This window comes from Amycolatopsis plumensis (assembly GCF_042652605.1).
Taxonomy (GTDB): Bacteria; Actinomycetota; Actinomycetes; order Mycobacteriales; family Pseudonocardiaceae; genus Amycolatopsis; species Amycolatopsis plumensis.
Map to the genome: position 1 here is coordinate 7,082,991 of NZ_JBHSJY010000001.1, position 110,409 is coordinate 7,193,399.

Consider the following 110,409-nt stretch of genomic DNA (forward strand, 5'->3'; position numbering starts at 1 on the left):
CACCGACCGCGACGCCGCGGTGAAGCGCGCGCACGAGCAGTTCCGCTGGTTCGCCGGCGGCTGGAAGGTCAACGCCGAGCTCCCGGGGCCCGCCGGGTTCGCCGGGGCGACGCAGTTCGTCCGCGAGGACGACGTCGCCGGCTCGATCCCCTGCGGCCCGGACGTCGAACCGATCGCCGAGGCGGTGCAGGAGTTCGAGAAGGCGGGCTTCACCGACGTGGCGCTGGTCCAGATCGGCGGCGACCAGCAGGACGGCTTCCTCGACTTCGCCGAGAAGGAACTGCTCCCGGCCCTGCGGGGTTAGAGGGCACGCCGGGTCAGGCCGGCGCGGGGGCGGGCCGCTGGTCGGCCAGCGCCAGGCGCCGGTCGGCCCCGGTCACCTGCAGAGCCCGGCGGACCATCGGGTTCGTCCCGGTGACCACCAGCAGCTCGGTGCCCGCCTGGTCGGCCTGCAGGGCCGCGTGCAGCAGCACCCGGACGCCCGCCACGCCGAGGAAGTCCACTTCGGACAGGTCGACGACCAGCCGTTCCGGCGTCGCCCACAGGCGGTCGGAGAGCAGCGCGGCCAGATCGCCCGCCGTCGCGCTGTCGAGGTCGCCGCGCGCGGTCACCAGGACCGCGTGCGGAGCGGGCCACGCCGTACGCAGCCGGAGGTTGGGATGCCGAGGCCGAGGGAGGTTCATGCCGGTTCGCCACCGTTCGGGGGTGCGGCGCGGCCGCAGCGCCGCGCTCTGGAGAACGAAGCGGCTGCTGGTTGAACCGTGCTACCGAGCCTAACCCTGCGCCCACGGCTCGCAACCGTCGTTGCTCCGAACGGGCGTGCGCCGCGCCGCGGCGGTGACCGCTCGTGCCCGGCCTGATCGCGATGCAGTAATCTCGCGCTGGACCCGTTAAAGCGCTAGCGGCCCACTAGTGGCGCGCGCCCGGGTCCCCCCTGGTTGAGAGCGCCCTGTTCGAAGAAGGAGGGGCGTCACCAGGATGACGGGCGGCCATGAGCAGCTCACCGCGCGGCTGGACGAAGTCACGCTCGCGATGGAGTCGCTGACCGCGATGCTGGACAGCGAGCTCGACCTCGGCCAGATGCTCCAGGCGGTGTGCGATCACGTCGTGCAGGTGGTGCCGGGGGCCGACATGGCCAGCATCACGCTGGTGCGCGACGGGGTCCCGGAGACGGTGGCCAGCACCGACCAGCGGGCGGTGAACTTCGACCGCGAGCAGTACCGGATCGGGGACGGGCCCTGCCTGCGCGCCGCCGAGACGGGCCAGCCGGTCCGCGTGGGCGTCGGCGCGGTCGGCGACCTGTGGCCGCAGTTCGTCACGTCGGCCGCGCAGCTGGGCGTGGCCAGTTTCCTCGCCGCACCGCTGACGGTGGACGAGGACATGTCGGGCGCGGTGAACCTCTTCGGGTTCGGCGAGCACGGGTTCAGCGAGCTGGGCACCAAGATCCTCGAGCTGTACACGGCGACCGTGGTCTTCGGCCTGCGCAGCGCGCGACGCTACTTCGCGGCCCGCGAACTGGTCGACCAGCTCAACCGCGCGCTGGAGACCCGCGCGGTGATCGACCAGGCCAAGGGGATCCTGATGGCCGCGCACCGGATCACCGCGGAGGAAGCCTTCCAGCGCCTGGTGAAGCGTTCACAGGACGGCAACCGGAAGCTCCACGAGGTGGCGGCGGAGTTCGTGGCGGCGGTCGCGACGACCACCGCCTGACCCACCCGGCCCCGCACGCACGTCCCGTCGTGAGTGGTAAGGCGGGTTCTAACCCGCCTTACCACTCACGACCGGCCGCGGCAGGGGTCAGCCGGCTGGGACCTCGTCCGGCGGTGCCGCGGACTCGACCGGGGCCGGCTCCGGGCGCTGCTTGCCGCGCTGGCACGTCGTGCAGACCAGGGTGCGGCCCAGCACCGTGCCGTCGTCGGCGACGACCTGCGCCACGTGCATTGTCGGGAAGCCGCAGACCTCGCAGGGCAGTGAGCCGTCTTCGCGGCTGATGCGGATCTGGGTGCCCATGCGGCCTCCTGCTGTGACGTGGGTCTCACCACCTTGCCCGTCTCCGGGGCCGGGACCGGCCGAAGTCACTCGTTCGGCCTAGTCGTCGCGGATCTTCGGTGACGTCCGTGTCGCGTGCGGTGATCCTGGGTAATCCGCCCGCGCACGGGATTGCTGGAGGGAGCGAACATGCGAGATAAGCGCAACGATCTGCGGCCGGTGGCGGACCTCCTCGTCGACGGCGCCGACTCGCCGGAGCTGGAACGCACGCGCCGCAGGGCCGCACTGGCCGTCGCCGCGCGGGCCAAGGACCCCGAGGACTGCGCGCGGCTGCTGGACATGCTGGGGCTGCACCGGAGCGGTCAGCGCAGCAGCGACGTCGCCTGAGACCGGGGGAGGACGACATGGCCCGACCGGTGTGGAGCGGCGCGCTGAGCCTGGGGCTGGTCACCGTGCCGGTGGAGCTGTACCCGGCGGTGGCGGACCACACGATCCACTTCCACCAGTTCGAACGCGGGACGTCGGACCGGATCCGCAACCGGCGGGTCAACGAGCGGACCGGCGAAGAGGTCACCCAGGACGAGATCGTCAAGGGCTACGACCTCGGCGGCGGCGATCACGTGCTGGTCGAACCCGACGAACTGGACGAGATCGCGCCCGAGCGGTCGCGCCGGATCGACATCGAGCAGTTCGTCGAGCTCGACGAGATCGACCCGTGGTTCTTCGACAAGACGTATTGGCTCAAGCCGGCGAAGGAGGACTTCGCCAAGGCGTACGGCCTGCTGCTGCAGGCGATGGACCGCAGCGAGAAAGCCGGTGTCGCGAAATTCGTGCTGCGCGGCAAGGAATACCTCGCCGCCATCCGCGCCGGCGAGGACGTCATGGTGCTCAACACGCTGCACTTCGTCGCCGACCTGCGGAAGCCCAAGGACGTCATGGGCAAGCTGCCGGACCTGCCGAAGCCGCGGCCCAAGGAGCTCGACATGGCCCTCGCGCTGGTCGACGAGATGACCGCGCCGTGGAAGCCCGAGGAGTACCGCGACGAGTACTCGAAGCGCGTCGAAGAGCTGATCAAGGCGAAGGAAGCCGGCAAGGAGATCGCCCACGAGGAGGAGCCGGAGCCTTCGGCCGACGTGGTGGACCTGTTCGAGGCGCTGTCGCGGAGTGTCAAGAACCGCAAGGGCGGTGGCGGCGAGGAACCGAAGAAGAAGGCGGCGAAGAAGAAGGCGGCCAAGCCGGCGCTGTCCGAGCTGTCGAAGTCCGATTTGGACAAGCTGGCCCGCGAACAGGGCGTGAAGGGCCGGTCGAAGATGACGCGTGCCGAGCTCGAGAAGGCGCTGAAGGCGTCGTGACCGGGCCCGGCTGGCGCGAGCCGACCCTGGCCACGCTCACCGACCGCCGGTTCTCCGACGAGGACTGGATCTTCGAGCGCAAGCTGGACGGCGTCCGCGCGATCTGCGTGCGCGACGGCGGCACGCCGACGCTCTATTCGCGCAATCACAAGGTGATGGACAACGCCTACCCGGAGCTCGTCGAGGCCCTCGCGGATCAGGGTGGCCCGCGGTTCGTCGCCGACGGCGAGATCGTCGCCTTCGACGGCGCGAACACCAGCTTCGCCGCGCTGCAGCCCCGGATCCACATCAGCGACCCCGCGCGGGCCCGGGCGACCGGCGTGCGCGTCTACTACTACCTGTTCGACCTGCTGTACTTCGACGACCAGGACACGACCGGACTGCCCTTGCGGCAGCGGAAGGCGCTGCTGCGGGACGCGTTCGACTTCGCGGACCCGCTCCGGCTGTCGTCGCACCGCAACACCGAGGGCGAGAAGTTCTTCGAAGAAGCGTGCCGGCGCGGTTGGGAAGGCGTCATCGCGAAACGGGCGGACGCGCCGTACCACCACGGGCGGTCACCCGACTGGCTGAAGTTCAAGTGCGCGCAGGGCCAGGAACTCGTCATCGGCGGCTTCACCGACCCGCAGGGCGCCCGCCACGGCTTCGGCGCGCTCCTGCTCGGCTACCACGAAGACGGTGCCCTCAAGTACGCCGGCAAGGTCGGCACCGGGTTCGACGAGCGGCTGCTGACGTCGCTGCACGCACAGCTGCGGGAGCGGGAGACGACCCGCTCGCCGTTCGCCGGGCCGGTCAAGGAACCCGGTGCCCACTGGGTGCGCCCCGAGCTGGTGGCGCAGATCGGCTTCTCCGAGTGGACGCGGGACGGGCGGCTGCGGCACCCGCGGTTCGCCGGGCTGCGCGAGGACAAGAAGGCCGCCGACGTCGTACGGGAGCGCGCGTGAAGACTTCCCACCCGGACAAGGTGTTCTACCCCGAAGACGGGCTGACCAAGGGGGACGTCGTCGAGTACTACCGCGCCGTCGCGGACGTCATGCTGCCGCACCTGCGCGGCCGCCCGCTGACGCTGCGGCGCTTCCCCGACGGCATCGGGAAGCCCGGCTGGTTCCAGAAGCACCCGGGGGAGCACTTCCCGGACTCGATCCGCGTCGAGCGCGTTCCCCGGCGCGGTGGCGGCACCGACGAATACGTCGTGTGCGAGGACGCCGGGACGCTGGAGTACCTGGCGAACCAGGGGACGGTGGAGTTCCACGTCTGGTTGTCCACGGTCGCCGCGCCGGAGCGGCCGGACCGGCTGGTGCTGGACCTCGACCCGCCGGACGGCACCCCGGTGGCCGAGCTGCGTGCGGTGGCGCGGCGCATCCGCGACCACTACGAGCGGGTGGGGCTGACGGCGTTCGTCCAGGCCACCGGCGGCCGCGGGTTCCACGTCCTCGCGCCGCTGGACGCGAAGTCGGACACGGACGTGGTGCTGGAGCTCTCGCGTGCCCTCGCCGACCGGGTCGCCGCCGACGACCCGGATCGCCTGACCACCGCCCAGCGCAAGGAAAAGCGCGGCGACCGGATCTTCCTGGACGCCAACCGCAACTCCTACGCCCAGACGTTCGTGGCCCCGTACTCGCTGCGTGCCCGCCCGGGTGCGGCGGCCGCGACCCCGCTGGGCTGGCGCGAGCTGGGCAAGGCGGACCCGGACGGCTGGGCGCTGGGCAAGGAGAAGCAGAGGCTGGCCCGCAAAGAGGATCCCTGGCGCGAGCTGGACGAGCACGCGGGCTCGGCCGAAGCGGCGCTGAAGCAGCTCACTTGAGGAGCTTGCCCGCGGCTTTCAGGTCGGCGACGAAGCCCGCGTAGGCGTCGTCCCGGTCGGGAGCCCGCAGCACCGCCGAGGGGTGGACCGTCGCCACGGCCGACGGCACCAGCTCCGCCAGGTCCGCCGGCGGTTCCAGGGGCTCGCCCCGGTGGGCGGTCAACCGGAACTTCGGGCCCAGCAACGACTGCGCGGCCGTCGCACCCAGCAGCAGCACGAGTTCGGGGCGCACCGCGCGCAGTTCCGCCAGCAGCCACGGGCGGCACGCGACCACTTCGGTGCGGCCCGGTTTCTGGTGGATCCGGCGCTTTCCGCGTTCGTCACGCTTGAACTTGAAGTGCTTGACCGCGTTGGTGACGTACAGGGCCTGCCGGTCGAAGCCGGCTTCCTCGAAGGCGCGGTCCAGCAGCTTCCCGGCGGGTCCCACGAACGGCTCGCCCGCGAGGTCTTCCTTGTCGCCCGGCTGCTCGCCGACGACGAGAACCTTCGCCCCGGCCGAACCTTCGCCGAAGACCGTCTGCGTGGCGTCCTGGTACAGGTGGCACCCCTGGCAGCCGGACGCAGCCGACCGCAACCGGGTGAGGTCGGTGGTGTCCGGCGGCTCGGCACCGCGGGAATCCGGCATGCCCGGAGAAATTCCCCGGACGGGGGAGGGGTAAACGCGGCCGGCCCGGGTAGCCGGAACAACACCGCCAGGAGAAAGGAGTCCAGGATGACCACCGCACGCGACATCATGACGTCGGACGCGACCTGCGCCCGGGAGTCCGACACCGTGCACGACGCCGCGGTCACGATGGCGCAGAAGGGCGTCGGCGCCCTGCCGATCTGCGGCGAGGACAACCGGCTGAAGGGCATGATCACCGACCGCGACATCGTGGTGAAGGTGCTGGCCGAGGGCAAGGACCCGCGCGCGGTCCACGTCGGCGAGCTCGCCCAGGGCGAGGTCGTCACGATCGGCGCGGACGACGACGCCCAGGAGATCCTGCGCACGATGTCCGAGCACCGCGTCCGCCGGCTGCCGGTGATCGACGGGCACGACCTGGTCGGGATCGTCGCCCAGGCCGACGTGGCCAGGGCACTGTCGAACCCGAGTGCCGGCGAGCTGGTCGAGGCGCTGTCCTACGACTGAGTGGCGCTTCGACGCAGAACGGCCGCCCCCGGCGCGAGTTCCGGGGGCGGCCGTTCTGTGGGTTCGTCAGGGCGTTCCGGCCGGTGTCGCACCGTCCTCAGTGGACTCGCGGGCCGACTCGGCGCGGGCGATGTGCCAGGCCACCAAGGCGCCCGCGCTCACCGTGCCCCAGAGCACGAGCGCGGCGTCGCGGGCGAACAGGCCGACGAGCAGCATCACCACCGCGGTGACGTCGCTGAGTACCAGCAACAGGTTCCAGCGCCGGGGCGAACGCAGCTTGGGGCCGCTGAAGGCGGCGGCGAACGCGGGATCACTCGCGCGCAGCTCGGCCTCGATTTCGCGCAGGGCGTGCCGTTCTCGATCCGGGAGCATGGGGGCCTCCTCGCCTCGGCTATCGAGCGGAGTACCCGTTTTCCCCGCTTCCGAAGCGGGAAACCTCAGTGGTTGTCGCGGGGGATTCCCTTCGTCGCCGCGATGCGCTGGTAGGCCACGGCCGGCCGCAGCACCATGCCGTCACACAGCTGGTCGACCATCGACCGCTGGATCTCCTGCCACGGCGTCTGCGACTCCGGTACCGGGTACCCGCCGGCCTCGGCCAGTTCCCGGTGGCGCCGCGCGAGTTCGTCGTCGGGGATCAGCACGTCCGCGGTGCCGGCGCCGAGGTCGATCCGGACCCGGTCGCCGGTCCGCAGCACGGCGAGACCGCCGCCCGCCGCGGCTTCGGGGGAGGCGTTGAGGATCGACGGCGAGCCGGAGGTGCCCGACTGGCGGCCGTCGCCGAGGCAGGGCAGCTCGTGCACGCCCCGCTTGATCAGCTCGGCGGGCGGCCGCATGTTGACCACCTCCGCCGAGCCGGGGTAGCCGAGCGGGCCGGTGCCGCGCATGACCAGCAGCGAGTGCTCGTCGACGCCGAGGTCCTCCTCGTCGATGCGCGCGTGGTAGTCCTCGGGGCCGTCGAACACGACCGCGGTGCCTTCGTAGACACCCCCGGCCAGGTACCGGCGCCGGAACTCCGGCGAGATCACGCTGGACTTCATGATCGCCGCGTCGAAGAGGTTGCCCTTCAGCACCAGGAAGCCGGCGTCGGGCAGGAGCGCGGTGTCGAAGGTGCGGATGACGTCCCGGTCGCCCGCCTCGGCGTCGCGGCAGTTGTCGCCCAGGGTGCGGCCGTTGACGGTGGGCGCGTCCTCGTGGATCAGCCCGTGCCGCATCAGCTCGTGCACCACGGCCGGGACGCCGCCCGCGCGGTGGAACTCCTCGCCGAGGTACTTGCCCGCGGGCTGCAGGTCGACCAGCAGCGGGACGCCGTGGCCGAGCCGCTGCCAGTCGTCGAGGGGCAGGTCGACGCCGATGTGCCGGGCGATCGCCCCGATGTGGATGGGCGCGTTGGTGGAGCCGCCGATCGCGGAGCTCACGACGATGGCGTTCTCGAACGCTTCGCGCGTCAGGATGTCCGAGGGCTTGAGGTCCTCGCGGACCATCTCGACGATCCGCAGCCCGGTCCGGTAGGCCATCCGCGCCCGGTCGCGGTGCGGGGCCGGGATGGCCGCGCAGCCGGGCAGGCTCATCCCCAGGGTTTCGGCGAGCGCGTTCATCGTGGACGCCGTGCCCATCGTGTTGCAGTGCCCCGGTGACGGCGCGGACGACGCGACGAGCTCCATGAATCCGGTGTCGTCGATCTCCCCGGCGGCGAGCAGCTCCCGCGCCTTCCAGATGATCGTGCCGGACCCGGTGCGCTCGCCGTTGTACCAGCCGTTGAGCATCGGACCGCCGGAGAGCACGATCGCGGGCAGGTCGACGGTCGCGGCGGCCATCAGGCACGCGGGGGTGGTCTTGTCACAGCCGGTGGTGAGCACGACGCCGTCGATCGGGTAGCCGTAGAGGGTCTCCACCAGGCCGAGGTAGGCGAGGTTGCGGTCGAGCGCGGCGGTGGGGCGTTTGCCGGTTTCCTGGATGGGGTGGACCGGGAACTCGATCGCGACCCCGCCCGCCTCGCGGATGCCTTCACGCGTCCGGTCGGCCAGTTGCAGGTGGTGGCGGTTGCAGGGGGTCAGGTCGGAGCCGGTCTGCGCGATCCCGATGATCGGCTTGCCGGACTGCAGCTCCTCCCGGGTCAGGCCCCAGTTCTGGTAGCGCTCGAGGTAGAGCGCGGTCATGCCGGGGTCGGCGGGGTTGTTGAACCAAGCTTCGCTGCGCAGTCCCATACCGGCCAGTCTGGCAACGGCGGTTCCGGAATGCACCCCCCTCCGGCAGATGCAGTGAATGACTCATTCCTGGCCTCCGACGCCAGGAATGAGTCATTCACTGCGAGTGAGACGTGGCGGGCACCCGCGCCGGTGCCCGCCACGAACCCCCTCAGCCGAGGCCGTTGAGGCCGATCACCCGGGAGTACCAGTGGGCGCTCTGCTTCGGCGTCCGCCGCTGCGTGGCGTAGTCGACGTGGACCAGGCCGAACCGCTTCGCGTACCCCTCGGCCCACTCGAAGTTGTCCAGCAGCGACCAGTAGAAGTACCCGCGCAGGTCGACGCCGGCCTGGATGGCGTCGTGCGCCGCCCGCAGGTGCGAGTCGAGGAACGCCACGCGGTCGGTGTCGACGATGTCACCGCCGTCGGAGACGACGTCGGGGTAGGACGCGCCGTTCTCCGTGATGTACAGCGGCACCGGCCGGTAGCCGCGGTGCACCTGCAGCAGGGACTCGGTCAGCCCGGCCGGCTGGACCTCCCAGCCCGAGTCGGTGCGGGGAGCCGCCGGGTCCGGGACGAAGTGCACGTCGGCGGCACCGACCCACTCCGGGCCCGCCGGCTCGCTGCCCGGCACCGGACGGCCCGCGACGCGGTAGTCGCGGTAGTAGTTCACGCCCAGCCAGTCGACGTGCGCGGCGATGACCGCGGCGTCGTCGTCGCGCACGACGGAGCCCAGGCCGAACGGCTCGAGGTCGGCGACCAGGTCGTCCGGGTAGCCGCCGCTCAGCACCGGGTCGAGGAACAGCCGGTTCTGCAGGCCGTCGATGCGCCGGGCCGCGGCGACGTCGGCGACGTTGGCCGGGTCGTGCGGAGCGACCGGGTACAGGTTCAGCGTGATGCCGGCCGCGGTGCCCGGGGCGTGCCGCCGGATGATGTCCATCGCCAGGCCGTGTCCCAGCAGCAGGTGGTGCGTGGCCGCGACGGCCGCCGGATGGTCGGTGCGGCCGGGCGCGTGGATGCCGCCCGCGTAGCCGAGCATCGCGGCGCACCACGGCTCGTTGAGCGTCGACCAGCTGGCGACGCGGTCACCGAGCCGCTCCAGCACGGTCTCGGTGTACTCGGCGAACCGGTAGGCGGTGTCCCGGTTGGTCCAGCCGCCCTTCTCCTCCAGCGCCTGCGGGAGGTCCCAGTGGTACAGCGTGGCCCACGGCTGGATCCCGGACTCGAGCAGGCAGTCGGCCAGCCGGTCGTAGAAGGCGAGCCCGGCGGCGTTCGGCTCGCCGCCGTCCGGCCGCACCCGCGGCCAGGCCAGCGAGAAGCGGTACGCACCGAGGTTGAGCCGGCGCATCAGCCCGACGTCTTCGGAGTACCGGCGGTAGTGGTCGGCCGCCGGCTCGCCGTTGTCGCCGCCCCGGACCGCACCCGGGCGGCGGGCGAAGACGTCCCAGACCGAGTCGGTGCGCCCGTCGGCCGTCGTGGCTCCTTCGACCTGGAACGCCGCGGTGGCGGCGCCCCAGACGAAGCCAGGCGGGAACATCAACGCGGTCTCCGCCCGAACGCTGTCGGGATGTACGGACATGTTCACCCTTTCACGGCACCTTGCATGATCCCGGCCACGATCTGGCGGCCGAGGAGGACGAAGACGATGAGGATGGGAATGGTGGCCAAGGTCGTGCCGGCCAGGACGAGCGAATAATCGATGTAGTAGCCGCTCTGCAGCTTCTCCAGGGCCACCTGGACGGTGGGGTTGCCGGCGTCCAGCACGACGAGCGGCCACAGGAAGTCGTTCCACGACATCATGAACGTGAACATCGCGAGGATCGCCGCGGCCGGGCGGACGGCGGGCATGCAGACGTTCCAGAAGATCCGGATCATGCTGCAGCCGTCGACGCGCGCGGCCTCGACGAGCTCGTACGGCAGCGCGTCGAGCGTGTACTGCCGCATCCAGAACACCCCGAACGCGGTGACCAGGTTGGGCACGATCACCGCCGCCAGGCTCCCCGTCCAGCCCAGTTCGGACATCGCGATGAACAGCGGGATGATGCCGAGCTGGGTGGGCACCGCGAGGGTCACGACGATGAACACGAACGCCTTGTTGCGCCCCCGGAAGCGCAGTTTCGCGAAGGCGAAGCCGGCCAGCGAGGAGAACAACACGGTCGTCAGCGTCACCGTGCCGGACACGATGACGCTGTTGGCCAGCGCCTTCCAGAACGGCACGGTGTCGAACACCCGCGCGGCGTTGGCGAAGAAGTTGCCGCCGGGCACGAACGGCGGGATGCGCTCGGTGAGCATCCCGTTGTCGCGGCTGGCCACCAGGAACGACCAGTAGAACGGGAACAGCGAACCGAGCACGAAGATCGCCAGCACGACGTAGGTCGCCTTGCGGGGCCTGCCGAGCGTGGCGACCTTCTGCCGGAGGCCCGGCTTCCTCGTGTCACCGCCGAGGTCACGGCCTTGGACATCACTCTGGAGTGTGGTCATTTCTTCTTCACCTTCACCGCCGGGGTGCTGGCGATCCGGCTGGTGATGAAGAAGTTCGCCAGCGCGATGAGCACGATGATCAGGAACAGCACCCAGGCGATCGCCGAGGCGTAGCCGAGGTCGGCGTTCTGGAACGCCGTCTGGTAGAGGTACAGCGTCACGGTCTGGAACTGGTTGGTGGAACCGCCGTTGTTCGACCCCGGCATGGCGTCGAACAGCTTCGGCTCGGTGAAGATCTGCAGGCCACCGATCGTCGAGGTGATGGTGATGAAGATCAGCGTCGGCCGCAGCAGCGGCAGGGTGACGTTCCAAAAGCGGCGCCACGTGCCGGCGCCGTCGATCAGCGCCGCCTCGTGCAGTTCCTTCGGGATGGCCTGCATGGCCGCCAGCACGATCAGGGCGTTGTACCCGGTCCAGCGCCAGTTCACCATGATCGCGATGGCGACGTGGCTGGCGAACCGGTTGGCCTGCCATTCGATCGGGTCCAGTCCGAAGGTCTGCAGCACGCCGTTGATCAGCCCGTACTTCGAGCCGAACAGGTTGGCGAAGATGATGCCGATGGCGACGAGACTGGCCGCGTACGGGAGCAGGATGCCCACGCGCCAGCCGGTCGCGCCGCGCAACCGGGCGCTGAGCAGCGCCGCCAGCAGGATCGCGATGATCAGCTGCGGGATGCTGGAGAGCAGGAAGATGCTGATCGTGTTGACCAGCGCGTTCCAGAACTGCGTGTCCGCGAACAGCTCGGTGTAGTTGCCGAAGCCGAGGAAGTCGGGGTGGTCGGCCCCGGCCTCCCATTTGAACATCGAGACGTACGCCGTGTAGAGCAGCGGGAACAGGCCGACGATCCCGAACACGACGAAGAAGGGGGCGATGTAGAGGTACGGCGAGACCTTGACGTCCCACCGGCTCAACCGGTGACGGAAGGTGGGCCGGGGAGACACCCGCTCCCCGGCCTTACTCCCTTCTGGCGCGACCTTGTCGATGACGGTCATCGGTTCAGCGCGTGATCTTCTTCGCGGCTTCGACCATCTGGTTCCACGCGTCCGCCGCCGGCTTGCCCTGTTCGACCGCCTGCAGGGCCGGGCTGGACGCGTTTTCCTGGATCTGGCCGTCACCGGGGCCCTTGTACTGCGGCTTCTGGACCTTCTTGGCCTGCTCGGCGAACAGCTGGCCGACCTTCGTGTCGCCGAAGTAGTCGTTGGTGTAGTTCAGCAGCGCCGGGTCCGAGAGCGCCTTGACCTGGCTGGGGAAGGTGCCCTTGGCCTGGAACGCCTTGATCTGCTGCTCGGGCGCGGTCAGCCAGGCCGCGAGTTCGGCGGCTTCCTTCGGGTGCTTCGACTGCGTCGGGACGGTCAGGTACGAGCCACCCCAGTTGCCGCCGCCGCCGGGGAACGCCGCGGTGACCGCCCACTTGCCCGCGTTCTCCGGGCCGGCGTGCTCCTTGATGACGCCGAGCATCCACGCCGGGCACACCTTCGTGGCGAACGCGCTCTGCTTGAAGCTGGCTTCCCACTCGGGGCTGAACGCCGTGAGCTTGGCCGACTCGCCCTTGGCGACCGCGTCGGTGACCTTGGTCCAGGCGTCCTTGAGGCCCTGGTTGCTCTCGACGGCCAGCTTGTCGTCCTTGTTGATGTAGCCCTCGGGAAGCTGGTTGACCATCGCGTTGAAGTTCTGCGAGGCCGAGTCGAACCAGGCCTTGCCGTTGCTCTTCTTCACGAAGTCCGCGCCGGCCGCGAAGTAGCTGTCCCAGGTGGCGAACAGCGGCTTGACGGCTTCGGGGTCGTCCGGCAGGCCGGCGGCCTTGAACATGTCCTTGCGGTAGCACATGGCGAGCGGGCCGATGTCGGTGCCGTAGCCGATGAGCTTGCCGTCCTTGGTCTTGGCGGCTTCGTACTTCCAGCTCAGCCAGCGGTCCGGGGAGGCGTCGGCCGGGCCGATCTTGCTCAGGTCGTTGAACTTGGAGCCCTTGTCGAGGAAGTCCGACAGGTGACCCTCTTCGAGGGCCGTCACGTCGGCGAGACCGGAACCCGCGGCCAGCTTGGTGACGAGTTCCTCGTGGTAGGGACCGCCCTGGCCGGTCTTGCGGTGGGTGATCTTGATGTTCGGGTGCAGCCGCTCGTACTCCGGGATGAGGCCCTCGTAGCCGAACTCGGTGAACGTCGCCAGCGTCAGCTCGACCTTCTCGTTCGGGTTCGCGGCCGCCGGCGTGTTCGTGTCACCGCCCCCGCTGCAGGCCGAGGCGCCGAGCGCCGTCATCGTGATGCCCAGTGCCAGGACCAGGCCGTTCCGGATCGTTCTCACGTGTCCAACCACCTTGTTGACGGGAATGAGCGCTCTCACTGCTGGGAGCCGATCTGGGAGCGCTCCCAGGTGTGGGAGAGTCTGGTGGGGCCCCTTACCGGTGTCAAGAGGTCGTAACCGGAGTGTTTCCTGCGAGGAGCGCTCCCGGACGCGCGAGGACGTGAACGTTAAGCTGAGACGGTCAGAGTTGCAGAGGGTGAGCGAGGGCGGTGCCGTGGGGCCTCGAGCAGGGGATGAAGAACGGCCGACACTGGAGGACGTCGCGGCGTTCGCCGGTGTGTCGCGGTCGACGGCGTCACGGGCGTTGAACGACGACGCGTACGTCAGCGCGGCGGCGCGCGAGAAGGTCCTGGCCGCGGCCCGTGACCTGGGCTATTCCCCGAACCAGGCGGCGCGGTCGCTGGTCACGCGCCGCACCGGGGCGATCGCGGTGGTGCTGTCGGAGCCGGAGTCCCGGCTGCTCGACGACCCCTACCGCGCCGCCGTCATGCGGGCGGGCTACCGGGAGCTCGCCGACGTCGGCCGCCAGATGGTGCTGATCTTCAGCGACATCCGCGAGGACCTGAGCCGCACGGTCCGGTTCCTCGAGGGCGGCCACGTCGACGGCGCGCTCGTGTTCGCCCCGCACCGGGCCGACCCGCTGCCGAAGGCGCTGCGGCTGCTGCGCATCCCGGTGGTGTTCGGCGGCCAGGCGGCCGGCATCCGCCGCGGTGTCCACGTCGTCGACTTCGACAACGAGGGCGGCGCCCGGCTGGCGGTCGAGCACCTGGTCGCCTCCGGCAGGCGGCGGATCGCCACGATCGCCGGCCCCCAGGACCAGAGCGCCCCGATCGACCGCCTCGCCGGCTGGCGCAAGACCCTTCTCGACGCCGGGCTCGACCCCGCCGACCTGGCCGAAGAGGGCGATTTCACCCTCTCGGGCGGCGCGAACGCGATGTCGTCGCTGCTGGCCCGGCACCCGGACCTCGACGCGGTGTTCGTCGCCAGCGACATGATGGCCGTGGGCGCGCTGCGCACCCTCGGCGGCGCGGGCCGCCGCGTCCCGGACGACGTCGCGGTGGTCAGCTTCGACGACAACGTGACACTGGCCCCGGCCATGGATCCGCCGCTGACGTCGGTCCACCAGGACCCGCGCGAGCAGGTCCACGCCATGGTCGAGACCCTGATGCGGCTGCTCGACGACCAGAACCTGAAGCCGCGCCAGCACATCCTCCCGGTCTCCCTGGCGGTTCGCGCTTCCAGCTGACCCACCGTGTCCGGCCGAACCCGCGTGTCGTCCATCCGGACACGCGGGTCGTCCGGCTGGGCGCGTGCCGGTTCTCCGGTCGCGCTCAACTCCGCGTGCGCTGCGCCGACCGGCGTTCCCCGGTAGGTGGGAGCTTTCCGGCGCAGGTGTACACGTTCGGCGCTAAATAACGTTTCACGAAACGGTGCGTCACCGCCTGGCTGGGCCGAAAGAGTGATGTGCCCACCATCGGGGGCGGCTGTTCAGGAGCGTTCAGTGCGCCGCCGCTCGCCGGACGCGCAGAAGTGACGTTCCGGGCCCCGGTGTCCTTCTGACTCGATTCTTTACATCCAGGTTTCCGGCTGGCTACCGTCTGCGCCTGGAAGCGCTCCCAGATCGCTGGCTCCCTACGGACAAAGGAGTTCCGCAGCCATGCGTTCCTCTCCTCGAAAGCGCGCCCGTGCGCTGGCACTGGCCTCGGCCGTGCTGGCGGTCACGGGTGCGGTGGTCGCCCCACCACCGGCGCTCGGCGCCGACATCGCCTGTTCCGTCACCTACACCACCAACGACTGGGACACCGGGTTCACCGCGAACGTCTCGCTGCGCAACGACGGAGCTCCGTTCGACAGCTGGAAGGTCGGCTGGACGTTCCTCGACGGCCAGAAGGTCCAGCAGGGCTGGAGCGCCACGTTCGCCCAGTCGGGCGCGGCGGTCACGGCGACGAACCTGTCCTACAACGGCCACCTCGACACGGGCGCGAGCACGTCGTTCGGGTTCAACGGCACGAAGGGCTCGGCCAACCGCCCGCCGACCGACTTCTCGGTGAACGGCACCGCGTGCACCGGCGCGAACAAGGCGCCGACGGTAACCCTGACCTCGCCGAGTTCGACCGGCACCTACTACGCCCCGGCGACGATCCCGCTGGCCGCGACGGCCGCGGACAGCGACGGCACGGTGAGCAAGGTCGAGTTCTACGCCGGTGACACGCTGCTGGCCACCGACACCGCCGCGCCGTTCGAAGGCAACTGGGGCAACGTCCCGGCCGGGACGTACTCGATCAGCGCCAAGGCCTACGACAACAAGGGCGCCAGCACGACCTCCAGCCCGGTCAGCGTGAAGGTCCTGTCCGGGCCGACCATCGTCGCCGCCCCGGCGACCGCGCAGGTCAAGCAGGGCGGGACGACGACGTTCGCGGTTTCCCTCGCCGGTGCCCCGTCCGCGCCGGTGACCGTCGCGGTCGCGCGGACGGCGGGCAGCACGGACCTGACGGCCGCTCCGGCGAGCCTGACGTTCACGGCGTCGAACTGGAACGTGCCGCAGAACGTCACGGTCTCCAGCGCCGACAACGGCGGCGACCTGGGCAGCGCGACCTTCACCGCGAGCAGCTCCGGCTACACCGCGGCGACGGTGACGGTGAACGAGATCTCGTCGTCCACTTCGGACTACCAGCTCGCGTTCCTGACGCAGTACAACAAGATCAAGGACCCGAACAACGGCTACTTCCGGAAGTTCGGCAACATCCTGGTGCCCTACCACTCGATCGAGACGCTGATCGTCGAGGCGCCGGACCACGGGCACGAGACGACGTCGGAGGCGTTCAGCTACTACCTGTGGCTGGAAGCGTCCTACGGCCGGGTGACCGGCGACTGGGCCCCGTTCAACCAGGCCTGGACCTCGATCGAGACCTACGCCATCCCGTCGGCGGCGGACCAGCCGGGCAACTCCGGCTACAACGCCACCAAGCCGGCGACGTACGCGGCGGAGTACCCGAGCCCGAAGTCGTACCCGTCGCCGCTGCAGTCGAACGTTCCGGTCGGGTCCGACCCGATCGCGGCCGAGCTGAAGGCGGCCTACGGCTCGCCGGACGTCTACGGCATGCACTGGCTGCTGGACGTGGACAACATCTACAAGTTCGGCCACTGCGAGGACGGCACCAACACCGCGCCGGCGTTCATCAACACCTTCCAGCGCGGCTCGCAGGAATCGGTGTGGGAGACGGTCACGCAGCCCAGCTGTGACGTGCTGAAGTTCGGTGGCAAGAACGGCTACCTCGACCTGTTCACCGGCGACTCCTCCTACGCCAAGCAGTGGAAGTACACCGACGCGCCCGACGCGGACGCCCGCGTGGTGCAGGTGGCCTTCCAGGCCGAGAAGTGGGCGCAGGCGCAGGGCAAGAGCGCCGACGTCGCGGCCGTGCTGAAGAAGGCGTCGAAGATGGGCGACTACCTGCGGTACTCGCTGTTCGACAAGTACTTCAAGAAGATCGGCAACTGCGTCGGCCCGGCGAGCTGCCCGGCGGGCACCGGCAAGGACAGCGAGCACTACCTCATCTCGTGGTACTACGCCTGGGGCGGTTCGATGGACTCGTCCAGCGCCTGGGCGTGGCGGATCGGCGACGGTGCGGCGCACCAGGGTTACCAGAACCCTCTGGCCGCGTACGCGTTGTCGGCCGATCCGGGCCTGAAGGTCACTTCGGCGACCGGGGCGACCGACTGGGCGACCAGCCTCAGCCGGCAGATGGAGTTCCTGCAGTGGCTGCAGTCGTCCGAAGGCGGTCTCGCCGGCGGTGCGACCAACAGCTGGGACGGCCAGTACGGCACCCCGCCCGCGGGCACGCCGACGTTCTACGGGATGTACTACGACTGGCAGCCGGTCTGGCACGACCCGCCGAGCAACCAGTGGTTCGGCTTCCAGACCTGGGGCATGGAGCGGATCGCCGAGTACTACCAGGCGACCGGTGACGCCCGGGCGAAGAAGATCCTCGACAAGTGGGTGCCCTGGGCGATCGCGAACACCACGGTCGGCGCGGGCGGGAGCTTCCAGATCCCGTCCGACCTGACCTGGAGCGGCGCACCGGACACGTGGAACGCCACCAGCCCCGGGTCGAACACCGGCCTGCACGTCGCGGTGAAGAACTACAGCCAGGACGTCGGGGTCGCGGCCTCGCTCGCCAAGACGCTGCTCTACTACGCGTCCGGGTCGAGCAACGCCCAGGCCAAGACGGTCGGGGAGCAGCTGCTGAACGCCCTGTCGGCCAACACCGACGCCAAGGGCATCGCGGTGCCGGAGACCCGGACGGACTACGACCGGTTCGACGACAAGTACAACGCCACGACCGACCAGGGGCTGTACGTGCCCTCGGGCTGGACGGGCACCATGCCGAACGGCGACGCGATCAACTCCAGCTCCACGTTCCTGTCGATCCGGTCGTTCTACAAGAGCGACCCGCAGTGGCCGAAGGTCCAGGCCTACCTGGACGGCGGGGCTGCGCCGACGTTCACCTACCACCGGTTCTGGGCGCAGTCGGAGATCGCCACGGCGTTCGCCGCGCACGTCGCCCTGTTCGGCTGAGAGGCACTTGATGAAGCGACTGCTCTCGCTGGTGGTCGCCGCACTGGTCGGGGGCGCCGTTCTCACGGCGTCCCCGGCCACCGCGGCCCCGCAGGCCACGGCGGCGGCCGGCACCGGCACCGGGTTTTGGCACGCTGCCGGATCCCAGCTGTACGACTCGACCGGTGCACCGGTCCGGATGACCGGGATCAACTGGTTCGGTGCCGAGACGGCCAACTACTCGCCGCACGGGCTGTGGAGCCGCAACTACAAGGACATGCTCGACCAGATGGCCGGGCTCGGGTACAACACGCTGCGGCTGCCGTACTCGAATCAGCTGTTCGACGCCGGGTCCAAGCCGGTCAGCATCGACCAGGTGCAGAACCCGGACCTGCAGGGCCTGTCCGGCCTGCAGGTGCTCGACAAGATCGTCGCCTACGCCGGCGTCAAGGGCATGCGCGTGCTCCTGGACCGGCACCGGCCGGACTCCGGCGCGCAGTCCCCGCTCTGGTACACCAGCGCGTACTCCGAAAGCCGCTGGATCTCCGACTGGACGATGCTGGCCCAGCACTACAAGGGCAACCCGACGGTGATCGGCGCCGACCTGCACAACGAACCGCACTCGATCCAGGGCGGCGGGGGAGCGTGCTGGGGCTGCGGCGACACCGCGACCGACTGGCGGCTGGCCGCCGAGCGCGCCGGCAACGCCGTGCTCGCGGCGAACCCGGACTGGCTGATCGTCGTCGAAGGCGTCGACTGCGTCGGCGGCACCGGCGACCCGGAGTGCGGCTGGTGGGGCGGCAACCTCTCCGGGGCGAAGCAGTTCCCGGTGCGACTGTCCAAGCCGGACAAGCTGGTGTACTCCGCGCACGAGTACGCGACTTCGGTCTTCGCCCAGAAATGGTTTTCCGACCCGGCGTTCCCGGCGAACCTGCCCGCGCTGTGGGACCATTTCTTCGGCTACCTGCACAAGCAGAACATCGCGCCGGTGCTGCTCGGGGAGTTCGGCTCCACGCTCGCCGACCCGCGCGACAAGGTCTGGCTGCAGGAACTGATGAAGTACGCCGGCACGGGCCCGTCCGGGATGAGCTTCACCTACTGGTCGTGGAACCCGAACTCGGGCGACACCGGCGGCATCCTCAACGACGACTGGACGACGGTCAACCAGGCCAAGCAGGCGATCCTGCAGCCGTACCTGATCCCGCCGGTGGGCTCGGGCGGCGGCACGACCGACCCGCCGCCCGCGTCGAGCTGCGGGGTCACCTACCACGTCGACAACACCTGGCAGGGCGGCTTCACCGCCACCGTGACGCTGAAGAACACCGGCAGCGCGGCGCTGAAGAACTGGGCGCTCGGCTGGACCGTGCCGTCCGGGACGCAGATCACCGGCGGCTGGAACGCGACCGTCACACAGACCGGGCAGCAGGCGAGCGCCAAGGCGCCCGCCTGGGCGCCCGACCTCGCCGGCGGGGCCTCGGTGTCGATCGGCATCCAGGCCACCGGCGGCTCGACCGGCGCACCGAGCGGCTTCGCCGTCGGCGCGACCGCCTGCACCACCTGACCCACCCCACCGAAAAACACTAAGGAGCGCACTCGATGAGGAGTGAATTCTGGTCCGCGAAGAGGAAGTCACGGTTCGCCGTGGCGTCCTCGGTGACGGCGGCGGCGATGACCGCCGGATTACTGGTGGCCGGGGGCAGTCCGGCGGGCGCCGCCACCGGCTGCAAGGTCACCTACACGGTCAACCAGTGGGACACCGGCTTCACCGCGAACGTCTCCGTGACCAACCTCGGCGACGCCGTTTCGTCCTGGAACGTCGAATGGGACTTCGCCGGCAACCAGCAGGTGCAGCAGGGCTGGAGCGCCACGTTCAGCCAGAGCGGCAAGCACGTGAGCGCGAAGAACCCCTCGTGGGGCGGCAACCTGGGCGCGAACGCGACGGCCAGCTTCGGCTTCAACGGCTCGTACTCGGGCACCAACGACATCCCGACGTCGTTCTCGCTCAACGGGGCCCACTGCGACGGCACGTCCCCGACCACGACGCCGACGACCCCCAGCACCACCACGACGACCCCGACGACGACGCCCACGACCACGACGACCACCCCGACGACGGTGACCACGACGCCCCAGCCCGGGACGCACGTGGACAACCCGTACGTGGGGTCGAAGGGGTACGTGAACCCGGACTGGTCGAGCGAGGTCAGCGCGGCGGCCGCGGCCAAGGGCGGCACGCTCGGCGCCCAGATGGCCAAGGTGGCCAACACCTCGACCGCGGTCTGGCTGGACCGGATCGCCGCGATCGCCGGCACGGCGGACTCCCGGGGCCTGCGTGGGCACCTGGACGCGGCGCTGGCCCAGCAGAGCGGCGGCACCCCGGTGACCATCCAGATCGTCGTCTACGACCTGCCGAACCGCGACTGCGCGGCGCTGGCGTCCAACGGTGAGCTGAAGGCCGCGCAGAACGGCCTGGCCCGGTACAAGAGCGAGTACATCGACCCGATCGCCTCGATCCTGTCCGACGCGAAGTACGCGCCGCTGCGGATCGTGACGATCGTCGAGCCGGACTCGCTGCCGAACCTGATCACGAACACCTCGATGGCGACCTGCGCGGAAGCGCAGTCCACCGGGGTGTACACGCAGGGCATCCAGTACGCGCTGAACAAGCTGCACGCGATCTCCAACGTCTACAACTACCTGGACATCGCGCACTCGGCGTGGCTGGGCTGGGACAGCAACTTCGGTCCGTTCGTCAACCTGGTCAAGCAGACCCTGCAGGGCACCACGGCCGGCGTGAACAGCATCGACGGCTTCATCAGCTCCACGGCCAACTACACGCCGCTGACCGAGCCGAACCTGCCCGACCCGAACCTCACGGTCGGCGGGCAGCAGCTGAAGTCGGCGACGTTCTATCAGTGGAACCCGTACTTCGCCGAGGTTCCGTTCGCCACCGCGATGTACAACGCCTTCGTGGCGGCGGGCCTGCCCAGCAGCATCGGCATGCTGGTGGACACCTCCCGCAACGGCTGGGGCGGCGCGGCCCGGCCCAGCGGGGCCTCCGGGTCCACGGTGGACGCCTACGTGAACTCGGGCCGGATCGACCGGCGGCTGCACCGCGGCAACTGGTGCAACCAGAGCGGCGCCGGCCTCGGCGTGCGGCCCACGGCGGCACCCGCGGCGCACTTCGACGCCTACGTCTGGGTCAAGCCGCCGGGTGAGTCCGACGGCGCCAGCCAGCAGATCCCGAACGACGAAGGCAAGGGCGCGGACCCGATGTGCGACCCGACCTTCCACGGGACGCAGCAGGCCAACGGCGGCAACCTGACCGGTGCCCTGCCGAACGCCCCGCTGTCCGGCAAGTGGTTCGAGGCCCAGTTCGAGGAACTGGTCCAGAACGCCTACCCGCCGGTGCAGTAAGACCCCGGGCCGGGCGGTGCCGCGCAGCCGCCGCCCGGCCCGGCCTCCACCACGGTGGCAGCGGCCTGTCCCGCCGGGCCGCTCGCCGCGGTCCCGCCCGCGCCGCCTGACCGGCCGGGCGGGACAGCGAGATCCGGCCCCGGTGCCCGCAGCGGCCTCCTGCGGCCCCGGGCCGGATCCCGCGGCTCGTCGCTTCGGCGGCTCAGCCGAGGTCCTTGCGGAAGCTCAGCCGGTCCAGTCCCGGCCCGTCGTAGTCGGGCTGGACCGGCACCCCCTCGAACTCCTTCGGCCCTGGTTCGGTGACGAACCCCATCCGGGTGTGGAACGCGTGCGAACCCTTGTTCTCCGGCGAAGTGATCGCCCGGACCACCGAGCGCCCGTGCGCGGCGCTGTAGGCGAAGAAGCGCTCGTACAGCGCTGCGCCCAGCCCGCGGCCGCGCTCCGCGGGCTCGACCCCGACGAAGTGGATGTAGCTCTCGGCCGGCCTCGACGGCGAGAGGAACCCGATCAGGAACGCGACGATCCGCTCGTCCGCTGTCACCAGGAAGCTGCTGTCGGTGAAATGCTGGAACATCAGCTTCGGCAGCAGCAGTGCCCGCTGGCGCGAGCCCGCTTCGCCGCCGAGGCCACCCCACCAGCGGTCGAGGACCGCCAGCACCGGGAGGTGGTCGTCCGGGCCGGGGTGCCGGATCGTGTGGTGCCGCCAGGGCTCGGGCAGGGGGGAGACCATGGCCCCCACCCTGCCCTGTCCGCCGGGCCCCGGCGAGCGGGTTTCCGGTCAGGGGACGAGCTTGTGCACCCCGATCAGCACCTGCTGCCAGACGGCGGCGGGATCGGCGCCCTGCTCGACCGCCTTGAGCGACGGCGCGATCACCGTCTCCTGGATCTTGCCGTCGCCCGGCCCCTTGTACTGCGGTTTCCCGACCTTGCGGGCCTGTGCGACGAACACCTGGCCGCTCAGCGCCCCGCCGAAGTAGCCGTTCATCTCGCTGAGCAGGTCCGGGGAGGTGAAGGCGTCGACCTGGCTCGGGAAGTTCCCGCTGACCCGGAACGCGTGCAGCTGCTGCTCCGGCGCGGTCAGCCAGGCGGCGAGCGCGGCGGCCTCCTTCTGGTGCGGGCTCGAGGACGGCACGGTGAGGAAGGACCCACCCCAGTTGCCGCCGCCGTCCGGGAAGGCGTCGGTGAGCGCCCACTTGCCCGCGTTGCCGACGCCGGCCTGCTGCTCGATGACGCCGAGCATCCACGACGGACAGACCTTCGTCGCGAAGGCGCCGGTGCGCAGGCCGTTGTTGCCGTCGTCCTGGAAGGCGGTCAGCCCGGCCGACTGCCCCTGCTTCACCGCGGCGGTGACCTGGTTCCAGGCGTCCCTCAGCGCGGTGTTCGTCTCCAGCGTCGAGTGGTCTTCGCGGTCGAGGTAGCCGACCGGGAGCTGGTTGACCTTGGCGTTGAAGACCTGCGCCGCGGAGTCGAACCACGGCTTGCCGTGCGAGCGCTTGACGTACTTCTCGCCGGCCTGGAAAAAGCTGTCCCAGGTCGCGAACATCGTCTTCACCGAGCCCGGGTCGGTCGGCAGCCCGGCCGCTTCGAGCAGGTCCTTGCGGTAGCACATGGCCAGCGGGCCGATGTCCGTGCCGTAGCCGACGAGCTTGCCGTCCTTGCTGCGGCCCGCCTCGTACTTCCACTCCAACCACCGGCCGGGCTTCACGTCGGGCGGCCCGATCTCGGCCAGGTCGGCGAACTTGTCCGCGTGGGCGAGCACGTCGGCGAGGTGGCCTTCCTCGACGGCCTGGACGTCGGCGAGCTCCTGGCCCTTCTGCAGCTTGTCCAGCAGGTCCTGGTGGTACGGTCCACCCTGCTCGGTCCGGACCTGGCGGATGGTGAGCCCGGGGTGGGTGAACTGGTAGCCGGGGATCAGGTCGTCGTAGCCGAACTCGCCGAACGTCGCCACGGTGAGTGTGATCCGCTCCGGCGTGCCCGGCCCGCACCCGCCGGTCAGGATGAGCAGGACGACGGCGGCGGCGAAGGCCAGCTGTCTTCGGATCTGCTTCATGCGCGCGCACTCCCCGTTCGCGGCACGCTCCCGGCCCCCATTGGCTGGGAGCGCTCCCGGGGGGAGTCTCGTTTCCCGATGCGGCAGGTGTCAAGGTACGCGACGGCGGGTGTCCGCACGGACACGGACCGCGGGGTCCGTGTCCGGCGTCTTGGCTGGTGCCGTCGGTTGTGGTGCTCGGACTCGTGGTGCGAAGAGAGGGTGCGATGAAGCGTCCGACGATCACCGACATCGCGAAGGAGGCCGGCGTCTCCAAGGGCGCGGTGTCCTACGCCCTCAACGGCCGCCCCGGCGTCTCGGAGGCCACTCGGCGGCGGATCACCGAGATCGCCCGGGAGCTCGGGTGGGCGCCGAGCAGCACCGCGCGGGCGCTGTCCGGCGGCCGGACCGGGGCGCTCGGCCTGGTGCTCGACCGGTCCCTGGAGGCGTTCGTCCCGGCCCTGCTCGACGGCTTCGAGGGGGAGTTGCTGCTGCAGGTCGCGCCCGGCCGCGACGCGGCGGTGGTCATCTACCGCCGGTGGCGGGCGGAGCGGAGGGTCGACGGCGTGCTGCTGACCGAGCCGGGCTGCGCGGCCGAGCTGGTGCGGATCGGCCTGCCGGCGGTGGCGCTCGGCGGCCCGGGCGGGCTGCCGGGTGTCCCGTCGGTGCTGGTCGACGACGTCACCGGCGCCGCCGAGGCGCTGGCCTACCTCGCCGCACTGGGGCACCGGCACGTGGTCCGCATCGCGGGTGCGGCGGCGTTCGCCGACCCCGCGGCGCGGGGCCGGGCGTTCACCACCGCGGCGACCGGGATCCCGCACCCGGGCACGGTCCGCCCCGAACCCTCGGCCGACGCGGTCCGCCGGGTGCTGTCCACCCGTCCCCGGCCCACGGCGCTGCTGTGCGACACCGACGACCTCGCGGTGGCCGCGCTCGCCGCCGCGCGGGAACTCGGCCTCGCGGTGCCGAAGGACCTCTCGGTGGTGTCGTGGGACGACACCCCGCTCTGCCGGCTGGTCCGCCCGGCGCTCACGGCCATCCGGCGCCCGCTGGCCGAACTCGGCTCGCTGGCGGCCGGGGTCCTGCAGGACCTGCTGGCGGGGGAGCAGGTCGGTGACGTGTACACGTCCCGGCCGCGGTTGATCACCCGCGGCAGCACGGGCCCGGCGAACGCGTGAGGGCCGCTTCGGGGAACACTCCCCGAAGCGGCCCTCCCGGACTGTCCACTCAGGATGGTTCAGGTGCCCTGGCAGGTCGGTGACGGGGGCACGCTTCCTCCTGTCGTGTTGACGACCATGCCGAAGGCGGCCGTGCCGTCGGCCGCGATGCTGCCGTTCCAGTCGGCGTTGCGGACCGTGACAGCCGAGCCGGACTGGCTGAGCGTGCCGTTCCACACGCTGGCGATCGTCTGGCCCGCGGGCGGTGTCCAGCTCACCTGCCAGCTCCGGTACGCCGTCGTGCCGTGGTTCATCACCGTCACGGTGGCCTGGTAGCCGCCGCTCCAGGTATTGGTGATCTCGACCATCGCCATGCACGAACCCGGCGGCATCGGCGTCGTGGTGGTCGTCGGCGTGGTGGGGGTGGTCGGCTTGGTGGGCGTCGTCGGGGTGGTCGGCGTGGTCGGGGTCGTGGGCGTCGTCGTGGTGCCCGTTCCCGGGTCCTTCACGCCCGTGACCTCGCCGTGCCCGCCGTCGAAGGTGACGTCCGAGCAGCCGTAGAACGTTTCCGCGCTGTCCGAGCGCTTCCACACCGAGTAGATGATGTGCCGGCCGGACTTGTTCGACGGCAGTGCGCCGCTCCACTTGTACTGGCCTTCCACCGTGCCCACCTGGCCGGTCACCGGCGGGTGGTCCACCGTCAGGAACGGCTGGTCCTCCAGGGAGTCCCAGGTGAGCGGCTGGTTCGGGTTCCAGCCGTCCTTCGTCACGTACGTGTAGAACCAGCCCGGGTGGGCGGCCCACGCGTTGTACGAGAAGTCGAACTGGGCGCCGGCGGTGAGGTGGGTCAGCGGCCAGTTGCCGACCCCGTCGAACCCGGCGTAGTTCGGGTTCCCGCCGGAGCACAGCTTCCCGTCGGGGATGAACCCGCGCGTGCGCCCGGCGCCGTCGGACCGCAGCACGCCGAACCAGTTGTACAGCGAGTTGGCGCCGCTGACCCCCACCGCGGCCGCGCAGGCCGGGTTCTGCGGCTTGATCTCACCGGTCGAACTGAGCCCGTCCTGCCAGCACAGGAAGGTCCGGCTGCCCGGTTTCATCATGGCGCCGTGCGCCTCGGCCGTGCCGGTGGTCAGCAGGACGGCGGTCAGGCTCGCCAGCAGCACGGTGACGGCGGCGAGGATGGTACTTCGTCTCCTGGTCACGTCAGTCCCTTCATTGGGTTGCGTGCGTCGAAGACTGGGAGCGCTTCCAAGGTCAGGATACGCGGTGGGGGTCACTTCCGGAACAGCCCGCGATGGCCGGGGCGGGGGCCTTGGCCTACGTTTTGCGGGGGCCGTCGAACGCCGGCGGGCCGTGGAGAAAGGCAGAGAGTGGACAGTCCGTCTTCGGTTCCCGCCTGGGTGCGCGCCGAACCCGCCCGGCTGCTCGGTTTCGCCCGCGGCGCGGCGCACCCGGACGGCGGGTTCGCCTGGCTCGACGACACCGGGCGCCCGGTGCTCGACCGGCCCGTCGAGACCTGGATCACCTGCCGGATGACGCACGTCTTCGCCCTCGCCGCCCTGCAGGGCGCGGACACCGGTGAGCTGGTCGCGCACGGCATCGCGGCGCTGACCGGCCCGCTGCGCGACGCGGAGCACGGCGGCTGGTACGCCTCGACGGCCTTGGCCGAAAAGCGGGCCTACGAGCACGCGTTCGTCGTGCTGGCCGCCGCGAGCGCGGCCGCGGCCGGCGCCGACGGAGCGCGGCCGTTGCTGGCCGAAGCCCTGGAAACCGTCGAACGCCGGTTCTGGGAACCGGACGCCGGGCTGGTCGCCGACGTCTGGGACCGCGGCTGGACGCGCCTGGAGGACTACCGCGGCGCCAACGCCAACATGCACACCGTGGAGGCCCTCCTGGCCGCCGCCGACGTCACCGGCGACGCGGTGTGGACCGCGCGTGCTTTGTCCATTGTGGAGCGTCTGGTGCACGGCGAAGCCCGCGCGCACGGCTGGCTGCTGCCGGAGCACTACGACCCGGACTGGCGCGTGCGGCTCGAGTTCAACCGCGCCGAACCCGCCCACCCCTTCCGCCCGTTCGGCGCCACCGTCGGGCACCTCTTCGAATGGGCGCGGCTGGCCGTCCACCTCGGACGGGCGCTCGGGGACACCGCGCCGGCATGGCTGGTGCCCGACGCGGCCGCGCTGTTCGAGGCCGCCGTCCGGTACGGCTGGGCCGTCGACGGCCGGCCGGGGTTCGTCTACACGACCGACTTCGCCGGGACGCCGGTGGTGCGCACCCGGCTGCACTGGGTGGTGGCCGAGGCGGTGGCCGCGGCGTGGACGCTGCACCAGGAGACCGGCGACCCGGCGTACCTCGCCCGGTTCCAGCAGTGGTGCGGGCACGCCGAAACCTGCTTCGTCGACCGCGAACGCGGTTCGTGGCACCACGAACTCGACCCGGACAACCGGCCCGCCACGACCGTGTGGGAGGGCAAACCGGACGTCTACCACGCCTACCAGGCGACGCTGCTGCCCGAGCTGCCGCCCGCGGCGTCGTTCGCCGGCGCGCTCCTCGCGCGCGGATAAACTGCCCTCGCCGTCCTCTTTCGACAAGGAGCACCATGTCGCCTTACGTCGCGGCCGAAGACCGGTACGCGGAGATGCCGTACCGGCGGGCCGGGCGCAGCGGGCTGAAGCTGCCCGCGGTGTCGCTCGGCCTCTGGCACAACTTCGGGGACGACAAGCCCCTCGACGTCCAGCGGGCGGTGCTGCGCCGAGCGTTCGACCTCGGGGTGACGCACTTCGACCTGGCCAACAACTACGGCCCGCCGCCCGGCTCGGCCGAGGCGAACTTCGGGCGCCACTTCGCCGCCGACTTCCGTCCCCACCGCGACGAGATCCTCGTGTCGTCCAAGGCGGGTTACCTGATGTGGGACGGCCCGTACGGCGAGTGGGGCTCCCGCAAGAACCTCCTGGCGAGCCTCGACCAGAGCCTGGCCCGCACCGGGCTGGACCACTTCGACATCTTCTACTCGCACCGCCCGGATCCGGACACGCCGATCGAGGAGACGATGGGCGCGCTCGACACCGCCGTCCGCTCCGGGAAGGCGCTGTACGCGGGCATCTCGAACTACTCGCCCGAGCAGACCGAGGCCGCGCTCGCCGCATTGACGGAGCTGGGAACGCCGCTGCTGATCCACCAGCCGCGGTACTCGATGCTGGACCGCTGGGTCGAAGACGGCCTGCTGGACACCCTCGATGAGCACGGCGTCGGCTCGATCGCGTACTCGCCGCTGAGCCAGGGCCTGCTGACCGACCGCTACCTCGACGGCATCCCGGCCGATTCCCGCGCGGCGGGCGCCAGCCCGTTCCTCACCAGCGACCGGCTGACCGAGGACACCCTGGCGACCATTCGCGCGCTGAACGAGGTCGCCGAGGGCCGCGGGCAGACGCTGGCCCAGCTGGCCATCGCCTGGGTGCTGCGCCGCGGCCGGGTCACCTCCGCGCTGATCGGCGCCAGCAGCGTCGCCCAGCTGGAGAACACCGTCGCGGCCACCGCGAACCTCGAGTTCACCGACGAGGAGCTCGCCGGGATCGAGCGAATCCTCGGCCGCTAGCCCGCTGCCGCGGCGGTCGTGAGTGGTAAGGCGGGTTAGAACCCGCCTTACCACTCACGACCGGCGGTCAGCAGCCGATGCGGGTGGTGCCGACGGCCACGTCGTCGTACCACAGCGTGTCGGCGTCGCCGGCGTAGCTTTCCCAGCCGAGCCGCAGGTCGGTCACCGCCGGGCGCCAGGTCTTGGCGAGCCACTGCTGGTCGATGTCCGGGGTCGGGACGCCGTCGACGACGAGCCCGGGCACCTCGGCGGAGTTCAGCCAGGTCCGGAGCCGGCCCGCGGCGCCGTCGACCTCGAACTCGAAGCAGGACCAGGTGCCCGTCGCCAGCGGGACGCTCTGGGCCACCCCGGCCGGGCTCTGCGCGGGCAGGGTCGCGTCGTCGGACTCGCGGTTCCACTGCAGGGCCTGGTTCTGCCCGCCGGCGCGCAGGTCGCGGCCGGAGGGGTCCTCAGTGTCGCGCATGGCCATGAAGGCGACGTGCCCGGTGGGCAGCGGCGTGGTGTGGCGGACCCAGAACCGGCCGAAGAGGTGGTTCGAGCCGACGCCGGTGAGGCTCGTGCCCAGGAACGCGTGGTTGCAGTAGCCACCCTGGCCGGTGACCTTGACCGAACGGCTGCCCGAGTGCGCGACCGAGCTGTCGACGGCGACGGTCCCGGTGCCGGTGCAGTTGGCCGCCCCGACCGTCCAGCGGCCGCCCGGCGTGCCGCCGGTCTGCTGCTCGAAGTCGTCGCAGATGGCGGCGCTCGTGCATCCCGCGGGCGGTGGCCCGGAGGTCGTGGTGGTCGGGGTCGTGCTGGTGGGGGTGGTGCTGGTGGGGGTGGTGGGCGTGGTCGAGGTCGGGGGAGCGGGGTCGCCGCACGAGACGCCGTTGAGCGCGAAGTCCGTCGGGGTGTCGTTCGTTCCGCTGTAGGTGCCCTGGAGGCCGAACGAAACCGAGCCGCCGGCGGGCAGCGCGCCGTTGTAGGACAGGCTCTGCGCGGTGACCGCGGTCCCGGTCTGGCGGACGGTGGCGTTCCAGGCGGACGTCACGGACTGGTTGCCGGCGTAGTGCCAGGTGAGCGTCCAGGACGAGGCCGCGGTGGCGCCGTTGGTCACCGTGATGTCGGCGGTGTACCCGGTCTGCCACTGGTTGACGCGGTAGGCGACCGAGCACGCGGGGGCGGCGGCGGCCGGACCGGCCACGACCACCGCGGTGGTGCCCGCCGCGGCGAGGCAGAGCGCGGCCAGTGCGCCGGCGAACCTGTTCATGGGGGTGGCTCCTCCTCCGGACGCGGACAGGGGCGCCGTGGCCTGCACCACGACGCCCCTGGGTGGTGGCCGCGTTCTGGCGAGGCGACCTGGCATGGGAGCGCTTCCAGCCGCCGGAAAGGTAACCCCGGCGTGTCGGGCTTGTAAAGAGCGACCCGGACGCGGACCCATCCGGTGGTCCGTTTTCCGCAGCCGGTGCGGCGGGGACCGCGACTGAACACTCCTGAACGGCGGAAGCCGTTGGGGTGCAGGAGTTGTCCCGGTCGCACTGTGCCACCGGGTCGCGGTGCCGGACGCCGCCGTTGGGGTGGATTCCGGAAATCTGCCGCAAGATCACAAAACCGGCCTCCGAGCGCTGAGATTGGGAGCGCTCTCAGGACAACGCGCGAGGCCCGGTGACCGGAAAACGCTTGTTGCGTCCTCAACTTCTCGGAAAACACACGGTTCCCGCCCTGATCACGAGCTGGGCCGCCCCGGTCACGCTGCGGTACTGTCGTCGGTGGCGCACCCGTACTCCGGAAATCGTTGGATGAACGATGAGTCGACAGGCCAAACCAGGGAGCAAGCCCTACCGCGCGCAACTGCGGGAGCGGCTGACCGCCCTGGGCTTTCCCGAGGAGGAGATCCCGGCCCAGGTGGCGAAGAACCTGATCGTCGAATGCCGGATCCCGCCGCGCACCGCGTGGCGGCTGGCGTCCGAGCTCTCGCTCGACGTCGCGGCGCACCAGTACAACGCGGTCACCGGCGACCCCCGCGCGGGCATGCGCGGCACGCGGATCTGGGAGTACGAGCAGTGGCCGGACCGCGGCGTCCGGCCCACCGTCGCCGCGCTGCGGGTGCTGGCGCGGGTCTACGGCACCGGCTGGAAGTGCCTGCTGGGGCTGCGTGATCTCGAACAGCTGCCGGCCAAGGACCTCGCCGAGTACCACGCCGACACCGAGCCCGCGGTCTGGGCGGCGGCCGAGCCCGAGGTCGCGCCGGCCCGCACCGCCGTCCGCGGCGATGCCCGGGCGGAGGAGGAGATCGGCGCCGGCGCCCTCGACGACGCCGTCCTGCTCACGAAGACCAACGTGGACGACGTCCAGCTCGACGACCTGTGGTCGGACCTCGACTTCCTCGGCGGCGCCTACACCCGCACCGCGCCCTCTTCGATCCTCGACCAGCTCGCCGTGATCGCGGACCGGACCGCTTCGCTGCTGAAGGGCCGTCAGCGGCCGAAGCAGACCCAGGACCTCCTGCTCATCGGGGCGAAGTCGAGCGCGATGATGGCCTGGATCGCCGGTGACCTGGGCCGGTACCGGCGCTCCCGCGAGCTCAACTCGGCCGCCTGGCTCTACACCCAGTACGCCGACGACCTGCTCGCCCGGCGCTGGGTGCGCACGTCACAGGCCCGGGTGGCGTTCTGGGCCGGCAACGGCATCGAGTCCGCCAAGCTCGCCGCCGACGGGCTCAACTACCACGCGGGCGGGCGCCTCACGGACGCCCCGCTCATCCTCGCCGAGGCGCGCGGCTGGTCGTCGGTGCAGGCCGAGCCGCAGGTGCTGGACGCGATCGCCCGCTGGACGGCCATCGAGGACCCGGACCTGGGGGCCGGCGGCGAGGACAGCTTCTTCAACATCACGAAGGACCGGCGGCACTACATGGCGGGCAACTCGCTGCTTTCGGTCGGGCAGGCCTCGGCCGCGCTGCGCGAGTTCGGCACCGCCCGCGAGGCCTTCGAAAAGCTGTCACTGGAGAACCGCTGGGACGCCATGGATCCGATGATCCGGATCGACACCGGCCGCGCGCACCTGCGGCTCGACGACCTCGAAGGCGCCGCCGCCGAGGTCGAACCGCTGCTGGACGCGGGCGTGGGCCGGCAGCCGGACATGGTGCGCGCCATGCTGAAGCTGCTGGCCACCGAGTTGTCCGGACCACGTTGGCGCTCGGCCACGACGGCCCGCACCCTCGCCGAGGCACTCCTGGACGCCCACGCTTCGGCGCGGCCGTGACGCCGGACCCGGCCCGGACGGAGGCGCCCGAGGTGGCACCGCACGATGTCTCCTGCCCGCGAACCCCGGAGGAGGCCTGGGCGCTCGACGGGCACACTCGGCGGGACGTCGTCGTGGTCGCCGACCGCTTCGCGCAGTTCGCCCGCGAAGACCGGGTGTTCACGCTGTCGGGCCTGCTGGCCCTGCTGGGCTCCGGCGGTCTCGTGGCGCCGGGCTGCCACTGGATCGTCCACTTCGGCCAGGGCGTCGACGCGGCCGACGCCGACCTGCTCGAAACCGCGTGCGAGAAGACCGAAGGGTCCGTGCGGCTCGCGGACCCGGCCGCGTTCCGGCGGCCGTCCGAACCGCCCGTCGTCGTCCACAAGAGCCGGCCGGAGAACGTCCTGCTCGCCGGCGTGCACAGCCCGGCACCTGCACACTGCCGGGCCGAACTGCGGATCCACCGCGACAACGAGCTGATCCTCGACCACCACACCGGCGAGCACGTGCAGGGCATCGTGATCATCGAGGCGATGCGGCAGATCTGCATCGCGCAGTTCGAGACCGCGATCCGCTCCGGGCTCCCGCCGGCGGCGTACGCCGGGGTGTGGCAGCGGATCGACCTGTCCTTCGAGGACTTCCTGTTCCCGCTCCCGGCCACGGTCGAGTCGCTGATCGTCGAGTCCGACCTCGGCCGCGAGACCAACCTCAAGTTCCGCGCCACGACGTCGGTGCGCCAGCAGGGGCGCACCGTGGCCACCGCCGTCATCGAGTACTCGATGATCGCGCAGGGGCGCGTCGACACCCTCGAACGCCGCAAGGCCGACCAGGCCACCCGGGCCTACCTCGGCTGAACGCCCACTCCGGAAGGGAAACCACGCCACGATGTCCGACCTGCAGCCGCAGGACCGCTCCGCGTCCTTCGCCCAGGGCCTGAAACTCATCCAGCAGCTCGGCGGCACCGACCGGCCGGCCGTGCTGGACCTGTTCGAGAGCATCGGGGAAGCCGAGTTCGGCGAGCAGTGCGTCGGGTTCATCTACGGCGACGTCTACCACCGGCCCGGCCTGCCGCTGCCGGAGCGGCAGCTGGTCACCGTCGCCGCGCTCACCGCCCTCGGGTACGCGGGTTCGCAGCTGCAGTTCCACGCCAAGGCCGCGCTGAACGTCGGCTGCACCCGCCGTCAGCTGGTGGAGGCCGTGATCCACGTCAGTTCGTTCGCCGGATTCCCGGCCACGCTCAACGCGCTGACGGCGCTCAAGGCCGCCTTCGACGGCCTGCCCGGCGAGGACGCGGCACCGTCCGAAGAGGCCGCCGAAGTGCCGTGGGCGGGCATCGAGGACCGCTACGAGCGCGGCCTGGCGGCGATGAAGGCGGTCGACGGCGAGGCGGGGGAGAAGGTCGCCGAGGGCTTGCGGGACATCGCCCCGGACCTGGCGACCTACATCGTCGAGTTCACCTTCGGCGAGATCTACTCCCGGCCGCACCTGAGCCTGCGCCACCGCGAGATCGTCACGATCGCCGCGTGCGTCGCGCTGGGCACCGCGCTGCCGCAGCTGAAGGTGCACGTCCACGGGCTGCTCAACGTCGGCGGCACCCGGCAGGAGGTCGTGGAGACCGTGCTGCACCTGGCGTTCTACTGCGGTTTCCCGGCCGCGCTCAACGCCATCGCGGCGGCGCGGGAAGTGTTCGCGCAGCGGTGAGCGGCTTCGAAAAACTGCGCGTGGTCGCGCTCGACTGCGACGGCGTGCTCATCGACGACACCTACCTGGCCATGATCGCCCGGTTCGTCACCGAGCACGGCGGGGTCTACGACGCGGCGGCCGAGCGGGACGTCATCGGGCTGCGCGACATCGTCGTCGCCGAGAAGGTCACCCGGCTCTGCGGTCTGGACCAGCCGGCGGAGGAGACGCTGAAGCAGCTGTGGGCCGCGCGGCAGGACTACCTGGCCGAGCACCCGATCCGGGTCGCCGAAGGCGCGCGGGACTGCCTGGAGGCGCTGGCGAAGCTGCCCGTGCGGCTGGTCTGCTACGGCGGCCGGACCCGCGAGCACACCTTCGACCGGTACCTGGGCGACTTCGTGGACCTGCTCGATCCCGACGTGCCCTACGTGAGCATCAACGAGCACCGCCCGGGCGTCGGCCACATCACGCGGACCGTGCTCGGCGCCGGGTACGACGAGATCGTGTTCGTCGACGACGTCAGCCGCGTGGCCGAGGACGCCCGCGCGCACGGCGCCGGGTTCGTCGGGTTCCCGGCGAGCCCCGCCCACGCGCGCCAGCGGGAGTTCATGGCCTCCTTAAGCGTCCGCCACTTCGCCACGTCGCTCGCCGAACTCACCCCCGAACTTCTGGCGATCGTCGACGGCGAGCTCGCGGCTTCGACACACTGGCCGCGTTGAGGAGTGTCCCCGACCCCTTGGAGCCGCTGTGAAGTTCTTCTCCCTGCCCCGTCCCGGCGCCGGGCTCGTCCTGGGCGAGCGTGACGTGCCCGAACCCGGTCCCGGGCAGGTCCTGGTCCGGCTGCGCGGGTGGGCGGTCAACGCCCGCGACCTGATGATCGTCAAGGGCTTCTACCCGAAGCCGGTGAAGCCGGACGTGATCCCGCTGTCCGACGGCGCCGGCGAAGTCGTCGCGGTGGGCGAGGGGGTGCGGACCTGGACCGCCGGCGACCGGGTGGCGGCGACGTACTTCCCGGACTGGTTGTCCGGGCCCGGCACGCCGGAGAAGACCGCCGACGACCTGGGCGGCACGCTCGACGGCGTGCTCGCCGAGTACGCCGTCTTCGCCGAGAACGCCCTGGTCGCGGTGCCCGCGCACCTCGACTACGCCGAAGCCGCCACGCTGCCGAGCGCCGGCGTGACGGCGTGGCGGGCGGTCGTCGAGGAAGGCGGGCTGGCCCCGGGGCAGAGCGTGCTCACCCTCGGCAGCGGCGGCCTGTCCACGTTCGCCCTGCAGTTCGCCGCGCTCGGCGGCGCCCACGTCGTCTCGACGTCGAGCTCGGACGAGAAGCTCGAGCGGCTGCGCGCGCTCGGCGCCGCCGAAACCCTCAACCACGCGACCACCCCGGAGTGGGGGCCGGCCGTGGCCGGCCTGACCGGCGGCGGCGTCGACCACGTCGTCGACGTGGGCGGCGGGGGCACGATCGGCCAGTCGATGCTCGCCGCGCGGTACGGCGGCCACGTCAGCGTCGCCGGCGTCCTGACCCACGAAGGCGGCGCCGACCCCATCCTGGTGCTGGTCAAGCAGCTGACCCTGCGCGGCCTCACCAACGCCTCCCGCGAGACGTTCCAGGCGATGAACACCGCGATCGAGCGGACCGGCCTCAAGCCGGTGATCGACCGCCGGTTCGGCTTCGACGAGGTGGCCGAGGCGCTCAAGCACCTGGAGTCCCGGACCCACATCGGCAAGATCGTGCTGGAGAGCGCCTGACCCGCCGCTGTCCGCCGGGTAAGTTTTGCCGGCCCGGGTGGGTATTTTCCGCGGCTCAGGCCCGCGTTTTCGCAGCTCAGCGGGGTTGTGGCCGGGCGAAAAAGTCCCCTTTGGGCAGGAATGGCGGTCGCTGTCGGCACCAGGAAGAGTGGAGTTCACCGGGGACGTCGCCCGAGCAGGCTGCGGCTGCTCGGGCGGTGGCCCCGCACCTGGGGGCGCGGGGAGGGGGTTTCAACCGCCTGGGGGTGGGTTGAAACCTCCTCCCCGCCTCTGCGTTCTGCCGCAGCTCTCGTGAGTGGTAAGGCGGGTTAGAACCCGCCTTACCACTCACGACCGGCCGCGGCAGACTGGCTTACGTGCTCGTGCAGGGTTTGCCGTTGAGCGAGATCGCGCCCGGCCGGGAGTTCACCATCCCCGAACTCCCGGTGAAGCCGAACTCCGCGCTCCCGCCCGCCGGGATGGTCTTGTTCCAGCCCGCGTCCAGCGCCGTCACCGCCGCGCCGGTCTGGGTGACCTGCGCGTTCCACGCCTGCGTCACCCGCTGGCCGTCGGCGTAGGTCCACGTCACCGTCCAGCCCGTCACCGCCGCCGTGCCGGTGTTGCCCAGCTTCACCGAGGCCTGGAAGCCGCCCTGCCACTGGTTGGTGATCGTGTAGGCCGCTGTACAGGACCCGGACGGCACCGGAGTCGTGGTGGTCGTCGGAGTCGTGGTCGTGGTGGGAGTGGTCGTGGTGGTCGGCGTGGTACTCGTCGGCGGCGGCGTGGTGCCGCCGGATTCGCCGATGATCACGCCCCGGCCGTTCGTGCCGACGTACACCCGGCCGTACACCCGCGGGTCCCCGGTCAGCGCCGCCCCGATGTTGCCGTACTGGTGCTGGTCGTCGTTGATCCGCGTCCAGGACGCCCCGGCGTCGTCCGAGCGGAAGATCCCGCGCACCCCGCCGATCTCGGCGATCGCGTACAACGCCGCGTACGTCCGGCCGGGCGCGGCCTTGCCGAACCCGATGTTGTCGGCTTCGGCGACGTTCGCCAGCTTCGTGAAGGACGCTCCGGAGTCGGTGGAGTGCCACAGGCCGTACGCCGTGCCGGAGCCGCCGGCCAGCCAGATGTCCCCGGCCACGCCCGGCATCGCCTTGAAGTGCGCCGAGCCGGAGGACGGCAGGCCGGTGGCCGCGGTCGCGGTGAACGTCGCGCCGCCGTCGGTGCTGAGGTAGAACTTGCCCGCCGCGAACCCGTAGAACCGCTTCGGGTCGACCCGGTCGGACTCGACCACCGCGCCGGCCGGGATGCCCGCCGACGCCGTCCACGACGAGCCGAAGCCGACGGAGTAGCTGACGTTCGCGCCGTCCGGGCTCCAGACGAACCGGCTGCCGTCGGCGGCCGCGGCCACCGTGCCGCCGCTGGCGTTCCCGCCCGGCTCGGCGCCCTGGAACCAGTTCTTCCCGCCGTCGGTGGAGAAGGCGATCCGGTTGTCGTTCGGCCGCGCGGACCGGTCGAGCGTGCCCACCCGCACGATCGTGGCCGGGGTCAGCTCGGCGTAGTCGAGGCTGGTGGTCGTGGTGAACACCGGCTGCGTGTACATGGTGGCCGGGACGGCGTCGAGGCTGTCGTGCCGGAACCCGCCGATGTCGCCGAGACCGGACAGCAGCGGAGCGCCCGACGGCGGGCTGATCAGGTCCAGCACCGCGGTCTCTTCGAGGCCGCCGACGACCGGCTTGATCGTGATCTTCCCGCCGCTGTCCCACTTCGTGAGGTCGGACGTGCCGTAGATGGTCGCCCCGGTGCCGTAGAGCAGGTGGTTCGAGTCGAAGGGATCGATCTCCACCGACTCGGTCATCCAGCCGAGCTTCGGCGAGGGCACGGGAGGAGCGGCCTGGACGCCGAAGGTCAGCCACGGCACCGCGGAGATGTCCTGGGTGTAGCGCAGGGACCGGTCGGGGTAGCTCGAGAAGTCCCAGATCCGGGTCCAGGTGGCGCCGCCGTCGGTGCTGCGGAAGAAGATCACGTCCGGCCACCACGACACCTGCGTGGCGACCATCAGCGTGTTCGGGTGCTGCCGGTCGACGGTCAGCCCGCTGTAACCGAAGTAGTCGTCACTGCTGTCGGAGGGGATCGGGCTGATCCGCGTCCAGGTGCCGGTCTTCGTGGCGTACTTCCAGACGTCGCCCTTCGCGCCGTCGTAGGGCCCGCCGGTGTCGCTGGTCGCGACGTAGAGGTAGCCGCCGACCGGGTCGAGGACACCCTTGTGCGCCAGGTACCCGGTGGGCTGGCCGGCCAGCCGCGCCCACGTCGTCCCGCCGTCGGTGCTGCGGTAGACGGTGTTCTGCTTGTCCGCGACGCCGACGTAGATCGTCTGCGTGGTGCTGCCGCGGGTGCCGGTCGTCGGGTCGAACGTCACCCAGGTGACGCCCTGGTTGTCGCTCTGGTAGCCGGTCGTGTCGTTCGGATCGGCCACGTAGTTCCCGGCGTTCGGGAAGCTGGTCACCTTCGCCCAGGTGACGCCGGAGTCCGTGCTGCGCCAGAGACCGTTGCCGCTCGGCGCGCCGAGGTAAAGGACGCTGTTGCGGTTCGGGTCGATCGCGAGCCGCTCGCCCATGCCGCGGCCGGGCATGTTGCCGCCGAGCTTGAACGGCAGCGCGGCCGCCTGCCAGGTGGCGCCGCGGTCGGCCGACCGGAGGATCGCGCCGGTGTTCGGGTCCCAGCTGTTGGTGTACATCCCGGCCGCGACGTAGACGCGGTTGGGGTCGACCGGATCCGTGGCCAGGCTGACGACACCGTTGTGGCCCCAGTCGGTCCAGCCGACCGAGTCCAGCAGCGGGAGCCAGCGGCCGGTGGCGGCGTTCCACCGGTACGCGCCGCCGATGTCGGTGCGGGCGTAGACCAGCCAGGGCTCGGTCTGGTTGAAGACGATGCCGGGCACGAACCCGCCGCCGGCGATCTCCGCGTTGCGCCAGGTGGTGGCCGCGGGGGCGGCCGGGGACGCCGGCGCGCCGGCGACGACCGCGACGGCGGCCGACAGGAGAACGGCGAGCGCGCTCGCCACCAGTCGTCTCAGTGAACGGGAACGTGGGCTTCGCACGGCGTTGTGCACGTCTGCCTCCACAACTCTGGGAGCGCTTCCAGCGGACGGTAAGCCAGCGTTCCGAGCGTTGTAAAGCGTTCGGTGATTTCGCCGTCCCGAACCGTCCATAGTGGATTCTGAGCCGGATATGTCGGAGTCATGTATGTGAACGGCGATCAGGTTTCTGAATTGTTATCGGATGCCTTCTTGCCCGGCATTTTGCGGCGTGTGAGTGTGGTGGCCGCTGGCTGGACTGGACCTACGAAAGAGGCGACCAGGCAATGACGCAAACGGCCCCGGCGCGGCACATCGGCCGGACCACGTTGTACTTCTTCGGCGCGCTCGGCGGCATCCTCTTCGGCTACGACCTCGGCGTGATTTCCGGGGTGCTCCCGTTCATCGGGAAACTGTGGGCGCTGACCAGCTGGGACAAGGGCGTGATCACCGCCAGCCTGTCGGTCGGCGCCATCGTCGGCGCGCTGTTCTCCAGCCGCACCAACGAAGCGCTCGGCCGCCGCCGCACGATCATGGTCGCCGCGGGCATCGTCATCGTCGGCACGCTGGCGGCCAGCTTTTCGCCGACGTTCGTGCTGCTGGTGCTTTCGCGCCTGGTCATCGGGCTGGGGATCGGCCTTTCGTCGTCGACCGTCCCGACCTACCTGTCCGAACTGGCCCCGGCGAAGTGGCGGGGCGCGATGGGCGCGCTCAACCAGATCTTCATCGTGCTGGGCATCCTGATCGCGTTCCTGGTCAGCTACTGGCTCGGGCCGATCTCGGCGTGGCGCTGGATGTTCGCCGGCGCGATCGTGCCCGCGGCGGTGCTGCTCGCCGGGCTGGTGTTCCTGCCGGAAACGCCGCGCTGGCTGGTCAAGAACGGCCAGGAGGACGAGGCCCGGCGCGTACTGGCGAGCGCGCACGGCAACACCGTGAACCTCGACGAGGAGATCGCCACCATCCACGAGGTCATCCGGCTCGACACCGAGGAGAAGCCGCGGATCCGCGACCTGTTCTCCGGGTTCGTGCGGCCGATGCTCGTGGTGGCCCTGCTGCTCGCGATCGGCCAGCAGTTCAGCGGCGTCAACGCGATCAACGCCTACTTCCCGACGATGCTCATCGGCCTCGGCTTCGCCACGCAGGCCGCCTTGCTGTCCGGCGTGCTGCTGGGCGTCACGAAGTTCCTGTTCACCGCCTGGGTCGTGTTCGTGGTGGACCGCTGGGGCCGCAAGCCGCTGCTGCTCATCGGCAACGTCATCATGGTGCTGACGCTGGTGGCGGCCGGGCTGGTGGTGCTGAACGTGCACGATACCGGCACCCGCGGCCTGCTGATGCTGGTGATGATGGTGCTGTACCTGGTGGGCTACGAGCTCGGCTGGGGCGCGGTCGTCTGGGTGATGATGTCCGAGGTGTTCCCGCTCAAGTACCGGGCCACCGGCATGGGGGTCAGCAGCGTGGTCCTGTGGGCGGCGACGGGAATCGTGAGCGCGGTGTTCCCGATCATCTCCGACCCGAAGTCCCTCGGCATCGGCGGCTCGATGTTCCTGTTCGCCGGGGTGAACGTGGTGCTGTTCGTGCTGACCAAGTGGCTGGTCCCGGAGACCAAGGGCCGCACGCTGGAACAGATCGAGCTCGACCTGCGGGCGCGTCAGGGCGTGGCGGCCAAGAGCTGACCCCGGGTTTCGGTAGATCATTTCCCGGGTACCAGTGACCCACGAAAGTTCAGCACACTGGGGAGTGATGCCGATGTCTCGGTGGCAAAAAGGAATTTCCAAGCCCAAGGCCGTGCTCACCGCGGCCATCTGGGTGGCGATGATCGTCTTGGCGCTCGTGAAGGGCGTCAAGACCATGCCGTTGTGGCTCTGGGTGGCCTTGGGGGTGGTGGGCGTGGGAATCACCCTCTGGGCGGGATTTTCCCGGCGCGGCCGCAACACCTGGTTCGAGAAGACCGGCCCGGGGGCGACTCCGCACGTCGGATGACAGTTCGAGCGGCGCCGGGGGACTCGTCAGGACGTCGGGACACCGGCGAGGGCGAGTTTCCCGGCCAGCCGCCCGATCCACGCCTCGACTTCTTCGGGCGAGCGGTCGGGAAGGCCGAAGATCGTTTCGGTGACACCCAGGGAATCCAGGTGCGCCAGGCGTTCCGGGTCCGGGCGCTCGCCGAGCGCGCAGATCAGGGGAGCGTCCGAACGGCCTTCGTCGCGCCAGATCTCCTTCAGCTGGGCCACGTGCCCGTCGAGGTCGGTGTCGGCCGGCGTGGTGAGCCAGCCGTCGGCGTGGCGGGCGATCCAGCGGAACGTCTTCTCCGTCGGGCCCGCGCCGAGCAGCACCGGGATGTGCGGCTGGACCGGTTTCGGCCACGCCCAGCTCGGCCCGAAGGAGACGAACTCCCCGTCGTAGGCGGCTTCCTCCTGGGTCCACAGTGCACTCATCGCCTCGAGGTACTCGCGCAGCGCGGTGCGGCGGCGGTGCCCGGGGACGCCGTGGTCGGTCAGTTCGTCGACGTTCCAGCCGAAGCCGGCGCCGAGGGTGACGCGGCCGCCGGAGAGGTGGTCGAGACTGGCGATCGTCTTGGCGAGGGTGATGGGGTCGCTCTCGACCGGCAGGGCCACCGCCGTGGACAACCGGATGCGCGAAGTGACCGAAGCAGCCGTCGCCAGCGCGACCCACGGGTCGAGCGTCCGGCTGTAGCGGTCGTCGGGCAGGGACGCGTCCCCGGTGCGCGGATGCGGCGATTCGCGCTTCACCGGGATGTGGGTGTGCTCCGGGACGTAGAAGGTCGAGAACCCCGCGGCTTCCGCGGCGCGGGCCGCGGCCGCCGGGGTGATCCCCCGGTCGCTGGTGAACAGCACGATTCCGTAGTCCACCCGCGGAGCGTATTAGAACGTGTTTCAGTTTTCAAGGTGGGCAGTCCATGAGGTGAGCACGGCCGTCGCCGCGGGGGAGGATCGGGGGCGGAGGTGCAGGGTGGACGCAGTGTTCCCATGTGGACGGTCACGGGCGGTTTCCCAGATCGTGGACACCCGGGCGGGGTGGGATGGCCAGCCGGGTGCCGGATCCACTATCCTCGTCCGCGGGCCGAGAGGCGCTGCAACGGACCGCGGGGTCCGCCACGCTCGACCCGCTCCACCGCATCAAGGGCGCCTCCCGGACGAGGGAGGGCGCCGATGAGTCAAGATCCCACCAGCCGGCTGCGTGAGCTGCTCAGCAGCCGTGTGGCGGTCCTCGACGGTGCCTGGGGCACCATGCTGCAGGGCGCCGGGCTCACCCCGGCCGACTACCGCGGCGACCGCTTCGGCGACCACACCCACGACGTTACCGGCGACCCGGACCTGCTGAACCTCACCCGCCCGGACGTCATCCTCGACGTCCACCGCCAGTACCTGGCGGCCGGGGCGGACATCACCACGACGAACACCTTCACCGCCACCGGCATCGCCCAGGCCGACTACGGCCTGCAGGCCTACGTCCGCGAAATGAACGTCCGTGGCGCGCAGCTGGCCCGCCAGGCCGCCGACGAGGCCGGCGGCGGAAAGTTCGTCGCCGGGTCGATCGGGCCGCTGAACGTTGCCCTCAGCCTCTCGCCCAAGGTCGACGACCCGGCGTACCGCGCGGCCACGTTCGAGCAGGTCAAGGCCACCTACGCCGAGCAGATCGCCGGGCTGGCCGAAGGCGGCGTCGACCTGCTGCTGATCGAGACGATCTTCGACACGCTGAACTGCAAGGCCGCGATCGCCGCCGCCCGCGAGGTGGCCCCGCACCTGCCGCTGTGGATCTCCGTGACGATCGTCGACCTGAGCGGCCGGACGCTGTCGGGGCAGACCGTCGAGGCGTTCTGGAACTCCGTCGAGCACGCGAAGCCGCTGATCGTGGGCGTGAACTGCTCGCTGGGCGCCGAGGAGATGCGCCCGCACGTCGAGGAGCTCTCGCGGATCGCCGACGCCTACGTCGCCTGCCACCCCAACGCCGGCCTGCCGAACGCCTTCGGCGGCTACGACCAGACGCCTGGGGAGACCGCCGAGCTGGTCGGCGGGTTCGCCCGCAACGGCCTGGTCAACCTGGTCGGCGGCTGCTGCGGCACGACCCCGGCGCACATCGCGAAGATCGCCGACGCGGCGAAGGGCGTCAGCCCGCGCGAGGTGCCCGCACCGCGCACCCACACGCGCTTCAGCGGGCTCGAGCCGTTCGGCATCGGCGCCGACACCGGGTTCGTGATGATCGGCGAGCGCACCAACGTCACCGGCTCCAAGCGGTTCCGGCGGCTCATCGAATCCGGTGACCAGCAGGGCGCCGTCGACGTCGCGCTGGAACAGGTCCGCGGCGGGGCCAACCTGCTCGACGTCAACATGGACGCCGACCTGCTCGAATCCGAGCAGGCGATGACGACCTTCCTGAACCTGATCGCCACCGAGCCCGAGGTGGCCCGGATCCCGGTGATGGTCGACAGCTCCAAGTGGAGCGTGCTCGAAGCCGGCCTGCGCTGCCTGCAGGGCAAGGGCGTGGTCAACTCGATCAGCCTGAAAGAGGGCGAGGAGCCGTTCCTCGCCCAGGCGCGCACGATCCGGGACTACGGCGCCGGCGTCGTCGTGATGGCCTTCGACGAGCAGGGCCAGGCCGACACCGCCGACCGCAAGGTGGAGATCTGCGCCCGCGCGTACGACCTGCTGACGCAGCAGGCCGAATTCGCCGGCGAGGACATCATCTTCGACCCCAACGTGCTCGCCGTCGCCACCGGCATCTCCGAGCACAACGGCTACGCGAAGGCGTTCATCGAGGCGCTGCCCCGGATCAAGGAGCGCTGTCCCGGCGCCCGGACCAGCGGCGGCATCTCGAACCTGTCCTTCTCCTTCCGCGGCAACGACGTGGTCCGCGAAGCGATGCACTCGGCGTTCCTCTTCCACGCGGTCAAGGCCGGCCTGGACATGGGCATCGTCAACGCCGGCCAGCTCGCCGTCTACGAAGACATCCCGAAGGACCTCCTCGAACTGGTCGAGGACGTGCTCTTCGACCGCCGCGAAGACGCCACCGACCGCCTCGTCAGCTTCGCCGAGAACGTCAAGGGCAGCGGCACCAAGCGCGTCGTGGACCTCTCCTGGCGCGAAGGCACGGTCGGTGAACGCCTGTCCCACGCGCTGGTGCACGGCATCGTCGACTACATCGAGGAAGACACCGAAGAGGCGCGGCAGCAGATGGCGCGGCCCCTCGACGTCATCGAGGGCCCGCTGATGGACGGCATGAAGGTCGTCGGCGACCTGTTCGGCTCGGGCAAGATGTTCCTGCCGCAGGTGGTCAAGAGCGCGCGCGTGATGAAGCGGTCGGTCGCCTACCTCGAGCCGTTCATGGAGGCCGAGAAGGAGAAGGCGCGCCAGGAGGGCCGGCTGGCTTCGAACGGCGGCCAGGGCAAGATCGTGCTGGCCACGGTGAAGGGCGACGTCCACGACATCGGCAAGAACATCGTCGGCGTCGTGCTGGGCTGCAACAACTACGAGGTGATCGACCTCGGCGTGATGGTGCCGGCGGGCAAGATCCTCGACACCGCGGTGACCGAAGGCGCCGACGCCGTCGGGCTGTCCGGGCTGATCACGCCGTCGCTGGACGAGATGGTCGCCGTCGCCACCGAGATGCAGCGGCGCGGGCTGAAGCTGCCGCTGCTCATCGGCGGCGCGACGACGTCCAAGCAGCACACCGCGGTCAAGATCGCGCCGGCCTACGACAACGCGACGGTGCACGTGCTCGACGCGTCGCGCGTGGTCGGCGTCGTGTCCGACCTGCTCGACCCGGACCGCTCGATCGCGCTGACCGAGAAGAACCGGGCCGACCAGGAGGTGCTGCGCGAGCAGCACGCGAGCAAGCAGCGCCGTCCGATGCTCACCCTCGAACAGGCCCGCGCGAACCCCGAGAAGGTGGCGTTCGACGGCCTGCCGACCCCGGAGTTCACCGGCGTCCGGGTGGTCGAGCCGTCCATCACCGAACTGCGCGAGATGGTCGACTGGCAGTTCCTGTTCCTGGCCTGGGAGCTCAAGGGCAAGTACCCGGCCATCCTGGAGCAGCCGGTCGCCCGCGAGCTGTTCGACGACGCGAACACGCTGCTCGACCAGATCATCGCCGACGGCAGCTTCACCGCGAAGGGCGCGTACGCCTTCTGGCCGGCACACAGCGAAGGCGACGACATCCTGCTCGACGGCGAGTTCTCGCACGTCGCGTTCCCGATGCTGCGGCAGCAGACGGCCAAGCCCGAGGGCCGCGCCAACCGCTGCCTGGCCGACTACATCGCCCCGGTCGGCGATCACCTCGGCGGCTTCGCGGTGAGCATCCACGGTGCCGAGGACCTTGCCGCGCGCTACGAGGCCGAGCAGGACGACTACCGCGCGATCATGGTCAAGGCACTGGCCGACCGCCTCGCCGAGGCGTTCGCCGAGCACATCCACCTGCGCGCCCGCCGCGAGTGGTTCGAGCCGGACGCGCAGCCGAAGCTCGAGGACCTGCACGCGGAGCGGTTCCGCGGCATCCGCCCGGCGCTCGGCTACCCGGCCAGCCCCGACCACAGCCAGAAGCGCGAGCTGTTCGAGCTCCTGCAGGCCGGTGAGCTGGGCATGAACCTGACGGAGTCGTTCGCGATGACGCCGGCGGCGAGCGTGTCCGGGCTGATCTTCGCCCACCCGGACTCGAAGTACTTCACCGTCGGACGCCTCGGCCGCGACCAGGTCGAGGACTACGCCCGCCGCAAGGGCGTGGAAGTCGCCGAAGTCGAGCAGTGGCTGCGGCCCAACCTCGCCTACGACCCCGAGGCGTAGTCCGGCAGCTCGATGTCGGTGGCGAACTTGTCGGTCGCCTTCAGCATCAGGCCGAGCAGGAAGCGGGACTTGAACGTCCAGTCGCGCAGCTTGATCCGCACCCGCGACGGCGGCGCGAGGAACGGGCCCGCGCTGCCGCGCTGCGAGACCTTCGCGTACTTCCGCATCAGCTCCTCGTAGCGGGCGAACGCGATGCGGTGGTCGCCGCCGGCCGCGCGGAGCTCGCCCGCGAGCACATACGCGCCCACGATCGCCAGGCCGGTGCCGAAGCCGCCGAGGGTGTTGCCGTAAGCGGCGTCGCCGAGCAGCACGACCCGGCCGCGGGAGTAGTGGTCGATCGTGACGCGGCTGAGCGAGTCGAGGTAGAACTCGCGGGCCCGGGGGATCCGGGCCATCAGCTCGGGCACCCGCCAGCCGGCGCCCTGGTAGGCGTCGATCAGCAGCTGCCGCTGCCGGGCGGTGTCGGCGCGGTCGTAGTCCAGTTCCGGCGAAGCGAACACGAAGAACGCCGACGCCTTCGGACCGCCGACGGCGGCCATCCGCCCCGGTTCGTTGTACATCTCCGCGTCGCCGCCGCCGAGCTCCTCGTCCAGCTCGGCCAGGGCGTAGTGGTGGCCGAGGTACCGCACGTAGTCGCGTTCCGGGCCGAACACCAGCCGCCGGACGTTCGAGTGGATGCCGTCCGCGCCGACGACGAGGTCGAACCGGCGCGGGGCCGCGTGGGCGAAGGTGACGTCGACACCGCCGGTGGTCTCGGTCAGGGACGTGATCGTGTCGCCGAAGAGGTACTCGCAGTCCGTGTGCGCGTACAGGACTTCGGCGAGGTCGCCGCGGCGGATTTCGATGTCGCCGCCGGTGAACTCGCCCGGGATCACCGCCTGCGGGCGGCCGTCCGCGTCGACGATCGTCTGGTCCTGCCCGCCCGTCTGCCTGCGGAGGACGTCTTCGAGGATGCCCAGGCGTTCGAGCACGGTCCGGTGGGTGGCGCCCTTGAAGTCGACGGACTGGCCGCCGGGCCGCAGCGCCGGGGCGCGTTCGACGACGGTGACGGTGCAGCCGGCGCGGGTCAGCAGGCCGGCCAGCGCGGGGCCGGCGATGCTCGCGCCCGAGATCAGGACGTTCGGGTTCTCCATGCCGCCGAGCTTCGCCAGGGCGGCTGACCGTTCCCTGGCGAAGCGCTGACGGTGGCCGTCAGCCCGCGGGGGCGCCCCCCGTTTTCCACGCTACCGGAGGGCACCGACAGTTCCGGGCTCCTCGCCGGTGACCCGCTACTCGACGGCGCCGTTCTGGGACAGCAGCGTCTGGTACCAGCTGTCGTACGGGTGGTTGGTCGCCGGGTAGTTCGCCAGGGGCGTGGTGGCCTGGCTCGCCGAGTCGAAGTCCCAGCCGCGGACCAGCTTGCCCGCCTGTCGGGCCGAGGTGAGGAACGCCGACTCCGTCGCGGGCGCGCCGTAGAACAGCGCGCCCTGCTGCAGTTCCGCGCTGTCGCCCTTCTGGTACTCGTCGAACGCGACCTGGCGGTAGCGGATCCGGTCGCCGGCGACCCGGTCGGTGTCGGCGCGCAGCGTCTGCGCCGAGGTCGGGCCGTCCGCGCCGGTCCACACCGACACCGTGCGGCCGGCGCCGGCCGCCGTCGCCTTCGCGAACCGCGCGTCGGCGGTCTTGGCGTTGCCGGTCCACGCCACCGTCGTGCCCGTCAGCACGCCGTCCCAGTCCCAGTTCTGGCTGCTGCTCTGGCTCTTGTGGATCTCCCGCAGGTGCGTCGCGTCGGTGAAGGCGACGGTCGGCAGGACACCGTTGTCGTACTGGTGGCTCGCCTGCCAGGTGAGCTCGCCGTCCGCGCCGAGCTTGCCGACGCGGTACCAGAGCGTGGTCGCGCTCGGCGACTGGTGCACCTCGACGACGTCGCCGTTGTCGTTGAGCGCGACGGCCGGCGTCTGCCCGCTGTCGTACCGGCCGTGCCGCAGCCAGGTGATCCGCCCGTCGGCGCCGTAGGTCCCGGTCCAGTACCAGAGCGCGCCCGCCCCGGAGTCGTGCACCTCGACGACCTGGCCGCGGCTGTTGAGCGCGACCGCCGGGTGGTAGCCGACGTCGCGCTTGTACTCGGTGCGGGAGCCGCCGTCGCCGGACAGCAGCGGCAGCACGCGCCCGCGCAGCGCGTCGACGTCCGGCTGCGCCGCGGGGTAGTCCTGCGCGCGCAGCAGCCGCGGGCCGAACACCGACTCGAGCTCCTGGTTCAGCGCGGTCAGGTTGCCCGCCGCGAACGAGGTGTTGTCGGTCAGGTCGTCCTTGAGGTCGAGCATGACGACGATCGGCGCGGCGGCCGGGTGCTGCGCCGACCAGGTGTTCACCACGGCCAGCCAGTCCCGGAGGTTGTTCGACGCCGGGTTGCCGCCGCTGTGGTCCACGAGGTTGCCGGGCGAGTCGTGCCCGACGGCGTAGTCGTGCGAGGTGGCGTAGCCGTTGTCGTGCACGTCGAGTTCCAGGAAGCGAACGCCGTGGTCGAGCTGGTAGGCCAGGGAGTTCTTGGCGCCGTCGACGTTGCCCGAGTAGCTGTTGTGGGTCGCGCGGAACACCGTCGCGGTGAACGGCGGGCTCGCGGCGTGGGCCGTGGCGGGGGTCAGCAGGGCGGCGGTGGTGATCGCGGCGGCGGCGAGTGCGGGCAGACGGCGCATCCCGGAGATCCTCACGTCGGGGACAGGGCGCGGCCCATCCTGGCGCCCGGGCGGTTGCGCTGTCTCGAATTCCGGGTGAATGGTCGCCGGTAACCTCAAGGCATGGCGGCAGCACACGTGATCGTGACCTCCACAACGGACTCCGAAGCGGCGGCGCGGGAGCTCGCCGCGCAGGCGGTGGACGCCCGGCTGGGTGCCTGCGCTCAGATCGTCGGCCCGATGACCAGCGTCTACCGGTGGGAGGGTGCCGTGCGGACGGATCAGGAGTGGCGGGTCGAGATCAAGACCACCGCCGAGCGGGTTCCCGCGCTCACCGAACGCCTCCGGCAGCTGCACGGCTACGACCTGCCGGAGATCATCGCGACCCCGATCGAAGGCGGCAGCGCCGAATACCTGGCGTGGCTGAGCGAGGAGACCGCTCGCTAGATTCGGCGCATGGACCACGATGGACTCAGACAGCGTTTCGCGACGCTGACCACCGCCCACCTCGCCGACGCCTGCATCCGCGCCGGGCTCCCGGTGCGCTGCGCGCCGGCGCCGACGCGCGCGGTGGTGCCGGGCAGCCGCCTGTTCGGCCCGGCCGTCCCGGCCCGGCACGTCGGGAGCGTCGACGTCTTCCTCGAAGCGTTCGAAAACGCGCCCGGCGGTGGTGTGCTGGTGGTCGACAACGGCGGCCGGCTCGACGAAAGCTGCGTCGGCGACCTCGTGGTCCTCGAGGCGCGCGCCGCCGGGCTCTCCGGGGTGGTGATCTGGGGCCTGCACCGCGACACCGCCGACATCCGCGCCATCGGGCTGCCGGTGTTCAGCCTCGGCTCGCTGCCCACCGGCCCGCTCAGCCTCGGGCCGCGCGTCGACGGCGGGCTGGCCGAGGCGATCGTCGGGACGTGGCGGATCGGGCCGTCGGACCTCGTGCTGGGCGACGACGACGGCGTCCTCTTCGTCCCGCTCGCCCGCGCGGGTGAATTGTTCACCCTCGCCGAAGGAATCCGCGACACCGAGCGCCGCCAGGCCGACCGGATCCGCGGCGGCGAACCGTTGCGCGAGCAGCTGCGATTCGGTGAATTCCTTGCGGCGCGGGAAACGAATCCGTCCTTGACTTTCCGCGCTTATCTCCGGTCCGTGGGCGGCGCCATCGAAGAATGACCACGAAAGTGTGATCGACCGCCGAATCGGGTATTCCGGGCCTGCAGCGGGTGCGGGAGGCGGAACCATGAACACGCTCATCGGCTTCGGCAGGGACGTCGAATACCACTTCGCCCGGGGCTTGCGGGCCTACCTGGCCCGGGTGGCCCGTGCGGTCGGCGTCGGCTTCGAATCGTGTTCGCTCGACCTCGACGTGCCCGCCTCCGGGTACGTCGCCCTCGACCGCACGCTCCCGGGCCTGCCGGGCCACGACCTGGCCCTGATCTGGCACGAGGTGCACGGCTGGTCGGCGGTCGTCGAGCCCGCGGGCGGCGGCGCGGTGAAGCTGCTCGCCTACCTCGGCGGCCCGGAAGTTTTGCCGTCGCCGCGCGCGGTCGCCCGGTTCCTCGAGGTGCTGCGGGTCGCCGGGCCGCCCGCCGGCTCGTTCCGGCCGCCGGTGTTCCGGGCGGCCGGCCACCACGAGGACCTCGTCGACTGGCTGCCGGTGACCGGCCCCGAAGGACTGCTGCGGCCGAGTTCCCCGACCTGGTGACCGCCGGGCGCCTAGGATGGGCTGGCCACCACCACCGGAGCGAGGGAACACCGTGAGCAGCGCCGATGAGCCTCGTCCCGTGCGCGTTCTGCTCGTGGAGGACCACGACATGGTCGCCGAGGCGCTGCAGCAGGCCCTCGACCGCGCCGACGGGATCACCGTGGTCGGCCGGGCCCGGTCCCGCGCGGAGGCGCTGGCCGACGTGCTCGAGCACGCTCCGGACGTCGTGGTGCTGGACCGGCGGCTCGGCGACGGCGACGCCCTCGGCGTCGTCGCCCAGCTCGGTTCCGGCGGGGCGCGGGTGCTGGTGCTGACCGGCGACGCGACGCCCGCGGTCGCCGTGCAGGTCGCCAAGGCGGGCGGCGCGGGCGTGCTGCTGAAGTCCGCCCAGCTCGGCGTCCTCGAAGCCGCCGTGCGGGACGTGGCCGCCGGTGGCGTGGTCTTCGACCCGGAGCTGCTGCCCGGGGTCCTCGACCGGCTCACCGGGCGGGGCCCCGGAACCGGCGCGGCGCTGACCGCCCGGGAACGCGAAACCCTCGACCTGCTCGCCGAAGGCGCGACCACGGAGGAAATCGGCCGCCGGCTGGGCGTGTCCCGCAACACCACCCGCAACCACGTGCAGCGCGTGCTGGAGAAGCTCGGCGCGCGGTCGAAGCTCGAAGCCGTCGCGGTGGCCCGCCGGGAGGGCCTCCTCGGCTGATGCACCTGCACCAGCCGGGTGGGGGCTTTTGCATCTCGCGCCGCCGAGCGCTCTTCGAGCAGGCTTGCGGAGTGACCATCCCTGCCCCGCTGACCGCGGAATGCGTGCTGACCGACCTGGCCGGCGGCCTGGCCGCGGCGCGCCGGTTCACCCGGCTCGCCCTGCTGGCCTGGACCGACGGGGCCGCCATCGACGACGCCCTGCTGATCGTCACCGAACTGGCGACGAACGCCCTGCGCCATGGCGGCGGTGACCCGGTTCTGCGGCTGAGCGTCGACGGCACGGACGTCCGCATCGAGGTCTTCGACGACAGCCCGGCGCCCCCGGTGCGGCGCCCGGCGGGGCCCGACGGCGGCTGGGGGCTCACCCTCGTCGACCGCCTGGCCTCGGTGCGGGGGACCGAGCGCCACGGCCGCGGGAAGGTGGTCTGGTGCCTCCTGCCCGCCTCGCCCGCCGAGCTCGCGGGCTGAGCGGGTCCGTGGCCGTGCCGGGCCGGCGGCGATCCGGCAGAGTTGCCGCATGGACGACGACCGGTTCCGGCTGCTGGTGCAGGGCGTGCTCGACTACGGGATCTTCATGCTCGACACCGAGGGCCGGATCTCGACCTGGAACGCGGGGGCGGAGCGCATCAACGGGTATCCGGCTGAGGAGATCATCGGGCAGCACTTCTCGGTGTTCTACCCGGCCGAGGACGTGGCGGCGGGGAAGCCGGCGCGGGAGCTGGAGATCGCGGTCGCCGAAGGGCGGCTGGAGGACGAGGGATGGCGGCTGCGCAAGGACGGCACCCGGTTCTGGGCGAACGTGGTGATCACGGCTCTGTATGACGAGCAGGGGCGGTTGCACGGATTCGGGAAGGTCACCCGGGACATGACCGAACGCCGTAACGCCGAGCTCGCGCTGCGGGAGAGCGAAGAACGGTTCCGCCTGCTGGTGCAGGGCGTGCTCGACTACGCGATTTTCATGCTGGACACCGGCGGCCACATTTCGAGCTGGAACGCGGGCGCGCAGCGGATCAAGGGGTACGCGGCTGAGGAGATCATCGGGCAGCATTTCTCGGTGTTCTACCCGGCCGAGGACGTGGCGGCGGGGAAGCCGGCGCGGGAGCTGGAGATCGCGGTCGCCGAAGGGCGGCTGGAGGACGAGGGGTGGCGGCTGCGCAAGGACGGCAGCCGGTTCTGGGCGAACGTGGTGATCACGGCTCTGTATGACGAGCAGGGGCGGTTGCACGGGTTCGGGAAGGTCACCCGGGACATGACCGAACGCCGCAACGCCGAGCAGGCGCTGCGCGAACGCCGCCGGCTGGTCGGGCACCTCGTCGAGGCGCAGGAGGTGGAGCGGCGCCGGATCGCCTGGGACGTGCACGACGAGTCGATCCAGTCCATGGTGGCCGTCGGCATGCGCCTGCAGCTGCTGGCCTCGCGGCTGCCGGAACCGCACGCGAGCGCGGTCGGCAGCCTCGACGAATCGGTCGCCGCCGCGATCGCCCGGCTGCGCGGCCTGGTCTCCCGGCTGCGGCCGCCGGAACTCGACCGGCACGGCCTGGTGGAGGCCGTCACGGCCTACACCGACGACGTCGCGGGCCGCTGGGGGCTGGCGCACGAGGTGCGCGACGAGCTCACCGCCGAGCCGTCGCCCGAAGCGGCGATCACCGTGTACCGGATCTGCCAGGAGGCGCTCAGCAACGTCCACAAGCACGCGCGCGCCACCCGGGTCGGTGTCACGCTGTCCACAGTGGACAACGGCACCCTGGTGCGGATCACCGACGACGGCGTCGGCACGGCCGGTGGTGACGCCGGCGCCGGGCACTTCGGGCTGGTCGAGATGCACGAACGCGCCGAAGCGGCGCACGGCTGGCTCTCGGTGGACAGCACCCCCGGCGAAGGCACCGTCGTCGAGTTCTGGCTGCCCCTGCTGCCCGACGCGACGGAGCTCGAACCGTGACCGAGCTGAGTGTGCTGATCTCCGACGACGACGTGATGATCCGCGACGTCCTGAAGGAGGTCCTGGAATCCGAGGACGGCATCGCCGTGGTCGCGGTGGCCGGTGACGCCGACGAGGCGATCCGGCTCGCCGAGCGGCACCGGCCCGCGGTGGCCGTGCTCGACGTCCGGATGCCCGGTGGTGGCGGGGCGCGGGCGGCCCGCGAGATCGCCCGGCGCAGCCCGGGCACCGCCATCCTGGCCTTCTCCGCCTACGCCGACCGGTCCTCGATCGCCGGGCTCACCGCGGCCGGTGTCACCGAGTACCTGGTGAAGGGTGCGCCGAACACGGCGATCGTCGAAGCCGTCCGGCGGCTGGGCCGTCAGGCGGCCGGGTGAGCGGTCACGGGACCGGCCGGACGTTCGCGACGCAGTCGAAGTCGGTCGGCAGCAGGGTGAACAGCCGCCGCACCGCACGGGACCGCCCGGCGTCCACGGTGAGGCGGGCCCCGGCCGAGTCGGCGAGCAGCTGGGCGCGCAGCAGCGAGTTCAGCCCGGCGACGGAGAAGAACGTGACCCCGGCGAGGTCGATGACGAGCTCGCCCAGCTCGCCGCGGACGCGGTCCTGCAGGACTTCGTCGAGGCGGCGGGCGGTGCTCAGGTCGACTTCGCCGGTCACCTCGACGAGCAGCGTGCCGGCGCCGCGGGAGCGCACGCGCAGGGACATGTGCCCGCCGGCGGTCAGCCAGTCGGAGTCGGCGAGCCGGTGGTCGGCCGAGCGTGGTTCCGGAACCATCGCGGCACCCTTTCGTCGGGCAGCGGGAGCGGACCGGACGTGTTCGGGACGGGGTGCCGGACGCGAGGCAGCCTGCCGGCCCGGGCGCGGAACGTCCGCCAGCGGCTGACGGCTCAACCGTGAGCCTTCAGCATAGTGCATCTGCACTAGGCAGGCCATCGGGTGTAACCGGATGGTGAGCGAACCGGGGGACAATGGCCAGCCCGGACGGGAAGGAGACGGCATGCCGACCACGGTCGTCAACCTGAAGGGGCACCGGGACGACCCGGACTACGCCGACGTCGTCTACGTCGGGCGGGCCATGCACCGCGGTGGCTGGCACCTCGAGGGTTCGGAGCTGGCCAGCCCGTTCCGGCCCGGTCCGGACGGCACCCGTGAGGACGTCGTCACCCGGTACCGCGAGTACCTGCTGTCTCGGCCGGACCTGCTGGCGCTGCTGCGCGGGCTGCGCGGCCGGCGGCTCGGGTGCTGGTGCGTCCCCGAACTCTGCCACGCCCAGGTGATCGCCGAGCTCGCGGATAACGGGCCGTAACAGAACGGACCCCCTGCGCGAGTACTCTGACACGAGGGGGGTGATCGAGGGTGCAAGCGCGGCGACTCGGCGCATTCGACCAGGCCGAACTGCCCGCGGCTCACCGGGTCCGGTGGTGGCTGGCGGCGGTGGCGGCGGGTCTCGTCGCGGCCGGCTTCGCGATCGTCCCCTACCTGCCGTTCTTCCAGTCCTGGACGTTCGTGCGGGACCCGAAGGTCGCCACCGTGATCACCTGGACCGTGCTGCAGACGTCCGTGGTGCTCGTCTCGGCCGTCCTCACGCTGTACTTCGTCGGCAAGGCCCGGCTGGAAGCCGCCGCCTACCGGGCCAACCAGATCGACATCCGGGTGTTCGCCGACGAACGGCCCGAAGGCAGCCACGACCGCGAGATCGATTCCGCCGTCGAGCTGACCGCCACCTTCAAGCGGTTCCTCAACGACTCCCGCCTCTACACCCCGACGCCGGTCCCGGGCGCCGGCAGCTCGTACGACTTCCTCCAGATCGTCGAACACGCCGGCGACGCCGCCGAAGGCTGGTGGAAGGCGGTCACCAAGGTGATCCGGCTGGCCCAGCCGCCCGCCGCGTTCACCGTGACCGGCACCGTCCGGCCCGGCAACACGCCCGGCCGCCACCAGCTCATCCTGGAACTTGTGCGCGTCCCCCGCTTCGCCGCGAGCCCGCTGGTGATCGAGGACGCGAACTGGCCGCGCGTGCTGCACCGCGCGGCGAACGCGGTGGCCGCGCTGGTCATCCCGCGCAGCGCCTACGTCCGCTCGAACATCCACTGGGCCGCCTGGCGCGGCGCGAAGATCCCGTACGAGCTCTTCGACGCCTACCAGCGCGCCAACCACTTCATCGCCTACCGCCGCTACGACGAGGCCCTCGCCGAGTACTACCGCGCGGTCAGCCTCGACCCGGCCAACGTCTACATCAGACTCGAGATCGCCGCCCTGCAGGAGCAGCTCGACCTGCACCTCGACGCGCTCGCCACCTACGACGACGTGATCACCGTGTGCAGCCGGGGGCACCCGCGGCTGGCCCGCTGGTGGATCGGCCCCGACTTCGCCCGCCAGCCCCGCCACGCCGGGCGCGACCGGGACGTCGCCCTGCTCATCGCCCGCTACCGGCACGCGCTCGTCCTCGGCCACGGCGACTCCGTGGCCGGGTCCTGGTGGGTGCGGCGCACCACCGCGGGCGCGCCCGGCGACGCGCGGGCCCAGCGCCGCGCCGAGCTGCGGGCGGCGATCGAGCTGCGATTCCGCCGGTACGTCGACCTCGACGTCCGGACACGCCCGTACGCGATCCCGCGGGAGAAGCGCCTGGAACTGCACCGGCGCGTGCTGCGCGTGGCGGCCGAGGAGCTCGTGGTCGGCGAGGCGACCCCGGCGCAGCTGGCCGAGTACAACCAGCGGGCCGCGGAGATGCGGTCGTACTTCGCCGCCCTCTCGCAGTACGAGATCGAGCGGCTCATCGAGGACTACCGCCGGTTCGGCCGCCGCTGGCGCCGCAGCTGGAAACAGCTGACCAACCGCGCCCTGGACCTGTCGCTGGTCTGGTCGGTGGTGCGGCGCGCGATGGCGGACGTCGAGCCGGTCACCGGCGCGGTGCCCGAACCCCAGCCCGCCTACCCCGGCAGCCGCGTCCGGCTGGCCGACGTCTGCCCGGACCGCCGCTGGCCGCCGGACCCGGGCGCGCTCGACGCCACCGTCGAGGCCGCCGGACCCCGCCGGTCGTGGGAAGAGTGCTACAACGCGGCGAGCGTGTACGCGGTGGCGATGCTCGAAGTCGGCCCGCGGGGCGAGCGCGACCTGCGCGACCGCGCGCGCAACCCGCGTCTGCTCGGCGAATCGCGGGACGAAGTGGCCCGCCGCGCGGTCCGCGAGCTGTACCACGCGGCGACGATCAGCCACAGCGGGCGGCTGCCCGAGCGCCGCTCCTGGGTGATGGGGGAGGACCCGGACCTCGCGGCCCTGCGCGGCCACGAGCTGTTCCGCGTGTTCGAGATGGTGACGTTCTCCCCGGACCGCGCGGCACCGTTGCGGCCGCAGCGCGCCCACGTCTGGGAACAGGTCGGCTACGTCCGGCAGCTCGTCGCCGAGATCGCGGGCTGCCGGGCGCACTTCTGGCGCGCCCGCGCGCTCGACGAAGGCCCGCCCCCGGACGGCCGCACCCTCGACCGCTGGCGCTCGGCCGACCGCGACGCCTGGCGGAAACTGGCGAACCTGGCGGCCGGGAAACAGGACTGGTACACGCGCTACCAGGCGATCAGCGCGTTCCGCGAGTGGGCGGCCGAGTCCGGCTACCCCGGCGCGATCTCCGGTTTCCCGCTGTACTGCGAGGAAAGCCTGCACGCCCAGCTGCGCGGGGCGGCGGGCCCGCGCGCGAAGACGAACCTGGACGCGAACATCGTCGTCCGCGAGTACGTCCGGCTGTGCGACCGCCGCCTGGACCACCTGATGGCGGACATCGCCGAGCTCACCGAGCAGTCCACGATCGACGACTTCGCCGGCTGCGCCGAACTGTGGGCGGCGCTGTGTTCGTGGTTCGACGACGACATCGCCGACGGCTCGTCGGCCGACGAGCGCCGTGAGCGGTTCCGCAAGCTCGCCCGGCCCTAGCTGCGGTGATCTGGGTCAGTTCGTATTATCAAGCCTCGCAGTCGTCAAGTAGTTGAACTCGGCCACGTACCTCTCGATAGGTGGCTCATTCCCGGTGGATGAAACCGCCCAGCGGATCTCGCGGGCGAGGGCTTCCAGTTTTGTGGCGGTCAGCTTGGACTCGGCCTGCGCCTCGTTCGCTCCGAGGGAGGTGTTCAATGACGAAAGCGCCGCGCCGATGACGGCCAGTACGGCGAAGACCGTCTTCACGGCAGGAGATGCCGCAGAGAGGCTGGTGATGCCGGATCCACCGGAGAATATCGCCGCCAAGAACCCGAGGCCGTAGTTCGTCCGTGTCCATTGCTTGGCCGACTTGCGGTAGGTGATCGCGGCAACGGTGACGTCCCGGTAGATTCCCCGAAGTCTCCAGTCCTCAACTTCGCTTTCCAGGGATGTCTCGCCTGTTGTGGCGGCCGTGCCTGCACTGTGGATCGCGGCCAGGGCCCGAAGCGTCAGTTCCGTCGATGCGACGGTGGTGCCGATGCCCACTATCTCGAGGAGTAGGACAAGTGTCCAGCCGATGGGGCTCAATGACAAACCGACTGCGAGAACGCCCGCTACCGTGAGAAGGAGAATCCCCGACCAGAAGATGGCTCTTGCGGGATAGTTGGGCTCGCTGTGAGTCGACGCGCGTTCCGTGTTTTGGCTCGAGTATTTGAATGCCAAGTAGATAACGGACATCAGTGCCAGAATCGGCCCGGCAGTTATGGTTGTCCAGGCGATCGGGGGCAGGTCGGGGAGAGAAGCCGGCCGACGGCCGATGGCCAAGTTGAGCGCGACTCCGACCGCGATGACGGCAATCAAGTAAGCAAAAACTAGCAGAGGGCGGCTGATCAGGCGAAAATGAAGACGTCGGGCAAACTGCGCGCGCTCTTCTTCCGGTTCGTGAGGAGGTTCTGGCATCGGGTCTCCATGGCGCTTGTCCTGTGCATACGTCGGCGTCGAAGCGTGTCCGCCGGGCTCGGGAACGTATGCCCTGGCGCTGTGCGCACGGCGTCGCGACTTACCGGCGAGGACGTAGCCAAGGACCGTGTTGTTACGGTGGATCATCACAATGTGATGCGCCTGGGACTTCGGCGAATATCTGCACCGGTCCACGAACTGCTTCGGGACGGCCCTTGCCCGGCCGCGTGTACCGGTGTTTCACCCCGGCCGGGAAGTATTCGGGGTCGCCCGCCGGGCGCAGGACGACGTCCGGCAGCTGCCGTTCCGCCGGAACGTAGTGCGCGAACTCGCTGTTGAGCCTCAGCAGCTGTTCGCGGACCGCCTCGGCGATCCGGCCGGCGTCGGCGGCGGCGCCCGGGGCCGTTTCGACCGTGATGCGCAGCCGGCGGTCGCGGTCGGCGTCCTCGACCGACTCGATGACGAACTTGCCCGTCACCGTGTCGCTGATGCCGGGCTGTTCCAGGCCCACGGTGACGTTCTCCGGGTAGACGTTCGCGCCGAAGAACGACACCGTGAACAGCGAGCGGCCGAACACGTAGACGAACGGCAGGTCCGGGCCCGGTGGCGGGGTGAAGCCGTGCCGGGCGCAGTAGGCGAGCACCTCGGCGTGCGGCAGGAGCCCGCCGTCGTCGGCGATGTGGTAGCGGACGAGCGGGATGCCGCCGTCCGCCGTGAAGAGCAGCGTGCCGTCCTGCGCCTCGAAGAAGCGGCTCGCCGGGTCGTACTGCACCAGCGTGGGCAGCCGCGCGTCGCCGAAGAGCTCGCGGGCGAGGTCCGGGCGGCCGGCGAGGAACCGCCGGATGCCCGCCGAAAGCGGGGTTTCGGTGCCGAGGACGCCCGCGTCGGCCGTGCCGTACAGCGACGCGATGTCGCGGACCGGGTCGGCGATCCCGGCCCGCTGCGCCACCAGTTCGCGCCACTGCTCGCTGAACACCTCGCCGGCGAGCACGAGCTTGAGCGCGTACGCGGGCCAGTCGATGCCCTCGGCCAGGCCGGTGTCGACGACGTCCTTGACGAACGGCGGGTAGCCCAGCAGCACCACCTGGTCGAAGTGCGGCGCGAGCTCGGGCAGCACGCGCAGGATCTCGGCCTTGGTGTTGCCCGGCGCGACGACGGTGATCGGGCAGCCCTTGGCGGCGAGGTGCCGCACGCACGCGGTGGTGAACAGGCCGCCCACCCAGGTGCCGAGCGGAAAGCAGACGACGGCGAGGGTACTGCGCTCCCCGGCGTCGAAGGCGTCCACCAGCACCTGCTCGAACCGCCGGGCGACGTGCAATTCGTCTTCGAGCGCCCGTGGCCAGACGGTCGGGTGGCCGCTGGACCCGGAGGAGACGGCGATCATGTCGAGCCCGTCGAACGTGCCGCCGCGGCACAGCTCGGGCAGCGGGTACTTCCGGTGGTAGCCGGCCTTGTCCGTCAGCGGCAGCTTCCGGAAGTCCGCCATGGTTTCGACGGTCTGCGGATCGATCCCGTGCTCCCGCAGGAACTTCCGGTAGGCGGGCACGGTTTCCGCGGTGCGGTGGAACAGATCGAGGACGTGGTCCTCCGCCGGGGGTTCCGCGGGGCCGAAGAAGGTGTCGAGCGCCTGCCGTACGCGGGTCTGCCGGCCGAGGTCCATGATCGGAGCATAGCGGCGGCCGCGTGTCATGATGGGCGCCGTGAGCACCTCCGCCCAGGAGCACCCCGCCGGCGCGCCGTTGACCCTGTACCTGGTCAAACGGCTCGAGCTGGTGATCAGGGCGCTGCTCGACGACGCCCTGCGGCCGCTCGGGCTCACCACGCTGCAGTACACGGCGCTGAGCGTGCTCGAGGCGAGTGGCGCGCTGTCTTCGGCGCAGCTGGCCCGGCGGTCGTTCCTGCGGCCGCAAACCATGCACGAAATGGTGCTGACGCTGGAAAAGCGCGGCCTGATCGCGCGCACCCCGAAGGCGGGCAACAAGCGCGTTCTGCTCGCCGGTCTCACGGACGCGGGACGCGCGCTGCTGGCCGGCTGCGCGCCGGCGGTCGCGGAGCTGGAAAACGCGCTCCTGGCCGACCTGAGCCCGGGCCAGCGCGCGACGTTCCGCGAGGGACTGCAGCACGGCGTCACGGCCCTCGGCGCCCTTTCCGGTCAGCGGCGGGCCCAGGAAGCCTGATTTCGGCGGACGCAGCCGAAAGCGGGCACCTGGTCGATCGAACTCACCCGACTGGAGTCTCGAGTGAGTTGCGGCGTGGCCGGAGCACTAGGCCGGACGAGTGGAAGCGGCGGGCGGTCCGTAGCAGGGGTGTGACCGGCGCCGTTGGAGGGTAAGTCCCAGGCCAGTTCTCACCGTGGAGGTTCGCCGACGTGACCGGGGCTCGCGAGGTGGGCGGCGCGTCCGTCGCCGCCCGCAGGCTGCTGGTGCTGGCGGGCGCAGTGGCGGGGTTCTGGTTGCTGGCCTGGCTGACGTCCGCCACCGCCGACGCGGCGCCCGCCGAGCCGCCGGGGGACCCGGTCGGCGCGGTGGTGGGTGCGCTGGTTCCGCGGGCAACACCCGGGAGCGCGCGGGCGCCGGAAGCCCCGGGCCGGGAGACATCGGTTGCGGTGCGGTCCGGTGCGGGTTCGGGGACAACGCGGGCCGCAGAGCCGGTGTCGCCGGTGCGTCCGGCCGAGCCGGTGGGGCGCGCAGGGGGTGCTGAGGGCCGAACCGCCGCTGCGGCTGGGGCGCCGGTGGCGGGTGCTGTCTCGGCGGCTGAGTCGCGGGGACCTTCGATTGCCGCTGCGGTGGCGGGCGCGGTGAGTTCGGCTGAGCCGGTGGCGCGCACGGTCGCAGCCTCCGCTTCGCCTGTGACTTCAAGCGCCACCGTGGTCGCCGAGCCGGTGGCGCGTGCTGTGGCATCGGTTGTTTCGAGTGCTACCGCGGGCCCGGCGGCGGGCGCGGTGCGTTCGGCGGAGCGGGTGGCGCGCACTGTTGCAGCCTCCGTCTCGCCCGCGGCATCAAGCGTCACCGCGGTCGCCGAGCCGCTGGCGCATGCTGTCGGCGCCGTGGTCACCCCGCTGCGTGGAACCACAGCCGCGATTGCCGGGCCGGTGATCGGCGTCGTGCGTTCTGCCGGGCCGGTGACCCATGCCGTCGGCCCGGTGCTCTCGCCGGTGACCGAAACCGCCACCGCGCTCGTCTGGCCCGTGGTTCGGTCCACCCTGCCGGTGATCGAGCCGCTCTCTCGCGCCGCGAAGGCGTTGCTCTCGCCGGTGACCGGTGCCGTCGCCGTGCTCGTCGAGCCGGTCTTCTCCGCCGTCGACGCGCCCGTTGCCGACCTCGTCGGGGCCCTCACCAGCGTCGTCAAGCCCGTGGCCGGGTCCGCTTCTCCCGTGGTCACCGGCCTTCTCACCCCCGTCGACGACCATGCCGGGCGGCCCGTCCTCGCGCCGGTGGCCGAGGCCGTCGAAGCGTCCGCCACCGCGGGCTTCGTCGTCCGGGTCGTTTTTCCGGCCGCCCCGCCCATGAGCGGCCCGCCGCCGGCCCCGCGGCCCACCCCGGTCCTCGAGAACGCCGCACGCGTGGTCGCGCCCGGCTGCTCCGCGACCGTCTCCGCCACGGGTCCGCGCCGGGGGACGGCTCACCACTCCGCGGTCCAGCTCGGCAGTCCGCGGCGCGAGGAGGCTCCGGTGTATCCCGGCGCGCCCGGGTCGTCGCCCGATGTCGCCTCGGGTGGCGGCTCCCCGCTGCCGCCCGCCTTCCTGACCGCGGGCCATGCCCCGCACCACCTCCGGGCGTCCACCGGGACGCACGGGGTCTTCGTGCCGCTGTGGCGGCCCTCCGAACCGGGCACCGGGCCCGGATAGCCCGTTCCGATCTTCCGCCTGTCGTGTGCTCCGCGGCGCGATCCGCGCTGCCCGCGACTGCCGTACCGAACCGAACAACCAAGCGTGGAAGAGGGACGAAATGGAAGCGAGCGTGTTCGACCTGGGGAAGGTGCGAAGAGACGCGGTGGTCACCGTCCGCCTGGACGCGATGGCCAACGTCAGGCTCCTGACGGCGGTCAACTTCCAGGCCTACCGGCGCCGGCAGTACTACCGGATGCACGGAGGGGTGGCCACCGCACCGATGTTCAAAATCCACATCCCGGCGAACGCCCACTGGTTCCTGGTGATCGACGTCGAGGGCCTCGAAGCCCGGCCCCTGCGCCCGCGGGTGAGCGTCGAACCGGAAGCGGCCGTCACCTCCCGCGGACGCGGCCGAGAGTGAACTCTCCCTTCGCGGCCCCGGGCTCCGGGGCCGCGAAGGCGAACGCGTCGGCGACCGGATGCGGGGTACCCGGCCCGGATGCAGACGTTCCTGCCGTGCACCGACTTCACCGCCAGCGCCCGCACGCTCGACCGCCGCCGGCTCGGCAAGCAGCGCGTGGAGGCGCTGCAGGTGCTGCGCGCGCTGGTGATCCCCGGCTACGGCTGGCGCCACCACCCGGCGGCGAAGATGTGGACCGGCTACGAGGAGGCCTTGACGCGGTACGGCCTCGAAGTCTGCGCGGTGTGGTGCGAGCTGGGCGCGGCGGACACGTGCGCGGTGAAGCTGGGGGAGGAGTTCACCCGATCGGTGCACAAGGCCGAGGTCCGAACCCAGGCCGAGCTCACGGCGGCGGGTGACGTGCCCCCGTGGCTCGGCGACGAATCGCTGCACCGCAGCCACCAGTCGGCACTGGTGCGCAAGGACCCGGACCACTACGGCGCGCAGTTCCCCGGGGTACCGCCGGACCTGCCGTACGTGTGGCCGCCCTCGGACCGCCCGAGCCGGACGGCCTGACCGGGCCGGGTGGCTTGGCTGGGCGAGCGGGAGTGGCTTGACCAAACGAGCCTTACGGCCTGACCGGGCCGGGCGGCCTGGCCGGGCCAGGCCGGGCGGGGTGGTTTGGCCGGACTGAATGAGGTGGCTGGGCCGAGCCGGGTGGTTTTGGCCCGGCCGAGCCGGGCGGGCGCCGTGACCGGCCGAGCGGGGTGGTTTGGCGGCCGAGCCAGACGCCCTGACCGGCCGAGCGGGCTAGCGTGGCCTGTCCCAGCCGCGCGCCCTGACCCGCCAAACTGCAGCCCGCTCGACCGCGGTCACCCCTCCCGCACCCACGCCCCACCACGCAATGAATGACCCATTCCTGACCTCCAACGCCATGAATGAGTCATTCACTGCATCCCCCGCCGGACCTGCGGCTCCACTGGTCCGCATCCCCGTCCCACCCCGTCCTTCGGAGGATTTACAACGTTGTACCAACGATGTAAAAAAGTCCCTGCCCGGCTCGCCCGCCGTTGGAAGGGGCCATCGATGTCCTCCCGAGAACACCTCACCCGCCGTGATCTGCTCCGGCTCGCCGGAGGTTCCGCCGCTGCCGTCGCCGCCGCCCTGTGGCTGCCCGGGACCGCCGCCGCCGGGACGTTCAGCCCGATCCGGCCGCCCGCCACCCCGCTGATCGTCCGCTCGCCCTACCTGTCGACCTGGCAGGCCGCCGACACCCTCCCCGGCACCTGGTCGAGCTTCTGGACCGGCCACATCACCGCCCTCTGCGGCATCGCCCGCATCGACGGGACCGCCTACCTCTTCGCCGGCGCGCCCGGCAGCCCGGCCCTGACCCCGATGACGCAGGTGAGCCTCCAGGTCACCGGCACCCGCTCGAGCTACGTGCTCACCGGCGGCGGCGTGAACCTCACCGTCACGTTCTTCTCCCCGGTCGACCCGGCCAACCTGCAGCGCCAGTGCGTCCCGTTCGGGTACGTCACCCTCCAGGCCACCAGCGCCGACGGCCGCGCGCACACCGTCGCCCTGCACTTCGACACCTCCGCCGAGTGGGTGCACGGCAACACCGCCACGCCGGTCACCTGGACCCAGCAGCAAGCCGGCGGGTACACCCTGCTCAGCTGCACCCCCGCGAACCCCGGCGTGCTGCAGGAAAACGGCGACCAGGCCAGCTGGGGCTCCCTGGTGCTCGGCGCCCCGGCGTCGGGCACCACCTGGCAGATCGGCCAGGACACCGTCGTGCGCGCCGCCTCGGCGGCCCAGGGCGCACTGAACAACACCAGCGACCCCGCCCAGCCGCGGGCGATCAGCGACCGGTGGCCGGTGCTGGCCTTCGCCAAGAACCTCGGCACGATCCCGGCCGGCGGCAGCTCGGCGCCGTTCACGCTCTCGATCGGGCACGTCCGCACCCCCGCGGTCCGCTACCTCGGCACCGAACTCCGTCCCTGGTGGACGCACTACTGGGGCAGCTGGCCGGACATGGCGGTGTGGTTCGCGAACGACTACGCCGCCGCCCTCGGCGCCGCCACCGGGATCGACCAGCGGCTGCACGACGACGCCGTCGCCGCGGCCGGGGGCGGCAGCACCGGCGAGCACTACGCCGGGATCTGCGCGCTCGCCCTGCGCCAGGCGTTCGGCGGCACCGAGCTGGTCGACCGGGGCGGCGCGCCGTGGGCGTTCCTCAAGGAAATCTCCTCCAACGGCAACATGTCCACAGTGGACGTCACCTACCCGGCGTTTCCGGCCTATCTCTACCTTTCCCCGGCCTACCTGCGGCTGTTGCTGGAGCCGCTGCTCGACTACGCCGAGCGCGGCGGCTGGCCGATGGCGTTCGCCGAGCACGACCTCGGCACCCACTACCCGGACGCGACCGGGCACAACGACGGCAACGAGGAGAGCATGCCGGTCGAGGAGTCGGCCAACATGCTGATCATGGCGGCCGCGCTGGTGCAGCGGCTGCCGCAAGCCGACGCCGCCGCCTTCGTGAACGCCCACTACCGGATCCTGCGGCAGTGGGCGGAGTACCTGGTCGCCAACACCCTCGACCCGGGCTTCCAGAACCAGACCGACGACTTCACCGGCTTCATCGCCCACAGCGCGAACCTCGCGCTGAAGGGGATCATCGGCATCGGCGCGATGGGCGTCATCGCCGCGGCGGCGGGCAACGCGGCCGACGCCCAGCGGTACCGGTCGACGTCCCGCAGCTACATCAGCCAGTGGGTGACGCTCGCCGAGGACGGCCAGCACCTGCGCCTGGCCTACGACCAGCCCGGCACCTGGAGCCTGAAGTACAACGGCTTCGCCGACCGCGTGCTCGGCCTCGACCTCGTGCCGCTCGGCGTCGCGGCGCAGGAGGCCGCCTGGTACCAGGCCCGCGCGGGCGCCCACGGCGTCCTGCTCGACCCGCGCAACAACTACACGAAGGCCGACTGGGAGCTGTGGACCGCGGCCTGGCTCGCCGACCAGCCGAACATCCGCACCACCCTGGTCGAAGGCGTCTACAGCTACGCGAACACCACGCCCCAGCGGGTGCCGTTCTCCGACTGGTACGTCGTCGCCGACGCGACCCAGCGCGGCTTCCAGGCCCGCCCGGTCGCCGGCGGCTACCTGGCGCTGCTGACCCGCCCGGCCGCGTCGACGACGGTGTGGCGGAAGCTGCAGAACCAGCGGTCGGGCAAGGTCCTGGCCGTCCAGGACATGTCGCTGGCCGACACCGCCGAGGTGACGCAGTGGTCGGACAACGGCACCGCCGACCACCTGTGGGCCGTCGTGGACAACGGCGACGGCACGGTCCGGATCGTCAACCGCAACAGCGGCAAGGTCCTCGCCGTGCACGACCAGAGCCTCGACAACGGCGCCCACGTCCAGCAGTACCGCGACAACGGGACGCCGGACCACAACTGGCGGATCGTCGACGCCGGCGGCGGCTGGTCGAAGCTGGTCAACGTCCGCAGCGGCAAGGTCCTGGCGGTCGACCAGCAGTCCACGGCGGACGGTGCGCAGGTGACCCAGTGGGACGACAACGGGACCCCGGACCACCTGTGGCGGTTCGCCTGATCCCGGTTTGCGACACTGGCGCCCGTGCGCGCCGACTTCACCCGGATCCACCGCTTCCTCGAGGAGCGTGACCCGCCGACGCCGTGCCTGGTCGTCGACACCGACGTCGTCGCGGCGCGGGCGCGGGAGTTCGGCGCGGCGTTCCCCGGCGCGCTGATCCGGTACGCGGTCAAGGCCAACCCGGCGCCACCGGTGCTCGACGCGCTGGTGGCGGCCGGGATCGGCTTCGACGTCGCCGGCCCGGCCGAGCTGGAGCTGTGCCTCGGCCGCGGTGCCGATCCGGCGGACATCGCCTACGGCAACCCGATCAAGAAACCGCGCGACATCGCCTTCGCGTTCGGCCGCGGGGTCCGGGAGTTCACTTCGGACGCCCCCGCCGACGTCGACCACCTCGGCCGGTACGCGCCCGGCTCGGCCGTGTCGATCCGCGTCGTGCTCGACGCGCCGGACTCGGCCACCCCGTTCGGCCGGAAGTTCGGCTGCGTCCCGGCCGAAGCACTCGACCTGGTGCTGCGGGCGGCCGAGCGGGGGCTGCGGCCGGGCATCGCCTTCCACGTCGGCTCGCAGCAGCCGGACGTCACCGCCTGGCCGATCGGCATCGCCACGGCGGCGAAGCTGTTCGGCGAGGCCGCGGCGCACGGCGTCGCGATGACGCGGCTCAACCTCGGTGGCGGCTTCGCGACCACCCACCGCACGGCCGTCCCGCCCTTGGCCGCGTACGCGTCGGCGATCGCGTCGGCGCTGGACACGTCGTTCCCGGCCGGCCGGCCGGAGCTGATGCTCGAGCCGGGCCGGGTGCTGGTCGCGGACGCCGGCCTGCTGCGGACCGAGGTCGTGCTGGTCGCCCACCGGGACGAGCGGCGCTGGGTCTACCTGGACATCGGCCGCTACAACGGGCTCGCCGAGGCCGAAAACGAAGCGATCGCCTACCGGGTCGAACCGGTGGACGACCACGACGGCCCGGATGGCCCGGTGGTCCTCGCCGGGCCCACCTGCGACGGCGACGACGTGCTCTACCAGCGGACGCCGTACCGGCTGCCGGTGTCGCTGGGCAGCGGCGACCGGCTCGACCTGCCGGGCACCGGGGCCTACACCGCGAGCTACGCGTCGGTGGCGTTCAACGGGATCGAGCCGCTGCGCACGTACTGCGTCGGGCGGTGGGGAGATGCCTGACGTGGGCCGGTTCACCGGGCGGCACGTGCTCGCCGAGCTGCACGGCGTCGACCCGGGCCTGCTCGACGACCCGGTGCGCCTCGGGGAGCTGCTGCGGGCCGCGGTGACGGAGGCGGGCGCGACGGTCCTCGACGTCGTCGCGCAGCGGTTCACGCCGCAGGGTGCCACGGTGATCGCGCTGCTGGCCGAGTCGCACGCGTCCGTCCACACCTACCCGGAGCACGGGTCGCTCTTCGCCGACGTGTTCACCTGCGGGGAACGCGCGGATCCCGAGCACGCCCTGCGGTTGCTGGCGGCGTCGCTGCACGCCGCCTCCGTCCACCTGTCGGTCCTCCACCGGGGAGAACGCTGATGCCCCTGATCCACGAACCGGTCGGCGACGGCCTCACCCGCGTCTGGGAGGTCGGCGACGTGCGGTTCCACGAGCGCACGCCGTACCAGGAGGTGCTGATCGGAACGACCGCGCAAGGGGTTTCGCTGTTCTGCGACGGCGAGCGCCAGAGCACCGAAGCCAGCCAGCTGGTCTACCACGAAGCGCTGATGGTGCCCGCGCTGCTGCTGGCCGAGCAGGTGCGGCGGGTCCTGATCGTCGGCTCGAGCGAGGGGGTCGCGAGCGAGCTGGCGGTCGCCGCGGGCGCCGGGCTGGTCGACCACGTCGACATCGACGAGCGGGCCGTGCGCGCGTGCGCCGAGCACCTGCCCTACGGCTACACCCCGGCGGACCTCGCGCGGGCCGAGCGCGGGGACGGCCCGATCCGGGTGTCCTATGCGGACGGCTGGGCCTTCCTCGCCGCGGCCGAAGCCCGGGGCGAGACCTACGACGTGGTCGTGATCGACCTGCCGGACGAGACCACCGATCCGGCCGCGCAGCATAATCGCCTGTACGGCAAGGAATTCCTCGCCCGCTGCGCGCGCCTGCTGGCACCGGGCGGGGTGGTGGCGTGTCAAGCGGGCTGCCCGACGCTGTGGCGCAACGAGACGCTGCGCGCGTCCTGGCGGCGGTTCCGCGAAGTATTCGGCGCGGTGCTGTACTTCGGCTCCGACGAGCACGAATGGGCGTTCCTGTCCGGCCGTGCGGATCCGGTCGGCAATCCGGGTGCGCTGGTGGCCCGGCGGTTCGCCGAGCGGGGGACCGCGGCGGCGACGCTGGACGCCGAAGCGCTGCTCGGCGGCTGCACCCCGCCGCGTTCCCTGCGCACCGGTGGTCCGGATCAGCCGTCTTGACCTTCGATTCCCCGAATATCGAGCCCCGGGAAAGATGAATGAGCGGGAAATGGATTTCCCGTGCCAGACGCCTCTCTCGTGTTACTCCGTTCAGTGGCCGTCGAAAAGGTTGCGATCGCGCTACGATCCTCTCCGCGCGCGATCATCATCACCACCAGGCACCGTGGCCCAACGGGAGGAGCGTCATGCTCGGTATGTCGGTCGTAGGCGCAATGATTCTGTCCACCCTCGTCGCTCCCTTCGATTCCTCGGTGGCATCGGCCCCGAGCGAAAAGATCACGCTCGACATCAAGACGATCAACGGTTCCGGCTGCCCGGCGGGCACCGCCGACGCCTCGGCCGACGTCGCCGCCGACAACACCTCGTTCACGGTGCACTACAGGAACTTCACCGCGAAGGCCGGCGGCGGCGCGTCCGCGCTCGAAGCCCGGAAGAACTGCCAGATCAACGTGCTCGTCCATGTGCCGCAGGGATTCACGTATGCGATCGCCGAGGCGGAGTACCGCGGCTTCGCGCACATCGAGAGCGGGGCGAGCGCGCTCGAGCAGGCCAACTACTACTTCACCGGGACCGCGCCGACCGCTCGGGTGCGGCACAGCTTCCCCGGCCCGTTCCACGGCGTGTGGCGCGCTTCCGACGTCACCGACGTGGCGGAGCTGGTGTTCGCCCCGTGCGGGGAGAGCCGCAACCTGAACATCAATGCGGAACTGCGGGCCGACGCGGGTTCCTCGCCTGGTTCCACTTTCATCGAAATGGATTCCGAACACGCGAGCGTGGACACGATTTACCACTTCGCGTGGAAGACCTGCTGAATTCCGGCGGTCATTGTCACGGCGCCCGCGCACCGGAACCCCTCGCCGGTGAGCGGGTTTGCCGCTGTTCGGACGCGGGCGACCGGATCGGATTCGAGATCCGGGCGTTCACCGGTGCGGGACGGCCGGGGAATCCGCCGAGCACGGACTTCGGCCCCGGTGCCCCCGCAGTCGCGAGGAAGGGCGGCCGAGGTTCTCCGCGGCGCCGGATGAGACGCGGAGCACCCGGTCGGGCCGCGGCCGAAGTCAGGTCCGGGCCGGGCTCCGTTTCGTTTCGGGGCCCGGCACCAAGCGGCACCGTCGTTCGAACCGTTCCATCAGAACGGTGGCGATCAGGACGGCCACTGGGGTGCTCACCGCGATCCACATGTAGGAATAGCTACCCAGCCCGCCGCGCTCTCAATCGCGCGCGGACAGCCGGGTGATCAGGTCCAGCAGGCCGGCGCGGAAGGCGTCGTCGTCGCCGAGCCCGCCGAGCAGGGCGGGTTCCGCGCGCACGGCCTCGTCGTGCACCGCGCGGCCGCTCGCGGTCAGCCGGGTCAGGTGGCGGCGGGCGTCGGCCGGGTCCTCCGTCCGGGTGACGAATCCGGCCTTGGCCAGCCGGTCGAGCGTGCGGCTCATCGTCTGATCGGTCACCTGGCAGTGCTGGGCCAGCGTCCGCTGGGGGAGTGGCCCGTCGCGCAGCGTGTGCAGCGCGATGAGCCCCGCGTGGGTGAGGCCCATGCCGTCGAGCACGGCCACCCAGCGCTGCTCCACCAGCCGCGCGGCCACGGCCAGCAGCCGGCCGGTCGGCCAGGTGCTCAGGTCGGGTTCGGGGGTTGTGCTCACCATCACTCCGGGTCGTCGTGCAGAATGTTCAGCTTGCTGAACAATTGGGCGTGTTCGCGCTCGAAAGGACCTTAGCGACCATGAACGAGAACCCGCGCCGCCTCCGCTGGCTGATCCCGGCCCTCCTGGTGATCGCCTGGCTCGGCCTGGGCGGGTTCGGCGGTCCCTTCGCCGGCAAGCTCGGCGAGGTCGCGAAGAACGACAACGCGGCTTTCCTGCCGCGGTCGGCCGAAGCCACCGAGGTCGCCGACGAGCAGAAGGCGTTCAGCCCGCGCCAGGTGCTGCCCGCGACCGTCGTCGCCGAGCGCACGAGCGGCCTGACCGGCGAAGACCGCCGGTTCCTCGAGGCCAAGGCGCGGGAACTGGGCAGCGTCCCCGGCGTGGCCGGCCCGCTCGGGCGGCCGCAACAGGCACCCCGGGACGAGCAGGCCGCGCAGCTGGCGGTGCCGATCTTCGCCGACGGCAACCCGGCGGACGTCGTCAAGGAGGTCCGGGCGCGCCTCGGCGGCGCTCCGGACGGGCTCACCGTGCTCGTCACCGGGCCGGCCGGGCAGATCGCCGACCTCGTCAAGGCGTTCGGGGGCATCGACGGCATCCTGCTGCTCGTCGCCGGCGGCGTGGTCGCGCTGATCCTCCTCGCGGTCTACCGCAGCCCGCTGCTGCCGTTCCTCGTCCTGCTGTCGGCGGTGTTCGCACTCGGCCTGGCCAGCCTCGTCGTCTACCTGCTGGCGAAACACGACGTCCTGGCGCTGAACGGCCAGAGCCAGGGCATCCTCTCGATCCTCGTCTTCGGCGCGGCCACCGACTACGCGCTCTTGCTGGTCGCGCGGTTCCGCGAGCAGCTGCGCGACACGCCGAGCCGGTTCGACGCCCTCAAGCTCGCCTGGCGCGCGACCCTCGAGCCGATCGCCGCTTCGGCGGGCACCGTCGTGCTCGGCGTGCTGTGCCTGCTGTTCAGCGACCTCAACTCCAACAAGGGACTCGGCCCGGTCGCGGCGATCGGCATCGGCGCCGCGCTGCTGGCGTCCACCACGTTCCTGCCGGCCGCACTGGCCCTGTGCGGGCGCGGCGCGTTCTGGCCGTTCAAGCCGGCGCTGGGCTCACCGCACCCCGAGACGTCCGGGCTCTGGGGCGGGGTGGCGCGCCTGGTCGGCCGCCGCCCGCGCGCGGTCTGGGTGGTGACGGCGCTTGTGCTGGGCGTCGGCGTCGCGTTCCTGCCGCAGCTCAAGGCGTCCGGCACCGCGCAGTCGGACGTCTTCCTGACCGAGGTCGAATCCGGGACGGGCCAGGAGATCCTCGGCAGGCACTTCCCGGGCGGCCTCGGCGCACCCGTGATCACGATCGCCGACGCGGACGCGCTGCCCGCGGTCCTGCGCGCGTCCACAATAGACGGAGTGGCACAGTCGTTCCCCCTGCCCGGCCCCGACGGCCGCCCCAAGGAGGTCGGCGGCCGCGTCCAGATCCTGTCGGTGCTGAGCGATCCGGCGGACTCGGAGGCGGCGGTCGCCACGGTCGGCAGGCTGCGCGACGCGGTGCACGCGGTCCCGCAGGCGAACGCGAAGGTGGGCGGCCCGACGGCGATCCAGCTGGACACGCAGCAGACGTCAAAGCGCGACCGGGCGCTGATCATCCCCATCGTGCTGCTGGTGATCTTCCTGGTGCTGGCGTTGCTGCTGCGGTCACTGCTGGCCCCGCTGCTCCTGATCGCCACGGTGGTGCTGTCGTTCGCGGCGACGATGGGCGTGTCGGCGCTGGTGTTCAACCACGTGTTCGGGTTCCCGGGCGCGGACCCGGTGGTACCGCTGTTCGGGTTCGTGTTCCTGGTGGCGCTGGGGATCGACTACAACATCTTCCTGATGACCCGGGTTCGGGAGGAGGCACTGACGCGGGGGACCCGGGATGGAACGTTGCGGGGGTTGTCGCTGACGGGCGGGGTGATCACCTCGGCGGGCGTGGTGCTGGCGGCGACGTTTTCGGCGCTGGCGGTGATCCCGATCCTGTTCCTGGCGCAGATCGCGTTCATCGTCGCGTTCGGCGTCCTGCTGGACACGCTGCTGGTGCGTTCGCTGCTGGTGCCCGCGCTGACCATCGACGTCGGGCGGCGCGTCTGGTGGCCGTCGAAGCTGGCGCGCCGGGAAGCGTAGGGGCGCCGGCCGCACGCACCGAAGAGCCGAAGTGGTCAACGGGTTCTCCTCGGTCAGGTGACTGGACCCATATGGTCTAGACCATTCCCGGGTCCGTTGGCTAGTCTGCGCCGGTGACCGATCCCGTGTTCCTGATCACCGGTGCCTCCCGCGGCATCGGCGCCGCCACCGCCCGGCTCGCCGCCGAAGCCGGCTACCGCCTGGTCCTCGTCGCCCGCGACCAGGCCCGCCTGAACGCCCTCGCCACCCGGCTGGGTGCGCCCGACCGGGTCTGGCCGGTCGCCTGCGACGTCACCGACTGGGCCCCGCTCAGCGGGCTCGTCACCCGGGTGCGGGACACGTGGGGCCGGCTGGACGTCGTGTTCGCCAACGCCGGCGCCAGCGTGGTCACCTCGTTCCTCGGCCGCCACGGCGCGCCACCGGAGGAATGGCGGGACATGGTGCTCGCCAACGTGTACGGCCCCGCCCTGACCGCCCGCGCCACCCTCCCGGCTCTGATCGACTCCGGCGGCCACCTGGTGCTGACCGGCTCGGCCGCGGGCCGCGGGGTGCGCCCGGGCAACCTGTACTCGGCGACGAAGTGGGCCGTCACCGGCCTGGCCCAGAACATCCGCGCCGAATGCGTCGGCACCGGGGTCCGCGTCACCCTGGTCCAGCCGGGGCTGGTGGACACCGGCGGCATCCCTGCCGAACGCGCCCAGGACCCCAAACTCGACCCCGCCGACATCGCCCGCGCGGTGCTGTACGCGGTCGGCCAGCCGGCGACGGTGGACGTGAACGAAATCCTCGTCCGCCCGGCCGGCCAGGGCCCGAACCGCTGACGGCGGTTCGCTCAGGAGTCGCGGCGTGCGCGGGAGCCGGTCGCTTCGCCGGTGAGGTACGCGGCCGTGCCGGTGCGGGCGAGCAGCCGCTCCAGCGCGGGCGGCCGGTGGTCCAGGTGCAGTCGGGCGCCGGCGTCGGTCACCACGCGGCGCAGCTTCATCAGCTCCGAAAGGCCCGACGAGTCGCAGAAGCCGAGTTCGCTGCAGTCCAGGTGGACCTCACGGACGCCGGGATGGCCGGCGAGCCGGTCGGTGACCAGCCGCAGGAGGGTGCCGGTGGTCGCGAACTCGAGGTCGCCGGTGATCGTCACGCGGGCCCTGCCCTCCTCCGGGGCGGTCCACGTGCAGGTCAGCCCGGTGGTCATGCCGGTTGCTCCGATCCGGCGGCCGGCTCCGCCAGGTGCGTTCGTGCGGTGCGGAGCATGCCGGTGGCCCGCGGGAAGTCGCGCAGCTCCGCCTCGAGCAGGTCGAGGGCCGGTCCCAGCGAGGCCGCCGGGACACCGCGCGCGGTCAGGATCCCGGCCGTCCAGCCCAGGAACCCGGTGAACAGCTCGCCGTCGCCGACGTAGAGGGCGGTGGCCAGGAATTCGACGATGTGCGCGAGGTCCTCGGCGGTGTACTGGCGCTGCAGGTCGGTGTAGGCCCGCATGGCCGGGATCCGCTCCTCCAGCCCGGCCAGCACCGTCTTCACCAGCCGGCCCGAGCTGCGCGTGACCAGCGTGTACTCCTGGTCGGCCAGGTGCGGCAGGTCGTCGAGCGGCTGGTGGGCGGTCTGCGGCCGGGGGAGCGGCTCGGCCAGCCGGTCGGCGGCCGCCCGCGCGTCCGGTGCCCACGCTTCGGCGCCCAGCAGCCGGGCGTACCGGCCGTCGGGCCCGAAGGCGGCGCCACCGGCGATGACCGGGGTCGCGGCCGCCTGGCACGCGGTGATCGTCGCGTGCGCGGTCGGCAGCCGGGTCGCCAGCGAGCCGGACAGCGCCACCGCGTCCGGGCCGGTCCGGTGCAGGTGGGCCACCAGGTGCGGGGCCGGCACCTGGGCGCCGAGGTAGTCGACGGTGAACCCGCGCAGCCGCAGCACCTCCGACAGCAGCCGGGCCGGCATCGCGTGCCACTCCCCGTCGACGCAGGCGACGGTGATCCGGCCCCGGTGCGGCTCGGGCCGCTGCAGCACGTAGCCGAAGGTGGCGATGACGCGGTCGTTGATCGCGGTCGCGGCGTGCTCCTGGGCGACGGTGAGGCGGTTCGCCGCCCACTCCGCGCCGACCCGCCGCTGCACCGCGCCGATCACGTCGAGCAGCACGCTCTCCGGGTCGGTACCGTCGCCGAGCGCCCGGACCACGATGTCGCCCGCGGCGTACTCGTCGCCGGCCGTGACGGCCTCCCACAGCCGTTCGGCGTGCTCGGCGACCGCTGTGGTGCGGATGGCGGTGCTCATGCGGTGTACCTCCCGGGCCCGTGGCCGCCGACGGCGGCCAGGTGCCTGCCCCGCGGCGCGGTGATCGCCAGCACGGCCATGTCGTCGTGGGTGCCGCGCCCGATCCACTGCGAGGCGAGCATCTGGATGCGTTCGACGACGGCGTCGGCCGGCATGTTCGCGCACTCGGCCACGGCCTGCTTGAGCCGCTCTTCCCCGAACATGGCGTCCCCGAGCGGGCCGCCCTTGGCCTCGATGATCCCGTCGGTGTAGAGCAGGCAGGTCTCCCCGGGCTGCAGCGTGATGTCCGCGCTCGACGACTCGATCTCGGGCAGCACGCCGATCAGGGTGCCCTGGCTGTCGGCCTCCTCGACCCGGCCGTCGGCCCGCACGACCAGCGGCGGCGGGTGCCCCGCGCAGGTCACGCGCAGCCGGACGGTGGCGCCCTCCCGCCGCGCGGAGACCAGCACCAGCGTGACGTACCGGGCGTCGGTGTCGTCGCCGAGCGTGCGGTTCAGCAGGTCGAGCAGCCGGTGGTGGTCGTCGGCCATCGGCAGCAGCGCGCGCAGCGTGGTGCGGATCTTGCCGGTCAGCACGGCCGCGTCCAGGCCCTTGCCGCAGACGTCGCCGAGCACGGCCAGCGACTCGTCGCCCTCGGCGGTGATCGCCGAATGGACGTCGTAGAAGTCACCGCCGATCCGCTCTCCGTCGCGCGCCGGGCGGTAGCGGCCGGCGAATTCGATGCCGCCGAGCTGTTCGAGGGTGGGCGGGAGCAGCTCGCGCATGAGCGTGTCGGTGATCGACGCCTGCAGCGCGAACACCCGCGCCGCCGACATGGCCGCGCCCGCCCGCGCCGCGAACAGCCGGGCGAAGAGCTCTTCGGAGTCGGTGAAGGACGCCCGGTCCCCGCGGCGCAGCAGGACCAGCGCCCCGGCGGGGACGCCGTGGCCGGGCAGCGGCGTCACGACGATCGAGCCGGCCGGGCCGAAGCCCGCCGGCAGCACCCACGACGGCGCGGCGTCGGGGTCGAGCCAGCGCGAGGGCACCGGCGGGAAACCCTGCAGCGCCTCGCCGAGGCCGGGCAGCTCGTCCGGGTCGACGTCCAGCGGGGCCCGGACCGGCTCGCCGCCGCGTACGCAGGAGACAGCCGGGAAGCTCGCGCCCGCGGCGGGCGCCAGCACGAAGGCGGCGTCGGCGAGGTGCTGCGCGGCCAGCCGGGCGGCGACCTCCATGCAGCGGTCCAGGTTGAGGGAGCCCAGCAACGCGGCCGAGGCGTCGCTGAGGAACGAGGTGCGTTCCTGCTCGCGGGCCAGTGCCTCGCGTGCCGTGCGGGCGTCGGTCTCGTCGAGGAGCCACCAGGTCACGGCCTCGCCGTGCGGGACCGGGTGCGCGGCGAAGCAGCGCTCGCCGACCTCGCCGCGGACGACCTGGGCCGTGCCGCACTCGTGCGCCTCGGCCAGCCAGCCCGCGATCGCGCCGTCCGCGGCGCGGCCGGCCCCGGCCGCGGGGAACAGCAGGCCGGCGGCCTCGTTGAGCGCGCGGATCGTGCCGGACCGGTCGATCACGACCGCCGCGGCCGGTGCGGCCGCCCAGCCCGCGGTGCCGTCGATCGCGACGGCGGGCGCGGTGTGCGCCGGATCAGCCACGGGCACCCGCGGGATCCGGGTCGGTGACCAGCTCGGCCCACAGCGTCTTGCCGCTGGGCCGGCGCAGCTGGCCCCAGGCCGCGGCGCAGCGTTCCACCAGCAGGAGGCCGCGTCCGCCCTGGTCGGACGGCGCCCGGCGGCGGGCGGGCTCGCCCCCGCTGTCGTCGACCTCGATCCGCAGCTTGGCGGCGCCCGGCAGCAGGCGGACGTGGTAGGGCGCGCGGCCGTGGCGCAGGGCGTTCGACGTCAGCTCGTCCACCACCATGACCGCGGTGCCGACGAAGTTCGCCGGGAAGCCGCGCAGGACCGTCCGGACCCAGTGCCGGACTCGCGCCAGTTCGGAGAGCTCGGGGGAGATGCCGAGTTCGTGCCGGGCAAATCGGAGCTTCACGTCCGCCTCCTTCGCCGTGCCGGCCCCCGCGGGGAGGCCCTCCCCTTCTTCATGCCCGGAACCGGGCTCGCCGACACGGGTGTCCGAGGATGTCATGCGACACCCCGGGGGAGGAGGTCTCCGGAGCCGGGCACCTCGGACGGACGGCCGTCACGGGAGTGCCGCTGCCGGGGCCGCGCTGCGTCGGTGGTCATCGAAAGCTCCAGGAGGGGGACGGGAGGGCGCGGGCTGGCGGCTCAACCCGTTCCGGAGGCAATCTACCAGCGCTGTCGACCCGGGGCAGCACGGTGCCCCCTCACCGTCCTTTAAGGACTTTCTCCGGCGGCGCGGGCGCCGGCGCCGGTTCGGCGGCCGCCGCGGGCACCACGGCGGCGTTCACCGTGCGCGTCAGCCGTTCGTAGGGTGCCCGGTGTTCGTCGTCGAGCAGCACCGCCAGCGGCGTCCAGACGCCCACGACGAAGACCGACGCGGCGAGCGCGACCGGCAGGAGCAGCTGTTCGGGGTGGTGCGCCAGGTCCCAGTGGTCCAGGTCCAGCAGCAGCCAGGTGAGCCACAGCGGCGAGAGCAGGACGCCGTTGCGGACCAGCAGCGCGACCGGCCCGGCCCGGCGCCCGCCGCGGCGGGTCACCCGCAGCAGCATCGCCCGCTTGCCGGGCGTCGACCCGGTGACGGCGGGCAGCACCACGAACCACACGAGGGCGAGGATGACGATCGGGGTGTCGCGGTGGCGCAGGTCCTCGCCGAACAGCGTCAGCAGGCCGAAGAGGAACCCGAGCAGCGCGGCGAACCCGAGCAGGTCGGTGGCCAGCGCGAACAGCCGGCGGGTGAAGGTGACCTTCGCGGCGTACCGGCGCCGGTCGTGCTCGGGTTCCGGCGACGGGAGGAGCCGCCCGAGCGGGCCGGCCAGCAGCCAGCCCGCGACGACGCCGGCGGTGTTGAGCAGCAGGTCGTCGACGCTGAAGAGCCGGTACGGGCACGGGTAGAGGAACCACAGGCCGGTCAGCTGCGTCAGCTCGAAGAACAGCGACATACCGAAGCCGACCAGCGTGGCCGGCAGCAGCCGCATCCGCTGGGCGTAGCGGACGTACAACCCCAGCGGCGCCAGCATCACGACGTTGAGCGCGGTGGTCCAGACCGCCGGGTTGTGCAGCAGCGCGCCGGGGCTCCAGTGACCGCGGGCCCGCTGCGAAACCACCTCGACGAAGTAGAACGGCCGCAGCTGCGGGGAACTGGCGTAGGTGTGGCCCGCGCAGTACGCCGGGTCGGCGGGCAGCGGCAGCACCGTCTGCGTCGCGACCGCGAGCAGGTAGAACAGGAACGTGTAGAAGACGAACGTCGGCCACCCGCCGGCGCGGCCGCGGCGGCGGTAGCTGACGAAGGCGGCCGGGAGCATCACGGCCAGCACGACGAGCGGGAACAGGAGCAGGGCGGTCCGGACGGGGACGAGGTAGGTGGCGACCACGGAGCCGGTGGTACCCAGCCGCGGGGGCGGCGAAGCGCGCTTCCCCCGGACGGCTGGGATTCACCGGCGGCGGCTCACTGCGGCGGCGCGTCCTGCCCGCCACCGCCCTGCTTGTGCAGGAACTCCTTCGCCTTCTCCGAGCCCTGGTCGATCTTGTCGGAGTGCTGGCCGAAGCGCTGCTTGGCCGCCTCGGCGGCCTTGTCGACGCCCTGGTCGGCCTGGTCCGGGTGCTGGCCGAGCGCTTCCTTCGCCTTGTCGAACAAATTCATCGTGACCTCCGGCCGGGATTCGATCTTCGGACACCCCGAGGAGAACACCGGGGACCCGGGCGCGCAACGCTTCTTCCCCTGTGCCGGGGATTCCGGGTGTTCCCGCGGGTGAAAGACGGGGGTGCGGGGTTTGGGGTGGACCCGTCCGGGTAATGGTGGTCCCTTTTCGGGGGCGGGCGGCCGATCGTCCGGATCGTCCCGCCGGGCCGCCCGGTGCCGGGGGCCCGCTTGAACCGCGCGCCGCGCCGGCCCGTATATCGGGTGACGATCGCCGCCCGGCCGCACGGGACGGCGGTCACCACCGCGCACCACGACGTGAGGCTCGCCATGGTTGGAAACATCGGTCTGCCGCTGGTGCGGCGCGCCCGCCGCACCCCGGGGCCGGCGACGGCCCTGCCCGACTTCGGGCTGCCCCGGCCCGGACGGCGGCGCCACGTCGTCGCGAGCCGGGTGCTCACCGGCCTGGCCGCGCTGCTCGTGCTGTTCGCCCTGCTCGCCCCGGACGACCTCAGCTCGTTCTCCGTCGCGAACCTGGTGCGGGTGCCGGCGGAGGGGCTCGTCATCGGCGCGTTCCTGCTGGTCCTGCCGCCGCGGGCGCGCCGCGTCGCGGCCGTGCTCGCCGGGCTGGCGCTCGGGCTGCTCACCCTGCTGAAGGCCCTCGACACCGGCTTCTACGCGACGCTCGAGAAGCCGTTCGACCCGATCTACGACTGGAGCTTCTTCCACGCCGGCGTCGAGTTCCTCGCCGGCCAGATCGGGGACGCGGCCACCGTCGCCGCGCTGATCGGCGCCGGCCTGCTCGCGGTGGCCGTCGTGGTGCTCATGGTGCTGGCGATGCTGCGGCTGAGCCGGATCGCGGCCGGGCGGCGGACCGGCGCCACCCGGGTCGTGGCCGTCCTCGCCGTGGTCTGGATCGTCTCTTCGGTGTTCGGCGTCGAGCTCGCGCCGGGGCAGCCGGTCGCCGCGCAGAGCGCCGCCGCGCTGGCCTACGGCGATTTGCGCCAGGTCGGCGCCGACCTGCGCGACCAGCGGCCGTTCGGGGAGATGGCCGCCGAAGACGCGTTCCGGGCCACCTCGGGCGCGCAGCTGCTGAACGGGCTGCGCGGCAAGAACGTCGTGCTGACCTTCGTGGAGAGCTACGGCCGGGTGGCGCTCGACGACCCGGTCATCGGGGCGAAGATCGGCCCGACACTCGACGCGGGCACGGCCGAGCTGCGCGCGGCGGGCATCGGCGCGAAGAGCGCGTTCCTGTCGTCCTCGACGTTCGGCGGCGGCAGCTGGCTGGCGCACTCGACGGTGCAGTCGGGGATGTGGATCGACAACCAGCAGCGGTACAACGACCTGCTCGCGAGCGACCGGCTGACCCTCGGCGGGGCGTTCCAGCGGGCGGGCTGGCGGACGGTCTGGGACGTGCCCGCGCACACGAAGGACTGGCCGGAGGGGCAGAAGTTCTACCACCCGGACGCCTACTACGACGCCCGTTCCATCGGCTACCACGGGCCGGGCTACGCCTACGCCACCATGCCCGACCAGTTCTCGCTCTCGATGCTGCAGCGCAAGGAGCTGGCGAACGCCTCGCCGCAGCGCCCGGTGATGGCGGAGGTCGACCTCGTCTCCAGCCACGCGCCGTGGTCGCCGCGGCCCTGGCTGGTCGACTGGAACCAGGTCGGCGACGGCTCGGTGTTCGACCCCCAGCCCGCGGCGGGCGAAGCGCCGGAGTCGGTCTGGAAGGACCCGAAGAAGATCCGCGAGGCCTACCGCGACGCAACGGACTACTCGCTCAAGACGGTGATCTCGTTCGTCAAGCAGTACGGCGACGAGAACACGGTCCTGGTGTTCCTCGGCGACCACCAGCCGCCGGTGGTCACCCCGCAGGGCGCGGTCCATGACGTGCCGGTCACGATCGTGGCCAAGGAGCCGAAGGTCCTCGACCGGATCGCCGGCTGGGGCTGGCAGGACGGCCTGCACCCGGGCGCCGGGGCGCCGATCTGGAAGATGGACTCCTTCCGCGACCGCTTCCTGAACGCCTTCGCCCGCTGACCGTCCTCTTCGGACGGTCCGGCACCCGCGCCGGGCGCGCGCCCGGCGCGTCAAGGGACGACGGGGCACGTCCGGTGCCCGGCAGACTCCCGTTCGGGTCGCCGTCGGCGGGAACGTGTTCTACTTGGTTCAGACCTTTCCGCAACGCCGCGAAGATCGGGTGACGGCGCGGCCGGCCGGTGGCCGGTTCGCGCCTTCGTCATGCACGGGAAAGTGTTGCGCGGCAAGCGAAACAAAAACTCCACAGTGGACGCCTGGTCGGGAATTCCGGACAGAAGACCGGACAAATCTGGACCGGGCGCGGACCCCGACCGCACACTCGGCGGACGGTGTGTTTCTTTCCCCCGGCCTTGGAGGAGTTCCCATGCGTCGAAGAATCGCCCTGGCTCTCGGCGGCGCCACCGCCGTTCTCACCGCGTCCCTGACCGCCCTCACCCCCGCGGCCGCCCAGGCCTCGCCCGGGCTGATCGCGGCCATGCAGCGCGACCTCGGGCTCACCGCCACCCAGGCGTCGGCCCGGCTCACCCAGGAGATGACCGCCGCCCGGGTGCTGCCCGGCGCGCAGCGGGCCGCCGGCACCGCGTTCGGCGGCGCCTGGTTCGACCCCGCGCGGGGCAAGCTGGTCGTCGGCGTGACCGACCCGGCCGCCGCCGACGCCGTCCGGCAGGCCGGGGCCGAGCCCGTCGCGGCCCGGACCAGTGCGGCGCGACTCGACGCCGCGAAGGCGGCCATCGACGCGTCGGCCAAGGCGGACCCCGCCCCGGCCGCGGTCAGCGGCTGGCGCGCCGATCCGCGGGCCGGCAGCGTCGTGGTCACCGTGCGGCCGGGGGCGCGCGGCGCCGACGTCGACGCCTTCCTGGCCCGGGCGGCCAAGGCCGGCCCGGTCACCGTGGCCACCGCGCCGGCCGCCCAGCCGTTCTCGGCCGGGACCGTCGGCGGCGACCCGTACTACATCAACGGCAACACCCGCTGCTCGATCGGCTTCTCGGTGCAGGGCGGCTTCGTCAGCGCCGGGCACTGCGGGGGCACGGGCAGCTCGGTCGTCGGCTGGGACGGCTCGTGGATGGGCACCTTCGCCGGCTCCTCCTTCCCCGGCAACGACTACTCGTTCATCCGCATCGGCGGCGGCTGGTGGACCGCGCCGGTCGTGCTCGGCTGGGGCACGGTGAGCGACGCGCTCGTCCGCGGCTCGTGGGTCGCGCCGGTCGGCACGTCGGTGTGCCGCTCGGGCTCGACCACGCACTGGCACTGCGGCACAGTGCTCGGGCAGAACGAAACCGTCAACTACGCCCAGGGCGCGGTCTACCAGATGACCCGCACCAACGTCTGCGCCGAGCCCGGCGACTCCGGGGGCTCGTTCATCACCGGCGACCAGGCCCAGGGTGTCACCTCCGGCGGCTGGGGCAACTGCGGCTCCGGCGGTGAGACGTGGTTCCAGCCGGTCAACGAGATCCTGCAGACCTATGGCCTCTCGCTCGTGACGGCGTAGGCGATCCGGCGGCGGCCGATGAATCCGGCGGCCGCCGCCGGTAGGTACCGGTGCGGTCGCGCCACCGGGGCGCGGCGAAGAGGCACCGGGAGTGACCATGAGCGTGATCGTCGTCGAGTTCACCACCCTGGACGGCGTCGTCGAGGACCCCGACGGGTCCGGCGGCACGGCCACCGGCGGCTGGGCGTTCCGCCACGGCCCGGAGGCGGTGGCCGGGGACAAGTTCCGGCTCGGGTCCCTGCTCGACACCGGCGTCCTCCTGTTCGGCCGGAAGACGTGGGAGCTGTTCGCCAAGCTCTGGCCGGGCCGCTCGGGCGAGTTCCCCGACCGGCTGAACGCCGCGGCGAAGCTGGTGGCGTCGCGGACCCTCCACGACGTGTCCGCGTGGCAGAACTCCGTGCTGCTGCAGGGAGATCTGGTCGACGCGGTGAAGCGCGAAGAGCGGGACGTCATCGTCATCGGTTCCGTCGTGGTCGCGCAGGAGCTGGCCCGCCAGGGACTCGTCGACGAGTACCGCCTGCTCGTCTTCCCGAGTGTGGTGGGGGCGGGCAGGCGGCTGTTCGACGGCGTCGAGGCCGCCGTGGACTTCGACCTGGCCGCCACCACCCGGGTCGGACCGGCGATCCTCAGCACGTACCGGAAGCGCTAGGTCCGCAGGAGGACCGGCAGCGGGTACCTCAGGAGGCGACGGTGAAGCGCGTCCGGTGGTGGCGCGGGTGCTCCGCCTCGTCGAGCAGGGCGATCGCGAAGTCCTCCATCGAGATCGCCGAGCGGCCGTCGGCGTCGGTGAGCAGGTCGTCGCGGCCGAGGCGGTAGTGGCCGGTGCGCTCGCCGGGCTCCAGGAGCAGGGGCGGGCTGACGTAGGTCCAGTCGACGGCGGTGTCGGCGCGGTAGACGTCGTGCTGGGCCACGCAGGCCGAGGCGATCGGCCGCAGTTCGGCGGGGAAGCCCGGCGCGTCGAGCACCGTCGTCCCGCCGGGGGTGCGCAGGCTGGCGGCCCCGCCGACGGCGAGCAGCCGCACGCCGGTTCCGGCCAGCCCCTTCAGGAGGCTCCGGGTGGCTTCGACGAGTTCGGGTTCGCGGCCCGGGGCCGGGCGGGTCGCGGTGATCACGAGGTCCTGGCCGCGGGCGAGGGAGGCGACGTCGCCGGGGTCCGCGGCGTCGCCCGTGCGCACGGTGACCTCCGGGGGCAGGTCCGCGGCGCGGCGGGGGTCGCGCACGACAGCGGTGACCTCGTGGCCGCGGGCGAGGGCTTCGGCGACGACCCGGCGGCCGACGGCGCCGGCGGCGCCGAACACGGTGATGCGCATGGCACTCCTTCGATCGATTGCTTAGCACTAAGAATTATAGCTTAGAACTAAGCTACCTGTGATCGAAGGGGTCGGGGGTGCGACGGCCGGATGATGCGGTGATGCCCCGGGACTTGGCTTCGGGGAAAGGTCGGATCCGGGGGCATCACCGCCCGCGGGACGGCTGACACGGTGTCCTGCGGTGGACTCACCCTACGAACCGGCGGTGGCCCTGACCAGGGCCTCGATGCGGTGTCGAAGGTTTGTCGCCCGGTCGGTCACCGGGTCTACCGAGAGTGGGTCACGGTGAGCGTTTCCCCGGTCCCGGGCTCGTCCGGCGGGCGGTCGGCGTGGCGGTGGACGATCTTCCACTCGCCGTTCTCCCGCCGGTACACATGGGTGGCGCGGAGGGTGTACGTCGTGGGCCGGCCGTTGATCGACACCGTGTTGTGCTCGAAGCCGATGGTGTAGGCGAGGTCGCCGCTCGCGCCGGCCGCGACGACCTCGAAGCGGTAGTCGCTCGAGTCCGCGAACTGCGCCGCGACCCGCTTGAACGCTTCGCCGACTTCGGCCCAGCCGGTGCGGATCGGCAGCCAGGCCCCGAACAGGCTTACCGGGTCGGCCCGCGACCACAGCGCGGCGCGCGGCTCCGGGTCGCCGTCGTGGATGGCTCGTTCGGCGGCGGTCTGCCGCGGCAGCATGTCGGCCAGGAAGGCCTCGGTTTGCGTGGGCATGACAACTCCAATACAGTCGTGCTGTTTTCAATACAGTGAGGATGTATCCGATGAGCGGGCCCGTCAAGCGGCAGTACGACTCGAGTCGCCGCCGGGAACAGGCGAGGGAGACCCGGCGGCGGATCCTCGGCGCGGCGCACGAGCTGTTCGTCACGCGCGGTTACGGCCGGACGACCATCGCGGACGTCGCCGCCGAAGCCGGGGTGGCCCCCGAGACGGTCTATGCGGCGTTCAAGAACAAGCCCGCGCTGCTGCACCGGGCCTGGGACGTCGCCGTGGGCGGCGACGACCGGGACGTCCCGTTGCTGGAGCGCCCCGAACTGCGCGCCGTGCTCGCCGAACCCGACCTGCGGGTCCGGTTCGCCGCGCTGGCCGTGTTCAACACCGCGGCCATGCGGCGGACCGCGCGGCTGCACCTGGCGGTGCGCGGAGCCGCGGCGAGCGAGCCCGCGGCGGCGGCGATGCTGGAGGAGATCGACCGCCAGCGGCTGGCGTCGATGGCCGAGCACGCCCGGGCCGCCGCGGGCACCGGGCAGCTGGCGGTGTCCGAAGACGAGTGCCGGGACGTGCTGTGGTCCACGACGGACGGCACGCTGTGGCACCAGCTCGTCGAGCGCCGCGGGTGGTCCGACGAGCGGTACGCGGCCTGGCTCGGCCGGCTGTGGGCGGCGGCCCTGCTGCCTTGACCGCCCGCAGGGGCGCGCTTACCCTTAAGTTGAAACTTCAACCGATTCGCGCGCAGCACGGAGCCCCGATGTCGATCTTCCGCCTGAACCACGCCGTGCTCTATGTCCGGGACCTGGCCGAAAGCGTGGCGTTCTACCGGGACGTGCTCGGCTTCGGGTACATCGACGGCGGCGACGCGCACCGGGGCGCGGCGTTCCTGCGGGCGCCCGGGTCGGTCAACGACCACGATCTCGGCCTCTTCGAAATCGGCGCGGACGCCGCGGATTCCGGGGCCGGGCGGACCTCGGTGGGCCTCTACCACCTCGCGTGGGAGGTCGACACCCTCGGCGACCTCGAGCGGCTCGCCGCCCGGCTCACCGAAGCGGGCGCGCTGGTCGGCTCGTCCGACCACGGAACCACGAAGTCCTTGTACGCCAAGGATCCCAGCGGGCTGGAGTTCGAGGTCGTCTGGATCATCCCCCGCGACCTGCTGACCGAAGAGGACCGGGCGAAGAGCGCGTCGACCGGTCGTCTCGACCTCGCGGCGGAACTGGCGAGGTACGGTCCCGACGCGCGCAGCGGCGTCGGGATCTCCCGTCCCTCCTAGACCGTGGCGCTCGCCCGCGTCGGCTCGGCGGCCCGCTGCCGGACCGAAAGGTTGCCCAGCGCGAAGCGGCCCGGGCCGACGAACGCGACCAGCAGCAGCGACCAGCAGAACAACGCGGCCGCTTCGCCGCCGTTCTGGATCGGGAACAGGCCGGTCGGCAGGTGGACGACGAAGTAGGCGTAGGCCATCGAGCCGGAGCCGAGGATGGCGGCCACCCGGGTGCCGAGGCCGACGCAGACGAGCACGCCGCACACGAGCTGGATGACCGCGGCCCACCAGCCGGGCCAAGCGCCGACGGGGGCGGCGGACTTCGCGCCGAACAGGCCGAAGAGCGTCTTGAGGCCGTGGCAGGCGAACAGGAAGCCGATGACGATGCGGTAGAGCCCGACGACGTGTTCGCGGGCTGGGTCCAGGCGATGCATGGTGCCTCCGGGGAGCGGGGAGAGGGGGCGGCATCGAACCGGCCGGCGGTGCGGCCGGCCGCGTGCGAATTGCGAGTCACCCAGATATACCGCTCGTGGAGAGTTGCCACAAGCGGCAAACGTCGTGTAAGCGGGTTTCGAAAACGTTTACCCGCTGGTTGCCCTCGCGCTACAACCTTGTGGGACAAGGGAAAGCCGCCGTACGGGTGATCTTCGCCTAGTGGTCCAGACCGCCGGATAATCGCGGCCGGTCTTTCGCGATTATTTTCGAGTCTTTCGATGTGGCTGCTTAACGGGCGACTTAACAAAATGGGTGGACCCGAATGCCGTATTCGCCGCGGCCGAATGAGGTGTTGATTTCACGTTGGTGGCCGCACGAACATGTTCGTGCCGAACGTGCTCGTGACGAACATGTTCGCTACAGTGGGGGCATGACTCCGGGAAGCACCTACAACCGCCGGGAGCGCCCGGCGAAGCCCGCGTTGACGCGCGAGGGGATCGTGGCCGCCGCCGTCGCGGTGATGCGCGCCGAAGGCGTCGAGCGCGTCACCATGCGCCGGCTGGCGAAGGAGCTCGACACCGGGCCGGCCTCGCTCTACGTCTACGTCAAGGACACCGACGAACTGCACGCCGCGGTGCTCGACGAGCTGCTCGCCGAGGTCGCCTTGGACGGCGAGGGGGACTGGCGCGACCGCTTGTGGGCGGTGCTGGACTCCTACCGGTCGGTGCTGTTCGCGCACCCCAGCCTGGCCAGGGTCGCCCTGGTCAGCCGGCTGAGCGGTCCGCACTACCTGGCGCTCGTCGAGGCGGTGCTGGCCCGGCTCGACGAGGGCGGCATGGCACCGGGGCAGGCCGCGTGGGCGGTCGACGTCCTGCTGCTGACCGCCACCGCGGCGGCCGCCGAACACGGCAGCCGCCGGGAACGGCCCGGCGCCACCCGCGAACACGAAGTGCTGACCGAGTCCTTGGCCGGCGTCTCGCCGTCGACGCACCCGCACATCGCCGCGCTGGCCACCGACCTGGTGTCCGGCCCCGGTCCCGCCCGCGCGAGGTGGGCGTTCGACGCGCTGCTGAACGGCGCGCTCGCCACCCCGCGCCCCGCACCCGAGGAGACGTCATGACCCCTTCCGTCACGATCGTCGGCGGCGGCCTGGGCGGCCTCACGCTGGCTCGGATCCTGCACACCCGCGGGATCTCTTCGACCGTCTACGAACTCGAAACCTCACCGGCCGCCCGCGACCAGGGCGGCACGCTCGACCTGCACGAGGAGTCCGGCCAGCGCGCGCTGGCCGAAGCCGGGCTGACGGCACAGTTCCGCGCCGTCGTCCGTGAGGAGGGCGAGGCACTGCGCATCCTCGACCGCCACGGCACGGTCCGGTTCGAGGAATCCGGCGGCGGCGGGACGCGGCCGGAGATCGACCGCGGCGAGCTCAAGCGCATCCTGGCCGGGTCGCTGCCGGAGGGCGTGGTCCGCTGGGGTGCCAAGGTGGCCGCGGTGGCGCCGGGGCGGCTCACCCTGGCCACCGGCGAAGTCGTCGAGACGGATCTGGTGGTCGGTGCCGACGGCGCCTGGTCGAAGGTCCGGCCGCTGCTCTCGGACGGCGTGCCGCGCTACTCGGGACTGTCCTTCGTGGAAGCGCATTTGTCTGATGTGGACACTCGACACCCGGCCGCGGCGGCGCTGGTCGGGCCGGGCTCGATGTTCGCGCTCGCCGAAGGGAAAGGGCTGATCGCCCAGCGCACCGGCGGCGGCCGCATCCGGGTGTACGCGGCGATCCGGATCCAGGACGCCCCGGCGGAGCGTGACCGGCTCCTCGAAGTCTTCGCCGATTTCGCCCCGGGGCTGCGGGCGCTGGTCGCGGACAGCGACGAACCCCTGATCCCGCGGCCGATCCACGCCCTGCCGGTCGGCCACCGCTGGGCGCGGGTGCCGGGCGTAACCCTGCTCGGCGACGCCGCGCACGTCATGTCGCCGTTCGCCGGCGAAGGCGCGAACCTCGCCATGCTGGACGCCGCCGAGCTGGCTCTCGCGCTGGCGGACCACGACGACGTCGAAAGCGCTCTCTCGGCCTACGAAGCCGCAATGTTCCCCCGTGCGGAAGCCGCCGCGCGGGCCTCGGCGGACAACCTCGAAGCCTGCTTCGCCGCCGGCGCTCCCGACGCGATGGTCGAGCAGATGACGCGATTCGCCGCGCAACACTGACGGAAGGAAGACCCATGGATTTCAACCTCCTCGACACCGGCGGCGGCGACCGCGCCGTGCTCGTCCTGCACGGCGGCGCCGGACCGCGCAGCGTCACCCCGATCGCCGAGCACTTCGCGCCGCACGCCCGCGTGCTGGCCCCGACGCACCCCGGCTGGTCGGGCACCCCGCGCCCGGACGCGTTCACCGGTGTCGACGACCTCGCCCTGGCCTACCTCGATCTCCTCGACGACGAAGACCTCGCGGACGTCGTCGTGGTGGGCAGCTCCTTCGGCGGCTGGGTCGCGGCCGAACTGGCGGTGCGGGACCGCGGGCGGCGCGTCGGCAGGCTCGTCCTGCTCGACGCGATAAGCCCGGAGATCCCGGGGCACCCGGTGCGGCTGCCGCAGCCACCGCCCGGCGCGCCCGGCCCGGACCCGGCCGACCTGGCCGCGCTGCGGACCTACACCGGCCCTGACCTGGCCGACCCGAAGCTGCTGCGCCGCCTCGCGCGGGTCCGGACCCCGGCCCTGCTGATCTGGGGAGAAGACGACGTCGTCGTCCCGCCGGCGTTCGGCAAGGCCTACGCGGCCGCGTTCGCCGACGCCCGGTTCGAGGTGGTGCCGGGCGCCGGGCACCAGCCGGCCCTGCAGGCGCCGGACCGGACGTTCGACTTGATCGACGAGTTCCTCGGTTAGCTTGAGGTGCCACCCCCTAAGGTGGCTCCATGGTGGACGAAGAAGTCGTCTCGGAGCGCATCCGGCAGATCGCCGCCACCCTCGAGGGCCGCGCGGGCGAACTCACCGGCGAACTGGTCCAGCTGTACGCCACCGATCTGCCGCAGCTGGTCAACGACGACGAGCGCATGGTGAGCTTGCTGTCGGCGAGCGTGTACCAGAACATCGAGACCGCGCTGCAGATCTTCCGGCACGGCATCGATCCGGCCGGTATCGAGCCGCCGGCCGCGGCGATCGAGTACGCGCGCCGACTGGCGCAGCGCGGCACCCCGGTGTTCGACCTGATCCGCGCGTACGACCTCGGGCAGGCCGCGATGCTCGACTTCGGGTTCCAGGAGTGCACCCGGCTGGTCGACGACGCGGCCCTGCTCGGCGCCATGATGCGCCGGCTGCTGCGGGTCGCCTACGAGTTCATCACCCGGGTGGTGCGCCAGCTCGTCGGCGTCTACCAGGACGAACGCGACCGCTGGCTGCTCAACCGCAGTGCCGCGCGGGCGGCGAAGGTGGCGGACCTGCTCGACGGCAACGGCGGCCCGCCCGACGTCGACGCGGCCGAGGCGGTGATCGGCTACCGCCTGCGCGGCACGCACGTGGGGATGATCGTCTGGCACGCGTCGGAGGCCTTCGTCGACGACGCCCTCTCGTTGCTGGAGTCGGTCGCGGGCGCGGTGTTCGAGCGCGTCCGCGGGCAGGGCCGCCCGCTGTTCGTGCCGCGGGACGAGGCCAGCGCCTGGGTGTGGCTCCCGCTCGCCCCGGGCGCGACGATCGGCCGGGAACACCTCGACGCGGCGCTCGCCGAGGCCGAAGCCGGCGTGCGGGTGACCGTCGGCGACCCGGGCACCGGGGTCGCCGGCTTCCGCGACACCCACCAGCAGGCCCGCCGGGTGCACGCGCTGGCGCTCGCCGCCGGCGAGCACTGCGACCGCGCGCTGACCTTCCGGGAGGTCGGCACGGTGGCGCTGATGACGAGCGACCTGAACGCGGCCCGCCTGTGGGTGGCGAGCACGCTCGGACCGCTGGCCGCCGACGACGAGAACGGCGGCCGGCTGCGCGAGACGCTGCGGGTGTTCCTGTCCTCCGGCGGCAGCTACACCGCGGCGGCCGCCGAGCTGACGATGCACAAGAACTCCGTGCAGTACCGCGTCCGCAAGGCACAGGAACTGCTCCCGCGCGCCCTCGGCGAAGGGCGGCTGGATGTCGAGCTGGCGCTGGCCCTGTGCCGCCGGCTGGGCTCGGCGGTGCTGTCCCCGGCGTGACTTTGGTGCCCGGGACCACCGGGACCCAAGATCGTTGGGTCGTCGACACGAAGCCCGGGCCTTGATCTTCGCTTACCGTGCTCACATGGGTGAAAACGGTGGAATGCTCGCATTGGTGCGGCTACGCCGAGGCGTCGTCGGCGAGAGCAGACGCGTGTGCCACCTGATCCCCGTGCCTGCCGGACCGGTGCCGGAGCACCTGACCGCCCTGTGCGGCGAGTCGATCTTCCCGGCGGAAGCCGAGGTGCTGGACGGCCTGCGCGGCATGCCGTGTCACGCCTGCCTGGTGCGGAACGCGCCGTCGGGACCGGGCTTGCTGGCCACCGCGGGCTGAGCTCACCGCGGAATCCCGCCGCGGTCCGGCCGTGGCAGGATGGCGTGATCATGGTGATCGACGACAAGCCGGTGGTGGTGCTGCTGGCCCACCCGCGGCCCGGCAGCTTCAACCACGCACTCGCCGACCGGGTCGTCGCCGCGCTGACCGCCGCCGGCCGTCCGGTGCGGTTCCACGACCTGTACGCCGAAGGCTTCGACCCGGTGCTGACCGCGGACGAGGCCTACACCAGCGGAACGCGGGCGGAGGAGTTCCTCGCCGCCGAACCGGATCCGCTGGTGCGGCGGCACCGGGAGGAGCTGGCCACCGCGGGTGGTCTCGTCGCGATCCACCCGAACTGGTGGGGCAAACCACCGGCGATCCTCAGCGGCTGGCTCGACCGGATCCTCGTCCCCGGCGTGGCCTACCGCCTCGACGACGCCGGCGGCGCTCCCGAGTCGCTGCTGTCTCTGCGGCGGCTGCTGGTGGTCAACACCTCGGACACCACCGAGGAGCGGGAGCGCACGCTGTTCGGCGACCCCCTGGACGCGATCTGGCGGCGCTGCCTCGCTCCTTACCTCGGGGAGCCGGAGGTGGGCAGGCTGGTGCTGCGGGTGGTGGCCGACGCCGACGCGGCTCAGCGGGCCGCGTGGCTCGGCGACGTCGAGGCGGAGGTGCGCCGGCTCTTCGGCTAGCTTCCCCGGAGGGCGTCGAGGACGAGCTTCGCCGCCTGTGCGATGAGCCGGTCGTCGTGGTCGGCGTTCTCGGCCTGGCGGCTCGACATCACCGCCAGCACGATCGGCGCCCGCCCCGGCGGCCAGACGACGGCGATGTCGTTGCGGGTGGCGTAGCTGCCGGTGCCGGTCTTGTCGGCGACGGCCCAGCCCGCGGGCGCGCCGGCCCGGATCAGGGCCGCGCCGGTCGTGTTGGCGCGCATCATGTCGGTCAGCACGGCCTGCTTTTCGGGGGGCAGCGCGGAGCCGAGGGCGAAGGCACGCAAGCTGCCGGCCATCGCGCGCGGGGTGCTCGTGTCCCGGACGTCGCCCGGGGCGAGGTCGTTGAGGCCGGGTTCGATCCGGTCGACGTGGGTGGTCGTGTCGCCGATCCCGCGCAGCGCGGCGGCCAGCCCCGCCGGGCCGCCGAGCTCCCGGAACAGCAGGTTCGCGGCCGTATTGTCGCTGTAGCGCAGGGCCGCGTCGATCGCGTCGCGCAGCGGGAGGCCGGTGGCGACGTGCTGTTCGGTGACGGGGGAGTTCGGCTGGAGGTCGGCGCGGGTGTAGGTCAGGTTCTTCGCGAGCCCCTCGAGGCTGGTGCGCTGCAGGACGGCCGCGGCGGAGAACGCTTTGTGCGTCGAGGCGTAGCCGAAGCGCTCGTCGGCGCGGTGGGCGATCTCCCGACCTGAACCGGTGTCGACGGCGTACACGCCGAGGCGGGCGTCGAAGCTGCGTTCGAGCGCGGCGAAGTCCGGCTGCGGGGCCGGGGTGGTCGCTGCCGCCGACGTCGTCGGCGGGGCCGGTGCCGGCGCTGGGGCGGCGCACGCGGTGAGCGGGACGGAGACCAGCACGGCGATTACGGCCCGGCGGGCTCGGGGGAACGGCACGAGGACTTCCTTCCGGATCTTGAGCGTCCTCCGCAGTCTCACGACGTTCGTTCATGCTGTCCAAGACGGGAATGCACTTTTCGATGCGGATTCGGCATAAGATGAGGTCGTGGACCTGGTCGGCGGCTGCAGGGCGTTCGTGAGCGTGAGCGAAACGGGGAGCTTCACGGCGGGCGCGGCGCTCGCGCGGATCCCGCAGCCGGTCGCCAGCCGGCGCATCGCCGCGCTGGAACGGCACTTCGGGGAGCGGCTCTTCGATCGCTCGACCCGCCGGGCGCGGCTGACGCCGTTCGGCCGGGACGTGCTGCCTTCGGCGCGGCGGCTCGTGCAGCTGGCCGAGGCGATGGAACACGACGCGAAGCGCGCCCGGCTGCGGCCGGTCCGGGTGGCCGTGCCCGCGACCTGCGGGGTGCGGGAGCTCGCCGGGCTCGCCGCCGAAGCCCGGGCGCTGGAGGTCCACCTCGAGTTCCGCGCGGCGGGGCCGGGCGAGCGGGCCGAGCTCGTCCGCACGAGCGAGGTGCGGGCCGCGCTCACCGCGGTCCCGGCCGAGGAAGCCGTGTGGTCGGTGCCGCTGGGGGTGGCCGCGGTGGACCTCGGGCCGAGCCGGGTCGTGCACCTGGAGACGCTGCGGACGGGCCGGTCCGCCGGCGTGCGGCGGCGGGTCTGGATCCAGCCGGAGGACGACGTCCCGCACGTGCGCGACCGGGTGCTGCGGGTACGGGACGCGGTGGGCCTGTCCCCGGCACAGGTGTCGGTGGCCGATTCGCTCACCGCGGCGGCCGCGGAGGTGTTCGCCTCGGCGGATCTGCTGCTGTGCTCGGTGGCCCAGGCCGAGGAGCTGGGGTTGTCGTGGCGGCCGATCGGCGAGCTCGGCCTGGCGCGCGGCTTCGGCGTCGCGGCGGCGCTGGCCGAGGACGCGGACCGGCTGCGGACGACCCTGCACGCCGCGGTCGGGCGCTGCCTCGGAGCGGGCCGGTGATCGCCGCCCACGGCGTGGCGCGTCGGATCGCGGCCCGGTGATGGCCGAGGCGCTGGTCCGCGACTTGCGCGCGGAACTCGACGAAGGTGGCCTGCGTGGCTCGTTCCTGGTCCGCGACCTGCGATCGGGCGCCGAGCTCGGCATCGACCCGGACCGCGAATACCCGATGGCGTCCCTGGTCAAGGTCCCGCTGGCGGCGGCGACCCTCGAGCGCATCCGCCGCGGCGAACTCGACGCGGCGACCCAGCTGGAGGTGGCGCCCGGCCGGGTCACCACTCCCGGGCCGACCGGCCTGACCCGGTTTCGGCACCCGGCCCGGATCGCCCTCGGCGACCTGCTGTACCTGAGCACATCCCTGAGCGACGGAACGGCCGCGGACGTCCTGTTCGGACTCACGCCGCCCGCGGAGGTCACGCGGATGCTGGGGGAGTGGGGACTGGGCGGGATCGCGGTGCGCCACCTGCTGCGCGACCTCGTCGAGACCCCGGCCGAGCGGTTCGACCCGGGCGAGGCGGACCTGGCCCACGCGCTCGCGATCGGCGCGTCGACGGCCGGCCGGGGCCACCGCCTCCCGCAGCTCGACGTCACGCGCGCGAACTCGGCGTCGGCGCGGGCGCTGCTCTCACTGCTGCAGGCACTGTGGACACCGTCGAAGATCGACCCGTCGGTGGCCGGCGGCGTGCGCGAGCTGATGGCGAACAACCTGATTCGCCACCGCTTGACGCCCGACTTCGCTTCCGACGCCGCCCGGTGGTCGTCGAAGACGGGGACGCTGCTGAACCTGCGGCACGAGATGGGCGTGGTCGAGCACGCGGACGGCGGCGTGTTCGCGGTGGTGGCGCTGACGGAATCGAGGGTGCCGGCGGTCCTCCAGCCCGAGGCGGAGATCCTGATGGCCCGGGTGGCCCGAGCCCTGCGCGACGAGGTGCGCGGAGGCTGAGAAAACCGCTTGGGCGGCCGGGACCGGCGACTTACGCTCCGGCGGTGTCGTTCACCAGACCCGAACCCCCGTACTACGCGGTGATCATCACGAGCACCTTGGACGCGGACAACCTGGACGGTTACGCGGAAATGGATGCGCGGATGGGCGAGCTCGGCCGCGCCCAGCCGGGCTACCTGGGCCGCGAGTCGAAAACGGACGCGGACGGCCACGAGCTGACGGTGCTCTACTACCGCGACGCCGAGTCCATCGCGGCGTGGAAGCGGCACCCGGAGCACCGGGAGGCCCAGCGCCGGGGGCGGGAGCAGTGGTATGCGGGGTACCACATCGAGGTGGCCCGGGTGGAGCGCGCGTACGGCTTCGAGCGGGAGTAGCGGGCTGGCCTCCCGGCCGCTCGCTCAGGTCTCGCGGCTGGAGAGTAGGGCGCGGCCTGCGGCACCGCGGCTACTTCCGGGCCGCCCGCAGGCTCGCGGCCGGAACAGTGGCTCCAGCCCGGGCACCCGCCCAGGTTCGCGGCTGCAGCGGCCGAGCCCGGTCCGCGGCACCCCGGCCACCGCCCAGACTCGCGGTCGCCACCACGCGCCCCCAAGCCACCCGCCCCAGCGCACAGCCTCAGGCCGGTGCCTTCACCCCGAACTCCACCTCCGCGGTCTCCACCGTCCCGGCGGTCCGCCCCGGCGCGGTCTGGTACTTCCAATACAGGTTCGTGTGCGCGATGACCTGCCCCGGCGGCGGGGCCCCGTACGCCGACAGGTCCTCCGTCGAGTGCGCGTCCGACACCAGCGTCACGTCATACCCGCGGGCCAGGGCTCCGTGCAGTGTGGAGCGGATGCACGCGTCCGTCTGCGCGCCGGCCACCACCAGGGAACCGATTCCGCGACTCGCCAGGACCTCCTCCAGATCCGTGTCCTCGAACGAATCGCCGTACAGCTTGTGCACCAGCGGCTCCTCCTCGCGGCGGACCAGCTCCGGCACGTACTCCCACGTCTGGCTGCCGCGCGGCAGCTCGTCGCTGCTGTGCTGGACCCACACCACCTCGGTGCCCGCCGCCCGGGCTTTGTCGACCAGCGTGACGAGGTTGGCGAGGACGGATTCGCGGTCGTGCGCCGTCTCCATCACGCCGTTCTGCACGTCGATGACGAGCAGCGCGGTGTGCGGACGGTCGGTCAATGTCGTCATGGCGTCACCCTAGCCACGGGGACCGACAATTTCCGGAAGTAGCATGCGCCGCATGGACTACGGGATGCTCTTGCTCGGTGTCGTCGCGCTCGTCGCGGTCGTGGGGCTGGCGTCGTCGGCCACGGACCGCAGGCTCGCCCGGGTCGACCGCCGCCTCGCTCGGGTGGAGCGGAAGCTCGACGCGATCGCCGGGCACCTCGGTGTCGCCACCGACGAGCCGGAACTCGCCGAGGTGGCCGAGCTGCTGCGGCAGGGCAAGAAGATCCAGGCGATCAAGGCCTACCGCGAGCGCACCGGCGCGGACCTCAAGGAAGCCCGCGACGCGGTGGAGCGGCTGGCCTAAGGCGCCCCGCCGATGTGCTTGGCGGACACCGCTTCCCACACCGCGTCGAAGTTCTCGTACCGGTCGGTGTCCGGCAGCCCGCCGAGCGAGCCGAGCACGGAGTCGCCGCCGCCCGCCGCGGCCGCCCGGCGCAGGAGCTCGTCGCGGCCGCACGGGTACTCGGTCTCGGCCAGGTGCTGTTCCAGGCTGGTCCGGTCGTGCATCGCCCACCTCCTGATCGTTCTCCGCCCCGCTTACCCGGGGCGGCCGGAGCGGAAACTCACCCCACGACGATCGTGTGCTCCGACCGCGGTTCGAGGGAGCCGATCACCGGGTGGCCCGGCAGCTCCCCGGCCACCAGCAGGCCACCGGACGTCTGCGCGTCCGCCAGCAGCAACGCCTCCTCTTCCGGGAGCCGGGACAGGTCCGCGTGCGGGCGGACCCAGTCGAGGTTCCGGCGGGTGCCGCCGCTGACGTACCCGTCGCGCACCGCCTCCCGCGCGCCCTCGAGGTACGGGACCGCCGCCGGATCCACCCGGGCCGTCACGCCGCTCGCGCGCGCCAGCTTGTGCAGGTGCCCCAGCAGGCCGAAGCCCGTCACGTCGGTCGCGCATACCGCCCCGGCGGCCAGCGCGGCCCGGGACGCCGGCGCGTTCAGCGTCGTCATCGCGTCGATCGCCTGCTCGAACCGTTCGCCGGTGGCCTTGTGCCGCGAGTTCAGCGCCCCGATGCCGAGCGGTTTCGTCAACGTCAGCGGCAGGCCCGCCCGGCCCGCGTCGTTGCGCAGCAGCCGCGAGGGATCCGCGACGCCGGTCACCGCGAGCCCGTACTTCGGCTCCGGGTCGTCGATGCTGTGCCCGCCGGCCAGGTGGCAGCCGGCCTCGCCGCAGACGTCGAGGCCGCCGCGCAGCACTTCGGCGGCCAGTTCGAACGGCAGCGTTTCCCGCGGCCAGCCGAGCAGGTTGACCGCGACCACCGGCGTGCCGCCCATGGCGTAGACGTCGGAGAGCGCGTTGGCCGCGGCGATCCGGCCCCAGTCGTAGGCGTCGTCGACCACCGGGGTGAAGAAGTCCGTGGTGGCGACCAGCGCGGTGTCCCCGGAGATGCGGACCGCGGCCGCGTCGTCGCCGGTGTCGAGGCCCACGAGCAGCTCGCCCGGCGGCGAAACGGGCGCGGCGCCGGTCAGGCCGGCCACGGCCGCTTCCAGTTCGCCCGGCGGGATCTTGCACGCGCAGCCACCGCCGTGCGCGTACTGCGTCAGTCGGAAACCCACCGGTTCATCCTGCCTTCCTGGCGCGGACTTGGCAGGATGGCTGCCATGGTGCAGGGAGGCGTATCCGGCCTGGTGACCGGCGCGGTCTTCAAAACCGTCGAACGGCAGGTACTGCCGCTGGCGGGTTCGATTCCCGTCCGCCTCCGCCATGCCTGACCCGCGCCGCGCGATCCCGCGGACCGACGCGGTCCTGGCCGAGCCCCGGATCGCCAAGGCCGCCGGGTCGCTCGGCCGGGACCTGGTGAAATCGGTGGTCAACGACGTCCAGCGAGCCGCGCGAGCGGGGGAGATCGCCCCGGAAGCCGTCGCCGACGCGGTGCTCGAGCGGCTCCCGGCGAGCGCGTCCTCGCTGCGGCCGGTGCTCAACGCGACCGGCGTCGTCGTGCACACCAACCTCGGCCGGGCCCCGCTTTCGGCCGCCGCGCTCGAGGCCGTCACCGCGGCCGGCGGCGCCACCGACGTCGAATTCGACCTCGCGACCGGCGACCGGGCCCGCCGCGGCCGAGGCGCCCTCGCGGCGCTGCGGGCGGCCGTCCCGGACGCCGGCGCGGTCCACGTCGTCAACAACAACGCGGCCGCCCTGCTGCTCTGCGCCCTCGCGCTGGCCCCGGGCCGGGAGATCGTCGTCAGCCGGGGCGAGCTGGTCGAGATCGGTGACGGCTTCCGCATCCCGGACCTCCTGGAGTCGGCCGGCGCGCGGCTGCGCGAGGTCGGGACCACGAACCGGACGTCGGCCCGGGACTACGCCGCGGCGATCGGCCCGGACACCGGGTTCGTGCTCAAGGTCCACCCGTCCAATTACCGCGTCACCGGGTTCACCGCGGAGGCGGCGCTCGGCGAGCTGGCCGGGCTCGGCGTGCCGCTGGTCGCCGACATCGGCTCGGGGCTGCCGGCCCCGCACCCGCTCCTGCCGGGCGAACCGGACGCGGCGAGCGCGCTGCGGGCGGGCGCCACGGTCGTCACCGCCAGCGGCGACAAGCTGCTCGGCGGTCCGCAGGCCGGGCTGCTCTTCGGCGAGAAGGACGTCGTCGAACGGCTGCGGCGGCACCCGGCGGCGCGGGCCCTGCGCGTCGACAAGCTCACCCTCGCCGCCCTCGAAGCGACGCTGCGCGGGCCGGTCCCGCCGGTGCGCGCCGCGCTCGAAGCGTCCGTCGAGGACCTGCGGCGCCGCGCCGACACCCTGGCCGGGAGCCTGCGGGACTTCGGCGCCGAAGCGGTTGCATCGACGGCGGCGGTCGGCGGCGGGGGCGCGCCCGGCGTCGAACTGCCCAGCGCCGCGGTCAGCCTGCCCGCGCGGTTCGCGGCGGCCCTGCGCGCGGGCGATCCGCCGGTCGTCGGCCGGGTCGTGCGCGACCGCTGCCTGCTGGACCTGCGGACCGTGCGCCCGGAAGAGGACGCGCACCTGCGAGAAGCCGTTCGCCGATGCGGGTGATCGTCACCGCCGGGCACGTCGACCACGGGAAGTCCACGCTGGTGCGGCGGCTGACCGGGATGGAACCGGACCGGTGGGCCGAGGAACGCCGCCGCGGCCTCACCATCGACCTCGGCTTCGCGTGGACCCGGATCGGCGAGGAGGACGTCGCCTTCGTCGACGTGCCGGGCCACGAGCGGTTCGTGCCGAACATGCTCGCCGGTGCGGGACCGGCCCCGGCGGTGCTGTTCGTCGTCGCCGCGGACGAGGGCTGGATGCCGCAGTCGGCCGAGCACCTCGCGGCGCTGGACGCGTTCGGCGTCCGCCGCGGCCTGCTGGTCGTCACCAAGGCCGACCGCGCCGACCCGGCCGCCGCGACGGCCCTCGCGCGGCGGGAGATCGCCGCGACCTCGCTGGGGGACGTCCCGAGCGTCGCCGTCAGCGGGACCACGGGTGCGGGCCTCGATCGCCTGCGCACGGCAATCGGGGACCTCACCGCCGGGCTGCCGTCACCCGATCCGGACGCCGACGTCCGGCTGTGGATCGACCGGGCCTTCACGGTCTCGGGGGCCGGCACGGTCGTCACGGGCACCTTGGCCGCCGGCACGATCGCCGCGGGCGACGAGCTCCTGCTGGGGTCGGCGCGGGTGAAGGTCCGCGCCCTGCAGGCGCTCGGCGAACCCCGCGACCGCGTCGGCGCCGTCGCCAGGGTGGCGGTGAACCTGCGCGGCACCGCACGCGGCGACGTCGGGCGCAGCGACGTCCTGCTCACCCCGGGCCGGTGGCGCACCACGGCCGAGTTCGACGTCCGGCTGCGCGGCGCGGCGGCGGCGGACCTGCATCGCGAACTGGTGCTGCACCTGGGAACGGCGGCCGTGCCGGTGCGCGTCCGTCCACTCGGGACGGACACCGCGCGGCTCACCACGGCCATCCCGCTGCCGCTGCGCACTGGGGACCGTGGCCTGGTCCGCGATCCGGGCGAGCACCGGATCGCCGCCGGGTTCGACGTCCTCGACGTCGACCCGCCCGCGTTGTCTCGCCGGGGCGCGGCGCGGGCGCGTGGCCGCGAGCTGGCTGAAGCTGATCTTGCCCGGGTTTACTTGCACCGCAAGGGTTTTGTGCGTGAAGCAGACTTCGCGGCGATGGGCCTGCGTCCGGTGGGGGAGCGGCTGGGCGAGTGGTGCGCGGACGAGGACCGGCTGACGGAGCTGCGTGCACAGGCGGCCTCGGTGGTGAAGGCGTGGGACAGCACGGCGGCCGGGGTGCCGGTGGAGGCGTTGCGGCGGCGGCTCGGACTCCCGGCCGCGGAGCTGGTCGTCCCCGTGGTGCGGGGCACCGGCTTAGAGGTGGCGGGCGGGCTGGTCCGCCGTCCCGGCGCCGAGCTCGCGCCCGCGGTCGAGAAGGCGCTGGAGGTGGTGGCGAAACGGCTCGCGGAGCACCCGTTCCGCGCGCCGGAAGCGGACGAGCTGCGAGCACTGGGCCTCGGCCGCCGCGAGCTGGCGGCCGCGGTCCGCCTGGGCCGGCTGACGGCGGTCGCCGACGGGGTGGTGCTCGGAGCGGACGTGGAGGAGCGAGCGGTGGAGGAGCTGCGCCGGCTGCCGCAGCCGTTCACGGTTTCGGAGGCCCGGAAGGCCTTGGACAGCACCCGCCGGGTGATGATCCCGCTGCTGGAGCGCCTCGACGCGGCCGGACTGACCGAGCCTCTGGGCGACGGCACCCGCCGCACGACGGCTAGCTAGCGCGGCTGTTCCCCGACCAGCGACTGCGTCCCGATGACGCCCAGCAGGGCCAGCCGGTCGGCCGCGTCGGTGCCCGGCTCGGCCGAGTAGACCATGAGCCGCAGGTCGCTGCCCGCGACGGTGAGGACGTCGCAGTCCAAGGTCAGCGGGCCGACGTCCGGGTGGTCGATCGTCTTGCGGGCGGACTCGTGCTGGCCGACGGCCCCCGATTCCCACAGCTCGGCGAACCGGGGGCTGTGCCGCCGGAGGTCGGCGATGAGCGCTCGGAGCTCCGGGTCGTCGGGGTAGTGGCCCGCGGTCCGGCGCAGGTCGGCGACCAGCGCCGCCTGCAGCGCGTCGCGGGACTCCGGCGTGTCGCGCACCCGGGTGTTCGGGCTCAGGAAATTGCGCCGGACGCCGTTGAGGTCGTGCCCTTCCCCCATGAGGGCGGTGTAGAGCGAGTTGACCAGGAGCTGGTTCCAGGCCGCGTCGAAGACGGCCACGGGGGTGCCGTCGAGCCGGTCCAGCATGCGGTGGACGCCGGGCGGGATGTGCCGCGGGACCGTGCCGGGCCCCGGGGGCGCGAGGCCGGCCAGCCGGAACAGGTGCGTCCGTTCGTCCCGGGTGAGGCGCAGCGCGCGGGCCAGCGCCTCGACGACCTGCGCGGACGGGCTGGTGGCGCGGCCCTGCTCGAGCCGGATGACGTAGTCGGCGGAGATGCCGGCCAGCTGGGCCAGCTCCTCGCGGCGCAACCCGGCGGCGCGACGGCGGCTGCCCGCGGGCAGGCCGGCGGCCTGGGGTGAGACGCGGTCGCGCCAGTGGCGCAGCGCCGTGCCGAGTGCGGTGTTCGCCATGCCCTCGATTGTGCAAGCACGGCGGCCCGTTGTCCTGGTACTGCCGGTCCCAGGAAAACCGGACCACTTCCCGCACCCGGCGGACCGGCCGATCGTGGTGGCAGATCCCGCGAAAGGAACGAAACCGTGAACCAGCTCGCTCTCGTCACCGGCGCCACCTCCGGCATCGGCCGGGCCTTCGCCGAACGCCTCGCCGCGGACGGCTACGACCTGATCGTCACCGGCCGCCGCGAAGACCGTCTCGCCGAGTTCGCCGCCGCCCACCCGGACGTCCGGGTCCGCACGGTGGCCGCCGACCTGTCCACCGACGACGGCATCGACACCCTGGCCGCCCTCTGCGCGGCCGAGCCGTTGACCATGCTCGTCAACAACGCCGGGGTCGCCCACTACATGCCGCTGGCGCAGCTGCCCGCCGCCAAGGCCCGCGAGCTCGTCCACGTCAAGGTCGGCGCGCCCACCATGCTCACCCGCGCGGCGGTCGCGGGCATGCAGGAACGCGGCGGGGGGAGGATCGTCAACGTGGCCGGGATGATCGCGTTCAGCGGGCCCGCCGACGCTTCCGTGCTGCCCCGCCGGGCCGTCTACGCCGGCTCCCTGGCCTATCTCGTCGCCCTGTCCCAGACACTGAACGCCGAACTCGAGGGCACCGGCGTCCGCGTGCAGGTGCTGTGCCCCGGCGTCGTCGCCACCGAGTTCCACGAACGCCAGGGCCTGGACCTGAGCGCGGTGCCCCGCATGGCCGCCGCCGACGTCGTCACCGCGTCCCTGCGCGGCTTCGAGCTCGGCGAAGTGGTGACCGCGCCCGGTGTCGAGGACGCCGGCCTGCTCGACGCCGTCTTCCGGGCCGACCTGGCCGCCTTCGGGGGCCAAAGCCCGGAACTGGCCTCCCGCTACCGCTGAATCCCGCCGAAGAACTCGCCCAGCGCGGCGGCGAGGGCCTCGGGATTTTCCTCGGCCACGTGGTGCCCGGAGGCGATCGCGTGCCCGCGCAGGTCGGTCGTCCACGGCCGCCAGACGGCCAGGACGTCACCGTAGAGGTCTGCCATGTCGTCGTCGCTGGACCAGAGCACGAGGGCGGGGCAGGTGATCCGCCGCCCGGCGGCGCGGTCGGCGTCGTCGTGGGCGCGGTCGACACCCAGGCCCGCGCGGTAGTCCTCGAGCATCGCGGTGACCGTGGCCGGGTCGTGGATCGCGCGGTGGAAGTCGGCGAAGTTCTCCGCGCCGAGCCGCTCGGGGGTGTTCCTCGTGGCGACGTCGTACCAGGCGCCGGGGTCGGCGGTGATCACCCGCTCGGGCTTTTCCGGCTGGGCGAAGAAGAACCAGTGGTACCACTCGCGCGCGAACCGCGCGTCGCAGCGGTCCAGGGCCTCGGCGATCGGGACGGCGTCGAGGATCGCCGCGCCGCGGACGACGCCGGGGTGGTCGAGCGCCAGGCGCGTGGCCACGTAGGCGCCGCGATCGTGACCGGCCACGAAGAACCGCTCGTGGCCGAGGTGACGCATCAGCGCGACGCAGTCCGCCGCCATCGCGCGCTTGCTGTAGGGCGTGTGGTCTTCGTCGGTCGGCGGCTTGGTGGATTCGCCGTAGCCGCGGGTGTCCGGGCAGACGACGGTGAACCGCTCGGCGAGCCGCGGGGCGACGCGGTACCACGTCGTGTGCGTCCGCGGGTGCCCGTGCACCAGCAGGACCGGCGGCCCCGAGCCGCCGTGGCGGACCCGCAGCGTCACGTCACCGACGTCGACGCGGTCCAGCGTGAAGCCCTCGAACACGTCCTGCCCCCAGACATGAGCCCGCTGCCGCGCCCCGGCGTCCGGGGCGCGGCAGCGGAACACGGGTCACTTCTTGTCCGTGACGCCCTTCACGGCGTCCTTGATCTTCTCGCCTGCCTGCTTGAGCGAGCCCTTGGCCTGGTCGGACTTGCCCTCGGCCTGCCACTGCTCGTTGCCGGTGGCGTCGCCGACGGCTTCCTTGGCCCGGCCCTTGAGCTCTTCGCCCTTGTTCTCCAGCTTGTCGTTCATCAGAGTGCACCTTCCGTCGCGGCGACATTTCCGGATCGGCCAGTCGCCAAAAGGGCCTTGCTCCAGAGTTACCCACTGGTTCGGAAACTACACATCGGCCGGCAGGTGCCCGCCCGTCCGCTCGATCCGCTGGATCGCCGGCTCGGCGAGGACGCCGTGCACGATCACCGACACCGCGACGGCGAGCGCGCCGACCCGCCACAGGACGTCTTGCTGTGGCAATGGGAGCCGGTTGAGCGTGTAGGCCAGGTAGTAGATCGTGCCGATGCCGCGCACGCCGAAAAACGCGATCGCCGCGGTGGCGGGGCGTCCGGGCGACGACGCCCCGAGCAGGGACAGCCAGCCCACCAGCGGCCGGACCACCAGCACGGCGATGACGGCGAGCACGACTTCGAGGGGCCGCAGCCCGCGCAGCAGGCCGTCGCCGATGGCCAGGCCCAGTCCCAGCAGGGCGAGCGGGACGAACAGCCGTTCCAGCTGGTGGCCGAAGGCGTGCAGGACGCCGTGGTACTCGTGCTCGCGTTCCTGCGTGCGCACCGCGACCGCCGCGACGAACACGGCGACGAACCCGTTGCCGTGAACCACTTCCGACAGGGCGTAGGGCACGAAGGCGAGTGCGAGCAGGACCAGCCCGTCGGCGTACTCGGCCAGCCGCAACCGGTCCGAAGGCGTCCGGAAGATCGCCCAGCCGAGCAGCCGCCCGGTGACCAGGCCGGCCACCACGCCGATGACCAGCGGCAGCAGCAGGTCCACCAGCACCCACGACAGGTCCATCCGGGGCTGCCCGCTCGCCAGGGCCAGGCCGAGCACGATGAACGGCATGGCGAGGCCGTCGTTGAGCCCGGCTTCGGTCGTCAGCGTGAAGCGGATTTCGTTGTTCCGCGCCAGTTCCGGCTCGACGTCGGGGTGCGGGATGCCGATGTCGCCCGCCAGCACCGGGTCGGTCGGCGCCAGTGCCGCGGCCAGCAGCAGCGCGACGCCGGGGGCGAGCGCCAGCCACCAGTGGCCGAGCAGGGCGATCGCGAGGATCGACACCGGCATCGTGATGGCGAGCAGCCGCCAGGTCGAGCCCCACCTCTTCAGGCCGAACGAGCGGTCGACGGACAGCCCCGCCCCGGCGAGCGCCACGAGCATGCCGAGCTGGGCGAAGGATTCCACGCCGTCCAGGTGGGCGGCCGGGTCGCTCCAGCCATTGCCGTAGGGCTCGGGCAGCGGCAGCATCCCGAGCACGATCCCGGCCACGAGCATCACCAGCGGCACCGAGAACGGCCGGTCGGCCACCAGCTTCGGCACGATGGCCGCGGCGAGCGCGAGCACGCCGGCCACTCCGAACAACACCGTCAACGACGACAACGAACTCCTCCTGCGCACTCGTCCCCGCGCCACTGCGATCGGCCGGGTACCCGGGAGCCGGGTAGCGTGGCAGGAAGAGGCGCGCCGCGGCCCGGATTCCCGGCGCGCGAGCGGCGAAACCGACGAGGAGGCCGCGGTGACGGCGACGAACGGGGCCGGTACGCCGTGCCGGTTCTGCGGCAGGCGGCGCGACCCCCGGGTGCCCGGCCGGAACGGGCCGATCTGCGTGGACTGCGTGCGGGCCGGCCTGCGGGTGGTGCGGGACGGCGCGGACCGGGAGAGCGGCGCGGGTGACGTGCTGGCGGCGGTGACGTCGCCGCTGGCCGCCGTCTGCGACTTCTGCGGCCGCCGGGAGCGCCGGACGTTCCTCGGGCTCCGGCGCCCGCTGCTGCGAGTGGACTGCGCCGCGCGGGACGCGGTGATCTGTGTGGACTGTTTGGACCACGCCGGTGACGTGCTGAACGTCGCCCTGCGCGGCTGAGCGCGTTTCCGGGACGGCACCCGCGGGTAACCGGGCGCCATGACGTCCACTCGGGAACACCGCACGCACCCGGAGCCCGCTTCGGTGGCCGAAACCCTGCGTGTCGCGCTCGAAGTGGCCCTGCCCACGCTGGCCGGTGGGGTGATCAAGCGCCGTCCGGCGGCGATGGCGGTGGCCGGGAAGCTGCAGTTCGACCGCCGGGCCGTGCGGCTGTTGCGGCGCCTGCACGACCGCCACTACGGGCACCCGCTGAAGCTGCGCGTGCCCGGCCGGTCCGTCGGGCTGGCTCTGTCCGGCGTGGACGTGAAGCGGCTGCTGGCCGGCGCGCCGACGCCGTTCAGCCCGTCCACAGTGGAGAAACGTGCCGCACTGGGCCACTTCCAGCCGCACGGCGTCCTGATTTCGGACGCGGCCGAGCGGCCGGCCCGCCGCCGGTTCACCGAAGCCGTGCTGCAGCTCGGCCGTCCGCTGCACGAGCTGGCGGCCCCGTTCGCCCGGGCCATCGCCGAAGAGGCGGCCGCGCTGATGTCGGCGACGCTCGACTGGGACACCTTCAACGTGACGTGGTGGCGCCTGGTCCGGCGCGTGGTGCTCGGCTCGGCCGCCCGTGACGACACGACGCTCACCGACCAGCTCGAACGGCTGCGCCTCGACGCGAACTGGGCGTACGCGCACCCCAAGCGCAAGCAGCTGCGCGAGGAGTTCCGGCGCCGCCTGGCCGAGCACCTGAAGCGGGCCGAGCCGGGCAGCCTCGCCGCCGTGATCGCCGCCGAAGACGCGGCCGACGCCGCCGATCAGGTGGCCCACTGGCTGTTCGCGTTCGACGCGGCCGGCATGGCGACGTACCGGACGCTGGCGCTGCTGGCGAGCCACCCGGCGGAGGCCGAGCGCGCCCGCTCGGAGCTGGACGGCCTCGACCTCACCGAGCCCCATCAGCTGAGCTACCTGCGCGCGTGCGTGCTGGACGCGGTCCGGCTGTGGCCGACCACCCCGATGATCCTGCGCGAGACGACCGAAGAGACGTCCTGGGGCCCGGCGGGAACGACGGTGCTGATCTTCACGCCGTTCTTCCACCGGGACCCGGACCTGCCCTACGCGGACCGGTTCGAGCCGGACCTCTGGCTCGACGGCCGGGCGGCGGAGAACCCCGCTTTGGTCCCGTTCAGTGCGGGCCCGGCGATCTGCCCGGGCCGGGACCTGGTCCAGTTCTGCGCGAGCACGATGCTGGCGAACCTGCTGCGCGAGCACCGGTACGAACAGGCGTCGGGACCGGTGCTGTCCCCGGAGCACCCGCTGCCGGCGACCCTGGACAACTTCCACCTGAAGCTCAAGCCGGTCGGCTGAGCCGGTTCCGCCGCACCCGGACCACCACGACGACGCCCGCGACGCCGAGCAGCACCAGCGCGATCGGCAGCGCCGTCGGCAACCAGGGCCACGCGTCACCTTCGAACACGATCCCGTCGGTGGGCAGTTCCAGGACCTTCGCCGTCCACTGCGCGGTCGCCACGTCGGTGTGGCGGGACAGCCCGCTCACCGCGGTGTCGTAGGGGAAGCCCGGCCGGTCGTGGACGTACTCGGGGGCCGGCGCGCCGGGTGGCGGCGTGATCCCGCGCGTCGCGCCGGGGACGAGCAGCCGGTCGAGCCGCGCCGAGGCGAGGGCCGCGCGGGGCAGGAACGTCAGCCCGTGCCGGGACCGGATCGGGCCGCCGTCGATGCTGACCGCGAGGGTGCGCGAAGACAACGACTGGCCTTCGGTGTCGAACACCGACGCGAGTTCGACCTCGCCGACGCCGTTCGCGAGCAGCACGCCGATCTCGTCGGGGTTCCAGCGGAACCCGGCGTTGACGATCGCGGCCGCGTCCGGCACGCCGGCCGGCGCGTGCACGGGCACCGCGGTGCCGTAGCGGCGCCAGCCGATGGCCGCCGCGGCGTCGGCCGCCACCGCGGGCCCGGCCAGGCGCTCGACCCAGTGGAGCGTGCCGTCGATGCCGGAGAGGATCCCGGCGGTGGTCACGACGTTCCCGTCGTCGACGAACCGCTCCCCGCGCACCCACCGCACCGCCGGGTACTCGGCGGCCCAGGCGTCGACCTTCAGCCAGTGTGCGGTGGCCGGCCGTCCGTCGAGCAACCCGGCGGAGGCGAGCACCGCGCCGCCGTTGCAGACGCTCAGCAGCTTCGAGCCGTGGGCGGCCTGCTCCCGCAGCCACCCGGTCACCGGCTGGGTGGTGGGCTCGCCGACGTCCGGGAACGCGGGCACGACGACGAGGTCCGGCGCGGCCCCGCCGAGCCGGGCGGCCAGCCCGGCGAAATCGAGGTCGGGCACCACGTCGAGGCCGCCGGTCAGCGGCTTCGGCTCGCGGTGCGACGCCACCGTGTAGACGTTGAACCGGCCGGTCGCGGCCAGGATCTCGTAGGGGGCGAGCGCGTCGGAGACGACCGCACCACGGTCGCCGATGACGACCACCGCGGTCGGCTTGGCCGGGTCGTGGGCGACCGGGGCCGCGGCGGGGACGGGCCGCGCCGGGCCGGGGGCGTAGAGGGCGTCGAACGCCGCGAGCGCGGAGACGGTCGCGCCCACGGCGGGGACCACCAGCACGGCGATCACCGCCGCGAGGAGGAAGGCGATGCGCTTGAGCATGATCAGTGCCAGTACTCGGCGCGGCGCCACACCATGGCGGCGAGCATCAGCGGGAACATGACGACGTGCCCGGCGACCATCAGCGCCGTCCCGGAGATCGCGCCCAGCCAGTAGGGCACGAGCAGCGCCGCGAACGGCAGGTACATCACGGCGGCCATCTCGGCGATCCGCGGCCACGAGTGCCGGCGCAGCGCCATCGCGAGCACCATCGCGACGGTCATGTTCGTGGCCATCACGAGCGCGTCGGCATCCGGGCGCTCGAGCCAGGCGGCGGGCCACAGCGGGCCGAGCGCCACCATGCCGATGAGCATGGCGGCGACCATTTCGACGTAGTGGCCGGCGAAGCGGGCGAGCTTGCGGGTGGTGGTCCGCGGGGCTGTGGTGGTGGTCATGGTTCCCTCCAGGTTGGTCCTGGAAGGAGCATCGCGGGTTCCGGGCGTGCGGCCAGGTGCCGGAAGTCATGACCGGGGGTCATGGTCTAGAGCAGGCCGAGGTCCCTCGCCCGCAGAGCGGCCTGGGTGCGGTCGCGCGCCCCGAGCTTGCCCAGCACGTTCGTGACGTGGTTCTTGACCGTGCCTTCGGCGAGGAACAGGGCAGCGGCGATCTCGCGGTTGCTGCGGCCGTCGGCGAGCAGGCGCAGCACGTCGAGTTCACGCTCGGACAGCGGCACCACGAGCGGCTGCGGCCGGGGTTCCGGCGCGTCCGGCAGCTGCGCGAACCGGGCGAGCACCTTCGCCGCCACCGAGGGCTGCAGCACCGACTCCCCGCGGGCCGCGGCCAGCACCGCCTCGACCAGCCGCGCCGAGGAGACGTCCTTCAGCAGGTAACCGACGGCGCCCGCGCGCACGGCGGCGAAGACGTCTTCGTCGTCGTCGAACGTGGTCAGCGCGATGACCCGGGCGCCCGGCTGCTCCACCCGCAGCCGCCGGGTGGCGGCCACGCCGTCGAGGACCGGCATGCGCAGGTCCATCAGGACGACGTCCGGTGCCAGCGCAGCGGCTTGGCGCAAGGCTTCGTCGCCGTTGCCGGCTTCGCCGACGACGTCGATGCCGTCGTGCGTGGTGAGCAGGGTGGCGAGTGCTTCGCGGAACAGGGCCTGGTCGTCGACGAGCAGGACGCGGACCGGCGTCATCCGGGGATCTCCATGGTCAGGGCGCTGCCGCGGCCGGGGGTCGAGGTGAAGGCGAGCTCGCCGCCGAGGTGTTCGGCCCGTTCACGGAGGCCGACCAGGCCGAAGCCGGTCGACGCCGCGCCGTCGCTGCCCCGGCCGTCGTCGCGGACCTCGACCCGGACCGCGCCGGCGGCGTAGCCGAGGACCACGTCGGCCGTCGAGGCGCCGGCGTGCTTGCGGACGTTCGTCAGGCCTTCCTGCGCGGCCCGGTAGAGCGCTTCGCGCTGCTCGTCGGCCAGCGGGCGTTCGGTGCCGGTCACGGTGAGCCGGGCCGTGACGCCGGTGGCCGACGTCTCTTCGGCGAGGGCTTCCAGCGCCTCCGGCAGCGGTGGGACGGGCCGCGGTTCCCGCAGCGTCCGCACCGAGCGGCGCACCTCGGCCAGCGCGGTTTCGGCCTGCTCCTGCGCTTTCGCCAGCACGTCGTCGGCCTTGGCGGGATCGGTCGGCAGCACCGCCCGCGCGGCCTTCACCTGCATCTGGACGACGGTGAGCGAATGCCCGAGGCCGTCGTGGATGTCGCGCGCGACGCGGTTGCGTTCCTGTGCCGTCGCCAGCCGCTCCGCCTGGGCGGCGTGGTCACGGAGTTTCGCGTAGGCCTCGGCGAGCTCGCTTCGCGAGCGTTGTTCCCGCAGCGACAGTTCGGTGATGATCGCGGCGAACAGCACCGACATGAGCGTGCCGATGCCTTCCCGCAGTCCTTCGCCCAGCGACATCCCGAGGTGCACCAGCGGGATCACGGCGATGACGAGGGCGATCGCGGGCCGCGGCAGGCGCAGCAGCACGCACTGGCTGACCAGCACGACCAGGTACAGCGTCGTCCCGACCCCGGCGTCGATGGTGAAGAGCACGAAGGCCAGGGGCAGCTGGACGGCGACGTAGGCCGCACCCCAGGCGAGCTGTTCGCGGCCGCGCACCCAGCCGAAGACCACGGTGGCGAGTACGGCGAAGACCGCGCCGAGCGCGAGAGCGAGCCAGGGTTCCCCGGAGCCGAGGACCCCGAGCACGATCGAGAGGAAGGCGCCGCAGGTCAGCACCCCGAGGGCCCGGTTCATGCGGTCACTGTGGAGGGTGCGGGCGTTCGCGGTCAACCACGAAAGCGTTCACACGGCCGTTCGGCGGCCCCGCGCTTACGCTGGAGTCGACGGCCAAGCCGATTCGGGGGTTTGACATCGATGTCAGTGCTCTGGGGCGTGTCCTTCGACGCCACTCCGCTGTCCGGGGTCGTGGTCGAGTTCCTCAAGACGGCCCGCCGCTTCGCCGCCCGCGGCCACCGCGTCCACCTGGACCTCGGGTACGACATCAAGGCCGACAAGGGCGCGTTCTTCCGGCCCTACCGCGACGAAGCCGAGCTGCTGCCGGAGTGGGTCACGCTCGACCGCGTCGAGGGGGTGGCCGAGATCCGCGGCTACGACCGCGAGTTCGTCGAAGCGGTGCTCGCCCGGGTCGTCCAGGCCGGTGACGACGCGCTGCGGCCCGAACTCGACCGCGTCGCGAGCGAGCTGGCGGACCGGATCGTGGCCACCTGGGAACGCCTCGGCGTGACGATGGTGATGGTGGAAAACGGGACCCTGCCGGAAAACCTCGCCTACACCGAGGCGCTGTACACCGCCATCGAGCGCTACGGCGCCCGCCACCGGCTCGGCCGGTTCGTCTTCTGGCGCGACCACGACCTGATGTGGCAGAGCGAACCCGGGATCGCCAAGTACGGCACGTTCCCGTACCCCGGCGTCCCCGCGCCGCGGAACTCCCCGCACATCCACTACTTCGCCCTGCACGAAGAGGCGCTGGCGCGGACCCTGGAGTGGGTGCCGGGCCTGGCCAACATCGACGTCCTGCCGAACTCCTTCGCCATCGCGCCCGCCCGGATCGACGAGCGGAACGCGGGTTTCCGCCGTGACCACGGCATTCCCGACGGCGTCCCGCTGCTGGCCCGGATCACGCGGATCATCCCGCAGAAGCGGATCGACCGCGAGCTGCACCTGCTGGCCCTGCTGCCGGACGCGTGGCTGTTCGTCGCCGGTGACGTCGCCGAGACGCCCACCGAGCACGCCCGGCTCGCCGCCCTCGCGGACCGCCTCGGCGTGCGCGAGCGCGTCGTGTTCGGCGGCTGGCTGACCCCGTACGACACGAGCGTCCCCGGCCGGTACTCCGTGCGCGACCTCCTCGCCCACGCGACCGTGGTGTCGTTCCTGACCTCCTACGACTACGAGAGCTACGGCAACCCGGTCAGCGAGGCGATCGCGTCCGGGACGCCGTACATCACGAGCGGGTACGAGCTGTACGACGTCGTCTACGGCGGCTTCCGGGCCCCGGTGCTCGACATCCGGGTCCGCGACCTGCCGGACGCGGCGTTCGCCCGCGAAGTCGCCGAGCTGATCACCGACGAAGGGAAACGGGCGGAAGTGGTGCGGGTGAACTCGGAACTCGGGCAGGCGCGGTTCGGCGCGCGGGTGGTCGACGACCTGGTCGACCGGCTGTACCCGCCGCCGATGGGCGCGGCGACGCGGCTGAGCGTGGTGCTGCCGGTCTACAACGAAGCCGCGAACCTCCCGGAGGTGCTGCGGACGCTGCACGACCAGCGCGGGCTGGACAAGGACCGGTACGAAGTCGTGCTCGTCGACAACAACTCCACCGACGACACCGTGGCCATCGCGCACGCCTTCGCGGCCGAGCACCCGGACTTGGCCCTGCACGTCATCCACGAGCCGGAGCAGGGCGTTTCGTGTGCGCGGCGGGCCGGGATGGACTTCGCCGCCGCGCGGAGCCGCAACCGGCCCGACAGCGACCCGGGGGAGCGGTTCTACCTCGTCTCCGCCGACGCCGACTGCCGGGTCGACGCGCACTGGCTGAGCGAGCTGTTCGCGGCCATGGAGTCGAGCAAGGCCGCCATCGGCGTCTGCGACTACTACTACAACCCCGCGCACTTCACGGGACGGCCCCGGCTGTGGGATGCGATCCAGCGGACGCTGCGGTGCCGCGCCGTCACCTTCGCGCTCTTCGGCGGCTTCCCCGACGGCAAGGGCTTCGCCGTCGAGCGCGACGCCTACGAGCGCGCCGGCGGCATCGAGATCTTCTACCAGCTGCAGGACGGCAAGTTCGTCAACCACCTCTCCGACGACTGGGACTTCGGGATCAAGGTCGCCAACGGCGGCGACCCGATCACCTACGCGCCGCGCTCGCGTGTCGAGATCAACCCGCGGCGGGTCGACCACGCCATCGACGAGGTCATCGCCGGCCGCGCGTACGGCTCGGACGGCATCATCGTGATGCGGGACATCCGGCCGTCGGCGCCTTCGGAGCCGGTGGATCTCACCGAAGCCGAGGCGAAGCAGGCGTGGGAGTTCTCGATCAAGGACTTCACGCCGAAGAACACCATCCTGCCGGTGCTGCTCACTCCCGCGCTGCTGGAGGACGACGCCGTGATCGCGTTCTTCGGGCCCGATCTCGCCGCGCGGCTGGCCCGGCGGATCACCGAGATCCGGCACGAGATGCGCGTCGTCGACTTCACGCCGATCCACGCCTACAAGACGCCGTCGTACCGGCTGTACTTCGAGTTCGCCGACGAGCTGTTCGCCTGCCTGCGGCGGCACGTCGGCGAGGACATCGGCCACCCGCCGCCACTGCCGCCGTGCCTGGCGGAGGTGCCGGCCGCGCGGTTCGCGGAGTTCGTCCGCTACTACTGCGAGGACCGCGAGTCGGGCGAGGCCCACAACTACTTCGGCAACGGAGGGGTGTTCTGATGACCCTGGGCTACGAAGAAGCGGTCGGCTCGCTGCACGCGATCGACCCCGCGTGGCCGCGGCCCGCGGTGCTCGACGTCCTCGAAGCGCCCGAGAACCGGCACCTGCTGGACTTCGTGCAGGAGGATCCGTTCGGGGCGCACGTGTTCCCGGGCAACGTCCCCGGATCGCCGTCGGAGTTCCTGCGCGATCTGGACGCGCAGCTCGCTGCGCCGTCGGGTCCGATCCACCTGTGGTCCTACATTCCCACCTGCGCCTACCGCTGCCGGTTCTGCCAGTACCCGGTGGTGCTGGTGAAGGGAAAGATGGAGAAGGCGGCCGACTGGGTCGACCTCAACATCGCCGAGGCGAAGCTCTGGCTGGACGCCGTGCCCCACCTGGGCGGCGCCGAGGTGGGGGAGTTCAACGTCTTCGGCGGCACGCCGTCGCTGCTGCCGGAACCGGAAATCCGGCGGCTGCTGGAGTTCTACCGCGCGAACTTCGGGTTCACCGCCGACACGACCATCCGGTTCGAAGGCGACCCCAGCACGTTCACCCCGGCCAAGCTGGAGCTGCTGCGGGAGCTGGGCTGCACCAAGCTGTCCAGCGGCGTCCAGTCGTTCGACGACCACGTGCTCGGGCTCTGCGGACGC

At 72.1% G+C, this 110,409-nt stretch carries 108 protein-coding genes and 1 tRNA gene (2 of these 109 running past the window's edge); 66 read left to right on the plus strand and 43 right to left on the minus strand.

The features are described 5' to 3' along the window. A protein-coding gene (locus ACFPLC_RS34385) for an LLM class F420-dependent oxidoreductase (RefSeq protein WP_378191167.1) crosses the window boundary here: on the plus strand, window positions 1–304 show its 3' end. Its footprint begins 662 nt before the window's first position; 304 of the gene's 966 nt are visible here — the last part of the coding sequence; its start codon lies beyond the left edge, outside the window; its stop codon occupies window positions 302–304. A gap of 13 nt (window positions 305–317) precedes the next feature. On the opposite strand, the gene ACFPLC_RS34390 is transcribed toward ACFPLC_RS34385, so the two are convergent. Then, window positions 318–683 carry an STAS domain-containing protein gene (locus ACFPLC_RS34390; RefSeq protein ID WP_378191165.1) on the minus strand — a complete coding sequence of 122 codons (366 nt, stop codon included), beginning with the start codon at window positions 681–683 and terminating at the stop codon, window positions 318–320. A gap of 295 nt (window positions 684–978) precedes the next feature. On the opposite strand from ACFPLC_RS34390, the gene ACFPLC_RS34395 reads away from it, so the two are divergent. Then, window positions 979–1,710 (plus strand): ANTAR domain-containing response regulator, encoded by a 732-nt coding sequence (locus tag ACFPLC_RS34395; protein ID WP_378191163.1) that lies wholly within the window; start codon window positions 979–981, stop codon window positions 1,708–1,710. A gap of 87 nt (window positions 1,711–1,797) precedes the next feature. On the opposite strand, the gene ACFPLC_RS34400 is transcribed toward ACFPLC_RS34395, so the two are convergent. After that, complete coding sequence (locus tag ACFPLC_RS34400) at window positions 1,798–2,010, minus strand: hypothetical protein (protein WP_378191161.1); 213 nt, start codon at window positions 2,008–2,010, stop codon at window positions 1,798–1,800. A gap of 168 nt (window positions 2,011–2,178) precedes the next feature. On the opposite strand from ACFPLC_RS34400, the gene ACFPLC_RS34405 reads away from it, so the two are divergent. From ACFPLC_RS34405 to ligD (ACFPLC_RS34420), 4 genes are read left to right on the plus strand one after another with little or no spacing between them, the layout of a single operon-like run. After that, the gene (locus tag ACFPLC_RS34405; RefSeq protein ID WP_191314479.1) at window positions 2,179–2,376 is read left to right on the plus strand and encodes a hypothetical protein; all 198 of its coding nucleotides are present in this window, start codon (window positions 2,179–2,181) and stop codon (window positions 2,374–2,376) included. Window positions 2,377–2,393: 17 nt separating this feature from the next. Next, window positions 2,394–3,341, plus strand: a complete 948-nt coding sequence (ku, locus tag ACFPLC_RS34410) for a non-homologous end joining protein Ku (RefSeq protein ID WP_191314480.1) — start codon at window positions 2,394–2,396, stop codon at window positions 3,339–3,341. Next, a complete protein-coding gene (gene ligD / locus ACFPLC_RS34415) occupies window positions 3,338–4,282 on the plus strand; it encodes a non-homologous end-joining DNA ligase (RefSeq protein ID WP_378191159.1) in 945 nt (314 codons plus the stop codon). The genes ku and ligD (ACFPLC_RS34415) overlap by 4 nt, the downstream gene beginning before the upstream one ends. Further along, the gene (gene ligD / locus ACFPLC_RS34420; protein WP_378191157.1) at window positions 4,279–5,142 is read left to right on the plus strand and encodes a non-homologous end-joining DNA ligase; all 864 of its coding nucleotides are present in this window, start codon (window positions 4,279–4,281) and stop codon (window positions 5,140–5,142) included. The genes ligD (ACFPLC_RS34415) and ligD (ACFPLC_RS34420) overlap by 4 nt, the downstream gene beginning before the upstream one ends. Here the strand turns inward: ligD (ACFPLC_RS34420) and ACFPLC_RS34425 are convergent. Further along, a complete protein-coding gene (locus ACFPLC_RS34425; RefSeq protein ID WP_191314483.1) occupies window positions 5,135–5,767 on the minus strand; it encodes a UdgX family uracil-DNA binding protein in 633 nt (210 codons plus the stop codon). The two genes, ligD (ACFPLC_RS34420) and ACFPLC_RS34425, sit on opposite strands and share 8 nt — an antisense overlap. Window positions 5,768–5,854: 87 nt before the next feature. On the opposite strand from ACFPLC_RS34425, the gene ACFPLC_RS34430 reads away from it, so the two are divergent. Continuing rightward, complete coding sequence (locus ACFPLC_RS34430) at window positions 5,855–6,271, plus strand: CBS domain-containing protein (protein ID WP_043781305.1); 417 nt, start codon at window positions 5,855–5,857, stop codon at window positions 6,269–6,271. 66 nt (window positions 6,272–6,337) lie between these two features. On the opposite strand, the gene ACFPLC_RS34435 is transcribed toward ACFPLC_RS34430, so the two are convergent. The 6 genes from ACFPLC_RS34435 to ACFPLC_RS34460 all read right to left on the minus strand — a co-directional run bounded on the left by ACFPLC_RS34435 (window position 6,338) and on the right by ACFPLC_RS34460 (window position 13,236). Continuing rightward, window positions 6,338–6,643, minus strand: coding sequence for a DUF3040 domain-containing protein (locus ACFPLC_RS34435; protein WP_378191155.1), 306 nt, complete (start codon window positions 6,641–6,643; stop codon window positions 6,338–6,340). Between the two features lie 65 nt (window positions 6,644–6,708). Then, window positions 6,709–8,475 carry an IlvD/Edd family dehydratase gene (locus ACFPLC_RS34440; protein WP_378191153.1) on the minus strand — a complete coding sequence of 589 codons (1,767 nt, stop codon included), beginning with the start codon at window positions 8,473–8,475 and terminating at the stop codon, window positions 6,709–6,711. Between the two features lie 151 nt (window positions 8,476–8,626). Further along, window positions 8,627–10,039: a GH1 family beta-glucosidase gene (locus tag ACFPLC_RS34445; protein WP_378191151.1), complete on the minus strand. Its 1,413-nt coding sequence runs from the start codon at window positions 10,037–10,039 to the stop codon at window positions 8,627–8,629. Next, entirely contained in the window at window positions 10,036–10,935 is a 900-nt protein-coding gene (locus ACFPLC_RS34450; protein ID WP_191314487.1) for a carbohydrate ABC transporter permease, read from the minus strand. The genes ACFPLC_RS34445 and ACFPLC_RS34450 overlap by 4 nt, the downstream gene beginning before the upstream one ends. Then, a complete protein-coding gene (locus tag ACFPLC_RS34455; RefSeq protein WP_378191147.1) occupies window positions 10,932–11,927 on the minus strand; it encodes a carbohydrate ABC transporter permease in 996 nt (331 codons plus the stop codon). Before ACFPLC_RS34455 ends, ACFPLC_RS34450 begins: the two co-directional genes overlap by 4 nt. A gap of 4 nt (window positions 11,928–11,931) precedes the next feature. Next, window positions 11,932–13,236 carry an ABC transporter substrate-binding protein gene (locus ACFPLC_RS34460; protein ID WP_378191144.1) on the minus strand — a complete coding sequence of 435 codons (1,305 nt, stop codon included), beginning with the start codon at window positions 13,234–13,236 and terminating at the stop codon, window positions 11,932–11,934. Between the two features lie 250 nt (window positions 13,237–13,486). On the opposite strand from ACFPLC_RS34460, the gene ACFPLC_RS34465 reads away from it, so the two are divergent. The 4 genes from ACFPLC_RS34465 (at window position 13,487) to ACFPLC_RS34480 (ending at window position 21,208) form a co-directional block, all read left to right on the plus strand. Beyond that, entirely contained in the window at window positions 13,487–14,482 is a 996-nt protein-coding gene (locus ACFPLC_RS34465; RefSeq protein WP_191314539.1) for a LacI family DNA-binding transcriptional regulator, read from the plus strand. Between the two features lie 411 nt (window positions 14,483–14,893). After that, on the plus strand, window positions 14,894–17,812 hold the full coding sequence (locus tag ACFPLC_RS34470; protein WP_378191142.1) for a glycoside hydrolase family 48 protein: 2,919 nt from the start codon (window positions 14,894–14,896) through the stop codon (window positions 17,810–17,812). A gap of 10 nt (window positions 17,813–17,822) precedes the next feature. Beyond that, window positions 17,823–19,352, plus strand: coding sequence for a cellulase family glycosylhydrolase (locus ACFPLC_RS34475; RefSeq protein ID WP_378191140.1), 1,530 nt, complete (start codon window positions 17,823–17,825; stop codon window positions 19,350–19,352). A gap of 35 nt (window positions 19,353–19,387) precedes the next feature. Continuing rightward, complete coding sequence (locus tag ACFPLC_RS34480; RefSeq protein WP_378191138.1) at window positions 19,388–21,208, plus strand: glycoside hydrolase family 6 protein; 1,821 nt, start codon at window positions 19,388–19,390, stop codon at window positions 21,206–21,208. Between the two features lie 202 nt (window positions 21,209–21,410). Here the strand turns inward: ACFPLC_RS34480 and ACFPLC_RS34485 are convergent, their stop codons facing one another. Both ACFPLC_RS34485 and ACFPLC_RS34490 read right to left on the minus strand, forming a co-directional pair. After that, the gene (locus ACFPLC_RS34485; RefSeq protein WP_378191135.1) at window positions 21,411–21,938 is read right to left on the minus strand and encodes a GNAT family N-acetyltransferase; all 528 of its coding nucleotides are present in this window, start codon (window positions 21,936–21,938) and stop codon (window positions 21,411–21,413) included. A 48-nt stretch (window positions 21,939–21,986) separates the two neighbouring features. Continuing rightward, window positions 21,987–23,258, minus strand: coding sequence for an ABC transporter substrate-binding protein (locus ACFPLC_RS34490; protein ID WP_378191133.1), 1,272 nt, complete (start codon window positions 23,256–23,258; stop codon window positions 21,987–21,989). Between the two features lie 206 nt (window positions 23,259–23,464). On the opposite strand from ACFPLC_RS34490, the gene ACFPLC_RS34495 reads away from it, so the two are divergent. Then, entirely contained in the window at window positions 23,465–24,415 is a 951-nt protein-coding gene (locus ACFPLC_RS34495) for a LacI family DNA-binding transcriptional regulator (protein ID WP_378191131.1), read from the plus strand. A gap of 59 nt (window positions 24,416–24,474) precedes the next feature. Here the strand turns inward: ACFPLC_RS34495 and ACFPLC_RS34500 are convergent, their stop codons facing one another. Further along, window positions 24,475–25,596, minus strand: coding sequence for a lytic polysaccharide monooxygenase (locus ACFPLC_RS34500; RefSeq protein WP_378191129.1), 1,122 nt, complete (start codon window positions 25,594–25,596; stop codon window positions 24,475–24,477). 168 nt (window positions 25,597–25,764) lie between these two features. Here ACFPLC_RS34500 and ACFPLC_RS34505 point away from each other — a divergent pair, with 168 nt between their 5' ends. Continuing rightward, window positions 25,765–26,958 carry an AGE family epimerase/isomerase gene (locus ACFPLC_RS34505; protein WP_378191126.1) on the plus strand — a complete coding sequence of 398 codons (1,194 nt, stop codon included), beginning with the start codon at window positions 25,765–25,767 and terminating at the stop codon, window positions 26,956–26,958. 35 nt (window positions 26,959–26,993) lie between these two features. Then, window positions 26,994–27,989, plus strand: a complete 996-nt coding sequence (locus tag ACFPLC_RS34510) for an aldo/keto reductase (protein ID WP_378191124.1) — start codon at window positions 26,994–26,996, stop codon at window positions 27,987–27,989. 67 nt (window positions 27,990–28,056) lie between these two features. On the opposite strand, the gene ACFPLC_RS34515 is transcribed toward ACFPLC_RS34510, so the two are convergent. Beyond that, window positions 28,057–29,238 (minus strand): cellulose-binding domain-containing protein, encoded by a 1,182-nt coding sequence (locus tag ACFPLC_RS34515; RefSeq protein ID WP_378191122.1) that lies wholly within the window; start codon window positions 29,236–29,238, stop codon window positions 28,057–28,059. 536 nt (window positions 29,239–29,774) lie between these two features. Between ACFPLC_RS34515 and ACFPLC_RS34520 the strand changes: the two genes are divergently transcribed. From ACFPLC_RS34520 to ACFPLC_RS34540, 5 genes are read left to right on the plus strand one after another with little or no spacing between them, the layout of a single operon-like run. Further along, complete coding sequence (locus tag ACFPLC_RS34520; RefSeq protein WP_378191120.1) at window positions 29,775–31,229, plus strand: hypothetical protein; 1,455 nt, start codon at window positions 29,775–29,777, stop codon at window positions 31,227–31,229. Beyond that, complete coding sequence (locus ACFPLC_RS34525) at window positions 31,226–32,062, plus strand: AfsA-related hotdog domain-containing protein (RefSeq protein ID WP_378236022.1); 837 nt, start codon at window positions 31,226–31,228, stop codon at window positions 32,060–32,062. Before ACFPLC_RS34520 ends, ACFPLC_RS34525 begins: the two co-directional genes overlap by 4 nt. A 31-nt stretch (window positions 32,063–32,093) precedes the next feature. Further along, entirely contained in the window at window positions 32,094–32,909 is an 816-nt protein-coding gene (locus ACFPLC_RS34530; RefSeq protein ID WP_378191116.1) for a carboxymuconolactone decarboxylase family protein, read from the plus strand. Beyond that, window positions 32,906–33,607, plus strand: coding sequence for an HAD family hydrolase (locus ACFPLC_RS34535; RefSeq protein WP_378191114.1), 702 nt, complete (start codon window positions 32,906–32,908; stop codon window positions 33,605–33,607). The genes ACFPLC_RS34530 and ACFPLC_RS34535 overlap by 4 nt, the downstream gene beginning before the upstream one ends. 28 nt (window positions 33,608–33,635) lie before the next feature. Beyond that, window positions 33,636–34,637 carry a zinc-dependent alcohol dehydrogenase family protein gene (locus ACFPLC_RS34540; RefSeq protein ID WP_378191112.1) on the plus strand — a complete coding sequence of 334 codons (1,002 nt, stop codon included), beginning with the start codon at window positions 33,636–33,638 and terminating at the stop codon, window positions 34,635–34,637. Window positions 34,638–34,989: 352 nt separating this feature from the next. On the opposite strand, the gene ACFPLC_RS34545 is transcribed toward ACFPLC_RS34540, so the two are convergent. Next, entirely contained in the window at window positions 34,990–37,728 is a 2,739-nt protein-coding gene (locus ACFPLC_RS34545; RefSeq protein WP_417281636.1) for a cellulose binding domain-containing protein, read from the minus strand. Window positions 37,729–37,979: 251 nt separating this feature from the next. Here ACFPLC_RS34545 and ACFPLC_RS34550 point away from each other — a divergent pair, with 251 nt between their 5' ends. Then, window positions 37,980–39,365 (plus strand): sugar porter family MFS transporter, encoded by a 1,386-nt coding sequence (locus ACFPLC_RS34550; protein WP_378191108.1) that lies wholly within the window; start codon window positions 37,980–37,982, stop codon window positions 39,363–39,365. 73 nt (window positions 39,366–39,438) lie between these two features. After that, window positions 39,439–39,672 carry a hypothetical protein gene (locus ACFPLC_RS34555; RefSeq protein ID WP_378191106.1) on the plus strand — a complete coding sequence of 78 codons (234 nt, stop codon included), beginning with the start codon at window positions 39,439–39,441 and terminating at the stop codon, window positions 39,670–39,672. Between the two features lie 26 nt (window positions 39,673–39,698). Here the strand turns inward: ACFPLC_RS34555 and ACFPLC_RS34560 are convergent, their stop codons facing one another. Next, window positions 39,699–40,559 carry an LLM class F420-dependent oxidoreductase gene (locus ACFPLC_RS34560; protein WP_378191104.1) on the minus strand — a complete coding sequence of 287 codons (861 nt, stop codon included), beginning with the start codon at window positions 40,557–40,559 and terminating at the stop codon, window positions 39,699–39,701. Window positions 40,560–40,859: 300 nt separating this feature from the next. On the opposite strand from ACFPLC_RS34560, the gene metH reads away from it, so the two are divergent. Continuing rightward, on the plus strand, window positions 40,860–44,486 hold the full coding sequence (gene metH / locus ACFPLC_RS34565) for a methionine synthase (RefSeq protein ID WP_378191102.1): 3,627 nt from the start codon (window positions 40,860–40,862) through the stop codon (window positions 44,484–44,486). Here the strand turns inward: metH and ACFPLC_RS34570 are convergent. Continuing rightward, complete coding sequence (locus ACFPLC_RS34570; protein WP_378191100.1) at window positions 44,468–45,619, minus strand: FAD-dependent monooxygenase; 1,152 nt, start codon at window positions 45,617–45,619, stop codon at window positions 44,468–44,470. The genes metH and ACFPLC_RS34570 overlap by 19 nt on opposite strands. A 135-nt stretch (window positions 45,620–45,754) precedes the next feature. Then, entirely contained in the window at window positions 45,755–47,161 is a 1,407-nt protein-coding gene (locus tag ACFPLC_RS34575; RefSeq protein WP_378191098.1) for a PI-PLC domain-containing protein, read from the minus strand. A gap of 102 nt (window positions 47,162–47,263) precedes the next feature. Here ACFPLC_RS34575 and cutA point away from each other — a divergent pair, with 102 nt between their 5' ends. From cutA to ACFPLC_RS34610, 7 genes are all read left to right on the plus strand, one after another. Beyond that, window positions 47,264–47,587, plus strand: a complete 324-nt coding sequence (gene cutA / locus ACFPLC_RS34580) for a divalent-cation tolerance protein CutA (RefSeq protein ID WP_378191096.1) — start codon at window positions 47,264–47,266, stop codon at window positions 47,585–47,587. A 9-nt stretch (window positions 47,588–47,596) separates the two neighbouring features. Continuing rightward, window positions 47,597–48,304 (plus strand): RraA family protein, encoded by a 708-nt coding sequence (locus ACFPLC_RS34585; RefSeq protein ID WP_378191094.1) that lies wholly within the window; start codon window positions 47,597–47,599, stop codon window positions 48,302–48,304. A 67-nt stretch (window positions 48,305–48,371) separates the two neighbouring features. Beyond that, window positions 48,372–48,836 (plus strand): DUF6292 family protein, encoded by a 465-nt coding sequence (locus ACFPLC_RS34590; RefSeq protein WP_378191092.1) that lies wholly within the window; start codon window positions 48,372–48,374, stop codon window positions 48,834–48,836. 52 nt (window positions 48,837–48,888) lie between these two features. Continuing rightward, entirely contained in the window at window positions 48,889–49,536 is a 648-nt protein-coding gene (locus ACFPLC_RS34595; RefSeq protein ID WP_378191090.1) for a response regulator transcription factor, read from the plus strand. A 71-nt stretch (window positions 49,537–49,607) separates the two neighbouring features. After that, window positions 49,608–50,006, plus strand: coding sequence for an ATP-binding protein (locus ACFPLC_RS34600; protein ID WP_378191088.1), 399 nt, complete (start codon window positions 49,608–49,610; stop codon window positions 50,004–50,006). Between the two features lie 49 nt (window positions 50,007–50,055). After that, complete coding sequence (locus ACFPLC_RS34605) at window positions 50,056–51,477, plus strand: PAS domain-containing sensor histidine kinase (RefSeq protein WP_378191086.1); 1,422 nt, start codon at window positions 50,056–50,058, stop codon at window positions 51,475–51,477. After that, entirely contained in the window at window positions 51,474–51,854 is a 381-nt protein-coding gene (locus tag ACFPLC_RS34610; protein WP_378191084.1) for a response regulator, read from the plus strand. The genes ACFPLC_RS34605 and ACFPLC_RS34610 overlap by 4 nt, the downstream gene beginning before the upstream one ends. Window positions 51,855–51,858: 4 nt before the next feature. Here ACFPLC_RS34610 and ACFPLC_RS34615 read toward each other — a convergent pair whose 3' ends face one another. Beyond that, window positions 51,859–52,251: an STAS domain-containing protein gene (locus ACFPLC_RS34615; protein ID WP_378191082.1), complete on the minus strand. Its 393-nt coding sequence runs from the start codon at window positions 52,249–52,251 to the stop codon at window positions 51,859–51,861. Window positions 52,252–52,474: 223 nt separating this feature from the next. Here ACFPLC_RS34615 and ACFPLC_RS34620 point away from each other — a divergent pair, with 223 nt between their 5' ends. Together ACFPLC_RS34620 and ACFPLC_RS34625 are read left to right on the plus strand one after the other, a co-directional pair. Beyond that, on the plus strand, window positions 52,475–52,783 hold the full coding sequence (locus ACFPLC_RS34620) for a DUF4326 domain-containing protein (RefSeq protein ID WP_378191080.1): 309 nt from the start codon (window positions 52,475–52,477) through the stop codon (window positions 52,781–52,783). A gap of 50 nt (window positions 52,784–52,833) precedes the next feature. Further along, window positions 52,834–55,401 (plus strand): tetratricopeptide repeat protein, encoded by a 2,568-nt coding sequence (locus tag ACFPLC_RS34625; protein WP_378191078.1) that lies wholly within the window; start codon window positions 52,834–52,836, stop codon window positions 55,399–55,401. Between the two features lie 15 nt (window positions 55,402–55,416). On the opposite strand, the gene ACFPLC_RS34630 is transcribed toward ACFPLC_RS34625, so the two are convergent. Both ACFPLC_RS34630 and ACFPLC_RS34635 read right to left on the minus strand, forming a co-directional pair. Further along, a complete protein-coding gene (locus ACFPLC_RS34630) occupies window positions 55,417–56,343 on the minus strand; it encodes a hypothetical protein (RefSeq protein WP_378191076.1) in 927 nt (308 codons plus the stop codon). Between the two features lie 133 nt (window positions 56,344–56,476). Further along, window positions 56,477–58,003, minus strand: a complete 1,527-nt coding sequence (locus tag ACFPLC_RS34635; protein ID WP_378191074.1) for a phenylacetate--CoA ligase family protein — start codon at window positions 58,001–58,003, stop codon at window positions 56,477–56,479. A 28-nt stretch (window positions 58,004–58,031) separates the two neighbouring features. Between ACFPLC_RS34635 and ACFPLC_RS34640 the strand changes: the two genes are divergently transcribed. The 9 genes from ACFPLC_RS34640 to ACFPLC_RS34680 all read left to right on the plus strand — a co-directional run bounded on the left by ACFPLC_RS34640 (window position 58,032) and on the right by ACFPLC_RS34680 (window position 67,393). Then, complete coding sequence (locus ACFPLC_RS34640; protein ID WP_191314521.1) at window positions 58,032–58,520, plus strand: MarR family winged helix-turn-helix transcriptional regulator; 489 nt, start codon at window positions 58,032–58,034, stop codon at window positions 58,518–58,520. A gap of 191 nt (window positions 58,521–58,711) precedes the next feature. Beyond that, a complete protein-coding gene (locus ACFPLC_RS34645; RefSeq protein ID WP_378236023.1) occupies window positions 58,712–60,190 on the plus strand; it encodes a hypothetical protein in 1,479 nt (492 codons plus the stop codon). A gap of 100 nt (window positions 60,191–60,290) precedes the next feature. Further along, complete coding sequence (locus ACFPLC_RS34650; protein WP_191314523.1) at window positions 60,291–60,593, plus strand: DUF1883 domain-containing protein; 303 nt, start codon at window positions 60,291–60,293, stop codon at window positions 60,591–60,593. 78 nt (window positions 60,594–60,671) lie between these two features. Then, window positions 60,672–61,148, plus strand: coding sequence for an MSMEG_6728 family protein (locus ACFPLC_RS34655; protein ID WP_378191070.1), 477 nt, complete (start codon window positions 60,672–60,674; stop codon window positions 61,146–61,148). Window positions 61,149–61,658: 510 nt separating this feature from the next. Beyond that, window positions 61,659–64,184 (plus strand): glutaminase domain-containing protein, encoded by a 2,526-nt coding sequence (locus ACFPLC_RS34660; RefSeq protein WP_378191068.1) that lies wholly within the window; start codon window positions 61,659–61,661, stop codon window positions 64,182–64,184. A gap of 24 nt (window positions 64,185–64,208) precedes the next feature. Next, window positions 64,209–65,357: a type III PLP-dependent enzyme gene (locus ACFPLC_RS34665; protein WP_378191066.1), complete on the plus strand. Its 1,149-nt coding sequence runs from the start codon at window positions 64,209–64,211 to the stop codon at window positions 65,355–65,357. Then, on the plus strand, window positions 65,350–65,709 hold the full coding sequence (gene speD / locus ACFPLC_RS34670) for an adenosylmethionine decarboxylase (protein ID WP_378191064.1): 360 nt from the start codon (window positions 65,350–65,352) through the stop codon (window positions 65,707–65,709). Before ACFPLC_RS34665 ends, speD begins: the two co-directional genes overlap by 8 nt. Next, window positions 65,709–66,581, plus strand: a complete 873-nt coding sequence (locus tag ACFPLC_RS34675) for a spermidine synthase (RefSeq protein WP_378191061.1) — start codon at window positions 65,709–65,711, stop codon at window positions 66,579–66,581. Before speD ends, ACFPLC_RS34675 begins: the two co-directional genes overlap by 1 nt. Window positions 66,582–66,766: 185 nt before the next feature. Then, window positions 66,767–67,393 (plus strand): DUF4360 domain-containing protein, encoded by a 627-nt coding sequence (locus ACFPLC_RS34680; RefSeq protein WP_378191538.1) that lies wholly within the window; start codon window positions 66,767–66,769, stop codon window positions 67,391–67,393. A 399-nt stretch (window positions 67,394–67,792) separates the two neighbouring features. Here ACFPLC_RS34680 and ACFPLC_RS34685 read toward each other — a convergent pair whose 3' ends face one another. Beyond that, a complete protein-coding gene (locus ACFPLC_RS34685) occupies window positions 67,793–68,224 on the minus strand; it encodes a MarR family winged helix-turn-helix transcriptional regulator (RefSeq protein ID WP_378191059.1) in 432 nt (143 codons plus the stop codon). A gap of 77 nt (window positions 68,225–68,301) precedes the next feature. On the opposite strand from ACFPLC_RS34685, the gene ACFPLC_RS34690 reads away from it, so the two are divergent. Both ACFPLC_RS34690 and ACFPLC_RS34695 read left to right on the plus strand, forming a co-directional pair. Then, on the plus strand, window positions 68,302–70,365 hold the full coding sequence (locus tag ACFPLC_RS34690; protein ID WP_378191057.1) for an MMPL family transporter: 2,064 nt from the start codon (window positions 68,302–68,304) through the stop codon (window positions 70,363–70,365). 113 nt (window positions 70,366–70,478) lie between these two features. Further along, a complete protein-coding gene (locus ACFPLC_RS34695; RefSeq protein WP_378191055.1) occupies window positions 70,479–71,186 on the plus strand; it encodes an SDR family oxidoreductase in 708 nt (235 codons plus the stop codon). An 11-nt stretch (window positions 71,187–71,197) separates the two neighbouring features. On the opposite strand, the gene ACFPLC_RS34700 is transcribed toward ACFPLC_RS34695, so the two are convergent. The 6 genes from ACFPLC_RS34700 to ACFPLC_RS34725 form a co-directional block, all read right to left on the minus strand. Then, window positions 71,198–71,551 (minus strand): STAS domain-containing protein, encoded by a 354-nt coding sequence (locus tag ACFPLC_RS34700; RefSeq protein WP_378191053.1) that lies wholly within the window; start codon window positions 71,549–71,551, stop codon window positions 71,198–71,200. After that, complete coding sequence (locus ACFPLC_RS34705; RefSeq protein WP_378191050.1) at window positions 71,548–72,618, minus strand: cobalamin B12-binding domain-containing protein; 1,071 nt, start codon at window positions 72,616–72,618, stop codon at window positions 71,548–71,550. The genes ACFPLC_RS34700 and ACFPLC_RS34705 overlap by 4 nt, the downstream gene beginning before the upstream one ends. Next, window positions 72,615–74,243, minus strand: coding sequence for a PP2C family protein-serine/threonine phosphatase (locus ACFPLC_RS34710; protein WP_378191048.1), 1,629 nt, complete (start codon window positions 74,241–74,243; stop codon window positions 72,615–72,617). Before ACFPLC_RS34710 ends, ACFPLC_RS34705 begins: the two co-directional genes overlap by 4 nt. After that, the gene (locus ACFPLC_RS34715; protein WP_191314535.1) at window positions 74,236–74,634 is read right to left on the minus strand and encodes an ATP-binding protein; all 399 of its coding nucleotides are present in this window, start codon (window positions 74,632–74,634) and stop codon (window positions 74,236–74,238) included. The genes ACFPLC_RS34710 and ACFPLC_RS34715 overlap by 8 nt, the downstream gene beginning before the upstream one ends. Window positions 74,635–74,929: 295 nt before the next feature. Next, window positions 74,930–76,096 carry a VanZ family protein gene (locus ACFPLC_RS34720; protein WP_378191046.1) on the minus strand — a complete coding sequence of 389 codons (1,167 nt, stop codon included), beginning with the start codon at window positions 76,094–76,096 and terminating at the stop codon, window positions 74,930–74,932. A 74-nt stretch (window positions 76,097–76,170) separates the two neighbouring features. Continuing rightward, the gene (locus ACFPLC_RS34725; RefSeq protein WP_191314537.1) at window positions 76,171–76,365 is read right to left on the minus strand and encodes an antitoxin; all 195 of its coding nucleotides are present in this window, start codon (window positions 76,363–76,365) and stop codon (window positions 76,171–76,173) included. A 327-nt stretch (window positions 76,366–76,692) separates the two neighbouring features. On the opposite strand from ACFPLC_RS34725, the gene ACFPLC_RS34730 reads away from it, so the two are divergent. The 3 genes from ACFPLC_RS34730 to ACFPLC_RS34740 all read left to right on the plus strand — a co-directional run bounded on the left by ACFPLC_RS34730 (window position 76,693) and on the right by ACFPLC_RS34740 (window position 80,543). Further along, window positions 76,693–78,405, plus strand: a complete 1,713-nt coding sequence (locus ACFPLC_RS34730) for a sulfatase-like hydrolase/transferase (RefSeq protein ID WP_378191044.1) — start codon at window positions 76,693–76,695, stop codon at window positions 78,403–78,405. 364 nt (window positions 78,406–78,769) lie between these two features. After that, window positions 78,770–79,894 carry a S1 family peptidase gene (locus ACFPLC_RS34735; protein WP_378191042.1) on the plus strand — a complete coding sequence of 375 codons (1,125 nt, stop codon included), beginning with the start codon at window positions 78,770–78,772 and terminating at the stop codon, window positions 79,892–79,894. A 97-nt stretch (window positions 79,895–79,991) separates the two neighbouring features. After that, complete coding sequence (locus ACFPLC_RS34740) at window positions 79,992–80,543, plus strand: dihydrofolate reductase family protein (protein WP_378191040.1); 552 nt, start codon at window positions 79,992–79,994, stop codon at window positions 80,541–80,543. A 28-nt stretch (window positions 80,544–80,571) separates the two neighbouring features. Here the strand turns inward: ACFPLC_RS34740 and ACFPLC_RS34745 are convergent, their stop codons facing one another. Both ACFPLC_RS34745 and ACFPLC_RS34750 read right to left on the minus strand, forming a co-directional pair. Then, on the minus strand, window positions 80,572–81,204 hold the full coding sequence (locus tag ACFPLC_RS34745) for an NAD(P)-dependent oxidoreductase (protein WP_378191039.1): 633 nt from the start codon (window positions 81,202–81,204) through the stop codon (window positions 80,572–80,574). 266 nt (window positions 81,205–81,470) lie between these two features. Continuing rightward, entirely contained in the window at window positions 81,471–81,917 is a 447-nt protein-coding gene (locus tag ACFPLC_RS34750; RefSeq protein ID WP_378191036.1) for a YybH family protein, read from the minus strand. Window positions 81,918–81,967: 50 nt separating this feature from the next. Between ACFPLC_RS34750 and ACFPLC_RS34755 the strand changes: the two genes are divergently transcribed. Both ACFPLC_RS34755 and ACFPLC_RS34760 read left to right on the plus strand, forming a co-directional pair. After that, the gene (locus tag ACFPLC_RS34755) at window positions 81,968–82,603 is read left to right on the plus strand and encodes a TetR/AcrR family transcriptional regulator (RefSeq protein WP_378191034.1); all 636 of its coding nucleotides are present in this window, start codon (window positions 81,968–81,970) and stop codon (window positions 82,601–82,603) included. Between the two features lie 68 nt (window positions 82,604–82,671). Continuing rightward, entirely contained in the window at window positions 82,672–83,190 is a 519-nt protein-coding gene (locus ACFPLC_RS34760) for a VOC family protein (protein WP_378191032.1), read from the plus strand. On the opposite strand, the gene ACFPLC_RS34765 is transcribed toward ACFPLC_RS34760, so the two are convergent. Beyond that, window positions 83,187–83,612: a DoxX family protein gene (locus ACFPLC_RS34765; RefSeq protein WP_191311167.1), complete on the minus strand. Its 426-nt coding sequence runs from the start codon at window positions 83,610–83,612 to the stop codon at window positions 83,187–83,189. The two genes, ACFPLC_RS34760 and ACFPLC_RS34765, sit on opposite strands and share 4 nt — an antisense overlap. Window positions 83,613–84,043: 431 nt before the next feature. Between ACFPLC_RS34765 and ACFPLC_RS34770 the strand changes: the two genes are divergently transcribed. The 6 genes from ACFPLC_RS34770 to ACFPLC_RS34795 all read left to right on the plus strand — a co-directional run bounded on the left by ACFPLC_RS34770 (window position 84,044) and on the right by ACFPLC_RS34795 (window position 88,795). After that, entirely contained in the window at window positions 84,044–84,733 is a 690-nt protein-coding gene (locus ACFPLC_RS34770; protein ID WP_378191030.1) for a TetR/AcrR family transcriptional regulator, read from the plus strand. Further along, a complete protein-coding gene (locus ACFPLC_RS34775; protein WP_378236024.1) occupies window positions 84,730–85,815 on the plus strand; it encodes an FAD-dependent oxidoreductase in 1,086 nt (361 codons plus the stop codon). Before ACFPLC_RS34770 ends, ACFPLC_RS34775 begins: the two co-directional genes overlap by 4 nt. Before the next feature lie 14 nt (window positions 85,816–85,829). Beyond that, window positions 85,830–86,492, plus strand: coding sequence for an alpha/beta fold hydrolase (locus ACFPLC_RS34780; RefSeq protein ID WP_378191028.1), 663 nt, complete (start codon window positions 85,830–85,832; stop codon window positions 86,490–86,492). 29 nt (window positions 86,493–86,521) lie between these two features. Continuing rightward, window positions 86,522–87,787: a PucR family transcriptional regulator gene (locus ACFPLC_RS34785; RefSeq protein WP_378191026.1), complete on the plus strand. Its 1,266-nt coding sequence runs from the start codon at window positions 86,522–86,524 to the stop codon at window positions 87,785–87,787. Window positions 87,788–87,872: 85 nt separating this feature from the next. Continuing rightward, entirely contained in the window at window positions 87,873–88,121 is a 249-nt protein-coding gene (locus ACFPLC_RS34790) for a hypothetical protein (protein WP_378191024.1), read from the plus strand. Further along, window positions 88,058–88,795, plus strand: coding sequence for an NAD(P)H-dependent oxidoreductase (locus ACFPLC_RS34795; protein ID WP_378236025.1), 738 nt, complete (start codon window positions 88,058–88,060; stop codon window positions 88,793–88,795). The genes ACFPLC_RS34790 and ACFPLC_RS34795 overlap by 64 nt, the downstream gene beginning before the upstream one ends. Here the strand turns inward: ACFPLC_RS34795 and bla are convergent. Beyond that, window positions 88,792–89,700, minus strand: coding sequence for a class A beta-lactamase (gene bla, locus ACFPLC_RS34800; RefSeq protein ID WP_378191020.1), 909 nt, complete (start codon window positions 89,698–89,700; stop codon window positions 88,792–88,794). The two genes, ACFPLC_RS34795 and bla, sit on opposite strands and share 4 nt — an antisense overlap. Before the next feature lie 109 nt (window positions 89,701–89,809). On the opposite strand from bla, the gene ACFPLC_RS34805 reads away from it, so the two are divergent. Genes ACFPLC_RS34805 through ACFPLC_RS34815 form a run of 3 tightly spaced genes read left to right on the plus strand, consistent with a single transcriptional unit; the run spans window position 89,810 to window position 91,993 of the window. After that, the gene (locus ACFPLC_RS34805) at window positions 89,810–90,679 is read left to right on the plus strand and encodes a LysR family transcriptional regulator (protein WP_378191018.1); all 870 of its coding nucleotides are present in this window, start codon (window positions 89,810–89,812) and stop codon (window positions 90,677–90,679) included. A 40-nt stretch (window positions 90,680–90,719) separates the two neighbouring features. Next, window positions 90,720–91,619: a serine hydrolase gene (locus ACFPLC_RS34810; protein WP_378191016.1), complete on the plus strand. Its 900-nt coding sequence runs from the start codon at window positions 90,720–90,722 to the stop codon at window positions 91,617–91,619. Window positions 91,620–91,663: 44 nt separating this feature from the next. Further along, window positions 91,664–91,993: an antibiotic biosynthesis monooxygenase family protein gene (locus tag ACFPLC_RS34815; RefSeq protein ID WP_378191014.1), complete on the plus strand. Its 330-nt coding sequence runs from the start codon at window positions 91,664–91,666 to the stop codon at window positions 91,991–91,993. Between the two features lie 70 nt (window positions 91,994–92,063). Here ACFPLC_RS34815 and ACFPLC_RS34820 read toward each other — a convergent pair whose 3' ends face one another. Next, window positions 92,064–92,195, minus strand: coding sequence for a hypothetical protein (locus tag ACFPLC_RS34820; protein WP_378236026.1), 132 nt, complete (start codon window positions 92,193–92,195; stop codon window positions 92,064–92,066). A gap of 36 nt (window positions 92,196–92,231) precedes the next feature. Continuing rightward, complete coding sequence (locus tag ACFPLC_RS34825) at window positions 92,232–92,798, minus strand: cysteine hydrolase family protein (protein ID WP_378191012.1); 567 nt, start codon at window positions 92,796–92,798, stop codon at window positions 92,232–92,234. Between the two features lie 52 nt (window positions 92,799–92,850). Here ACFPLC_RS34825 and ACFPLC_RS34830 point away from each other — a divergent pair, with 52 nt between their 5' ends. Beyond that, window positions 92,851–93,141, plus strand: coding sequence for a hypothetical protein (locus tag ACFPLC_RS34830; protein WP_191311189.1), 291 nt, complete (start codon window positions 92,851–92,853; stop codon window positions 93,139–93,141). Here the strand turns inward: ACFPLC_RS34830 and ACFPLC_RS34835 are convergent. Together ACFPLC_RS34835 and selD are read right to left on the minus strand one after the other, a co-directional pair. After that, window positions 93,138–93,344 (minus strand): DUF2795 domain-containing protein, encoded by a 207-nt coding sequence (locus ACFPLC_RS34835; protein ID WP_191311191.1) that lies wholly within the window; start codon window positions 93,342–93,344, stop codon window positions 93,138–93,140. The genes ACFPLC_RS34830 and ACFPLC_RS34835 overlap by 4 nt on opposite strands. Before the next feature lie 56 nt (window positions 93,345–93,400). Next, a complete protein-coding gene (selD, locus tag ACFPLC_RS34840) occupies window positions 93,401–94,393 on the minus strand; it encodes a selenide, water dikinase SelD (protein WP_378191009.1) in 993 nt (330 codons plus the stop codon). Window positions 94,394–94,447: 54 nt separating this feature from the next. On the opposite strand from selD, the gene ACFPLC_RS34845 reads away from it, so the two are divergent. The 3 genes from ACFPLC_RS34845 to ACFPLC_RS34855 all read left to right on the plus strand — a co-directional run bounded on the left by ACFPLC_RS34845 (window position 94,448) and on the right by ACFPLC_RS34855 (window position 97,543). Further along, window positions 94,448–94,542, plus strand: a tRNA-Sec gene (locus ACFPLC_RS34845). After that, entirely contained in the window at window positions 94,542–95,825 is a 1,284-nt protein-coding gene (selA, locus tag ACFPLC_RS34850) for an L-seryl-tRNA(Sec) selenium transferase (protein ID WP_378191006.1), read from the plus strand. Before ACFPLC_RS34845 ends, selA begins: the two co-directional genes overlap by 1 nt. After that, on the plus strand, window positions 95,816–97,543 hold the full coding sequence (locus ACFPLC_RS34855) for a SelB domain-containing protein (RefSeq protein ID WP_378191004.1): 1,728 nt from the start codon (window positions 95,816–95,818) through the stop codon (window positions 97,541–97,543). The genes selA and ACFPLC_RS34855 overlap by 10 nt, the downstream gene beginning before the upstream one ends. Here the strand turns inward: ACFPLC_RS34855 and ACFPLC_RS34860 are convergent. Beyond that, window positions 97,540–98,376: a helix-turn-helix transcriptional regulator gene (locus ACFPLC_RS34860; RefSeq protein WP_378191001.1), complete on the minus strand. Its 837-nt coding sequence runs from the start codon at window positions 98,374–98,376 to the stop codon at window positions 97,540–97,542. The two genes, ACFPLC_RS34855 and ACFPLC_RS34860, sit on opposite strands and share 4 nt — an antisense overlap. Between ACFPLC_RS34860 and ACFPLC_RS34865 the strand changes: the two genes are divergently transcribed. Beyond that, window positions 98,375–98,506 carry a hypothetical protein gene (locus ACFPLC_RS34865; protein WP_378236027.1) on the plus strand — a complete coding sequence of 44 codons (132 nt, stop codon included), beginning with the start codon at window positions 98,375–98,377 and terminating at the stop codon, window positions 98,504–98,506. The genes ACFPLC_RS34860 and ACFPLC_RS34865 overlap by 2 nt on opposite strands. Then, window positions 98,503–99,276 carry an SDR family NAD(P)-dependent oxidoreductase gene (locus ACFPLC_RS34870; protein ID WP_378190999.1) on the plus strand — a complete coding sequence of 258 codons (774 nt, stop codon included), beginning with the start codon at window positions 98,503–98,505 and terminating at the stop codon, window positions 99,274–99,276. The genes ACFPLC_RS34865 and ACFPLC_RS34870 overlap by 4 nt, the downstream gene beginning before the upstream one ends. Here the strand turns inward: ACFPLC_RS34870 and ACFPLC_RS34875 are convergent. The 3 genes from ACFPLC_RS34875 to ACFPLC_RS34885 all read right to left on the minus strand — a co-directional run bounded on the left by ACFPLC_RS34875 (window position 99,267) and on the right by ACFPLC_RS34885 (window position 101,747). After that, window positions 99,267–100,145, minus strand: coding sequence for an alpha/beta fold hydrolase (locus tag ACFPLC_RS34875; RefSeq protein WP_378191536.1), 879 nt, complete (start codon window positions 100,143–100,145; stop codon window positions 99,267–99,269). The genes ACFPLC_RS34870 and ACFPLC_RS34875 overlap by 10 nt on opposite strands. A 66-nt stretch (window positions 100,146–100,211) precedes the next feature. Next, window positions 100,212–100,394: a CsbD family protein gene (locus tag ACFPLC_RS34880; protein WP_308670772.1), complete on the minus strand. Its 183-nt coding sequence runs from the start codon at window positions 100,392–100,394 to the stop codon at window positions 100,212–100,214. 87 nt (window positions 100,395–100,481) lie between these two features. Further along, complete coding sequence (locus tag ACFPLC_RS34885) at window positions 100,482–101,747, minus strand: cation:proton antiporter domain-containing protein (protein WP_378190997.1); 1,266 nt, start codon at window positions 101,745–101,747, stop codon at window positions 100,482–100,484. Between ACFPLC_RS34885 and ACFPLC_RS34890 the strand changes: the two genes are divergently transcribed. Then, window positions 101,689–102,228, plus strand: a complete 540-nt coding sequence (locus tag ACFPLC_RS34890) for a hypothetical protein (RefSeq protein ID WP_378191555.1) — start codon at window positions 101,689–101,691, stop codon at window positions 102,226–102,228. The genes ACFPLC_RS34885 and ACFPLC_RS34890 overlap by 59 nt on opposite strands. A gap of 39 nt (window positions 102,229–102,267) precedes the next feature. After that, on the plus strand, window positions 102,268–103,572 hold the full coding sequence (locus tag ACFPLC_RS34895) for a cytochrome P450 (RefSeq protein ID WP_378190995.1): 1,305 nt from the start codon (window positions 102,268–102,270) through the stop codon (window positions 103,570–103,572). Here the strand turns inward: ACFPLC_RS34895 and ACFPLC_RS34900 are convergent. From ACFPLC_RS34900 to ACFPLC_RS34915, 4 genes are all read right to left on the minus strand, one after another. Continuing rightward, window positions 103,556–104,866: a DJ-1/PfpI family protein gene (locus ACFPLC_RS34900; RefSeq protein WP_378190992.1), complete on the minus strand. Its 1,311-nt coding sequence runs from the start codon at window positions 104,864–104,866 to the stop codon at window positions 103,556–103,558. The two genes, ACFPLC_RS34895 and ACFPLC_RS34900, sit on opposite strands and share 17 nt — an antisense overlap. A gap of 2 nt (window positions 104,867–104,868) precedes the next feature. After that, on the minus strand, window positions 104,869–105,258 hold the full coding sequence (locus ACFPLC_RS34905) for a hypothetical protein (protein WP_378190990.1): 390 nt from the start codon (window positions 105,256–105,258) through the stop codon (window positions 104,869–104,871). Window positions 105,259–105,344: 86 nt separating this feature from the next. After that, a complete protein-coding gene (locus tag ACFPLC_RS34910; RefSeq protein WP_378190988.1) occupies window positions 105,345–105,998 on the minus strand; it encodes a response regulator in 654 nt (217 codons plus the stop codon). Continuing rightward, window positions 105,995–107,089 carry a sensor histidine kinase gene (locus ACFPLC_RS34915; protein WP_378190986.1) on the minus strand — a complete coding sequence of 365 codons (1,095 nt, stop codon included), beginning with the start codon at window positions 107,087–107,089 and terminating at the stop codon, window positions 105,995–105,997. The genes ACFPLC_RS34910 and ACFPLC_RS34915 overlap by 4 nt, the downstream gene beginning before the upstream one ends. Window positions 107,090–107,209: 120 nt before the next feature. Here ACFPLC_RS34915 and ACFPLC_RS34920 point away from each other — a divergent pair, with 120 nt between their 5' ends. Beyond that, window positions 107,210–109,777, plus strand: coding sequence for a glycosyltransferase (locus ACFPLC_RS34920; protein WP_378190983.1), 2,568 nt, complete (start codon window positions 107,210–107,212; stop codon window positions 109,775–109,777). Next, window positions 109,777–110,409: the 5' portion of a radical SAM protein gene (locus ACFPLC_RS34925; protein WP_378190981.1), read on the plus strand. The gene runs 801 nt beyond the window's last position; the window shows 633 of its 1,434 coding nt (coding positions 1–633); its start codon is at window positions 109,777–109,779; its stop codon lies beyond the right edge, outside the window. Before ACFPLC_RS34920 ends, ACFPLC_RS34925 begins: the two co-directional genes overlap by 1 nt.

Coding starts and splice junctions, on each gene's coding strand:
- ACFPLC_RS34390 (WP_378191165.1), bottom strand. CDS start 683: ATGAACCTCCCTCGGCCTCGGCATCCCAACCTCCGGCTGCGTACGGCG.
- ACFPLC_RS34395 (WP_378191163.1), top strand. CDS start 979: ATGACGGGCGGCCATGAGCAGCTCACCGCGCGGCTGGACGAAGTCACG.
- ACFPLC_RS34400 (WP_378191161.1), bottom strand. CDS start 2,010: ATGGGCACCCAGATCCGCATCAGCCGCGAAGACGGCTCACTGCCCTGC.
- ACFPLC_RS34405 (WP_191314479.1), top strand. CDS start 2,179: ATGCGAGATAAGCGCAACGATCTGCGGCCGGTGGCGGACCTCCTCGTC.
- ku (WP_191314480.1), top strand. CDS start 2,394: ATGGCCCGACCGGTGTGGAGCGGCGCGCTGAGCCTGGGGCTGGTCACC.
- ACFPLC_RS34425 (WP_191314483.1), bottom strand. CDS start 5,767: ATGCCGGATTCCCGCGGTGCCGAGCCGCCGGACACCACCGACCTCACC.
- ACFPLC_RS34430 (WP_043781305.1), top strand. CDS start 5,855: ATGACCACCGCACGCGACATCATGACGTCGGACGCGACCTGCGCCCGG.
- ACFPLC_RS34435 (WP_378191155.1), bottom strand. CDS start 6,643: ATGCTCCCGGATCGAGAACGGCACGCCCTGCGCGAAATCGAGGCCGAG.
- ACFPLC_RS34440 (WP_378191153.1), bottom strand. CDS start 8,475: ATGGGACTGCGCAGCGAAGCTTGGTTCAACAACCCCGCCGACCCCGGC.
- ACFPLC_RS34450 (WP_191314487.1), bottom strand. CDS start 10,935: ATGACCACACTCCAGAGTGATGTCCAAGGCCGTGACCTCGGCGGTGAC.
- ACFPLC_RS34455 (WP_378191147.1), bottom strand. CDS start 11,927: ATGACCGTCATCGACAAGGTCGCGCCAGAAGGGAGTAAGGCCGGGGAG.
- ACFPLC_RS34470 (WP_378191142.1), top strand. CDS start 14,894: ATGCGTTCCTCTCCTCGAAAGCGCGCCCGTGCGCTGGCACTGGCCTCG.
- ACFPLC_RS34475 (WP_378191140.1), top strand. CDS start 17,823: ATGAAGCGACTGCTCTCGCTGGTGGTCGCCGCACTGGTCGGGGGCGCC.
- ACFPLC_RS34480 (WP_378191138.1), top strand. CDS start 19,388: ATGAGGAGTGAATTCTGGTCCGCGAAGAGGAAGTCACGGTTCGCCGTG.
- ACFPLC_RS34485 (WP_378191135.1), bottom strand. CDS start 21,938: ATGGTCTCCCCCCTGCCCGAGCCCTGGCGGCACCACACGATCCGGCAC.
- ACFPLC_RS34490 (WP_378191133.1), bottom strand. CDS start 23,258: ATGAAGCAGATCCGAAGACAGCTGGCCTTCGCCGCCGCCGTCGTCCTG.
- ACFPLC_RS34495 (WP_378191131.1), top strand. CDS start 23,465: ATGAAGCGTCCGACGATCACCGACATCGCGAAGGAGGCCGGCGTCTCC.
- ACFPLC_RS34510 (WP_378191124.1), top strand. CDS start 26,994: ATGTCGCCTTACGTCGCGGCCGAAGACCGGTACGCGGAGATGCCGTAC.
- ACFPLC_RS34515 (WP_378191122.1), bottom strand. CDS start 29,238: ATGAACAGGTTCGCCGGCGCACTGGCCGCGCTCTGCCTCGCCGCGGCG.
- ACFPLC_RS34520 (WP_378191120.1), top strand. CDS start 29,775: ATGAGTCGACAGGCCAAACCAGGGAGCAAGCCCTACCGCGCGCAACTG.
- ACFPLC_RS34530 (WP_378191116.1), top strand. CDS start 32,094: ATGTCCGACCTGCAGCCGCAGGACCGCTCCGCGTCCTTCGCCCAGGGC.
- ACFPLC_RS34550 (WP_378191108.1), top strand. CDS start 37,980: ATGACGCAAACGGCCCCGGCGCGGCACATCGGCCGGACCACGTTGTAC.
- ACFPLC_RS34555 (WP_378191106.1), top strand. CDS start 39,439: ATGTCTCGGTGGCAAAAAGGAATTTCCAAGCCCAAGGCCGTGCTCACC.
- metH (WP_378191102.1), top strand. CDS start 40,860: ATGAGTCAAGATCCCACCAGCCGGCTGCGTGAGCTGCTCAGCAGCCGT.
- ACFPLC_RS34570 (WP_378191100.1), bottom strand. CDS start 45,619: ATGGAGAACCCGAACGTCCTGATCTCGGGCGCGAGCATCGCCGGCCCC.
- ACFPLC_RS34575 (WP_378191098.1), bottom strand. CDS start 47,161: ATGCGCCGTCTGCCCGCACTCGCCGCCGCCGCGATCACCACCGCCGCC.
- cutA (WP_378191096.1), top strand. CDS start 47,264: ATGGCGGCAGCACACGTGATCGTGACCTCCACAACGGACTCCGAAGCG.
- ACFPLC_RS34585 (WP_378191094.1), top strand. CDS start 47,597: ATGGACCACGATGGACTCAGACAGCGTTTCGCGACGCTGACCACCGCC.
- ACFPLC_RS34590 (WP_378191092.1), top strand. CDS start 48,372: ATGAACACGCTCATCGGCTTCGGCAGGGACGTCGAATACCACTTCGCC.
- ACFPLC_RS34605 (WP_378191086.1), top strand. CDS start 50,056: ATGGACGACGACCGGTTCCGGCTGCTGGTGCAGGGCGTGCTCGACTAC.
- ACFPLC_RS34615 (WP_378191082.1), bottom strand. CDS start 52,251: ATGGTTCCGGAACCACGCTCGGCCGACCACCGGCTCGCCGACTCCGAC.
- ACFPLC_RS34620 (WP_378191080.1), top strand. CDS start 52,475: ATGCCGACCACGGTCGTCAACCTGAAGGGGCACCGGGACGACCCGGAC.
- ACFPLC_RS34630 (WP_378191076.1), bottom strand. CDS start 56,343: ATGCCAGAACCTCCTCACGAACCGGAAGAAGAGCGCGCGCAGTTTGCC.
- ACFPLC_RS34635 (WP_378191074.1), bottom strand. CDS start 58,003: ATGGACCTCGGCCGGCAGACCCGCGTACGGCAGGCGCTCGACACCTTC.
- ACFPLC_RS34640 (WP_191314521.1), top strand. CDS start 58,032: ATGATGGGCGCCGTGAGCACCTCCGCCCAGGAGCACCCCGCCGGCGCG.
- ACFPLC_RS34650 (WP_191314523.1), top strand. CDS start 60,291: ATGGAAGCGAGCGTGTTCGACCTGGGGAAGGTGCGAAGAGACGCGGTG.
- ACFPLC_RS34655 (WP_378191070.1), top strand. CDS start 60,672: ATGCAGACGTTCCTGCCGTGCACCGACTTCACCGCCAGCGCCCGCACG.
- ACFPLC_RS34660 (WP_378191068.1), top strand. CDS start 61,659: ATGTCCTCCCGAGAACACCTCACCCGCCGTGATCTGCTCCGGCTCGCC.
- speD (WP_378191064.1), top strand. CDS start 65,350: ATGCCTGACGTGGGCCGGTTCACCGGGCGGCACGTGCTCGCCGAGCTG.
- ACFPLC_RS34675 (WP_378191061.1), top strand. CDS start 65,709: ATGCCCCTGATCCACGAACCGGTCGGCGACGGCCTCACCCGCGTCTGG.
- ACFPLC_RS34680 (WP_378191538.1), top strand. CDS start 66,767: ATGCTCGGTATGTCGGTCGTAGGCGCAATGATTCTGTCCACCCTCGTC.
- ACFPLC_RS34685 (WP_378191059.1), bottom strand. CDS start 68,224: ATGGTGAGCACAACCCCCGAACCCGACCTGAGCACCTGGCCGACCGGC.
- ACFPLC_RS34690 (WP_378191057.1), top strand. CDS start 68,302: ATGAACGAGAACCCGCGCCGCCTCCGCTGGCTGATCCCGGCCCTCCTG.
- ACFPLC_RS34700 (WP_378191053.1), bottom strand. CDS start 71,551: ATGACCACCGGGCTGACCTGCACGTGGACCGCCCCGGAGGAGGGCAGG.
- ACFPLC_RS34705 (WP_378191050.1), bottom strand. CDS start 72,618: ATGAGCACCGCCATCCGCACCACAGCGGTCGCCGAGCACGCCGAACGG.
- ACFPLC_RS34725 (WP_191314537.1), bottom strand. CDS start 76,365: ATGAATTTGTTCGACAAGGCGAAGGAAGCGCTCGGCCAGCACCCGGAC.
- ACFPLC_RS34730 (WP_378191044.1), top strand. CDS start 76,693: ATGGTTGGAAACATCGGTCTGCCGCTGGTGCGGCGCGCCCGCCGCACC.
- ACFPLC_RS34735 (WP_378191042.1), top strand. CDS start 78,770: ATGCGTCGAAGAATCGCCCTGGCTCTCGGCGGCGCCACCGCCGTTCTC.
- ACFPLC_RS34740 (WP_378191040.1), top strand. CDS start 79,992: ATGAGCGTGATCGTCGTCGAGTTCACCACCCTGGACGGCGTCGTCGAG.
- ACFPLC_RS34745 (WP_378191039.1), bottom strand. CDS start 81,204: ATGCGCATCACCGTGTTCGGCGCCGCCGGCGCCGTCGGCCGCCGGGTC.
- ACFPLC_RS34750 (WP_378191036.1), bottom strand. CDS start 81,917: ATGCCCACGCAAACCGAGGCCTTCCTGGCCGACATGCTGCCGCGGCAG.
- ACFPLC_RS34755 (WP_378191034.1), top strand. CDS start 81,968: ATGAGCGGGCCCGTCAAGCGGCAGTACGACTCGAGTCGCCGCCGGGAA.
- ACFPLC_RS34760 (WP_378191032.1), top strand. CDS start 82,672: ATGTCGATCTTCCGCCTGAACCACGCCGTGCTCTATGTCCGGGACCTG.
- ACFPLC_RS34765 (WP_191311167.1), bottom strand. CDS start 83,612: ATGCATCGCCTGGACCCAGCCCGCGAACACGTCGTCGGGCTCTACCGC.
- ACFPLC_RS34770 (WP_378191030.1), top strand. CDS start 84,044: ATGACTCCGGGAAGCACCTACAACCGCCGGGAGCGCCCGGCGAAGCCC.
- ACFPLC_RS34775 (WP_378236024.1), top strand. CDS start 84,730: ATGACCCCTTCCGTCACGATCGTCGGCGGCGGCCTGGGCGGCCTCACG.
- ACFPLC_RS34780 (WP_378191028.1), top strand. CDS start 85,830: ATGGATTTCAACCTCCTCGACACCGGCGGCGGCGACCGCGCCGTGCTC.
- ACFPLC_RS34785 (WP_378191026.1), top strand. CDS start 86,522: ATGGTGGACGAAGAAGTCGTCTCGGAGCGCATCCGGCAGATCGCCGCC.
- ACFPLC_RS34790 (WP_378191024.1), top strand. CDS start 87,873: ATGGGTGAAAACGGTGGAATGCTCGCATTGGTGCGGCTACGCCGAGGC.
- ACFPLC_RS34810 (WP_378191016.1), top strand. CDS start 90,720: ATGGCCGAGGCGCTGGTCCGCGACTTGCGCGCGGAACTCGACGAAGGT.
- ACFPLC_RS34825 (WP_378191012.1), bottom strand. CDS start 92,798: ATGACGACATTGACCGACCGTCCGCACACCGCGCTGCTCGTCATCGAC.
- ACFPLC_RS34830 (WP_191311189.1), top strand. CDS start 92,851: ATGGACTACGGGATGCTCTTGCTCGGTGTCGTCGCGCTCGTCGCGGTC.
- ACFPLC_RS34835 (WP_191311191.1), bottom strand. CDS start 93,344: ATGCACGACCGGACCAGCCTGGAACAGCACCTGGCCGAGACCGAGTAC.
- selA (WP_378191006.1), top strand. CDS start 94,542: ATGCCTGACCCGCGCCGCGCGATCCCGCGGACCGACGCGGTCCTGGCC.
- ACFPLC_RS34855 (WP_378191004.1), top strand. CDS start 95,816: ATGCGGGTGATCGTCACCGCCGGGCACGTCGACCACGGGAAGTCCACG.
- ACFPLC_RS34865 (WP_378236027.1), top strand. CDS start 98,375: ATGCCCTCGATTGTGCAAGCACGGCGGCCCGTTGTCCTGGTACTGCCG.
- ACFPLC_RS34860 (WP_378191001.1), bottom strand. CDS start 98,376: ATGGCGAACACCGCACTCGGCACGGCGCTGCGCCACTGGCGCGACCGC.
- ACFPLC_RS34880 (WP_308670772.1), bottom strand. CDS start 100,394: ATGAACGACAAGCTGGAGAACAAGGGCGAAGAGCTCAAGGGCCGGGCC.
- ACFPLC_RS34890 (WP_378191555.1), top strand. CDS start 101,689: ATGGCCGCGGCGAGCGCGAGCACGCCGGCCACTCCGAACAACACCGTC.
- ACFPLC_RS34895 (WP_378190995.1), top strand. CDS start 102,268: ATGACGTCCACTCGGGAACACCGCACGCACCCGGAGCCCGCTTCGGTG.
- ACFPLC_RS34900 (WP_378190992.1), bottom strand. CDS start 104,866: ATGCTCAAGCGCATCGCCTTCCTCCTCGCGGCGGTGATCGCCGTGCTG.
- ACFPLC_RS34905 (WP_378190990.1), bottom strand. CDS start 105,258: ATGACCACCACCACAGCCCCGCGGACCACCACCCGCAAGCTCGCCCGC.
- ACFPLC_RS34910 (WP_378190988.1), bottom strand. CDS start 105,998: ATGACGCCGGTCCGCGTCCTGCTCGTCGACGACCAGGCCCTGTTCCGC.
- ACFPLC_RS34915 (WP_378190986.1), bottom strand. CDS start 107,089: ATGAACCGGGCCCTCGGGGTGCTGACCTGCGGCGCCTTCCTCTCGATC.
- ACFPLC_RS34920 (WP_378190983.1), top strand. CDS start 107,210: ATGTCAGTGCTCTGGGGCGTGTCCTTCGACGCCACTCCGCTGTCCGGG.